The organism is Rugosimonospora africana, from assembly GCF_016862975.1.
Classification (GTDB): domain Bacteria; phylum Actinomycetota; class Actinomycetes; order Mycobacteriales; family Micromonosporaceae; genus Rugosimonospora; species Rugosimonospora africana.
The window spans coordinates 57334-143757 of sequence record NZ_BONZ01000067.1 but is presented as its reverse complement, the minus strand read 5'-3'; the positions used below and the strand labels follow the sequence as shown (position 1 = coordinate 143757).

The 86424-nt window shown below is 70.1% G+C and carries 71 protein-coding genes, 1 tRNA gene and 3 pseudogenes (1 of these 75 only partly in view); 38 read left to right on the top strand and 37 right to left on the bottom strand.

Annotated elements, in window-relative coordinates:
- Nucleotides 1-381 precede the first annotated feature (381 nt).
- Nucleotides 382-519: pseudogene (locus Raf01_RS33295) on the bottom strand (IS630 family transposase); the annotation flags it as partial.
- Between the two features lie 13 nt (nucleotides 520-532).
- Nucleotides 533-1231: a helix-turn-helix transcriptional regulator gene (locus Raf01_RS33290; RefSeq protein ID WP_239134146.1), complete on the bottom strand. Its 699-nt coding sequence runs from the start codon at nucleotides 1229-1231 to the stop codon at nucleotides 533-535.
- Between the two features lie 276 nt (nucleotides 1232-1507).
- Between Raf01_RS33290 and Raf01_RS33285 the strand changes: the two genes are divergently transcribed.
- Nucleotides 1508-2176, top strand: a complete 669-nt coding sequence (locus tag Raf01_RS33285; RefSeq protein WP_203922035.1) for an alpha/beta fold hydrolase — start codon at nucleotides 1508-1510, stop codon at nucleotides 2174-2176.
- Between the two features lie 46 nt (nucleotides 2177-2222).
- On the opposite strand, the gene Raf01_RS33280 is transcribed toward Raf01_RS33285, so the two are convergent.
- Complete coding sequence (locus tag Raf01_RS33280) at nucleotides 2223-2600, bottom strand: VOC family protein (protein WP_203922034.1); 378 nt, start codon at nucleotides 2598-2600, stop codon at nucleotides 2223-2225.
- Between the two features lie 258 nt (nucleotides 2601-2858).
- Between Raf01_RS33280 and Raf01_RS33275 the strand changes: the two genes are divergently transcribed.
- Nucleotides 2859-4112 (top strand): hypothetical protein, encoded by a 1254-nt coding sequence (locus Raf01_RS33275; protein WP_203922033.1) that lies wholly within the window; start codon nucleotides 2859-2861, stop codon nucleotides 4110-4112.
- A 250-nt stretch (nucleotides 4113-4362) separates the two neighbouring features.
- On the opposite strand, the gene Raf01_RS33270 is transcribed toward Raf01_RS33275, so the two are convergent.
- Entirely contained in the window at nucleotides 4363-6936 is a 2574-nt protein-coding gene (locus tag Raf01_RS33270) for a LuxR family transcriptional regulator (protein ID WP_203922032.1), read from the bottom strand.
- A gap of 348 nt (nucleotides 6937-7284) precedes the next feature.
- Here Raf01_RS33270 and Raf01_RS33265 point away from each other — a divergent pair, with 348 nt between their 5' ends.
- Complete coding sequence (locus tag Raf01_RS33265) at nucleotides 7285-8877, top strand: serine hydrolase domain-containing protein (protein WP_203922031.1); 1593 nt, start codon at nucleotides 7285-7287, stop codon at nucleotides 8875-8877.
- Between the two features lie 85 nt (nucleotides 8878-8962).
- On the opposite strand, the gene Raf01_RS49940 is transcribed toward Raf01_RS33265, so the two are convergent.
- The 5 genes from Raf01_RS49940 to Raf01_RS33240 all read right to left on the bottom strand — a co-directional run bounded on the left by Raf01_RS49940 (nucleotide 8963) and on the right by Raf01_RS33240 (nucleotide 15756).
- A complete protein-coding gene (locus Raf01_RS49940) occupies nucleotides 8963-10828 on the bottom strand; it encodes a right-handed parallel beta-helix repeat-containing protein (RefSeq protein ID WP_239134144.1) in 1866 nt (621 codons plus the stop codon).
- Nucleotides 10829-11131: 303 nt separating this feature from the next.
- Entirely contained in the window at nucleotides 11132-12214 is a 1083-nt protein-coding gene (locus Raf01_RS33255; protein ID WP_203922030.1) for a M48 family metalloprotease, read from the bottom strand.
- Nucleotides 12215-12536: 322 nt separating this feature from the next.
- A complete protein-coding gene (locus Raf01_RS33250; protein WP_239134153.1) occupies nucleotides 12537-13094 on the bottom strand; it encodes a TIGR03086 family metal-binding protein in 558 nt (185 codons plus the stop codon).
- Nucleotides 13095-13543: 449 nt separating this feature from the next.
- Nucleotides 13544-14590 (bottom strand): Gfo/Idh/MocA family protein, encoded by a 1047-nt coding sequence (locus Raf01_RS33245; RefSeq protein ID WP_203922028.1) that lies wholly within the window; start codon nucleotides 14588-14590, stop codon nucleotides 13544-13546.
- A gap of 32 nt (nucleotides 14591-14622) precedes the next feature.
- Nucleotides 14623-15756 (bottom strand): Gfo/Idh/MocA family protein, encoded by a 1134-nt coding sequence (locus tag Raf01_RS33240; protein ID WP_203922027.1) that lies wholly within the window; start codon nucleotides 15754-15756, stop codon nucleotides 14623-14625.
- Between the two features lie 361 nt (nucleotides 15757-16117).
- Here Raf01_RS33240 and Raf01_RS33235 point away from each other — a divergent pair, with 361 nt between their 5' ends.
- The 5 genes and pseudogenes from Raf01_RS33235 to Raf01_RS49935 all read left to right on the top strand — a co-directional run.
- Entirely contained in the window at nucleotides 16118-17272 is a 1155-nt protein-coding gene (locus Raf01_RS33235) for an ROK family transcriptional regulator (protein WP_203922026.1), read from the top strand.
- 530 nt (nucleotides 17273-17802) lie between these two features.
- Nucleotides 17803-19104 carry an extracellular solute-binding protein gene (locus Raf01_RS33230; RefSeq protein WP_203922025.1) on the top strand — a complete coding sequence of 434 codons (1302 nt, stop codon included), beginning with the start codon at nucleotides 17803-17805 and terminating at the stop codon, nucleotides 19102-19104.
- Nucleotides 19105-19106: 2 nt separating this feature from the next.
- Nucleotides 19107-20081 carry a carbohydrate ABC transporter permease gene (locus tag Raf01_RS33225; protein WP_203922024.1) on the top strand — a complete coding sequence of 325 codons (975 nt, stop codon included), beginning with the start codon at nucleotides 19107-19109 and terminating at the stop codon, nucleotides 20079-20081.
- Nucleotides 20078-20965, top strand: coding sequence for a carbohydrate ABC transporter permease (locus Raf01_RS33220; protein ID WP_239134143.1), 888 nt, complete (start codon nucleotides 20078-20080; stop codon nucleotides 20963-20965). Before Raf01_RS33225 ends, Raf01_RS33220 begins: the two co-directional genes overlap by 4 nt.
- Before the next feature lie 2 nt (nucleotides 20966-20967).
- Nucleotides 20968-22080, top strand: a pseudogene (locus Raf01_RS49935) (MFS transporter); the annotation flags it as partial.
- 261 nt (nucleotides 22081-22341) lie between these two features.
- Here Raf01_RS49935 and nagA read toward each other — a convergent pair.
- Both nagA and Raf01_RS33210 read right to left on the bottom strand, forming a co-directional pair.
- Nucleotides 22342-23550, bottom strand: coding sequence for an N-acetylglucosamine-6-phosphate deacetylase (gene nagA / locus Raf01_RS49930; protein WP_239134142.1), 1209 nt, complete (start codon nucleotides 23548-23550; stop codon nucleotides 22342-22344).
- Nucleotides 23551-23552: 2 nt separating this feature from the next.
- Nucleotides 23553-24761, bottom strand: coding sequence for an ROK family protein (locus Raf01_RS33210; RefSeq protein ID WP_203922022.1), 1209 nt, complete (start codon nucleotides 24759-24761; stop codon nucleotides 23553-23555).
- A gap of 270 nt (nucleotides 24762-25031) precedes the next feature.
- Between Raf01_RS33210 and Raf01_RS33205 the strand changes: the two genes are divergently transcribed.
- A complete protein-coding gene (locus tag Raf01_RS33205; protein WP_203922021.1) occupies nucleotides 25032-26507 on the top strand; it encodes a glycoside hydrolase family 3 protein in 1476 nt (491 codons plus the stop codon).
- Nucleotides 26508-26760: 253 nt separating this feature from the next.
- Nucleotides 26761-27570 carry an SAM-dependent methyltransferase gene (locus Raf01_RS33200; protein ID WP_203922020.1) on the top strand — a complete coding sequence of 270 codons (810 nt, stop codon included), beginning with the start codon at nucleotides 26761-26763 and terminating at the stop codon, nucleotides 27568-27570.
- Nucleotides 27571-27582: 12 nt separating this feature from the next.
- Here the strand turns inward: Raf01_RS33200 and Raf01_RS33195 are convergent, their stop codons facing one another.
- Nucleotides 27583-28458: an oxidoreductase gene (locus Raf01_RS33195; RefSeq protein ID WP_203922019.1), complete on the bottom strand. Its 876-nt coding sequence runs from the start codon at nucleotides 28456-28458 to the stop codon at nucleotides 27583-27585.
- Nucleotides 28459-28563: 105 nt separating this feature from the next.
- Here Raf01_RS33195 and Raf01_RS33190 point away from each other — a divergent pair, with 105 nt between their 5' ends.
- The 4 genes from Raf01_RS33190 (at nucleotide 28564) to Raf01_RS33175 (ending at nucleotide 32434) form a co-directional block, all read left to right on the top strand.
- On the top strand, nucleotides 28564-29454 hold the full coding sequence (locus tag Raf01_RS33190) for a LysR family transcriptional regulator (protein WP_203922018.1): 891 nt from the start codon (nucleotides 28564-28566) through the stop codon (nucleotides 29452-29454).
- Nucleotides 29455-29548: 94 nt separating this feature from the next.
- Entirely contained in the window at nucleotides 29549-30505 is a 957-nt protein-coding gene (locus tag Raf01_RS33185) for a hypothetical protein (RefSeq protein ID WP_203922017.1), read from the top strand.
- A 458-nt stretch (nucleotides 30506-30963) separates the two neighbouring features.
- Entirely contained in the window at nucleotides 30964-31887 is a 924-nt protein-coding gene (locus Raf01_RS33180) for an alpha/beta fold hydrolase (RefSeq protein ID WP_203922016.1), read from the top strand.
- A gap of 127 nt (nucleotides 31888-32014) precedes the next feature.
- The gene (locus Raf01_RS33175; protein WP_203922015.1) at nucleotides 32015-32434 is read left to right on the top strand and encodes a VOC family protein; all 420 of its coding nucleotides are present in this window, start codon (nucleotides 32015-32017) and stop codon (nucleotides 32432-32434) included.
- A 44-nt stretch (nucleotides 32435-32478) separates the two neighbouring features.
- On the opposite strand, the gene Raf01_RS33170 is transcribed toward Raf01_RS33175, so the two are convergent.
- The 3 genes from Raf01_RS33170 to Raf01_RS33160 all read right to left on the bottom strand — a co-directional run bounded on the left by Raf01_RS33170 (nucleotide 32479) and on the right by Raf01_RS33160 (nucleotide 34710).
- Nucleotides 32479-32976, bottom strand: coding sequence for a hypothetical protein (locus Raf01_RS33170; RefSeq protein WP_203922014.1), 498 nt, complete (start codon nucleotides 32974-32976; stop codon nucleotides 32479-32481).
- A gap of 207 nt (nucleotides 32977-33183) precedes the next feature.
- Nucleotides 33184-33621 carry a rhodanese-like domain-containing protein gene (locus Raf01_RS33165; protein WP_239134152.1) on the bottom strand — a complete coding sequence of 146 codons (438 nt, stop codon included), beginning with the start codon at nucleotides 33619-33621 and terminating at the stop codon, nucleotides 33184-33186.
- A gap of 180 nt (nucleotides 33622-33801) precedes the next feature.
- Nucleotides 33802-34710 (bottom strand): formate/nitrite transporter family protein, encoded by a 909-nt coding sequence (locus Raf01_RS33160; protein WP_239134141.1) that lies wholly within the window; start codon nucleotides 34708-34710, stop codon nucleotides 33802-33804.
- 294 nt (nucleotides 34711-35004) lie between these two features.
- Between Raf01_RS33160 and fdh the strand changes: the two are divergent.
- The 6 genes and pseudogenes from fdh to Raf01_RS33130 all read left to right on the top strand — a co-directional run.
- A pseudogene (gene fdh, locus Raf01_RS33155) lies at nucleotides 35005-38247 on the top strand (formate dehydrogenase); the annotation flags it as partial.
- Nucleotides 38248-38264: 17 nt separating this feature from the next.
- Entirely contained in the window at nucleotides 38265-39302 is a 1038-nt protein-coding gene (locus tag Raf01_RS33150; protein WP_203922011.1) for a 4Fe-4S dicluster domain-containing protein, read from the top strand.
- On the top strand, nucleotides 39299-40381 hold the full coding sequence (gene nrfD, locus Raf01_RS33145) for an NrfD/PsrC family molybdoenzyme membrane anchor subunit (RefSeq protein WP_203922010.1): 1083 nt from the start codon (nucleotides 39299-39301) through the stop codon (nucleotides 40379-40381). Before Raf01_RS33150 ends, nrfD begins: the two co-directional genes overlap by 4 nt.
- Nucleotides 40382-40517: 136 nt before the next feature.
- Nucleotides 40518-41450, top strand: a complete 933-nt coding sequence (locus Raf01_RS33140) for a helix-turn-helix domain-containing GNAT family N-acetyltransferase (RefSeq protein WP_203922009.1) — start codon at nucleotides 40518-40520, stop codon at nucleotides 41448-41450.
- 126 nt (nucleotides 41451-41576) lie between these two features.
- Nucleotides 41577-42143, top strand: coding sequence for a Uma2 family endonuclease (locus Raf01_RS33135; RefSeq protein ID WP_203922008.1), 567 nt, complete (start codon nucleotides 41577-41579; stop codon nucleotides 42141-42143).
- Between the two features lie 50 nt (nucleotides 42144-42193).
- Nucleotides 42194-42718, top strand: a complete 525-nt coding sequence (locus Raf01_RS33130; RefSeq protein ID WP_203922007.1) for a P-loop nucleotide/nucleoside kinase family protein — start codon at nucleotides 42194-42196, stop codon at nucleotides 42716-42718.
- Here Raf01_RS33130 and selB read toward each other — a convergent pair.
- The 3 genes from selB to Raf01_RS33115 form a co-directional block, all read right to left on the bottom strand.
- Nucleotides 42672-44630 carry a selenocysteine-specific translation elongation factor gene (gene selB / locus Raf01_RS33125; protein ID WP_203922051.1) on the bottom strand — a complete coding sequence of 653 codons (1959 nt, stop codon included), beginning with the start codon at nucleotides 44628-44630 and terminating at the stop codon, nucleotides 42672-42674. The two genes, Raf01_RS33130 and selB, sit on opposite strands and share 47 nt — an antisense overlap.
- A complete protein-coding gene (selA, locus tag Raf01_RS33120) occupies nucleotides 44621-45910 on the bottom strand; it encodes an L-seryl-tRNA(Sec) selenium transferase (protein ID WP_203922006.1) in 1290 nt (429 codons plus the stop codon). The genes selB and selA overlap by 10 nt, the downstream gene beginning before the upstream one ends.
- A 55-nt stretch (nucleotides 45911-45965) precedes the next feature.
- A tRNA-Sec gene (locus Raf01_RS33115) sits at nucleotides 45966-46061 on the bottom strand.
- 109 nt (nucleotides 46062-46170) lie between these two features.
- Between Raf01_RS33115 and selD the strand changes: the two genes are divergently transcribed.
- Both selD and Raf01_RS33105 read left to right on the top strand, forming a co-directional pair.
- On the top strand, nucleotides 46171-47373 hold the full coding sequence (selD, locus tag Raf01_RS33110) for a selenide, water dikinase SelD (RefSeq protein WP_239134140.1): 1203 nt from the start codon (nucleotides 46171-46173) through the stop codon (nucleotides 47371-47373).
- A gap of 87 nt (nucleotides 47374-47460) precedes the next feature.
- Nucleotides 47461-48231 carry a GNAT family N-acetyltransferase gene (locus Raf01_RS33105; RefSeq protein ID WP_203922005.1) on the top strand — a complete coding sequence of 257 codons (771 nt, stop codon included), beginning with the start codon at nucleotides 47461-47463 and terminating at the stop codon, nucleotides 48229-48231.
- Between the two features lie 192 nt (nucleotides 48232-48423).
- Here the strand turns inward: Raf01_RS33105 and Raf01_RS33100 are convergent, their stop codons facing one another.
- The 7 genes from Raf01_RS33100 to Raf01_RS33070 form a co-directional block, all read right to left on the bottom strand.
- Entirely contained in the window at nucleotides 48424-48726 is a 303-nt protein-coding gene (locus Raf01_RS33100) for a DUF1905 domain-containing protein (RefSeq protein ID WP_203922004.1), read from the bottom strand.
- Between the two features lie 105 nt (nucleotides 48727-48831).
- Nucleotides 48832-49506 carry an ABC-2 transporter permease gene (locus Raf01_RS33095; RefSeq protein ID WP_203922003.1) on the bottom strand — a complete coding sequence of 225 codons (675 nt, stop codon included), beginning with the start codon at nucleotides 49504-49506 and terminating at the stop codon, nucleotides 48832-48834.
- Nucleotides 49503-50522 (bottom strand): ABC transporter ATP-binding protein, encoded by a 1020-nt coding sequence (locus tag Raf01_RS33090; RefSeq protein ID WP_203922002.1) that lies wholly within the window; start codon nucleotides 50520-50522, stop codon nucleotides 49503-49505. Before Raf01_RS33090 ends, Raf01_RS33095 begins: the two co-directional genes overlap by 4 nt.
- A 47-nt stretch (nucleotides 50523-50569) precedes the next feature.
- Nucleotides 50570-50992 carry a GntR family transcriptional regulator gene (locus Raf01_RS33085; RefSeq protein WP_203922001.1) on the bottom strand — a complete coding sequence of 141 codons (423 nt, stop codon included), beginning with the start codon at nucleotides 50990-50992 and terminating at the stop codon, nucleotides 50570-50572.
- A 178-nt stretch (nucleotides 50993-51170) separates the two neighbouring features.
- The gene (locus tag Raf01_RS33080) at nucleotides 51171-53861 is read right to left on the bottom strand and encodes a M14 family zinc carboxypeptidase (protein ID WP_203922000.1); all 2691 of its coding nucleotides are present in this window, start codon (nucleotides 53859-53861) and stop codon (nucleotides 51171-51173) included.
- A 621-nt stretch (nucleotides 53862-54482) separates the two neighbouring features.
- Complete coding sequence (locus Raf01_RS33075; protein ID WP_203921999.1) at nucleotides 54483-55709, bottom strand: glycosyl hydrolase family 8; 1227 nt, start codon at nucleotides 55707-55709, stop codon at nucleotides 54483-54485.
- A gap of 315 nt (nucleotides 55710-56024) precedes the next feature.
- A complete protein-coding gene (locus Raf01_RS33070) occupies nucleotides 56025-56834 on the bottom strand; it encodes an SAM-dependent methyltransferase (protein WP_203921998.1) in 810 nt (269 codons plus the stop codon).
- 187 nt (nucleotides 56835-57021) lie between these two features.
- Here Raf01_RS33070 and Raf01_RS33065 point away from each other — a divergent pair, with 187 nt between their 5' ends.
- Together Raf01_RS33065 and Raf01_RS33060 are read left to right on the top strand one after the other, a co-directional pair.
- The gene (locus Raf01_RS33065) at nucleotides 57022-57924 is read left to right on the top strand and encodes a phytanoyl-CoA dioxygenase family protein (RefSeq protein ID WP_203921997.1); all 903 of its coding nucleotides are present in this window, start codon (nucleotides 57022-57024) and stop codon (nucleotides 57922-57924) included.
- A 143-nt stretch (nucleotides 57925-58067) separates the two neighbouring features.
- Complete coding sequence (locus Raf01_RS33060; protein ID WP_203921996.1) at nucleotides 58068-58658, top strand: SRPBCC family protein; 591 nt, start codon at nucleotides 58068-58070, stop codon at nucleotides 58656-58658.
- 79 nt (nucleotides 58659-58737) lie between these two features.
- Here Raf01_RS33060 and Raf01_RS33055 read toward each other — a convergent pair whose 3' ends face one another.
- The 3 genes from Raf01_RS33055 to Raf01_RS33045 form a co-directional block, all read right to left on the bottom strand.
- A complete protein-coding gene (locus Raf01_RS33055) occupies nucleotides 58738-60000 on the bottom strand; it encodes a hypothetical protein (protein WP_203921995.1) in 1263 nt (420 codons plus the stop codon).
- Nucleotides 59993-60520, bottom strand: a complete 528-nt coding sequence (locus Raf01_RS33050; RefSeq protein ID WP_308442681.1) for a SigE family RNA polymerase sigma factor — start codon at nucleotides 60518-60520, stop codon at nucleotides 59993-59995. The genes Raf01_RS33055 and Raf01_RS33050 overlap by 8 nt, the downstream gene beginning before the upstream one ends.
- Nucleotides 60521-60612: 92 nt before the next feature.
- Nucleotides 60613-61026, bottom strand: coding sequence for a nitroreductase/quinone reductase family protein (locus Raf01_RS33045; protein WP_239134139.1), 414 nt, complete (start codon nucleotides 61024-61026; stop codon nucleotides 60613-60615).
- Nucleotides 61027-61230: 204 nt separating this feature from the next.
- Here Raf01_RS33045 and Raf01_RS33040 point away from each other — a divergent pair, with 204 nt between their 5' ends.
- On the top strand, nucleotides 61231-62553 hold the full coding sequence (locus Raf01_RS33040; protein WP_203921994.1) for an MFS transporter: 1323 nt from the start codon (nucleotides 61231-61233) through the stop codon (nucleotides 62551-62553).
- 75 nt (nucleotides 62554-62628) lie between these two features.
- On the opposite strand, the gene Raf01_RS33035 is transcribed toward Raf01_RS33040, so the two are convergent.
- A complete protein-coding gene (locus tag Raf01_RS33035; protein ID WP_239134138.1) occupies nucleotides 62629-64017 on the bottom strand; it encodes a serine hydrolase domain-containing protein in 1389 nt (462 codons plus the stop codon).
- A complete protein-coding gene (locus tag Raf01_RS33030) occupies nucleotides 64014-66092 on the bottom strand; it encodes a VWA domain-containing protein (RefSeq protein ID WP_203921993.1) in 2079 nt (692 codons plus the stop codon). The genes Raf01_RS33035 and Raf01_RS33030 overlap by 4 nt, the downstream gene beginning before the upstream one ends.
- Before the next feature lie 239 nt (nucleotides 66093-66331).
- Here Raf01_RS33030 and Raf01_RS33025 point away from each other — a divergent pair, with 239 nt between their 5' ends.
- Nucleotides 66332-66646, top strand: a complete 315-nt coding sequence (locus Raf01_RS33025) for a C40 family peptidase (protein WP_203922046.1) — start codon at nucleotides 66332-66334, stop codon at nucleotides 66644-66646.
- A gap of 132 nt (nucleotides 66647-66778) precedes the next feature.
- Here the strand turns inward: Raf01_RS33025 and Raf01_RS33020 are convergent, their stop codons facing one another.
- Nucleotides 66779-68236 (bottom strand): histidine-type phosphatase, encoded by a 1458-nt coding sequence (locus tag Raf01_RS33020; protein WP_203921992.1) that lies wholly within the window; start codon nucleotides 68234-68236, stop codon nucleotides 66779-66781.
- 222 nt (nucleotides 68237-68458) lie between these two features.
- Between Raf01_RS33020 and Raf01_RS33015 the strand changes: the two genes are divergently transcribed.
- Nucleotides 68459-68965: a universal stress protein gene (locus Raf01_RS33015; protein WP_239134136.1), complete on the top strand. Its 507-nt coding sequence runs from the start codon at nucleotides 68459-68461 to the stop codon at nucleotides 68963-68965.
- Nucleotides 68966-69073: 108 nt separating this feature from the next.
- Here Raf01_RS33015 and Raf01_RS33010 read toward each other — a convergent pair whose 3' ends face one another.
- From Raf01_RS33010 to Raf01_RS33000, 3 genes are all read right to left on the bottom strand, one after another.
- Nucleotides 69074-69892 (bottom strand): helix-turn-helix domain-containing protein, encoded by an 819-nt coding sequence (locus Raf01_RS33010; protein WP_203921991.1) that lies wholly within the window; start codon nucleotides 69890-69892, stop codon nucleotides 69074-69076.
- 669 nt (nucleotides 69893-70561) lie between these two features.
- On the bottom strand, nucleotides 70562-70876 hold the full coding sequence (locus Raf01_RS33005; protein WP_203921990.1) for a MoaD/ThiS family protein: 315 nt from the start codon (nucleotides 70874-70876) through the stop codon (nucleotides 70562-70564).
- The gene (locus Raf01_RS33000; protein WP_203921989.1) at nucleotides 70873-71988 is read right to left on the bottom strand and encodes a WD40/YVTN/BNR-like repeat-containing protein; all 1116 of its coding nucleotides are present in this window, start codon (nucleotides 71986-71988) and stop codon (nucleotides 70873-70875) included. Before Raf01_RS33000 ends, Raf01_RS33005 begins: the two co-directional genes overlap by 4 nt.
- 311 nt (nucleotides 71989-72299) lie before the next feature.
- Between Raf01_RS33000 and Raf01_RS32995 the strand changes: the two genes are divergently transcribed.
- From Raf01_RS32995 to Raf01_RS32975, 5 genes are all read left to right on the top strand, one after another.
- Nucleotides 72300-72692, top strand: a complete 393-nt coding sequence (locus Raf01_RS32995; protein ID WP_203922044.1) for a GntR family transcriptional regulator — start codon at nucleotides 72300-72302, stop codon at nucleotides 72690-72692.
- Nucleotides 72689-73579, top strand: a complete 891-nt coding sequence (locus Raf01_RS32990) for an ABC transporter ATP-binding protein (protein ID WP_203921988.1) — start codon at nucleotides 72689-72691, stop codon at nucleotides 73577-73579. Before Raf01_RS32995 ends, Raf01_RS32990 begins: the two co-directional genes overlap by 4 nt.
- Nucleotides 73576-74583, top strand: a complete 1008-nt coding sequence (locus tag Raf01_RS32985; RefSeq protein ID WP_203921987.1) for an ABC transporter permease — start codon at nucleotides 73576-73578, stop codon at nucleotides 74581-74583. Before Raf01_RS32990 ends, Raf01_RS32985 begins: the two co-directional genes overlap by 4 nt.
- Nucleotides 74584-74684: 101 nt before the next feature.
- A complete protein-coding gene (locus Raf01_RS32980; protein ID WP_239134135.1) occupies nucleotides 74685-75443 on the top strand; it encodes an SDR family NAD(P)-dependent oxidoreductase in 759 nt (252 codons plus the stop codon).
- On the top strand, nucleotides 75440-75838 hold the full coding sequence (locus Raf01_RS32975) for a RidA family protein (RefSeq protein ID WP_203921986.1): 399 nt from the start codon (nucleotides 75440-75442) through the stop codon (nucleotides 75836-75838). The genes Raf01_RS32980 and Raf01_RS32975 overlap by 4 nt, the downstream gene beginning before the upstream one ends.
- Here the strand turns inward: Raf01_RS32975 and Raf01_RS32970 are convergent.
- Nucleotides 75817-76737 carry a PaaX family transcriptional regulator gene (locus tag Raf01_RS32970; protein WP_239134134.1) on the bottom strand — a complete coding sequence of 307 codons (921 nt, stop codon included), beginning with the start codon at nucleotides 76735-76737 and terminating at the stop codon, nucleotides 75817-75819. The two genes, Raf01_RS32975 and Raf01_RS32970, sit on opposite strands and share 22 nt — an antisense overlap.
- A gap of 432 nt (nucleotides 76738-77169) precedes the next feature.
- Between Raf01_RS32970 and Raf01_RS32965 the strand changes: the two genes are divergently transcribed.
- The 4 genes from Raf01_RS32965 to Raf01_RS32950 are packed head-to-tail and all read left to right on the top strand — an operon-like array spanning nucleotide 77170 to nucleotide 83264.
- Nucleotides 77170-78801 carry an AMP-binding protein gene (locus Raf01_RS32965; RefSeq protein WP_203921985.1) on the top strand — a complete coding sequence of 544 codons (1632 nt, stop codon included), beginning with the start codon at nucleotides 77170-77172 and terminating at the stop codon, nucleotides 78799-78801.
- Between the two features lie 22 nt (nucleotides 78802-78823).
- The gene (locus Raf01_RS32960; RefSeq protein WP_239134151.1) at nucleotides 78824-81202 is read left to right on the top strand and encodes a bifunctional salicylyl-CoA 5-hydroxylase/oxidoreductase; all 2379 of its coding nucleotides are present in this window, start codon (nucleotides 78824-78826) and stop codon (nucleotides 81200-81202) included.
- A gap of 20 nt (nucleotides 81203-81222) precedes the next feature.
- Nucleotides 81223-82404: an acyl-CoA dehydrogenase family protein gene (locus Raf01_RS32955; RefSeq protein ID WP_203921983.1), complete on the top strand. Its 1182-nt coding sequence runs from the start codon at nucleotides 81223-81225 to the stop codon at nucleotides 82402-82404.
- Nucleotides 82401-83264 (top strand): enoyl-CoA hydratase family protein, encoded by an 864-nt coding sequence (locus Raf01_RS32950; protein ID WP_239134133.1) that lies wholly within the window; start codon nucleotides 82401-82403, stop codon nucleotides 83262-83264. The genes Raf01_RS32955 and Raf01_RS32950 overlap by 4 nt, the downstream gene beginning before the upstream one ends.
- Here Raf01_RS32950 and Raf01_RS32945 read toward each other — a convergent pair.
- Complete coding sequence (locus tag Raf01_RS32945; protein ID WP_203921982.1) at nucleotides 83227-84276, bottom strand: helix-turn-helix transcriptional regulator; 1050 nt, start codon at nucleotides 84274-84276, stop codon at nucleotides 83227-83229. The genes Raf01_RS32950 and Raf01_RS32945 overlap by 38 nt on opposite strands.
- Before the next feature lie 62 nt (nucleotides 84277-84338).
- Between Raf01_RS32945 and Raf01_RS32940 the strand changes: the two genes are divergently transcribed.
- Complete coding sequence (locus Raf01_RS32940; RefSeq protein ID WP_203921981.1) at nucleotides 84339-85475, top strand: epoxide hydrolase family protein; 1137 nt, start codon at nucleotides 84339-84341, stop codon at nucleotides 85473-85475.
- A 62-nt stretch (nucleotides 85476-85537) separates the two neighbouring features.
- On the opposite strand, the gene Raf01_RS32935 is transcribed toward Raf01_RS32940, so the two are convergent.
- Nucleotides 85538-86146, bottom strand: coding sequence for a winged helix-turn-helix transcriptional regulator (locus Raf01_RS32935; RefSeq protein ID WP_239134132.1), 609 nt, complete (start codon nucleotides 86144-86146; stop codon nucleotides 85538-85540).
- 65 nt (nucleotides 86147-86211) lie between these two features.
- Here Raf01_RS32935 and Raf01_RS32930 point away from each other — a divergent pair, with 65 nt between their 5' ends.
- A protein-coding gene (locus Raf01_RS32930) for a DHA2 family efflux MFS transporter permease subunit (RefSeq protein WP_239134150.1) crosses the window boundary here: on the top strand, nucleotides 86212-86424 show its 5' end (the start). It continues 1218 nt past the right edge of the window; only the first 213 of its 1431 coding nucleotides appear in the window; its start codon is at nucleotides 86212-86214; the stop codon falls past the right edge of the window.

The following is an 86424-nucleotide window of genomic DNA, read 5'->3' as shown; positions in this document are numbered from 1 at the left end:
AAGGGCCCTGTGGATAACTCCGAGTGGGCCTGTATCGAGGTCGGCCGGCTCCTCGCAGTCGAGGGTGTAGAGGTTGCCGGCTGGTCGTCGTAGGGCAACGCTCTGATCCCGATCGTTAGTCGCGTCGTCAAGCCGATGGGTTGGTGCCGTCTCTCTAGCGTCCCGCGTCTGAATCCCGTTTACAGGCAAGTCATCGGTCAGCGGGCTGGCCTGCGTACCGGTCCGGCGGCCGGGATGCGGTCCACCGCGGCGGAGGAGTACCGCCGAGTTGAGGCCGAGTTACCCGGGGCTCCCGGTGATCTGGTCCGGCTCACTGAGCTGGCGCGCGGAGGGCGGCGCGCCGAGGCCCGGCGTAGGGGAACCCGAGCGTCTCACGCCGCCCACCGTCGCGTCCCCGGTGCCGAGGTGCTTGCCCAGCAACCGGCTCGACCAATGCGTCACAGCCAACGACGCCGGGGGCGGCTCCAACGTCGCTGCGATGATCGCCGAGCCATCAACCTGTTTGGGTCGGCCGCCGCGCCGCGAGTACGAGTCACGCCGAGGACTTGACCACCGTCGGGCGTTGAGATGCGCGGGCGGTGGTCTGGCGACTGGTTCGGTAGCGGCCCGGGGTCGTTCCGATGATGCTGGTGAACGCCGCGATGAAGCTGCTGGGGTTGGCCCATCCGCAGGCGTAGGCGGTTTGGGTGGTGTCGTGGCCGTCGGCGAGGAGCACGAGCGCGTGGTAAATGCGTAGCTGCGTGCGCCACTCATAGAAGGTCATGCCCAGTTCGTCGCGGAGCAGTCGGCTGAGGGTGCGGGTGCTGGCTCCGATCGTCTTCCCGAGTTGAGCCAGCGAGGCGTTGTCTGCCGGCTTCTCCTGCAGCATGCGGGCAATGGCTTGCAGCCGGTCGTCCTGCGGCTCGGGCAGGTGCAGTGGCTGTTCGTACGCTTCGCGGAGTTCATCGACGAGGACTCGAAGGAGGCGAGAGCGCGCGGAGCGGCTGTAGCCAGGCGCGTCGTCGTCGTAGTTGCGGGGGCCGGTCAGGGCGAGCAGGACCTCGCGGGCGAGGTCGGAGGCCAGGAACACGGCGGGACGATCTGGTACGAGCCGGGCGAGGGATGGCGCGAGAAAGACGATCCGCATATCGGTATCGCCGTGGGCGTGGTGGTAGTGCGTGAACCCGGCCGGGGTCCAGGCGACCCGGTTGGCGGGAACGATCGACGTGCCGCGCTCGGTGTGAACGGCCAAGACGCCGCTGGCCGCGTATACCAGGTGTCCCCGCGCGTGCGACTGTACCGCGCTTGTTTCACCGGATGGCCAGAGGTGGCGCCCGCCAGACGGCCACATATGTGACGTCACGGCGGCGATCCGGCGAGTTTGGCGGTGAACAGGCATCGGTTGGCATCCTACCGGTAGGCAGCCACGCCTCGATCTGGTGACACTGAACCGCATGTCATTGGGGCAGGCTGCCTCGGTGACACGGCCCGAGAGAGCTGAGACTGCTTGAAAGAGAAGGAGAAACACATGGCGACATTCGTACTCGTGCCCGGCGGTTGGCATGGTTCGTGGTCGTTCGAGGCGGTGGTTCCGCTGCTGGAGCGTGCCGGTCATACCGTTCACGCCCTAACCCTGACCGGACTGCGGCCAGACGACGACAATGCGACGGTCGCGACCGCCAACCTCGACACGCACGCCCACGACGTCTTGCGGCTCCTCGATCGCGCCCACATCACCAGCGCGACGCTGGTCGGCCACAGCTACGGCGGGATGGTGATCGCTGCCGCCGCCGACCGCGCTGACGGCCGGGTCTCACGACTGGTGCATCTCGACGCCTACGTACCGCGTGACGGCGAGTCGTGCTGGTCGTCAACGACCGAGCGCTACCGACAGGCATTCGCCGCCGGCGCTGCGGGCACCGGCTACGCCGTCCGCCCGCCCGACGGCGGCGATCCCCGCCGCCGTCCCCATCCCCTCGCCTCGTTCCTGCAGACGATCCGGCTCACAGGTGCCGTCGATCGCGTACCCCGCCGCGAGTTCGTCTACTGCTCGGGATGGGCCGACCGCACACCCTTCGCCGAACTCCGCACCCGACTCCACGCCGATCCCGAGTGGCAGGTCCACGACCTCCCAACCCGGCACGACGCGATGCATGAGGCCCCAGAGGCCGTGGCTGCGCTGCTGCTCGGCGAATAGCTAGCGGATGTATGGACGCACAGGCGGCAGGCTTGCCGTCGGGCGCCTAACCCGGGTGCTTGGCGCAGAACTCGTTGCCTTCCGGATCGGCCATGACCCGCCAGTCGTCATACTCGGATATCACCGTGGCACCCAGCCGCACGAGTTCGTCCAAGTGTGCCTGGTCTCGTAGCCTGATATCGACGTGCATGCGATTCTTCACGGTTCTGGGCTCGGGAACCTCCTGGACGAAGAAGACCAGCGAACCGTCCGGGGAGTCGATGGCCACCGCCGGATCGGATTCCGGTGTCAGGCCCAGCGCGGCGAGCCGTGCCACCTCGGCCTCGTCGTATGGCCGGATCCGCCAGCCGAGCGCGGTCTCCCAGAACCGCGCCAGCCTGGACGCGTGACGGCAGTCCAGCACGATCTCCACCAGGTGACTCATCCCGTGGACGCTACCGGTGTCGCTCGGGCATCGCGATCGGGTTCACGCTCCCGCGGTCGGAGCAATGCCGGATCCGGCAAGGCAACGGTGCGGTCGGCGCTCGCAACGTGATTAACCGGCCCCGCGGCGCGGCCGGATTGGGCAGCGCCAGTACTCAAGACACGCAGCGGGCCGGCTTCCTACTCTCTGGCTGCTGGCTGGTGACCGACCGGGTCGCCGCCGCAATCCATTACGTCGACCGGAGAGGTTGGTCAAGTCATGGCTATGACGTCGTACTGGCGACGGACAGCCGTTCCGATCCTCGCCCTGCTGATGGTGACGGGCTCACTGCTGGGCAGCGGTTCCCCAGCGGTCGCGGGCTCCACCACGTCGGACCGGGCACACGTCGAACGGGCGATCCCACAAGTGGTGCCGCCGGGCGCTCCCGGGTTGAACCCGGCGCCCGTGGCCCTGCGGCCCCTCACACCCCCTTCGGAAAAGAAGAACGCAACCCAGTCGGCCCCGCAGAAGTCCGTCGGTCCGCGGCAACTGCCGCGGATGGACAAGCCGATCGGGATGACGCTGGACTCGACGAAGGCGACGAAGGACTCGGAGCTGCGGATGGTCGAGCGCGTACGGGCGCTGGACGCTCCGACCTGCGTGCCTTACATGGCCCGGTTCATCACGCCAAACGTGAACGGCCCGGGTACGGTGAGCGTCTCCTACGCCGCCGAGGTGCTGTGCAACTTCTACCTGGCCGGCGCGGTTCAGGCATACCTGTACGACCGCACCAACGGTGCCTTCAACAACGGCTCGGTGATCTCCAACGCGGATCCCTACTACTTCTACGACGACTACCAGGGCGTCAGCGGCGCAGTGGTGACGGTGAACGGCAATCTCTATGACGGTGCCCGGCAGGTGGAGATCGGATTCAGCATTGTGCTGCAGACCCTGGACGGGACGCCGTGGGGTTCGTGCGTCGCTCCGCTGCCCTCCGGCCAGCGCTACCTGTCCACCTGCGACGGTCTCGGCACCGACAGGCTGAGCGTGGAGATAGGGTCCGGCATCTTCGACACCGGTCTGCCGGCGTACAACCCGGCGGCCGCGATCCGCGACGACCCGAGCATCACGCTAGCCACGGGTCACACCGGAGGCGTGGATGCCGCGTCCACCGCACGGCAGAACATCCTGGACGCCGCGGCGGGGTTGCCCGCCAGGACCAGCGGGTACAGCGACGTCGGTGCGAGGTCCGTGTACCTCGACATCCGGATGCTGAGAGGGCTGCTGTGGATGAACGCCGTGTACGGCTACAACTTCTACGTGACCGAGGTCTCCGGCGGTGACCACAGCACGAATTCTCTCCACTATGCCGGGGAGGCGTTCGATGTCGGCATCATCAACGGTGTGCAGGTCACAGCGTCGAACCCGAACTATCGGGCCTTCATGGATGGATGCCGAACGCTGGGCGCGTACGAGGTTCTCGGCCCCGGTGACAAGGGCCACAACACGCACATCCACTGCGCCTGGCGATGATGTCGAAGGCGCTGACACCAAAGGGCGCTGACACCAAAGGGCGCTGACACCAAAGGGCGCTGACACCAAAGGGCGCTGACACCAAAGGGCGCCGACACCGAAACAAGTCGACACCGAAACAAGTCGCCGCCGAAACACGCTGACACCAAACGACACTGACACCGGAGCACCTCACCGCGGCCCTCGACCGGGCTTCTGGCCGAGGGCCGCGGTGCGCCGTCGGGCAGACGGCGAAGGCAAACGGCGAAGGTCACCCGCCCGACTCCCGCCCTGCGTCGGGGCAGTCGTCGTCGATCCCGAGCAGTGCGCGCAACTCTTCGCGTCCGGTGACGCCCAGCTTCGTGTACGCGCGGGCAAGAGTGTTGTTGACGGTGGCCACGGCCAGGCCGAGCCGCTGGGCGATGTGTCGGCTGGTGTGCCGACTCGCCAGCAGGGCGACCTGCCGCTCGCGAGCGGTGAGCAGGTCGCTGAGATCGTCGTGGGCCACCATCGGGGTGCGGGCGTCCGGGCATCGGGCACGCAGCGCGGCGGCGTTGGCGGTGGCCAGCCCGGACCGGCCGCGGTTCCCGGCCCGCCGGAGCGCTCGCGCCGCGGCGGTAGCAAGCTCCGCGGCGTGCAGGTGGTAGCCGAGCCGTTCCATGCCGTCGGCGGCTTCGGCCAGCGCGGCCCCGCCGGCCTCGGAAAGCGCGCGTGTGGCGGCGAACGCGGCCGCTGTCGCGGGCACTGCGGCTGTCGTGGGTGCGGCCTGCGGCGGGGCGATGATCTGGGCCGGGTCGACGGCGCCGCCGAGACGAACCACGTCGTACCGGGCCATCGCCGCCACACCAGGCATGCCTGCCGCCGTCGCCAGGTCAGCGGCGCGCGTGGCGTGTTCCGTGGCGGCGGCGGTGTCTCCGCATGCCTGCGCGACCCAGGCCCGCCAGGTGTCGATCCAGGCGGCGAAGATCTGGTTGGTTCCGTTGTCGAGCCGGTCGGCTTGGGCCATCAGGTCGCTCGCGGCCGGGCCGCGGCCGCGCATGGCCTGGACCCATGCCCCCGCGGCCAGGCAGCAGCGGCGCAGCCGGAACGTGTCGGTGCGGTCGAAGCCGGCGAGCGCCTCGGCCAGTAACACGTCGGCGTGGCTCAGGTCGCCCTGCGTGGCCGCGGCCATGCCACGGTAGAGCGCCCACCCGCTCACCATCATCGGAACTCCGCTTCGCACCGCGGCGTCGTATCCATCGGCCGCGATGGCGGCGGCTGTGCGCGGGTACCCGCAGGCGAGATAGGCCAGGCACGCGCCGATCTCGATCTGGAACGCACCCCACGGCAGCGCAGCCATGTGAGCGGCCGCGACCGAGTTGCCCCGCGTGCGAACCTGCTCGGCCTCGTCGATCCGACCAAGGAAACCCAGCGACGCCGTACCCGCGGCGGCTGCCCAGACCACTCCCTGCGGGTCGCTGTCCTCACGGTCCAGTACCTCGCGGGCGGTCTGAACCGCATCCGGGCAGCGACCCGCGAAGAAGAGGATGAACGCCCGAGCGCCCTCGATCGTGGTCTGTCCGGCCGCGGTATCCAGCGCCTGTGCGGCACCGGCCAGGTTGCCGTAGGCCCAGTAGAGCCCGTCCGCGCGAGTCACCGCCCAGCGGATCCGGTCGGTCAACTGTGCGGGCGGGGTCGCCGGCACCAGGTCGGTGGCCTCATCGCTGCGCCCCTGGTACTCCAGGATCTCAGCTAACAGCCAGTCGGTCTCCGCACCCGGTTCCGCCTCGCGTGCCGCCCTCGCCAGCCGCTCGGCCAGTACCAGTCCGGCCCGGCCGATGGCTTGCCGAGCCCCCTCCCGTACCAGATCCGGTCGCACGATCTGGCCCGACTCGACCTGCCACAGCGCCGCCCGCAGCGTGTCCTCACGCCGCCGCATCGGAGTACTCAACAGCTGTCCGGCCAAATCCCGGTAGACCCGACGGGAACGCGCGGCGCCCATCCGCGCCCGCATGACCTCACCGAACAAGGGATGGTCCAGACGGGCCTGGACCCGGGCACCGGACTTCTCACACACCACCAGGCCGCTGTCCTCCGCGGCGGTCACCGCCGGAAGACCGACCTGCCGCTCCAAGAAACCCAGTGGTACCGGTTCGCCGCAGGCCACCATCTCGACCACGTGCCGGGTAGCCGGATCCAGTCCGTCCAACCGGGACGACACCAGGTCGGTGAGCCCGCCGGGCACCGCGCCGTGCAACAACTCGCGAAGCGCCAGTGGATTGCCTCGGGCAGCGGCGCGCAGGCGACGGCGGTTCGCGGCGTCGATCCGACCGCCCGTGTCATGATCAATCAACCGGTCGATCACCCCACTGGACAGAGGGCACAGGTCCAGGATCGTGGCCTCGCCCTCCTTGCCCAGCCGGGCCAGGCAATCGGCCAGCGGCTCCCCGGTACGCGCCGTCAGCACCACGAACGCCGCCCCGGCGGCAACCAGGTTAGCGATCACCGTGCTCGACGCGTCGTCAAGCAGATGAGCGTCGTCGACACCGATCGCGACCTTCGTTCTGCCGCCCCATCCGGCGACCCGCGAGCACACCGCGCGGACGAAGCCGACCGGCATGGCTGACGGCTGTACGTCGTCGGGAAGCAGGTGAGCCAACGCGCCGAAGGGAATGCTTGTGGCAGCCCGGGTGGCCGCTACCCATTCGGTCCGGCAGTCCAGGCCGTGCAACGCCTCCCGGGTCAGCCGAGTCTTGCCCATCCCCGCCGCGGCGCGTACCAGCACGGCGTTGACCGCCGACCCGGAAAATGCCTCGCGTACGGACACCAACTCCGACCCGCGTCCTTCCAACGGCCACTGACGCACCGCGATGGCCTCCCACGTCGATCTGTCGCCGACATCCTCAGAATGGCTGCATGACCGGTAGTCAATGGTCACTCATCGATGGCCCGATGGGTCAATACCGCTGACCTGTCAGGTGTCAGTCAAGCTTCGCTGCCGCTGCCGCTGCCGCTGCCGCTGCCGCTGCCGCTGCCGCTGCCGCTGCCGCAGCGCGGGAGCCGGAGCCGGGGACACGCTACACTGTGGCACGGCGGTTTCCGGCCGCCGCTGGGTCCGCGGGCAGGGCTGCAAGCTCACCGGTTTCGTTGACCACTGACGGCACGTCTTTCCGGCCCGATGTCGCGGACCCGCGGGCGCTGAGGAAGGACTGCCATGTCCGAGCAATTCCGCGCGCTGCCCGACCGGCCCAGTCTGCGGTACCTGAAGATCGAGGCGAAGCGACGCCTCGCCGACGGCGAGTTCACCAGCCTGCACGATGCCCAACTGTCCATCGCCCGCGAGCACGGGCGCACCAGTTGGGCATCGCTCAAGGCAGCCATCGAGGCGGCCGAAAACCGGCCGAGCCGTGCCCTCACGCACGTGCGCTGGGTGACCGAGCGGTTCCGGGAGGCTGGCGACCCGGCCTGGACGGCGCCCGACGCGAACGAGCTGAGCGAGCACTTCGACGACCGCTACCTCGCCCTGGTCCCGGCCGACACGCTGGTCCGGACGCTGCGCTCCGTGGCCACCCGGCTGCGGGACGATCTCATCGTCTCCCGTGCCACCGAGGTGGCCGTCCGCGCGCGGATCGCCGACCTGCGCATCGAGGCCGCGACCGCGGCCGACTCGCCCCACCTGCTGACGATGCTGCGCGTGTACCCGTCGGGCGCGCGGGTCACCGACCAGCGAGTGAAAGACCAGCGACTCACCGACCAGCGACTCACCGACAAGCGGACCGCCGCCGCCACTCAGCTCTCCGGTGACGCGCCCGACCGGGCGGTACGGGTGGCCGAGGAGTCGTTCTCCGATTTGGGTCTGGTCGGCCTGGTACTGGCCGGTGCTGACGGGGTCGGTGGTGACCGGGATGGTGCTGACCGGGATGGCGGCGACCGGGACGGTGGGACCGCGACACCGTGGACGGTGGTCCGCGGCTGGGCGGACCTCGACCGGAACGAGGCGCTGCGCCCCGATCACCGGTTCCCGGTCTACGGCGTGACCAAGCTGATCACCTCGACCGCCGTACTGCGGCTCGTCGCGGGCGGAGACGTCGAACTCGATGGGCCGGCCAACGAGTACCTGCGCGCCGTCCGGCTCGCCGACGACGTCGTCACGGTACGGGAGTTGCTGACCCACACCGGCGGCGTGAGCGGCCCGGCCGGGCAGTACGCCGACGAGGTACCCGATCCGCTCGCTCTGCTTGGCGCGACCGTCCCCTGCGACAACCGCCGCGGCTGCCTGGTGCCGGGCAACGTCGGGTACGCCGTCCTCGGGCAACTCATCGCCGACATCACCGGCGTCCCGTACCCGGAGGCCGCGACCCGCCTGGTGCTGGAGCCGCTCGGCATGAGCGGTTCGGGGTTTCCGGCGAGCTGGCCGCGGGCCGCCGCGGTCACCGGTCACAGCCTCACCGAGGACGGCGTCTTCGTCCGGGCACCGGGCCAGGTGTGCACCATGCCCGCCGCCGGTGGCTTGTGGAGCACCGCGGCCGACCTCGTACGCTTCGGCCTGACCTGGGCGTCCCTGCTGCCCGGCGAACTCGCCCGGGAAGCACTGCGCCCGCAGGTGGCACAGCCCTCCGGCGCGAGCGTGGGTCTGGGCTGGCTGGTCAACGGGACGAAGAATCGCTACGGGCACCCGGGAGCCGGGCCGGGGGCCGCCGCGTCACTGATCGTGCTGCCCGAGACCGGTGCGGCGACGGCTGCGTGCACCAACCGGCTGGTACCCGTTGAACCGGTCAACGCCCGCCTCGCCCGTCCCGCCGCCTGAGCTCTCCGGCCGGCGCCCCGTTGAGCGACACCCGCCCGGCCGGACAGCCTCGATCGGGCTGCCCGGCCGGCTGCGGTGAACCGGATTACGGCGTTACCGGACGGCCGCCGAAGGTCACGACGAGGTGGCCGTCCGAGGCGAACGACCAGCCCAGCGCGCCGCTGTAGGTGGTGCACCGGGACCCGTTCGAACCGGTCCAGAACTGGTTCGAACTGTCCGCGTCCCCGATGGTCTTGTCGTTGGACCCGTCGACGCTGAACCGGCACGACGTGTTGTTCCGGAACGTCGAGGTGCCTTCGTCGAACGAGAAGTTGCGGTCGGCGTTGTCGATGCTGACATTGTTCGAGATTGACATCGAGCCCGGGTTGCTGTTGTAGGTGAAGCCGTGCTTGCCGTTGTGGTACGCCACGTTGTGCTGGACGGTGTGGTTGACCCCGATGTCGTCGCCGCCGAGCTTGAAGCCGTTGCGGTCGCCGTTGTCGGCCTGGGTGCCGTTGGTCAGGGTTCCCTGGTTGTAGGAGAGCGAGTACTCGATGGTCACCGGGCCGATCGGACCGGTGTCGTTCTTCGTGTAGAGGTCCCAGCCGTCGTCGATGTTGTTGTGGGACACGTCGTACCGGAAGATGTTCCCGGGACCGGACGTCAGCTTCGCCGCGAAGCCGTCCGCGTTCTCGCCGCCAGAGTCGGCGTTGTCGTACGACTCCGAGCTGATGACGAGATTGTTGGACGGCCACTGGCTCTGCGGGGTGTCGGACGCGGCGCGGGAGATCTGCAGCCCGGTGTCGTGGTTGCCGTGGGTGACCACCCGCTCGATGACGTTGTTGCTGCCGCCGACGAAGATTCCGTTGTCGCCGGCGTTCTGGACCACGATGCCGTAGACGTGCCAGTACGACCCGTTGAGGGCGAGCCCGCGGTTGGCGTCGGCCTCGGCCATCGCGGAGAAGTTCAGCACCGGGGTCTCGCCCGGGTAGGCGGACAGCGTCTTGCGGGCGCTTGAGGTGCCGTTGTTGCCGGTCGCGATGCTGACCGTCTGAGAGAAGTTGTACGTCCCGCCACGCAGGTAGATGGTCCCGCCGGAGCCGATGCGGGTGATGGCCGAGGTGAGCGTCGTCGGGGCCGACTGCGTACCGGCCGCACTGTCGCTACCGTTCGGTGCCACGTACAAGGTGCTGCCGGGCGGGTTCGTCGGGGGCGGGCTGGTCGGCGGTGGACTCGAACTGGGCGGCGGCGTGGGGCTCGTCGTGCGGCTGGGGGTCGGGCTCGGGCTCGCCGGTCGGGTGGGGCTCGCCGAACCGGACGGGGTACCGCCGGCCGACGAGGTGACCTCGACGTTGTCGAACTCGCCGCTGGCGTGGAAGGTCTGCATCCCGATCCGGCCGCTGCCGGCCAGCGTGTTGGTCGCGGACGCGACCTGCTGGCCGTTGACGTAGCCGGTGACGGTCGTGCCGGAGACATCGATGCGCAGCGTGTACCAGGTGCCGGTGCTCGCGCCGATCGAAGCGCTGCCCAGTGTGGTGATGCTGGCGCTGCCCGCGTACGCCTGCAACACCGCCTGGCCGGAACTGGTCAGGGCCAGCCGGTAGAACTTCGACGAGCTCGACGCGCGGGCCGAGATGCCGACCAGACCGTCGGACGAGCCGAAAGCGAGCGACTTGACCGAGGCTTGCAGCGAGTAGTCGGTCCAGCTCGTCGACCCGTTGAATTCGCGTGCCAGGTCGCTGGTCGAGCTGGACTCCCGCAGCACCTGGCTGCCGTCGGAGGCGAGGGCCCAGGTGCCGCCGGACTTCGACCAGGTGCTCGACAGTCCGGACTCGAAATTGTCGCTGAACAGGGTGGCCGCCTGGGCCGCCGAGCCCAGGCCGAGTACCGCCGTCGCGGTCAACCCGGCCAGGCCCGCGGTCAGCCCGAGAATCCACCAACGGCGGCGGGACGTGTGGGGTGCGAGTCTCATGTCACCTCTTCCGGTGGGCAGGATCGGACGCCCTGCCGGCGGGTGGGCGGGTGCGCCGGGCCGGCAGGTGGGTGTCCGTTCGGCTTGGAGGAGAGCGTGGAAAGCGATTTCCTCCGGGAAAACCTCGCACCAATATCCACGACAGTCAATAGGATCGTAGTTGCAGCTTTCGTTGCACCGGCACCGCTCATCCGGCGACCTCGACCCGGTGGCTGTGCCACCGCGGGTCGGCCCGTGCCCACCGTCAGTGTCGGCGCCGACTCACCGGACGTGCGGTCGCGCTGCCGATGCTGGCGCGCTGGTTCAGGCGTGTACGAGATTCCGCTGGAGCCGGCTGTACCGCTGGGCCAGTTCCTCGTCGATCCGGTCGGAGTCGGCCTCGGACAGTTCCACGCTCGGCGGCGTTTCCGGCCGCGACTCGATGAGGCGCGCCCGCAGGCCGGCGGGCGGGTGCGTGGCGAACAGCGAGGACTGGTCCCGGACCGACAACTGGCGTCGTTGGTCGATCCGTTCGGCCAGTGCCTGCCGGGTCTGGTCGGCCGCCGCCCGCCATGCGTTCGCGGTACCGCCGCGTCGCGCCGCGGCCAGCAGGGCGGTGGTGATGCCGTCGCTGGCCGCCAGTGTGTCGATCAGGCCGGCCGCCGCCGTCGTGCCCGCGACGCGGGCGGCCAGCTGATCGGCCAGGTACTCGGCCTTCTGGCCGTCGCGGAGCGTGATCCACGCCGTGAGGACGTAGCCGCACCAGACGAACCGATTGACGACACCGAGCAGGAGGCGGGCGATCGCCGCGGCGACCGCGATGTCGCCGTGGCTGCGCCTGATCACGTGGTACGGGCGGGTCACGTCGTCGAGCGCCGCCAGCGTGCCGAGCGGGATACCCGTGAGTATCCCGCGTCGCATGTCGCCGTTGGCCAAGTGGCCGAGTTCGTGGCCGAGCAGCGCGACTCGCTGCTGTGGTGGCAGCGCTGCCCACAACGGCAGGCCCAGCCGCAGCACGTGCCGCCGGCGCAGACCGACGGTCGAGCACGAGGCATTGAACCGCTCGTCCAGCACGATGATGTGCGGGCGCGGTGTCCCCAACTCGTCGGCCACTTTCTCGACCAGTGCGAACAGGGCGGTTGCCTGCTGCCGGGCAAGGGGTTCGGAATCCTTGTCGAGCCTGCCCAGCCGTGGGCGCAGTCCTATCGCGACCAGTATCAACAGGAGCCCGAGGAACGCCGGCAGGTGAGGCCAGTACGCCACGGTCAGGTAGGCCCCACCCACCACCATGGCGGCGATCGCCGCCAGGAAGATGCTTCCGGCGACCACCATGCCCACTCGCACCGCGCCCCAGCCGGGGCGGGTGATGGCGGCACCGGACAGTGCCGCGAACTGACGGGTGGCCAAGCGGTACGCAACCCGGTGCGTGGCCCGGTCGACCCAACGCCAACCCAATTCTGCCCGGCGCCGCTCAGGCTCGTAGACCGGAAGGTTCCACTCGCACGCGGTGCACCACGGCATTGCCTGCCGCTCACTGACGAGTGGAGCACGGCACTCGGGGCACGGGTCGCCAACCGCGGGCGCAGTTCGATCGGGCACGGCGGTCATCATTCCCGGCGGATCCACGAATCGCCAAGGCTATTCGGCGCTACCGCGATGAAATCGTGACTCTCAGCCACCGGGCGAGGGATCGTGCCCGTGCAGCCGCCACCTCAACAACTGGGGGCGGTCAGCGACCGACCAGGGCCAGCAGCCGTTCCTGCGGGCTGGCGCCGGCCGGAACCGGCTGCCGCGGCTGCGCGAAGTAGCCGCTCGCGGCCAGGCCGCCGGCCGCCTGGGCGTAGACCTGATAGGTGTACTCGGCCAAGGCGTCATCGATCGACGCGGGCACCCCGAGCGCGGTGGCCAGGTCCCAGCCGTGGATGACGTTCTCGCCGGTCTGCATCGGCACCAGATAGCTGCCCGGCAGGTCGCCCATCGGGTGGTGCACGGTCCGCTCGAGGGCGCCGGGCTCGATGAAGGCGGCGCGCAGCTGGTCGACCGCGTCGGTGACGGCGGACAGCGGATCGTCGCCGCCGAGGGTCGCCTGCTGTCGCCCCAATTCCGGCAGGGCGGTGGCGGGTGCGCCGTGCAGCATCCGGGTGTAGCCGAGCATGCCGGCGAGCAGGTGCCCGATGAGTTCGCGGACGTTCCACTCCGGACACGGTGTCTGCCTCGTCCACAGTGAACGGTCCGCCCGGCCGACCAGGTCGAGGACGCGCGCAGCGGAGGCGTCCAGGGCGGTCATCGGGTCCACGTGTCGGCTCCTCTCGGGCGCGGCCGTGACGAGGGGTGGTCGCGGGTCTCGTGTCGCTGTCATCACCGGCCTGTGATGCACCGGGTCCGTGATGCGGCGGTCCGTCGTGCGGTTGTCCGGTGAGCAGCGCCCGCCGCCACTTGCTGGCCGCCTCGCCCTCCTCCTGGAACCCGCGCCCGGTCATGATGCGGCGGGTCCGTGATGCGGTTGTCCGTGATGCGGCGGGTCCGTCGTGCGGCGACCTGCCACACGGTCGCGATGGCCTGAGGGTACCCCGCCGGCAGAGCGAAACGCCGGCACAGCGCAAGCCGGCGGCGCAGCGGAAGCCGGCGGCGCAGCACAAACGCCGCGAGCGCCGCACCGGACTCGCCGGCACGGCGCTCGTTCATCGGATGGCGCCGATTGGATGGCGCCGAGCAGCCGGCGCCGTCCCGACAGACCTAGGCCGCGGTGACCCGGTCGCGCAGGTGCGCCGGCGCGACGATCGACGCCGACGCGGCGGCCTCGTAGAACGCCACGGTCGCCGAGAGGTTCTCCCAGGCGTCCTCCACGGTGGCCAGGGGTCCCTGACCGGTTGCCGCGTCGAGGATCGCGTCGAGGCCGACCGTGTGGTCGGACGGGGACTTGAAGTGGTGCCAGCCCTTGTGCGAGCCCTTCGTCTCCATGACCGAGACGAGACCGGTCGACGTGTCCAGAGCGATCGCGCCCTCGGTGCCGATGATGCTCGTGGTGATGCGCCAACCGCCGGCCGGGCCGCTCCAGGTGTCCTCGATGCTGCTGATCGAGCCGCCGTCGAAGCGCAGGATCGCGTGCCCGTAGTCCTCGACCTTCAGGTCCGGGTGCAGCAGGTTGGCGACCCGGCCACTGACCTCGGCGACCTCCTCGCCGAGCAGCCAGCGCATGCGGTCGATCTGGTAGAGGCTGTGGTCGATCCAGCCACCACCCGGTACCCGTGCGGGATCGGCCCACCAGCCTGGGTCGGTGGCGCCGGGCCAGCCTTGCGGCAGGCCACCGACGAGCGCGAACGACGCCGAGGTGACCCGGCCGATCCGGCCGGAGGAGACCCACTCGTGCAGGAGCTGGTTCTGGTCTGCCGACCGGGAACGCGACTCGCCGGGAGTGAAGGTGACGCCCGCCGCGTTGACAGCCTCGACGATGCGGTCGGCTTCGGCGAGCGTACGGGCGAGCGGCTTGACCGAGACGATGTGCTTGCCGGCACGCGCGGCCGCGACGCACACGTCGGGGTTCTGGTCGACGCTGACGAAGCTGGCGATGACGTCGATCGAGTCGTCCTCGATCAGTTCCTGGTACGACGTGGTGGTGCGCGGCCCACCGGTCTTGGCGGCGACCTCGTTCGCACGGTCGATGCTGAGGTCGGCGATGGCGACGAGTTCGGTGCGGCGGTCGCCGGCCACCGCCTGCGCGAGGGGGATCGCCGAGTACCAGTGGTCGAGGCCGACAACGCCGAAACGTGTGGGTGCGGTCATGGTGTCCTTCCTGATGGGAACGGAGGGAGTGATCAGAAGGTGGTGGTCAGCTCGACGACACGGCCCTCTCGCGCCGACTGGAACACGGCGAGCATGATCTCAAGGGCGTGGCGGGCGTGCTCGGCGCTGAGAACGGGTGCCTTGCCGTCGCGTACACAGTCGACGAGGTGGTCGACGAGCAGCGCGCGCTTGAGCATCGCGCGGCGTGGGTCGGCCACGGCCGGCCAGTTGTTGGGGGCGATCCAGCCGTCGAGCCCGGGCGCGAGGTCGGTGCGGTAGACCTCGAGGTCGGGGCCGTCGTTGCGGAACAGCGCCAGGGCGCCTCTGCGACCGAACACCTCGACCTTGGGGCTGCGGGAGGCGACCACGTTGAAGGTGCCGTCCACGACCGCGAAGGTCGAGTCACCGAAGTCGAGCATGAACAGGCAGTTGTCCGGGGTGGTCACGGGGATCTCGAGGCCGCCGTACGGGCCGTCGCCGCGGACGACCCGGGTCGGCTCGGTGATGCCGGCGAAGGCGGTGACGCGCTTGGCCGGGCCGAGCATGCCGGTGATCTCGTGGATGCCGTACACGCCCATGTCGAGCAGCGGGCCGGAGCCGTCCTGGTAGAACCAGGTGGGGTCGAACGGCCAGCCGTCCGGGCCGCCGCCGGGACCGCCGTGCGAGCTGCGGACCCGCGCGAAGGCGACCTTGCCGATGGCGTTCTCACGGATCAGCCGCTGAGCCTGGACGTACGGCGAGTACAGCATGTCCGGCGGCGCACAGACGATCGTCAGCTCGCGGGCGCCGGCCGCGTCGATGATGGCGTCGGCCTCGGCCAGCGTGGTGGCGAGGGGCTTCTCGACGACGAGGTGCTTGCCGGCCTCGACGATCTTGAGCGACGTCTCGGCGTGTGCGGGGATCGGCGTCAGGTTGACGACCGCGTCCAGGTCCGAGTTGGCGAGCATGTCGTCGAGGTTCGAGTAGTGCGCCGGGATCCCGAACCGCGCCGCGGTCTGTTCGGCGCGACTCGCCAGGACGTCGGCGACCGCGACCACGGTGGCCTTGTCGGCGATGTGGTGCATGTTGGGCAGGACGCCTTCGGGAATCGTCGCGATGCCACCGGCGCCGAGCACACCGACGCGCAGAGGCGTCTGCGCGGAGGTGGCCGCTGTCGACTCTTTCACCGATACTGCCTTTCGCTAGAGATACGGCATGATCTGAAAATCACGGACGGAGAGGGGTTCCTCGGCACGCGGTAACCGGGGAGCGCGTCGCGCATCGGACCGCCGGGAGGGACGTACGTGTGCTGGCACTCCGTGGTGGACGGTGTCGGGTGGGTCTCGTCCGTGTCCCAGCCGCCGATCTAGGCTGAACGGTGCCGGGATGTTTAGGATTCTTCATTAAGACTCTTTAGTAAGTCAAGGATGGCGGCAGCGCTGTGGGCGGGAAGTCACTGGTGAACGACGCAGATGGGGGACAGACGTGATGTGGATCCGTAACGGCGGAGCGTCCGCTCCGGCGGCCGCGCCATCGCTGCTGCGCTCAATGAATCAGCGCTTCATCCTGGACTGGCTGTACCAGAACGGTCCCGCAACCCGGCCGCAGATCTCCCGCGCGGTCGGCCTGTCGCAACCGACGGTGTTCGCCACGCTGGCCAACCTGGAGGACGTCGGCCTGGTCCGCACCCGGGGCCAGTCCGAGGAGTCCAACGGCCGCCCCGCCCTCATCTACGAGGTCGATCCCGGTGCCGGCACGATCGCCGCGGTGGACGTCGGGCGTGACTGGCTGCGGGTCATGGTCAGTGACCTGGTCGGCACGATCCTGGCGCGGGCCGAGGTGCGCAACACCGCACGCAGCTCGAAGTCGTTGGTGGGCATGGTGAAGGAGGCAATTGCCTCGGCGTCGGGCGAAGCGGGCATCGAGTACACCGCCATCACCCACACGATCATCGCGTCCCCGGGCGTGTACCAGGAGCAGGACTCGCGCGTCATCTACGCCGCCCAGCTGCCCGAGTGGCAACGCCCGCGGCTGTACGAGGAACTGCGGGACACGCTCGGCATGCCGGTGACGATCGAGAACGATGTCAACCTCGCCGCGCTCGGCGAGCACGGTGAGGGAGCCGGGCGGGGCGTCAACCCGTTCGTCTACCTGCACATCGGCACCGGGATCGGGATCGGGATCGTCATCGACGGCAAGGTGTACACGGGTGCCACCGGGGCGGCCGGCGAGATCGGCTTCCTCCCGTTCGCTGGCCCGGAGCCGCTCACCGACACGGTGGACCGTGAGCACGGCATCCTGGAGGCGGCGTTCGCGGCCGATTCGGTCGTCGAGTACGCCCGCCGGCTGGGGCTGGAGGGCGCGACCACCGCGGTCAAGGTCTTCGAACTCGCCCGCAAGGGCGTCGCCCCGGCCAAGAAGGCCGTGCAGCGCCAGACGGAGATCCTCGCGGCGCTGCTGACCAGCATCAGCGCGTTCCTCGACCCCGAGCTGATCGTGGTCGGGGGCGGGATCGGGCAGAACCTCGACCTGCTGGGTGTGGGGCTCGCGGACCGGCTGAACCAGCTCAGTCCGCTGCGCCCGCGGATCGTGGCCAGCGTGCTGGGCGTCGACGTCGCGGTGCGCGGCGCCGTCACCCGTGGGGTCGCCGTCGCGCGTGAGGCCATCTTCGCCGAACGCATGGCCAGGATTCCCGGCGCGTAGCCGGAATTCCAGCGTAGCCAGGATTTCCAGCGCAGCCAGGATTCCTCGCGCAGCCAGGACTCCCAGCGCAGTCAGGATTCGGCGCGCAGCAGTCAGGGTCGCCGGCGCACAGCGGCGCGCGGGGTGGGCGCGCCGGATCGACGCCGCCGGGTAGGAAGGCGCCGGTGAGAAGACACCGGTAGCAAGACATTTGGGACAGGGATCCGCTGGCCATCCTCGGCGTTGTCGTGTCGAGAGCGCTCTCTCGCGCCTGGTGGAGCCGTGTGCGGAGGGTCAGCCGACGTATCGCCTGCGTTTCGTAGCTGGCTACCTCTTGACTTTCGAAAGATTCTTGAAGAATTATCTAGAAACAAACCTGCGACGTCCGAGCCGCAACCGGTACGTCGGCTCTGCTGCCGGCGCTTCGCGGGTACCCAGAGATCATTTTCGACGCGTGTGTTCGGCCAGCGAAGGCGGTGGCGTGACGGCGACTCCGCTGGGCGGATCGGCGCGGCTTGAGTTCTGACAGACGACGCCTCGCAAGGAGTGAGATGAGAAAGCAACGCTCCATCGCAGTCGGTGCGGCGGTAGCAGCCGTCGCACTCGCGCTCACCGGCTGTTCGGGGAACAACGATGGGGGCTCGGCCGGGGGTGGCGACGGCAAGTCGCTGACCGTCTGGCTCATGCAGGACACGCTGACCGAAGCCTCGCAGAAGGCCGTTGTCGACCAGTTCCAGGCGCAGACCGGCGCCACGGTCAAGGTCGAGATCCAGCAGTGGGACAACATCAACACGAAGCTCACGACGGCGCTGGCCACCGACAATCCGCCGGACGTGGTGGAGATCGGCAACACCGACGTGCCGCTGTTCGCGGCCAACGGTGCCCTTGCCGACCTCACCTCCGACAAGAAGGACCTCGAGGGTTCCAACACCTGGCTGAAGGGACTCGAGGGACCGGCGACGGTGGACGGCAAGCTGTACGCCGCGCCGTTCTACGCCGGTACCCGATCGGTCATCTACAACATGGACATGTGGTCCAAGGCCGGGGTGACCGCGGCTCCGAAGAGCTACACCGAGCTCCTCACCGACCTGGACAAGGTCAAGGCGACGAACTCGGCCGCCGACTTCAGCGCGTTCTACCTGCCGGGCACGTACTGGTACAACGCGCTGTCGTTCCTGTACGACGCCGGGGGAGCCCTGGCACAGCAGTCGGGAAGCAACTGGAAGGGCCAGCTGGAGACCAGCCAGTCGCAGCAGGGTCTGCAGGACTTCAAGGACTTCGAGAACAAGTACTCGACGAGCGCCTCCCGCACCGCGCCCATGGACACGCCGAACCCGACCGACCTGTTCGCCACCGGCAAGACCGCCACGGTCATGGGCAACGGCAACGCGGTGAAGACCATCGAGCAGTCCAACCCGAAGCTCGTCGGCCACGTCGGCAGCTTCCCGTTCCCGAGCAAGGCCGACCCCGGCAAGAACATGCCCAACTTCCTCGGCGGCTCGGACATCGCGATCGCGACGAAGAGCAAGAACCCCAAGCTCGCGCTGCAGTTCGTGAAGTTCATTGGCTCCGACGACATCCAGGTCAAGCAGGTCGCCGAGGCGTCGGGTCACGTGCCGGTCTCGGACCAGCTCATCGAGCAGGTGGTCAAGACGCTGCCGGATGATCTGAAGTCGTTCTACGAGGGCGCCAAGCTCAGCATCTCCACGCCGGCGACGCCGGGCTGGGCCACGATCGAGTCGGACGCCTCGGTGACGGACTTCTTCTCGCAGATCGCCGCCGGGACGAAGACTCCGCAACAGGCCGGGGCGGACTTTGACAAGCACCTGAACGACGCTCTCAACGCGAGCTAGCCATGTCCGTCGACACCTCGAAAGCGGTCGTCACCGGAGTCGTTGAGCCGGACGGGACCGGGAGCACATCTCGGTCCCGCCGGCGCGGCGGTTGGAACTGGGCGCCGGCCATCCTGCTGGCGCCGGCCGGCATCGTCCTGGCCGGCGTGCTCGGCTACCCGCTCGTGCGGCTGGTCATCAACTCGTTCCAGGACTTCGGCCTGCGTGCCCTGTTCACGGGTACCACCGACTGGGTCGGCTTCGCCAACTACCAGGCGATCTTCAAGGATCAGCAGTTCGGCCCGGTCCTGCTGCGCACCGGCGTGTTCACTCTGTCGCTGGTGATCGGATGCCTGGTCATCGGCATGGCGATGGCGCAGATGATGACCAACCTCGGCAAGGGCATCCGTACCGTGCTGAACTTCCTGCTGATCCTCGCCTGGGCGCTGCCGACGGTCAGCTCCACCCTGGTGTGGCAGTGGCTGTTCCAACCGGTCTACGGCGTGTTCAACTGGCTGATCACCCAGGTGGGCTGGTTCGGCGATTACACCTCGCACCGCTGGACCGGTTCGGCGGGCGGTGCCTTCACGATCGTCTGGCTGCTCATCGTCTGGCAGTCCGTCCCGTTCGTCGCCCTGACCCTGTACGCGGGGCAGTCGCAGATCCCCGCGGAGTTCTACGAAGCCGCGCAACTCGACGGCGCGAGCAACTGGCGCATCTACCGGTCGGTCACGCTGCCGTTCCTGCGCCCGGTGCTCTACCTGGCCACGATCCTGCAGATCATCTGGCACTTCAACACCTTCAACCAGCTGTGGATCCTGACCCAGGGCGGCCCGGACCACGGCACGACGACCCTGAGCATCTGGGCGTTCCAGAAGGCGTTCGCGTCCAACTCCTTCGGCCAGGGCTCCGCGATCGCGGTGGTGACCGCGATCCTGCTCATGATCCTCACCGGCGTCTACATCCGCCGCCTCATCCGGTCGGGGGAAATGCAGTGACCGCCACCCAACTGTCCAGCGCCGCCGGGAACGCGAAGACCTCGGGCGTCCGGTCGCGGCGCCGGCGGGCGAGGCACCCGATCTCGTTCGCCGGCGCCATCATCTGCTGCGTGTTGTGGGCCGTGCCCATCTACTGGATGCTGAACACGTCGTTCAAGACCCGCGACCACATCACCAGTACCACGCCGCAGTTCTTCCCCGTGCCGTTCAGCTTCGGCAACTACGCCGACGCCTTCACTAAACCCGGGTTCCTCAGCTCGCTGCTCAACAGCCTGGTGGTGTCCCTGGGCGTGGTCATCGTGTCCATCGTGCTGGGCTTCCTCGCCTCGGCGGCGGTGTCGCGGTTCCGCTTCTTCGGGCGCCGGGCGATCATGGTGGCGATTCTCGCCGTCCAGATGATTCCGGGCGGCGCCCTGCTGATCCCGCTGTTCCTGTCGTTCAAGAGCCTCGGCCTGCTGAACAGCTACTGGGGACTGGGCCTGGCCTACGTGTCCAGCGTGCTGCCGTTCAGCATCTGGGTGCTGCGCGGGTTCTTCCTCAACCTCCCGATCGAGATCGAGGAAGCGGCGAAGATCGACGGTGCCGGTACGGCGCGAATCCTGCGCAGCGTCTACTTCCCGCTGGTGCTGCCCGGCCTCATCTCGACGAGCGTGTTCGCGTTCATCGCGGCGTGGAACGACTACATCACCGCGTACGTCATGCTCAAGGACCAGTCCAAGTACACGCTGCCGGTCTGGCTGGTCTCGTTCAGCACCAACGAAGGCACCGACTACGGCGGGCTCATCGCGGCATCGGTGCTGTTCGCCCTGCCGGTGGTGATCTTCTTCATGATCGTGCAACGCAACCTCGTCTCGGGAATGTCCGCGGGCGCGGTCAAGGGCTGATCGTGGAGTTCGACGGGGCCGGCCCGGGCAAAAACACCGGGCTGGGCGGGAACGCCGGGCCCGGCACGGACGCCGGGATCCGGCGGTGGCGGGCGGCGGTCGGCGCGGTGTTCGCGCTGTCCGGGATCGGCCTGTCGAGCTGGCTGTCCCGGCTCGCCACCGTGCGCGGGCAGCTTCACCTGTCGGTACTGGTCATGGGCGTGCTCTCGCTCGGGCTGTCGGTGGGTTCGGTGGCCGGATTCGTCCTGGCCAGACGGATCGTGGCCCGGCTGTCGGCGCGCCAGGCGATCCTCGGCGCGCTGTGCGTCGCGGGCCTGGGTAGCGCGGTCACCGCGCTGGCCGTCGCCGGCCACACCCCGGTCGGGGTCTTCGGCGGGCTGGCCGTGCTCGGATTCGGTACCGGCACCTGCAACGTCGCGATGAATGTGGACGCGGTCGCGATCGAACGGTCCGTGCGGCGCGGCATCATGCCGTGGTTCCACGCCATGTTCAGTCTCGGGGGCGTCCTCGGCGCCGGTGTCGGGGCCGCCGCCACCGCACTGCACCTGGCGGTGTCCCCGCACCTGCTGATCGTCGCCCTCGTCACGGTGGCCGTCACGGTGCTGGTCGTCCGCTTCATCCCGGACCCGGACTCGCCGCTGCGGGTCCACGACGCCGACCCGTCCACGGCCACCGGCCAGCCCGCGCGCGGTGGGTGGCGGGACCGCCGTACCGTGCTGATCGGCCTGCTGGTGCTGGGCATGTCGTTCGCCAACGGAGCCGCCAACGACTGGATCTCACTGGCGATGGTCACCGGGCACCGGGTCTCGCCCGAGATCGGTGCCCTGACGTTCTGGGTGTTCGTCGTGGCCACCACGGTGACCCGGCTGCTCGGTTCCGCCGTGCTGCGGCAGCTCGGCCGCGTCGGCGCCCTGCGCGTCTCGGCCCTGTGCGCGGCAGTGGGCATCGCGTGCTTCATCACCGCGCCCGTACCCGCCGTGGCGGTCGTCGGCGCGGCGTTGTGGGGCTTCGGCTCGGCGCTCGGCTTCCCGATCGGCATGTCCGCGGCCGGTGACGACCCGAGGGCAGCCGTGCGCAACATCAGCGTCGTGGCGACGATCGGCTACGCGGCGTCGCTGGCCGGACCGCCGTTGCTCGGGCTCACCGGCGACCACGTCGGCCTGCTGCGCGCCCTGATCGCGCCGCTCGTCACGGTCGTGGTGGCCGGATCGCTGGCCGGGATCGTGCACCGTCCAACGCCGCCGCGATCGGTCGAGCGGGCGGGGTCGGTTGAGCCTGCGCCGTCGGTTGAGTCAACGGGATCAGGTGAGCCGTCGATTGACCCAACGGGGTCGGAGCCGTCAGTTGAGCCGGTGGGGTCAGGTGAGCCGGCGCCGTCAGTTGAGCGCGAACTCGCGACGGGCGACGTCGGGCGGGACCTCGGCGGGGCGCCAGTGGCCGGCGATGGCCACAGCGGAGGCGTGGGCGCCGTCGGGGCTGATGACGAGGTCCGCCGGCGTACCCGCCGTGAGCACGCCGCGGTCTGCCCAGCCCAGCACACGCGCCGCGTTCGCGGACGTGAGCCGGGCGGTGTCGACCGGTGAGAGGTCCGCGAGCGCGCCGACCCGGGCGGCGGCGTCCCCGATGAACAGGGTGGAGCCGGCCAGCGTGTCGGTGCCGTGCAGGTACGCGGCGCCGCCGCGCACATCGACGGTACGGTCCACGAACGCGTACCTGCCGTCCTCCAGCCCCGCGGCGGCCATGGCGTCGGTGACCAGTACCCCGCGTCGCGTGCCGGCCGTACTCAGCGCCAGGCGCACGGTGTCCGCGGCGAGGTGGTGGCCGTCGGCGATGAGTTCCACGGTGACCCGCGGGTCCAGCAGCGCCCGGATCGCCGGGCCCGGGGACCGGTGGGTGATGCCGGGCATCGCGTTGAACAGATGGGTGACGTGGCGGGCTCCCGCGTCCACGGCCGCCTGGAACGCCTCGGCGCCCCCGTCGGTGTGGCCGACGCAGAAGACGATGTCGTCGCTGTGGCGCCGGATCAGCTCGATCGCGCCGTCCAGTTCGGGGGCGATGGTCATCGACGCCGCGTGCCCTCCGGCGGCGCGCATCAGGGTGCGGAAGACGCCCTCGTCGGGCAGGCGCAGCGCGGTCGCGGTCTGGGCGCCGCGCCGCGCCGGGGACAGGAACGGGCCTTCGAAGTGGATGCCCCGGATGTTCGGTGCGCTGTTGTCGTCGATCGCCGCGCCGATCGCCTCCGCGGCCGCGATCATCGTCTCCAGCCGGGCGCTGGCGATGGAGGCGAGCATGCTGGTGGTACCCCGACCCAGATGGGCGGCCGCGGCGATGCGGACGTCCTCGATGTCGCCGCTGTAGATCGCCCGGCCGCCCCCGCCGTGGCAGTGCAGGTCGATGTACCCGGGCAGCACCCACTGCCGTTCGAGGTCGACGTAGTCGAGCGCGGCTCCGTTGAAGCGCCGCGGCTCCGGTGGCTCACCCGGGCCGAGGGAATCGATGACGCCGTCCCGGACGACGAGCCATCCGTTGTCGATGACACGGTCCTCAAGGACCAGGCGCCCGTTGGTGAGGATTCGCACCGTCATGGTCAGACTCCACTGGCGAGGGTTTCGGGGGAGTACGAGCGGAATCGTTCGAGGATCTCGTCGCGACCGGGGCCGACAGTGGCGGACAGGGCGCCGAGCGCGCCGAGGCCGATGTGCAGGTGACTGAGCGCGTGCGCCATCGCCCCGAGCAGGCCGGCGGCGGCGCCGAGCGTGGAGCGCTGGATCACGCTGTCGACACCCACCAGGTCACGCAGGCGCGCCCGGGTGTCGGCGAACCAGTCGTCGGTGAAGGATTCCGAGAATCCTCCGGTGACCAGGATGCTCGCCGGTTCGTAGGCCAGTGCGACGATGTCGATCAGGTGCGTGAACGCGGCGCGGGAGTCCGCGACGAGCGGGCCGAACCGCTGAGGCTGCGCGAACACCTCGGCGGTGGTGTCGAGGGTGTAGCCGAGCGAGCGCCCGTAGCCGGCGAGCCCGGCGCCGGACAGCAGGTCGCGCAGGCGCTGTTCGCGCCCGAGCAGCGGAAGCCGACCGAGTTCGCCGAGCAACCCCTGGGCGCCGGAGAGGATCTCGCCGTCCATCGCGACGGCCGCGGACAGGCCGGTACCGAGGATGAGCAGGACCGTGGTCTCGGTCGGCGGTACCGAGCCGTAGCGCAACTCGCCGAGCAGCGCCAGGTTGGAGTCGTTGTCGATGTTGACCGGAGCGTCCAGCGAGCCACGCAGGGCCACCAGGAACTCGGGGCCGCGGATCTGCGGCAGGTTCTGCGATCCGACGACCCGGGTCTTGTCGCCGGCCACCGCGCCGGGCAGGCCGACGGTGACGGCGCCGAGCGTGGCGTTCGCGCCGTCCTGCTCGACCAGTTCCCGTACGCACGAGCCGAGCCACTCGCCGAAGCCGCGCGCGTCGACATCGTGGCGGGTGCGGTAGTTGCGGCGGGCGATGGTGCGGCCGAGGGCGTCGGTCAACACCAGGCGGCAGTTGGTGCCGCCGAGGTCCACGCCGCAGGCGAGCGCGATCTCGCCGTTGAAGCGGACGCTGGTCGCATTCCGGCCGCGGCCCGCCCGCGTGATGGTCGGGCCCTCGACCAGGATGCGGGATTCCAGCAGCTCGCTGACCACGCGGAACACCGTCGCCTGACTGAGGCCGGTGGCGGCGACCAGCTCCTGCCGGTCGATCTCCCGGCCGGACAACAGTTGTTCCAGCACCGAGCTGCGATTGGATCGTCGTACCGCGGTTCCCGAGTCCATAATTCCTCTCAGGCTGAACTTTATTCGCCGTGAGAAGAATAAACCCGCCGACGCTCCGTGCGGAAGCCCCCGCCGGGATTGGCTGGCGTGACGAACACCCGGGTGGCCGGGTCGGGACGCGGCGCCTAGGCTGGGGCGGTGAATTAGTTTCACACTGAATGGAATTCGTGGACGCTCCCCGATTTCCGCTCCCCGCGACCGGCACGCCCCGCGCGACCGGTGGGACCGGTGGGCCGGAGCGCGTCCGGTACCCCCGCAACGAAGGTGGACATGACCAAGCTTGAGACCCTCGCCCACGGCGTCCTCTTCCCCTCCATCGGCCGGCCGGTACTGCCGCGGTGGCTCGCCCCGCGCGTCGACGCGGGGCTCGGCGGCGTCGTCCTGTACGGGCGGGACATCCGCTCGCGCGAACAGGTCGCACAGCTCACCTCCGCGCTGCACGCGTTGCGCGACCACGTGATCATCGCGACCGACGAGGAGGGCGGCGACGTCACCCGCCTCGAGGGGCACGGCGGCACGAGCGTGCCCGGCAACTACGCGCTGGGTCGCATCGACGACCTCGACGCGACGCGCGCGGCGGCGGAGCAGATCGGTCTCTCGTTGGTGGACGCGGGCATCGACTGGGACCTCGCACCGGCGGTCGACGCCATCTCCAACCCGTTGACGCCCAACGCGATGCGCACCTTCGGCGAGGACCGTGCCCGGGTGTCCGCACACTCCGCCGCCTGGGTGGAGGGTTTGCAGGCCACCGGGGTCAGCGCCTGCGCGAAGCACTTCCCGGGCCACGGGCGCAGCGGCACCGACGCGCACCTCGGCACGCCCGCCGTCGACCTCAGCCGCGACGAGCTGGTCGGCTGGTACCTCGACCCGTTCCGTGCCGCGGCGGCCGCGGGTGTCGACGGCATCATGGTCTCCCACGTCCGGCTGCCACAGCTCGACGAGAAGTACCCGACGTCGATCAGCCGGGCGGCGGTGACCGGCCTGCTGCGCGAGGAGATCGGGTACGACGGCGTGGTCATCAGCGACGCGCTGGAGATGCGCGGCGTGCTCGACGTCGCGCCGCTGGCCGAGTCCGTGGTGCTCGCGCTGGCCGCCGGGATCGACGCGCTGTGCCTGGGCGCCGCTTCGTACGACGAGGACGTCGAGATCGCGGTACGGGCGATCAGCGCCGCCGTCGCCGACGGACGCCTCGACATCGAGCGGCTCGAACAGGCCAACGCCCGGATCGCGCGACTCGGCCGCCGGGAGCGGCAGGCCACCGGCCGTCGCGACGACGCGGTCGGCCGGGAGCTGGCGCTGCGAGCCCGCCGGGTCAGCGGGGACACCGCGCTGCGCGGCCGGCACGTACTCGTGATCCGCCTGGAGCAGGAGCACTCGCCCGCCGTCGGCGGTCACGGCGGCGCGCTCGAGGAGTTGCTCGACGCGGCCGGGTACGAGTGCGAGACGGTCGCCATTTCGGGCGGCACCTACAACGGCGAGAACATGGTCACGTCCGAGATCGGCCTGTTCACCGGCGAGTTCGGCGACGACGCCGAGGTGGTCCTGCTGGTGCGCAGCCCACACCGCCACGAGTGGCAGCAGCGGTTGAGCGCCGAACTCATCAAGCGCCACCCGTCGATCGTGGTCGTCGACATGGGCGCCGCGGGTGTCGACTTCAGCGCCGCGCGCGGCTGGGTACGCACCTTCGGCGCCTCCCGGGCGTGTTCCGAGGCGGCCATCGACGCGCTCGTGGCGCCCCGGCGCTGAGACGGAGGCCGGCAGACAGCCAGCGACGGCAGACCACCAGCGACGAGACGAGCAGTGACGGCCCAGCCCCGCCGGTCGTGCGGAGGCTGGGCCGCTGCGAGCCTCCGGCCGAGGTCGCCATCACCGTGTCGACCGAAACGTGACGGACGGGATCCGCGCGCGCCGAAGCGTCCTGGCCCGGTCGAGCGATAGGGAAGGCGACGCTCAGCGCGCGGCGATCCCGCCACGCCGATCGGCCCGGAGAGGCACGCCCATGCCGAATTCCCCGCACGGCGAGCAGACCGCCAGGTACGCGACGGCCGCACGCATGTACGACTGCTACCTGGGGGGCGTCCACAACTTCCCCGCCGACCAGGAAGCGGCCCGGGAAGTCATGGCGAGGCTTCCCGGCATTACGGCGTCGGCTCACGCCAACCGCGCGTTCCTGGCCCGCGCGGTCGACTTCCTCGTTGGCGCCGGGGTTCGGCAGTTCCTCGACTTCGGCGCGGGCATCCCCGCTCAGGGCAGCGTGCGGAGTGTCAGCGGTGCCGCGATCGACGCCCGTGCGGTGTTCGTCGACATCGATCCGTGCGCGGTGGCTCAAACCCTCGAACTGCTGGAAGGCGTCCAGTGGGCCGTGGCGATCCGCGGCGACGTGCGAACCCCGCAGCCGATCCTCGCGCACCCTGAGGTCCGGCGGCTGCTGGACCTCACCCGACCGGTCGGGCTGCTGCTGACCGCGGTGCTGCCGTTCATCCCGGACGACGTCCAGGCGTACGGCGCCGTCGCGCAACTGGTCGCCGCATTGCCCGCCGGCAGCTATGTCGCGATCTCCCACGGCGCGGCCGAGACGTTCCCGCCCGACGCCGACGCGTGCCACGCCGCCGCCCGGACCTACCAGAAGTACACCGGCAGCCAGGCCACCGCCCGCGACCACGCAGGCGTCCGGCGCTTCTTCACCGGTCTCGACCTGGTGACGCCGGGCGTGGTCTGCGCCCGGCAGTGGCGCCCCGAGTCGCCGCCGGCACTCGCCGAAGGGTCCGGACACAGTGGACTGTGGGCCGGCGTCGGCATGAAATCCTGAGGCTCAGCCCCGTCAGGATCCGTCGGCCGTGAACCCGACCGCGCGAGCGGTTGGCTCCCAGGCCACGAACTCGGCCTGGTTGCGCTCAAGGCTCGCCGCGATCGCGTCGGCGGCGTCGTCGCCCAGCGGCAGGCGCAGCGGGATCGGCTCCGCGTCGAGCGCGGCCAGGATCGCGGCGGCCGCCTTGGCCGGGTCACCGGGCTGCCGGCCGTCGTCGGCGTCCAGGTTCGCCGCCACCGCGCCGACGCTGTCGGCGTACGCGTCGATGGGCTGCGAACGCAGCAGGGAACCGGCGGTGTTGAAACCGGTACGGAAAGCTCCCGGCTCGACGATCAGCACCTTGATGCCGAACGGCGCGACCTCCGCGGCGAGCGCCTCGGAGAACCCTTCCAGGGCGAACTTGGTGGCCGAGTAGGCCCCCACCCCGGGGAAGGACAGCCGCCCGCCCATGCTGCTGATCTGCACGATGGCGCCGGAGCGCTGGCGCCGCAGGTGCGGCAGGACCGCCCGGGTCAGTGCGGCCGGCCCGAAGAAGTGCAACTCCATCAGGTCACGCAGCTCCCGGTCGCTGGTCTCTTCGACCGCGCCCACCAAACCCCGGCCGGCGTTGTTCACGACGACGTCGATCCGGCCGTACCACAGCAGCACCTGCGCGACCACGGCGGTGATCTGGGCCGGATCCGTGACGTCCAGGTCGGCGGCGTTGGCCCGGTCGGGGTACGCCGCCACCAGGTCCTTCAGCGCCTCGGGACGGCGGGCCGTTGCCACGACGGTGTCGCCGGCGCGCAGCGCGGCCTCGGCGATCGCCCGGCCGAAGCCGGATGAGGCGCCGGTGACCAGCCAGACTCGGCCGGACGCCGGACGGGCGGGCGTGGTTTGCGTGGACATCTGGACCTCCGTGTGCGGGAATGACCTGCCCAGTGTCGCCGGTCACGGCCGCGCGACCCAAGACAGAAGATCGTTCAAGCCATAAAGCGGACTTATGATGGCCGGGTGGAGTTGCGCCAACTGCGCTACCTGGTAGCGATCGACGAAGCCGGGAACCTGGGCCGGGCGGCCCAGGGCCTGTTCGTCAGCCAACCCGCCCTCTCCTACGCCCTGCGCAACCTGGAGGCGGAACTCGGTGTGCGGCTCTTCGACCGGCACGCCGGAGGCGTGACGGCCACCGCGGCGGGGCGCGACGTACTGGCCGAGGCGCGCCGGACGCTGCGGCAGGTCGACCGGGTCACCGCCGCGGCCGACCGCCACCGGCGCGGCCAGACCGGCGTACTGCGGGTCGGTTTCGAGGCGAGCGGGGCGGGAGAGCTGACCACGCGGTCGCGGGCGGAGTTCGCCCGCCGGTACCCGGGCGTACGGGTGGAGCCCAAGCGGATCGACTGGGGCGAGGAGACGGCCGCGCTCCGCGACGGCCTGGTCGACGTCGCCTTCGTCTGGTTGCCCGCCGACCTCACCGGGATGCACGCCGAGGTCGTCCACACCGAAGGTCGGGTCGTCGGCCTTCCCCGGCGGCACCCGCTGGCCAGCCGGGACGGCATCTCGATCCTGGAGACCAACGACGAACCGCTGCTGTGGACCGAGCGGGCGCCCCGCGCCTGGGTGGACTGGTGGGCGGTCAACCCGCGCCCGGACGGGACCAGCCCGCGGTGGGGGCCGACCAACGACAACGTCGAGGAGATGCTGGAGCAGGTGGCCGAGGGCGCGGCGATCTGTTTCGGCCCGCAGAGCATGGCGCGGTACTACGCGCGTCCCGACCTGTCCTGGGTACCGCTGACCGACGTGGAACCGCTGCGAGTCGCCCTCGCCTGGCCCGACGGCACCGACGCTCCACTCGTCCGGGGATTCGCACGCGTGGTCCGCGAACTCGCCGAACTGCCGGCGGCCTAGCGCTCTCCGGCGGGCGCGGTCTTGTAGTCTGCTGGTCCGGTACGGGTCCGTCGCGGTCATCCGTCGCGGTCACGGTCGAGGAGGTCTGGGTGCGGTGAGGCAACCGTTCGCGCTGCCCCCGTGTGAGCCCGGTGGACTCGACCCGGCGGCGGTGGTGGCCTCCATCGGGGAGTGGGTCACGTCGCCGGAGTTGGCGGAACTGGTCGGACAGTTCGATGGCGAGGTGCCGGCGGGCCCGGTCGGATCGGTACTCGATCGGGTGGCCGAGTTCTCCCGGGTGTGGGACTTCCGTGGCGGGGTCAAGGAGCGGTTCGACACCGACCGCCTCGACTACGAACCCGAACTGGACGCCCGGCTGCGTACCCTGATCGCCGCACTCGGCCTCGCCGGACGGGACCGGCCCGCCCACGACAGCTACGACCACGTGGTCGTGCTCGGCGGCGGCATCCGGGTGACGCTCGGCCGCACCGACTACGTCGCCCGGCTGATCGCCGGAGGCCTCCGCGTCCAGACCCTGGCCGGGTTGGGCAGCCTGCGGTGGCGCCACGAACGGGAGCACCGCGAGAGTATCCGGCTCGGACTCGGCCCGATCGAGACCGAGGCCGACATGATGCTGGTCGGGCTGCGCCGGTTCCTGGACCTCTCGCAGCCGCCGACGGTGCGCGAGGGAGACGGCTGGTGGCACCGGTACTGGGACGGTCCGCGCCCCGGTGTCGAGGAGGTCCACGTGCTGGCCGCCGCGTCGACCCGACCGCCGTTGCGAGCGAACACCGCGGACACGCTCATCGGTTGGGCGCAGCACGTGCGCACCCCGGCCCCGACCGACCGGGTACTGCTGGTCACCAACGACCCGTACGTGCGGCACCAGCACTGCGACGCCGTGCGCCTGCTCGGTAGCCGGTACGGGTGCGGGATCGAAACGGTGGGCTTCGACGACCTCGCGATGCGGGAGTGGGGACGGCCGCTGAGCACGACCGAACTGCTGCAGGAGGTGCGTTCGTCGCTGTTGGCCATGCGCCACCTGCACGACGCCCTCGTCCCGTCGCGGTAAGGCTCTCGCGGTAAGGCCCCCGCTAAGACTCCCGAGGTAAGGCCCTGCGACCTTTGCCACTTAGTCAACACTCGTAGGCCAACGCGCATTGACATGCTTTCGTGCCCACTGCGCGGACCACCACGGTGTCGAGGCGCTCGCCTGGGAGGGCTCCCTCGGCTCCTACGCCGGCTCCACGTACAACGGAAACGGGGCCGGGTCAACGACCATCTGGACGGGCCGAGCGACGTGACCGGGGCGCGGTGCGGATCCGCCACGCACACGAGCGTCGACGGCTGACGAACCACGGCAGACGAACCACGGCTGACGAACCACGGCTGACGAACCTCTGCGGCCGGACGGGCAGGGGTCGCTCCGCGGCGACGCCTGCCCACCCGCCGAGTACCGGATCGGCCCCCGGTTTTCGGAGCCCGAGCCTGGGTAGCCCGGGTGGGACTGTTGTGCGAAGGGGGACCACGATGACGAAGATGCAATCCCGGCCCATGGTGGCGACCAGGGCCGGAACCCAGGGCAGTTCCGTGGTGCACAAGACGGCGAATGTGGCCGGGATCGACGTTTTCTACCGTGAGGCCGGGATCGCGGACGCCCCGAAACTGCTGCTGCTGCACGGTTATCCCGCGTCGTCACACCAGTACCGCAATCTGTTGCCGGCGTTGTCGGACCGATTCCACCTTCTCGCCCCCGACTACCCGGGTTTCGGCAACACCGGCGTCCCCGACCCGGCCGGTTTCGCGTACACGTTCGAGCACCTCACCGACATCGTCGACCAGTTGCTCGGCCAGATCGGGTTCACCGGGCCGATGGGGATCTACATGGAGGGGTACGGGGGCGCGATCGGCAACCGGCTCGTCGAACGGCACCCGGACTGGTTGCAGTGGCAGGTCATCCAGAACGCCAACCTGTACGAGGAGGGCCTGAGCCCGGCCTGGGATCCGTTCAAGGCGCTGTGGAACGACCGGAACCCGGAAACCGAGAAGGGCTTGATGTCGCTCATGGAGCCGGACGGCGTCAAGCTCGTCTACACGCACGGGCACCAGAACCCGGAGGCGATCAGCCCGGACAACTGGAACATGGACTCGTTCTTCCTCGCCCGGCAGAACGCGAAACAGGCGCAGCTGGATCTGTTCTACGACTTCCGTACCAACATCGAGCTGTTCCCGCGCTGGCAGGAGTCGGCCCGCAGCCAACAGCCCAAGACGCTGATCCTCTGGGGGCGCAACGACATCTTCTTCACCCCGACGGCCGGCGAGATGTACCTGCGCGACCTACCCCAGGCGGAGCTGCTCCAATTCGACTCCGGGCACTTCGTCGTCGAGGACGGCATCGGCGAGGTCATCACCGCGATCGACAGGTTCTACGTCGGGCGGGCGGCCGGCGGCTGAGCGCCACGCACGAGCGTCACAGCCGAGCACACCGACAGGCAACCAAGCCCATCGACAGGCAGCCAAGCACATCGACAGGCAGCCGAGCCATCGACAGGCAGCCGAGCACAGCCGATAGGAGGTCGACATGGCCCTGGCCAACGAGGCACCGGACTACTTCCAGCCCAAGGACGGCATGTTCCTCGCCACCCTGCTCATCGTCCGGGACACGGAACGGTCTCGCGAATACTACGAGCGGGTGTTCGGAGCCACCTGCGTCCACGAGAGCAACCCGCTGATCCTGAAGTTCTTCAACAGCTACATCATCATCAACGTCGAGGGCGGCCCGACGGACGACAAGCCGACGGTGCAGGCCAAGGCGCCGGCCGACTCCAATACGTTGAGCTGCGCGATGAACATCCGGGTGACCGACATCCGCAAGCTCTACCAGGAGTGGACGGCTCGTGGTGCGGAGTTCCTCACCGAACCGAAGGACCACGGGACCGAGATCCGTTGCTACCTGCGCGACCCCGACGGGTACCTGATCGAGGTCGGCCAGGGACTCTGAACGGGCGGGCTCTGAGCGGGCGGGCTCGTCGGCGTTGTGGCTTGTCAGCGCTGTGGTTCGGCGGACACGCCGACCACCCGCCAGCCCGCGTCGGCCTGCCGGCTCAGGAGCAGGCTGAACGGCACCAGGTCGCTGGTGGACAGCCGCGCCCACCCGGTGACTTCGGCCCGAGGTCGCCCGAGGCTGATGATCGTGGCGCCCTGGATGTGGTACTCGCTGATCTGCCGGCCCTCGTCGGTCAGGCCCTGGATCACCAGCGTGCCGGTGTCGCTGACCTGCGTGTCGTGTCGCGGGTACGCGGCCGCGTTCACCTGGCCCGCGACCAGGTCGTCCATGAATGCCGACGCCGCGGCGCGGGCGGGCTGGCCCTGCGCGACCGCGCGGCGAACCTCGAGCAACACCAGGAGCACGCCGGTCGCACCCGCGATCAGTGAGGCCCAGAGCGGCAGTCTGCCGGCGATCCCGCCCACGCACACCACCAGCAGCAGAACGAGAACGACGATGCCGAGCGAGCCTCTCCCACGTCCCTGCCGCTCCCGCATGCTCCGGCACTCCGAATCCCGCGTCCACCCCGATCGGAACCACAGGATATTCCAATGCGTCGCTGCCAGCGCGGGAGCGGCCGGCGCGGGGGCTGGTGCCGCTGGGGCTGGCGGGGCTGGGGCTGGCCGCGCGGGGGCTGGTGCCACGGGAGCTGGCGGCGCTGGAGTTGGCGGGGCTGGAACTGGCAGGGCTGGAGCCCTCGGGGGTCAGCGGCGGACGTCCGCCGGCCCCGACGACAGCGGCAGCCCGGCTTCCAGCCACGCCTCGACGCCGCCGACCAGGTCGGTGGCCCGCCACAGCCCGAGCGACCGCAGGCTCTCCGCGGCCAGGCTGGAGCTGTAGCCCTGCCGGCAGATGACCACGATCTCCAGGTCGTGGCCGACCGCCTCCGGGATGCGCGCGTCGCTGAGCGGGTCCAGGCGCCACTCCAGTACCGTCCGGTCGATCACCAGGGCACCGGGAATCTCGCCCTGCTCGCGTCGCTGGGTCTCGGTACGCGTGTCGATGAGCAACGCACCCCGACGGCCCGCCGCCAGCGTCTCTTCCGGAGTCAGCCTTCGCACGCCAGCCCGGGCCTTGGCGAGGACAGAGTCAATGGCCGAACCTGGCGAGCGCTCCACTCCGCCAGTCTCACGAACGGGGATCGTCCGCGCGCCCGATCGAGGACGAGACCATCCGACCGGTGGGCGCGGCAGACGCAGAGGTGAGTGCGGCGGACGCAGTGGCGGGTGCGGTGGGCGCGGCGGATGCCGGGGCGCGTGTCGCGACCCCGGCATCCGTCAGGTGAGTTGCCGGCAGACCTGCCCGGCGGGCACCTCGCCGCGTCAGCGCGGGCCGGCCGCCTCCTGGCCGCCCTTGCTGCGCGGATCCGGGGTCGGCGTGGCCTGGATGCCATCCGGCGTCATCGGCCGCGCCTGGCCGCGCAGGTACAGGTACCAGTAGAAGCAGCCGACGAAGAACGCACCGCCGACCAGATTGCCGGCGAACGCGAGCCCCAGGTTGCGGAACAGGTTCGCCGCGCCGATGCCGTGAACGCCGGCGAACATCGCGGCCGGGATGAAGAACATGTTGGCCACGACGTGGTCGAAGCCCATCGCGACGAACCCCATGATCGGGAAGAAGATGGCGAGGATCTTCCCCGCGATGTCCTCCGCGGCGTAGGCCATCCAGACCGCGAGGCAGACCAGCCAGTTGCAGCCGATCGCGCGCAGGAAGATCGCGATGCTCGTCTCGGTCACCGCCTTGCCCTTGGCGACGGTGGCGAGCTTGGCGAACGTGAGCGCACCCGCGGTTCCGGCGGCCGAGTGCGACGACCCGATGACGCCGGTCTTGACCGCGAGCAGGTAGGCGACCAGCAGCGAGCCGACCAGGTTGCCGGCGGTGACCAGCACGAGGCTCATCACGACCCGCCAGAGGGGGGCCCGGCGCGAGGTCAGCGCCAGCGGCAGTAGCGCCATGTTGCCGGTGACCAACTCGGAGCCGGCGATGATGACGAGGATCAGCCCGGTCGCGAAGACCGCGCCGAGGAACAGCGTGGACAGGTTGCCCCAGATGCCCACCGGCATACCAGCGGTGACGACGACGGCGAGCAGTCCGGCGAACGCGATGTAGGCGCCGCCCAGGATCCCACCGACGATCATGCGGTCCGGACTGAGATTCGCTTTGACGACGCCGGAGTTCACCGCCGTCGTCGCGATCTGGTCGGGTGTCTTGAAGGCCATGGTTTCCCTCATGGTTTCTGACGCTGGTACAGATGCGCATCCATGCGTATCTGCTCGAAAACCCCGACCGGCGCCGAATGTGGTGGGGTTCCTCCGTTTTAGGTGCTCACCGGTGCGATGGTCCACCTGATGCCCCAACATGAACCGGTAAAACGTTCTGGTTATCCGGCCGGGTTTCCGGAGGCCGTCCCCGGCCGGCGACGAGCCGTCCCCCAGCCGGCGACAAGCAACGGGAACCCGGCGAGCAACGGGAGAAGACTTCGGAACGGCGTTTCGAGCCCTTTCGGTGTCGTTAGCATGTGATTCGTGGGCGTGCGTACCTGGATCGAGGGCTGGCCGGTCTACCGGCAGCTGACCGGGACCGACCCGCTCGGGCGCGGGGCCGCAGCCATGTCACCGCGCTCGGCGGCGCTGACCGCGCGCACCGAGACCGCCGATTCGATGGCCCGCTCCGTCTGCCCGTACTGTGCCGTCGGCTGCGGCCAGCGCGTCTTCGTCAAGGACGGCCGCGTCAGCCAGATCGAGGGTGATCCGGACAGCCCGATCTCCCGTGGCCGCCTGTGCCCGAAAGGCTCCGCGAGCAAGAACCTGGTGACCAGCGAGCTGCGGCAGACGACGGTGCGGTACCGCCGGCCGTACAGCCGCGAGTGGGAGGATCTCGACCTCGCCACCGCGCTTGACATGATCGCCGACCGGGTCATCGCCGCACGCGAGGCGACCTGGGAGGACTCCGACGACGAGGGCCGGCCACTGCACCGTACCCTCGGCATCTCCAGCCTCGGCGGCGCGACGCTGGACAACGAGGAGAACTACCTCATCAAGAAGTTGTTCACCGCGTTGGGCGCGCTGCAGATCGAGAATCAGGCGCGCATTTGACACTCCTCCACCGTCCCCGGTCTGGGGACCAGCTTCGGTCGCGGTGGCGCCACCACGTTCCAGCAGGACATCGCCAACGCTGACTGCGTCATCATCCAGGGCTCCAACATGGCCGAGGCCCACCCGGTGGGCTTCCAGTGGGTCATGGAGGCGAAGGAGCGTGGGGCGAAGGTCATCCACGTCGACCCGCGGTTCACGCGTACCAGTGCCCTGGCCGACCTGTACGTGCCGATCCGCGCCGGTACCGACATCGCGTTCCTCGGCGGGATCGTCCGCCACATTTTGGAGAACGAACTCGACTTCCGGGAGTACGTGGTCGCCTACACCAACGCGGCCACCATCGTCAGCGAGGAGTTCCGCGACACCGAGGACCTCGACGGGCTGTTCTCCGGGTACGACCCGACGACCGGCACGTACAACCCGGAGAGCTGGCAGTACGCGGGGCAGGAACACGACGGAGTCCGGTTCGACACCAGCACGGAACGGGAGACCGCCGGCGGACTGCAGCACGAGTCGCACGGGCACCCGGTGCAGGGCCGCCCGGAGCGGGACGAGACGCTGCGGCACCCGCGGTGCGTGTACCAGATCCTCAAGCGGCACTACGCGCGCTACACGCCCGAGATGGTCGAGCGGACCTGCGGCATCCCGGCGGACAAGTTCGAGGAGGTCGCCCGCGCCTGGACGGAGAACTCCGGTCGGGAACGCACCTCCGCGCTGATCTACTCGGTGGGTTGGACGCAGCACACCGTCGGCGTGCAGTACATCCGCACGGGGGCGATCATCCAGCTGCTGCTGGGCAACATGGGGCGCCCCGGCGGCGGGATCCTGGCACTGCGCGGGCACGCCAGCATCCAGGGCTCCACCGACGTACCGACGCTGTTCAACCTGCTGCCCGGGTACCTGCCGATGCCGCTGGTCAAGCACACCACGTTCACGGAGTGGGTGGAGAGCATCCGCCACCCGGAGCAGAAGGGCTTCTGGAACAACGCGCGCGCGTACAGCGCCAGCCTGCTCAAGGCGTACTGGGGCGACGCGGCGAGGCCGGACAACGACTTCTGCTACGACTACCTGCCGCGGATGACCGGCGACCACGGCACGTACCGCCAGGTTCTCGACATGATCGACGGCAAGGTCAAGGGGTACTTCCTGCTCGGGCAGAACCCGGCGGTCGGCTCCGCGCACGGCAAGCTGCAGCGGCTGGGCATGGCCAACCTCGACTGGCTCGTGGTGCGTGACCTTTTCATGATCGAGAGCGCCACGTTCTGGAAGAACAGCCCGGAGATCGAGACCGGCGAGATCGTGCCGGAGGAGTGCCGTACCGAGGTGTTCTTCCTGCCGGCCGCGTCGCACGTGGAGAAGGAAGGCACGTTCACCCAGACCCAGCGGCTGTTGCAGTGGCGGGAGAAGGCCCTCGACCCGCCCGGCGACTGCCGTTCCGAGCTGTGGTTCTTCTACCACCTGGGCCGGGTCATCCGGCAGAAGCTGGCCGGCTCGACCCTGTCGCGCGACCGCGCCATCCTCGACCTGGCCTGGGACTACCCGACGCACGGCCGGGACGACGAGCCGAGCGCGGAGGCGGTGCTGTTCGAAATCAACGGGTACGAGGTGGCCACCCGCCGCCCGCTGTCCGCGTTCACCCAGTTGCGCGACGACGGCTCGACCGTGGGCGGCTGCTGGATCTACTGCGGGGTCTACGCCGACGGCGTCAACCAGGCGGCGCGGCGCAAACCCGGCCGGGAACAGAGCTGGGTCGCGCCCGAGTGGGGCTGGTCGTGGCCGGCCAACCGGCGCATCCTCTACAACCGCGCGTCCGCCGACCCGGAGGGCCGGCCGTGGAGCGAGCGCAAGGCATACACCCGGTGGGATCCGGACAAGGGCGAGTGGACCGGTCCGGACGTGCCCGACTTCGAGAAGACGAAGCCCCCGTCGTACCGGCCGCCGGCGGACGCGACCGGTGTCGAGGCACTCTCCGGAATCGATCCGTTCATTATGCAGGGCGACGGGAAGGGCTGGCTGTACGTGCCCTCAGGGCTGATCGACGGGCCGATGCCCACGCACTACGAGCCGGCCGAGTCGCCGGTGCGCAACCCGTTGCACGGCCAGCAGGCCAACCCGACCCGCAGGACGTACCGGCGGCCGGCGAACCCGACCAACCCGAGCCCGCCCGAGCCGCACAGCGACGTGTTCCCGTACGTGTTCAGCGTCAGCCGGCTCACCGAGCACCACACGGCCGGCGGCATGAGCCGCACCGTGAAGTACCTGGCCGAACTGCAACCGGAGATGTTCGTCGAGGTATCGCCGGAACTCGCGGCCGAGCGGGGACTGGTCCACCTGGACTACGCGCACGTGGTCACCTCGCGGGCCGCGATCGAGGCACGGGTACTCGTCACCGACCGGCTCACCCCGCTGTGGGTCGAGGACCGCGTGATTCACCAGATCTGGCTGCCCTACCACTGGGGAGGCGAGGGCCTGGCCACCGGTGACTCGGCCAACGACCTGTTCGGCATCACCCTCGACCCCAACGTGCTGATCCAGGAGAGCAAGGTGGGCACGTGCGACATCAGGCCGGGTCGGCGGCCGGTCGGCAAGGCGCTGCTGGACTACGTGGCCGACTACCGTCGCCGGGCCGGGCTGACCGGCGACCACCGGACGCCGATCCTGACCACCGACGCCGTCGAGCGGGAGAAACCATGAACAGGCTGTACGGGCCGCTCGACCCGGCGCCGGACGCGGGATATCAGGACCCTCCCGCCCGGATGGGATTCTTCACCGACACGAGCATCTGCATCGGCTGCAAGGCGTGCGAGGTGGCGTGCAAGGAGTGGAACGGGGTACCCGGCCACGAGCTGACCATGCTCGGCATGTCGTTCGACAACACCGGAGCCTTGACCGCCAACTCGTGGCGCCATGTCGCGTTCGTCGAGCAGCCGGTACCGGCCGGCCGCCAGACCCCGGCGTTCGCGGGTACGCCGACCGGCCCCACGATCGCCCCGGCGGCTGCGGCCGACGCGGTGACCACCACCACCGACACAGGCACCGAGCCCGGCCTGGATCCCGGCCGACATCCGGACTCCGCCGCGCGAATGGCCGCCGGACCCGAGTTCCTCGGCATGCCCGCGTCCGAGTTGCCCGGCAGGCAACCGGGGCGCGAAGAACGCACGGACCTTCGCTGGCTGATGATGTCCGACGTGTGCAAGCACTGCACGCACGCCGCCTGCCTCGACGTGTGCCCGACCGGAGCGCTGTTCCGCACCGAGTTCGGTACCGTCGTGGTTCAGGAGGACATCTGCAACGGCTGCGGGTACTGCATCCCGGCATGCCCGTACGGTGTCATCGACCAGCGCAAGACCGACGGCCGCGCGTGGAAGTGCACGCTGTGCTACGACCGGATCGGCGACGGGATGACCCCGGCCTGCGCGCAGGCATGCCCCACGCAGTCCATCCAGTTCGGGCCGCTCGACGAACTGCGCGAGCGGGCGGCCCGGCGGGTCGAACGATTGCACGCGGCGGGCGAGACGACCGCGCGACTGTACGGCCACGACCCGGAGGACGGCGTCGGCGGCGACGGCGCGTTCTTCCTGCTGCTCGACGAGCCCGAGGTGTACGGGCTGCCGCCGGATCCGGTGGTGACCACCAGAGACCTGCCGGACATGTGGAAGCGGGCGGGTGTCGCGGCGCTGGCCATGGCGGCCGCGGTCGCCGTGGCGTTCCTCGGGAGGCCGGCGTGAGCGCGGGGGAGACGGACGGCGGTCACGCCGGCCGGGAGCCAGGCGGTCACGCCGGCCAGGAGTCGGGCGGGCGGTTGCCGGTGGGCGTCCGCTTCCGGGAGTACCAGGCGCGGCGCGGCCGGGGCGACGGGCCGCCGGCGGACGAGCCGGGCCGGGAGTTCCGCTCCTACTACGGCCGGCCGATCCTCAAGGCGCCGGTGTGGAAGCGCGACATCCCCGCGTACTTCTTCACTGGTGGCCTCGCGGCCGGCTCGTCGATGCTCGCCGCCGGAGCCGACCTGACCGGCCGGCCGGCGATGCGCCGCGCGACCCGGCTGGCGTCCCTGGCCGCGATGGGCGCCAGCACCTACTTCCTGATCCACGACCTCGGGCGCCCGAACCGGTTCCACCACATGCTCCGGATAGCCAAGCCGACCTCGCCGATGTCGATGGGCACCTGGATCCTGGCCCTGTTCGGCCCGGCGTCCGGGATCGCCGCGGTCGCCGAGGTGGCGCCGGCGCTTCCCCGGCGCGGCGTACTCGGGCTGGCTCGCCGCGCGCTCCCGGTGGCCGGTACCACCGCCGGGTACCTGGCCGCGGCGGTGGCGCCCGCGGTCGCCACGTACACCGCCGTACTGATCGCCGACACCGCGGTACCGTCCTGGCACGAGGCGTACCCGCAACTGCCCTTCGTCTTCGCGGGCAGCGCGCTGGCCAGTGCCTCGGGTGTCGCGCTGCTCGCGGCACCGCTGGCCGAGACCGGTCCGGCCAGCCGGCTCGCGGTGGCCGGGGCGGCGATGGAGTTGGTGGCGTCGCATCGCGTGGAGAACGCGATGGGGATTGTCAGCGAGCCGTACCGGCAGGGGCGCGCCGGGCGCCTGCTGCGGGCGGCGCGTGGCCTGACGGTGGCCGGCGCGGCGGGAGCGGTGCTGGGCCGGCGCAGCCGGCTGGTCTCGGCGTTGTCGGGCGCCGCTCTGGTGGCCGCGGCGGCGCTGACCCGCTTCGGCGTCTTCGAGGGCGGGGTCGCGTCGGCGAAGGACCCGAAATACACGGTGGTACCGCAGCGGCAACGCGTCGAGGAATCGACCGGGGCACGTTGACCCGGCGGACCGGCCACACCCTCGTGACTTGCCACGAACCACCTTCGTGTCGGTCCTCCCGGCCGCGAGAGCGTCACGAGGGGCGCTTGACGGGGGCGCTTGACGAGACGGCATGATGCCTGACTAAAGTCAGGTTATGCATTCGGACCTTGTCGCCTCGGTACGGCGGTTCAACCGGACGGTCACCCAACGCGTGGGTGCGCTCGACGACGAGTACATGGCCCGCGGTCGCCCCCTCGCGCAGGCACGCCTGCTGTGGGAAATCGGCCCCGACGGTGCCGAGGTCGCCGCGGTGCGCGCTCGGCTCGGGCTGGACTCGGGGTACCTGAGCCGGTTGCTGCGCAACCTCGAGAACGACGGGCTCGTCACCGTCGGGCCGGACGACCAGCTCGGCGGCGACGGGAGGGTGAGGGTGGCCGCGCTGACCGAGTCCGGCCGGGCGGAGTGGACTGAGCTGGACAAGCGCTCCGACGAACTCGCCTGGTCGATCCTCGAACCGCTCACCGCGCAGCGCCGGCAGCGGCTCACTTCGGCGATGGCCGAGGTCGAGCGGCTGCTCGTCGCGTCGATGGTGGTGATCGAGCCGTGCTCGCCGAACGATCCGCGGGCGCGTGCGTGCCTGCGGGCCTATGCGCGCGACGTCGCGCGGCGGTTCGACGACGGGTTCGATCCCGCGCTGAGCACACCGGTCCGCGATGAACAGCTCATCCCGCCGGCGGGTGTGTTCTTGCTCGCCACTCTCAACTCCGAACCCGTCGGTTGCGGCGCGGTCAAGCTCCACCCCGGGACGCCGGCCGAGATCAAGCGGGTCTGGGTCGCCGACACGGTACGCGGGCTCGGGGTCGGCCGGCGGATGCTCGGCGAGCTGGAAGAGTATGCCGCCGAACGAGGCTGGACCGCCATACGGCTGGACACGAACCGCAACCTGACCGAGGCGATCGCCATGTATCGCTCGGCCGGCTACCGCGAGATCGAGCGGTACAACACCGAGCATTACGCCCACCACTGGTTCGAGAAGCGGCTCCGGCCGCCACGGACCTCCGGCAGTCGTGGCCACAGTGACAACTGACCAACTCACGTGCCGGGCGGATTGTGTGGTGCGTCCGGTTCGTACGCCTGAGCGGGGCAGGCCCGGTACGATGTGCGTCGTGGCGGCACAGGGGGCCCCACGATCTATTTTGCTGGGGATGTGGCGATGACCGCGGAAGCTGTTGCACCCGCATGGATGCATGAACTGGTGACCGCCGAGCAGTATGACTCGTGGTCCGCGGAGCAGTCTGCCGGGGTCGAGATCGTGGATGGGATGGTTGTGGTGAGCCCAAGCCCGTCCAAGCGACACAACCGGATCGCGAAGACGCTCGCGGTTGCCCTGGAAGCGGCAGCCGGTGACGGGTGGAATGCCGACGTCGACTTTGACCTCAGGCTTCAGGATGTACCGCTACTCAACCGGCGTCCTGATGTGATCGTCTATCGGGCGGACACGCTGGACATCACACCCACCCGGCCGGAGCACGTTCTCATGGTTGCCGAGGTTGTTTCCCCCGGATCCGAGACCACCGACCGCGTTGTCAAGCTTGATCAATACGCCAAGGCGGGCATCCAGTTTTACTGGCGGATCGAGCAGGCGCTCACCGGCATGCCGATCGTCCACACCTACGTCCTCGACATGGCGAGTGTGAAATACCGCGATGCCGAGGTCTTCACCGGGTTGGTGAAGGCGACCGCGCCGTTCCCGGTCACCATCGACCTCTCGAGGATCTGAATCGCCATCCGGCCGAGGCGAAGGCCGGTCGGTAATGCGATCATGGTCGGATGGCGGAACGCGTCATCCTCGTAAACGGGCTGCCCGGATCGGGAAAGACCACCCTCGCGACTCGCCTGGGTCCCGCTCTGAACGTACCGGTGATATCGAAGGACGCCCTGAAGGAAGCGCTGTTGTCGGCGGTGCCCACCGCTAGGCCGGATGGCCTCGGCGCCATCGCCATGGAGGCGGCGTGGAGCTTGACCGCCGGCATCGCGGGCACAGTCCTGCTGGAGTCGTGGTGGTTCCGGCCACGCGATCTGGCGTTCACGACGGCCGCTTGGCGCCGGTGCGGCGAGCCCGCGCTGGTGGAGGTGTGGTGCGAGGTACCGGCCGAGGTCGCCCGAGGCCGGTACGCCGCTCGGGTCAGGCATTCGATGTACGAGGACGCACGCCACCTGGCCACCTCGTGGGACGACTGGGCGGCTCGTGCCGAGCCGTTGGGCATCGGGGAGGTGGTGCGTGTGGACACGTCTACCGAGGTTGAGATCACCGCCGTCGTGCGCGAGCTGCTGACCCGGAAGACGGAAGGGTAGGCGCCCCCGCGACACCGTCCACAGTGGAGGACCGACCGATCCGGCGGCGGCCGTCGGGCAGGCGGTGGGTCGCGCCACGGCGGTCGAGCATCTCCAGCAGTGGTACGGCGACCCGCCGGGTGGTGGCCAGCGCCTGCCGGGCATCGGTGAGGGCGAACGGTTGAGGCAGCCGGGACAGTACCGTCATCGCCTCCTCCGGCGCGTCGGGCAGCAGCACGACGCCGTCCGCGATGCGCAGCAGAGCGTCGGCGCGTACCGCCGCGGCCAACTCCCGCGGGCCGAGCCCGAGCGCGGCGAGCCGGCCCGCGTCCGGAGCGCGGAACGGCTCACTGCGCAGGTCGGCACGAAGCCGGGCGACCGCCCGGGCGACGGGCTCGGGCAGCACCCCGTCCTGCCCGGCGACGACGATCCGACCGTCACGGGCGAACAGCGGCGGCGCCACGAGCGCGTCCACCAGGGCGCGGTCGGGCAGTCCCAGGGCGTGCCGCAGCGCCTCGACCGGCATGCCGGGATCGAGCGGATGCTCCCTTGCGTGGCGGGCGACCTGCTCGGCGAGGCGGTCGCGCAGCGCGGCCCAGTGCTCCGGGTCGGCCAGCCAGTCGCCGGCCACCGGCGTGGCGGACACGGCGATGCCCATCCGCTCGAGGTCTTCCCGGCGCGCCAGGCCCCGCCGGCGCAGGGCGTCCCGTTCGGACGCGGTACCGTCCAGTGTGGACAGTGTGACCGCGCGGGCGGCTGCCGCGCCACGGCGCCGCAGGGGTGGCGGGTCCACGTCGAGGACCACCGCGCCACCGGCCACGCGATGACGGCCGGGATCGTGGATGCCGGGATCGTGGGTGCCGGGGTGGTGGCGGCCGGGATCGCGCAGCAGCGCCCGGTCGCCGACCCGCAACGGGAGCGCCGCGGCCAGCCGCAGCCGGGCGGTGTCGGCGCCCAGCGGCCGTACCCGGGCGGTGACGGCCGCCGAGCCGAGGTGAAGGGTCACCTCCGCCGGCAACGAGGACACCGGATCGCCGGACAGCCGCACGTCCACGAGAGCGGTGAGGTGGAACCGGCCCGGCGTGACGAGGGCGTGTCCGCGGCGTACTCCGTCCCGGTCGACGCCGCGCAGGTTTACCGCGACCCGGGCGACGGCGTTCACCTCCGACGCCGGGGTGCCGAGCGCCTGCAGGCCGCGTACCCGAACCTTGCGACCGGTCCGGCTCGGTCCGTCTGGCGCCGCGCCACGACCCAGACCAGTCGTCCGACCGCCCCGGCCCGGCGCGTCTGGCACCGAAGCGCCGACAAGTTCCAACTCGTCGCCCGTGCGCAGCCGCCCGGCGCCGAGGGTACCGGTGACCACGGTGCCGCTACCCCGGATGGCGAACGACCGGTCGACCCACAGCCGAACCGGAGCCGACCGGTCGGGTACCGGCAGCCACGTGGCCAGCCGGTCGAGCGCCGCCCGCAGGTCATCCAGCCCGGCGCCGGTCGCGGCGCTGACCGCCACGGTCTCGACACCGCTCAGCGACGTTCCGGCGAACTCGGCCCGCGCCTGGGCTGCCGCCCGCGCCGGATCGGACAGGTCGCACCGGGTGAGCACGAGCAGCCCGTGCGCCACCCCGAGGGCGTCGAGCGCGGCGAGGTGCTCCGCCGACTGGGGCATCCAGCCCTCGTCGGCCGCCACCACGAACAGCGCCGCGGGTACCGGGCCGACGCCGGCCAGCATGTTGGGCACGAACCGCTCGTGACCCGGCACGTCCACGAACGCCACCGGTTCGCCCGACGTGAGCGTGGTCCAGGCGAAGCCGAGGTCGATGGTCATGCCGCGTCGCCTTTCCTCGGCCCACCGGTCGGGCTCCATCCCGGTCAGGGCCCGGATCAGTGTGGACTTGCCGTGGTCGACGTGACCCGCCGTCGCGATCACGTGCACGTGGCTGCCCGCCGTACCGCCGAGGCCAGTACGGCGTCCAACTCCGCCGGTACGCACCGCGGGTCGAGTAGCAACCGGCCCCGCTCGATCCGGCCGACGACGGGCGGGTCGCCCGAGCGCAACGGGGCGGCCAGGCGCTCCGGCAGCGACAGCGCCCAGGAGTCGAGTTCCAGCCCGGGTGCGCCGCCGCCACCCACCACAGCCGCCGACGCGACGATTTCCGCGTCGAGGTCACCCAGCACCCGGCACAGCTCCTTCACGCGTACCCGCAGGGTCGCCGGATCGGCGCGCAGGGCGGCCCAGGTGGGGGAGCGGGGTCCGCGGAGCGTGGCTTCGAGGGCGGCGAGCGTGAGCTTGTCGACCCGCAACGCGCGGGCGAGCGGATGCCGGCGCAGGCGCTCCACCAGCTCGGCGTCGCCGAGCAGGAGGCCGGCCTGCGGTCCGCCGAGCAGCTTGTCGCCGCTCGCCGTCACCAGTGCCGCCCCGGCTCGCAGGGTCGACGCGGCGTCCGGCTCGCCGGGCAGCAGCGGGTCGGCGGCCAGCAGTCCGGAGCCGATGTCCACGACCACCGGCACGCCCAGCGTGGCCAGGTCGGCGACCGGAACGCTGGCGGTGAAGCCGCTGATGACGAAATTGGACGGGTGCACCTTGAGGACGAAGCCCGTGTCCGGGCCGACCGCCGCCGCGTAATCGGCCAGCGCGCTCCGGTTGGTCGTACCGACCTCGCGCAACCGGGCGCCGGTCGACTCCAGCAGGTCCGGCAGCCGGAACCCGTCGCCGATCTCGACCAGCTCGCCTCGGCTGACGACGATCTCCCGGCCGGCGGCGAGCGCGGTCGCGGCGAGTACGAGCGCGGCGGCGCCGTTGTTGACGACGTGAACGGCGGCAGCCTCGGGTACCGCCGCGCGCAGCGCCTGGATGGTGCCCCGCCCCCGGCGCGCCCGCCGGCCGGTCGCGAGGTCCAGTTCGACGTCGGTGTGCCCGGCCGCCGCGACCAGCGCGTCGACCGCCGCCGCGGACAGCGGCGCGCGGCCGAGGTTGGTGTGCAGCACGACGCCGGTCGCGTTGATCACCGGACGCAGGCTCGCGCACAGTCCCGGCAACGCCGCCACCGCGCTGTCCGCGACGGCCTCGGGCGTGATCTCGCCCCGGCGGGCCCGGTCCTGCGCCGCGGTGACCGCGGCCTTGACCTGCCCGGCGCCCAACGTGGCGGCGGCCGCGACCAGGCGCGCGTCGGCGAGGACGGCATCGGTACGCGGTACGCGCCGGCGCGGGTCCACGCTGACCTCCCGGAACGGCGAGCTGTGTGGCGGTAGCTGTGTGGCGGTAGTTGTCTGGCGGAGGCGGACGGGAATCGAACCCGCCTGGCCCGGATCCCGGGCCACATCGGTTTTGAAGACCGTGGAGCGCACCAGCCGCCCGAACGCCTCCGAAAGCACCCTACCCGCACGTATATCTCATTCCGGCTAATATCCGACAGGTGGGAGGCGTGCAGAGGGGAGGCGTGCTGGTGAGAGGCGTGCGGGTGGGAGACATACAGGTGAAAGACCTAACGCAGACGATCACGCGGTACCGGCTGACCCAGCACGCGCACGGCGGCGGCTGCGCCTGCAAGATCCCACCGGGCGAGCTGGAGGCGATGGTTTCCGGCCTGGTCGGCGCCTCGGCCGATCCGGCCCGGGACGTCTCGGGCCGCGCCGTCCGGGGTGTCTCGGGCCGCACGGCGATCCCGACCGGTGGCCCGACCCGTGGCCCGACCCGTGGCCCGGCCGGCGACCCCATCGGTGCCCCGACCAGTCGCCCGTCCAGCGACCCGTCCAGCGACCCGTCCAGCAGCCTGTCCGGTGGCCCGTCCGGCCCGATCGGCGACCTGATCGTCGGGCTGGACGACGGCGACGACGCCGCCGTGGTGCGCACCACGGACGGCACCGCGATCGTGGCGACCGCCGACTTCTTCACGCCCGTGGTCGACGACGCCTACGACTGGGGTCGTATCGCCGCAGCCAACGCGCTGTCCGACGTGTACGCGATGGGCGGCACGCCGCTGGTCGCCGTCAACCTCCTGGCGTGGCCGAGGGAGGTGCTGCCGCTCGACCTCGCCGCGCAGGTCCTGCGCGGCGGCCTCGACGTGGCTCGCGAGGCGGGGTGCCACGTCGCCGGTGGGCACAGCGTCGACGACCCGGAGCCCAAGTACGGCATGGCGGTCACCGGTGTCGCCGACCCGCGGCGGCTCCTGCGCAACGACGCCGGGCGCCCGGGCCTGCCGCTGACGCTCACCAAGCCGCTCGGCATCGGTGTGCTCAACAGCCGGCACAAGGCGACCGCTGAGGTGTTCCCGCAGGCGGTCGACGCGATGACGACACTCAACCGGGACGCGGCCCGGGCCGCGCTGGCCGGCGGGGCGTCGTGCGCCACCGACGTGACCGGCTTCGGGCTACTGGGTCACCTGCACAAGCTGGCGCGGGCGAGCGGCGTGACGGCGGTCATCGACGCGGCGGCGGTGCCGTACCTCGACGGGGCCCGCGCCGCCCTGGCCGCCGGATACGTCAGCGGTGGCACCCGGCGCAACCTGGACTGGGTGCGGCACCGGCTGAGCGCCGGCACGGCCGGCGAGGACGAACTGCTGCTGCTCGCCGACGCGCAGACGTCGGGCGGCCTGCTGGTCGCCGGTGAGGTGCCCGGCTATCCGGTGATCGGCGAACTGGTACCGCCCCGGGACGGCGTCACCCTCGTCGTGCGCTGAGCCGATCCTTGAGGCGGCCCGGCCTGACATGCCGCGAGTCTTCACCTCGAACGCGGGCACCGGAATACCCGCCGTATCGTCTGCCGCATGGATGGTGGCGTCGAGGCACTCGCCGCGCTCGGTGAGAAGACGATCTGGGAGGGCTGCGCCGCGTACCGGTCGGCGCCCGGGGTCACCGTCGGGCACCGTTGGTTTCTCACCGGTTCCGGGTACGCCGGGCTGAACGGGGTGTTCCTCCCGGCCCACGGGCCGATCGATCTCGCCACCGCCTCGGCACCGTTCCGCGCCGCCGGTGTGCCGATGCTCTGGCACCTGCCCCCGGATGCGCCGAAGGAACTCGACGGGCGGCTGGCCGGGGCCGGGTACCGCTTCGAAGAGGCGGAACCGATGATGGTGTGTGACCTGAACGAGGTCGGCGCCGCCGCGATCCAGCCGGCCGGACTCACCATCCGCCGCGTCACGGACCGGCGGGACCTTGCCCGGTTCGCCGAGGTGTGGATGGGCGTCTCGACGGCCGAGGTGGTGGCGGACGTCGTCCGGCTGCGCTCGGCGAACGGATTCGGACCCCAGGCGCGATTCGAGCACCTGCTCGGCTTCGCCGAGGGCCGGCCGGTCGCCTGCGCCGCGGTCTTCCACGGATCGGCCGCCGCCGAGGTGCAGCACATCGTTACCAGTCGCGGCGAGCGGCGACGTGGCTTCGGCTCGGCGATGACGGCCGCTGCGCTCGCCGCCGTCCGGTCGCGGGGCGGCCGCACCGCGGTGCTGACGGCCTCTCCGCAGGGGGAGGGGATCTACTCCGCGCTCGGCTTCCGGGCCGTCGGCGTCGTCCGCCGGTTCGCCTGGGATCCGCCCCTCTGAGAGCGCCGCCCTGCTGAGAGCGCCGCCCTGCTGAGAGCGCCGCCCTGCTGAGAGCGCCGCCCTGCTGAGAGCGCCGCCCCTCTGAGGGATCCGCTCGCTGAGGGGCGCGACCGGCAGGCCCGGACTGACCGGCCGGGACTGACCGGCCGGGACTGACCGGCCCGGACCGGCCGGCCCGGACCGGCCGGGACCTCAGACGTCGATGAGTTCCACGGTCACCGTCGCCGTGTCGCCCACGTCGAGGGCTTCGGCCTTGCGGACCGGGCGCTTGACGGGCAGGACATAGCTGCCGTTTCCGCCGCCCGGGAAGATCGAGGTCGTCCAGTTGCTGCCTCCGATCGTGACCCGGACCCGCAGCGAACCGAACCCACGACGCACCCCGCCGGCCAGGTCACGGATCTCGTCGGACGCGTCGACGGGCAGGCTCACGAAGGCCCAGCTGTCGGCACGCCGGGCATCCCAGCGCCACAGCTGCGCATCAAAGACGACGACCACGAGCGCAGTCTCACACGCGGGTCCGACGATTTCCGCCGTAACCCGGTGGCCGCGGCAAACCGGGCCCGGAAACACGCGCCGGTCCGGGGAATGCCGGTCTGGGGATTATCGGTCCGCGGATTGCTGTCGGCCGGGCCGGTCGTCGTGCGCCGGTGGGCGGTAGCGCACGCGCTTCCGGTCGACGGCCAGGGTCACGGCCGCGGACGCCACGATGGCGACAGCGCCGGCTACCCAGAGAATCAGCGGCAGCCAGCTCCGCACCGACGGAACGTTCAGATGCATCCGGTACACGACCCCGACGACCACCACCGACGGCAGGACGGAGGCCAGATAGTTGGTACGGCTGTAGCCGAGCCGGATGAGCAGCGGGAACTGGATCGCGACGTTGAGGGCGAACAACGCCCAGGACAGCGTCAGCACCGTCACCAGGGTGCGACCGTCGAACGGCACGTGCTGCGCCCGCGCGAACAGAACCGCCAGCGGAGCACCCACGGTGGCGGTGGCGAGGAAACACGCGAGGGCCCAGGCATAGTGCCCGAACACCACCGAGCGGCGGGACAGCGGCAGGACGGCGTACAGGGTCTCCAGGTTCGCCTTGTCGGCGATGTTGAACGGGTTGGCGGTGAGCGTCGAGGTGAACAGCAGAACGAGCACCGGAAGGAGCACGGTGGGCTTGTTGGCGAACAGCAGGATCTCGGCGCCGAAGATCAGGAGGCCCTGGCTGCTGTATGGCGCGACGGTACGCAGGTCCAACATGGCCATGCGTGCGATGGCGGTCATGCGATCCCCTTGGTGGACATCGAAGAATCGGGCTCGTGCCGGCTGGCGCCATGATCGGGCCCGGCGCCATGGTCGGGCCCGGCGCCATGGTGGGGTTCGGCGGCGGGGTGGGGGTCGGCGTCACGGTGTGATTCGGCGCCAGGATCCGGGCTTCGCCGGGGAACGCGGGCTCCGACGTGGACGGCGATCTCCTCGAGGGTGGGAGCCTCGATGAGGACATTCCCGCCGAGGAGGTCGGCTTCCTCGGTGCGTACCAGAGCCTGCGCCCCGGTCGATGTCCGCCGCACACCGATCAGCTGGACGCCGACGGCTCCGCTCAGGTCGTCCGGGCCGCCGCGCACGACCCGGTACGCGTCCAGGAGTTCGTCCTTGGTGCCGGTCCGCACGATGCGACCGTCGTGGATGAGCGTCACGTAGTCGCCGATGCGGTCCAGATCGGCGGTGATGTGCGTGGAGAACAGGACGCTGCGTCCCTCGTCGAGGAGAAAGTCCCCGATGATGCCGACGAGTTCGTCCCGTGCGACCGGGTCCAGGCCGCTGGTCGGCTCGTCGAAGACGAGCAGTCGTGCATGGTGCGACAGAGCCACGGCAATCATCAGTTTCATCGACATGCCACGGGACAGGTCTTTCACCTTGGCCCGCAGGTCGAGGCCGAACTCGTCGAGCAACTGGCGGTAGCGCACACCGTCCCAGCGCTCGTAGAACGGACGAAGCGTCCGCTCGACCTGGACCAGCCGCCAGTCACCCACCAGGTGCGCGTGGTCGAACACCACCCCGACGTCCTGGCGCAGGTCGACCGGCCCGGGTAGCCGGTGGCCGAGCAGTTCGATCTCGCCGGTGTCGATCGGGCGCATGCCCAGCAGGCAGCGGATCGTCGTTGTCTTGCCGGCGCCGTTGGCGCCTATCAGGCCCATGACGTAGCCCGTCGGCAGTTCGAAGCTCACATCCCGCAACGCGAAGGTGCCGCTCACCGCGGTACCCACGCCGCGCAGAGCAAACGCGAGGTCGCTGCGCACTGATAGATCCCTTCTGACCTCAGGCGTGCTTGTCGGTCGTGGCTCTGTCATCGGACGGCACCGCTGTCGGACGGCACACCGCTACCAGCGTCGTGTCGCTCGGCTTGGATGAGACCGTCCAGGATCTGGATGAGATCGTCACGCTGGAGGCCGGCCCGTCGGGCGGCGTCGAGCGCGGTCTGCAGCCCGTCTTCCACCTGGCGCAGCAACTGCTCCCGGACGAGCGCCGAGTCCAACGGCAGGACGTAGGCGCCCTTGCCGGGGACCGTGGCGATGAAGCCTTCCGCGGCCAACTCGGTGTAGGCGCGGGTGGTGGTGATGATGCTGATTCGCAGGTCACGTGCGAGCGCGCGGACGGAGGGCAGCGCATCGCCCTCGGCGAGTTCGCCGGACAGGATGGCCGTCCCCACCTGCTCCTTGATCTGCTGGTAGAGCGGCACGCCACTGCTGTTGGACAACACCACTCGCACGACGATCCTCCGACATCCGGCCCGTTCCTCTGCCTGTCCGTTCCTACCCGACTGTACATGGACAGTATATACAGACGGCACGGTAGTGGCGCAGCCTGCGGGCCCGTCACGACGCCGGGCCTGTCACGACGCCGGGGGCCTGCCGACATGGCAGACCCCCGGTGCGAACAGCGGTGACTCAGTGGGCCGGCAACTGCGCGTACGACGGCCGGGCGGTCATCTGCGCGGCGCTGACCGCCTTGGCCGGGCCCTGGTAGATCATGTTCGCGATGACGAGCCAGTCCACCTTGGTCCAGGCCCGGAAGTTGAGGTCGGTTCCGGCGATGGTCGCCTGTCCGTTGCCGACCCTGAAGGTGGCGATGTTCGATGCACCCTTCAGCGCGTCGGAGCCCTGCTCGTAGCCGCTGGCGAGCAGCGTGGACGAGTCATCCGGGTACGACGACGCGATCTGCGCGTTGGTGGTGTCGGTGATCTTCCATGCCGGGTTGTTGTCGTACCAGACCGGCCAGTTCGCCGGCATGCCCCACGCCGCGGGGACGGTCGGATCGTAGGTCGTGCGCAGGTCGGATCCGGGTACGTTCACCGCGGACGTCCGGACGTTCTGCATCGGGAGTCCGAGCAGTTGCTGCGCCGTGGTCGAGGCGCTGCCCAGGGCGATCAGGTTGCCGCCATGGGTGACGAAGTCGTGCAGCTGGGTCCAGCCGGTGGTGCCGACGCCGCCGGCCCAGGCCCACTCGGCCGGGTAGTTGGCGGTGTTCAGACCGTTCTGGATGGTGCTCTGGGAGACTCCGTCGCCCATGACGACGGTGTCGAACTCGTCGCCGAGGTGCGCGTAGTCGTCGTGGGTGACGGGCTTCCAGTTGATGTGGTACTGGTCCAGCATGTACTCCAGCCAGCCGCCCGGCTGCTGGTTCACGCCGCGGATCAGCCCGACGCGGGTACCCGGCTTGAGTTCGAAGCCTTGCACCGCCGGGGTCTGGTCGGTGGCGTAGACCGGGATGCCGGTCGAGGTGGCCGCGGTCTGCAGGACCGTACGCGCCTGGTTGGACGGCGGAATCACGATGGTACCCGCGGCGAAGGTGCGTCCGGCCGCGCTGAACTGCTGGGCCGCCCGGAAGGTCTGCAGGTTCGCCTTCTGGAGGGCGGACAGGAACGACGCGATTCCGTAGGAGTTCGGGTCGACGAGGTAGGCGCCGGTCGACGACGGCGTCGCCGGCACGGTCACCTTCGGCACGGTGACGCCGTGCAGCATCCGCAGCGGGGCGGTGAACGAGTCCGTCACCGGCTGGACGTCGACACCGAGCTGCATCGGCAGGTTGTCGGTCATCTCGCTGTACGGCATGATCAGCGGACACGTGGAGCACGCCCGCACGTTCGGGTACACGTCGGTGTTGAGGATCTCGTTGGCGAAGCGGCCGAGCGGCTGCTGCACCTTGATCACCCACGATCCGGCCGGGTAGGTCTTCCCGTTCGCCGCGAACGACGCGGTGGCCTGCTGGATTTCGACCTGGCTGAAGTCGAGGATGCTCAGCAGTTGGTAGACCGCGTAGGGATCCCGCTGGCCGGCCGGAACGACGTAGGCGTAGGGGCCGCCGGTCCAGTGCATGCCGTCGTTGGCCACCTGGTAGAGGTTGTTGTACAGGTAGCTCTGCGGGTCCCTCGCGACCGCGTCGACCGCGCCGTAGAGCGCGTCGTCGGTGTACTTCACGGCCTGCTCGAAGGTCCAGGTCGTCTGGGTGTACGGGTTGGGGCAGTCCATGCTGTTGGCCTGGCTGCTGACCGGACCGCACGCGAGCGGTTGCCCGTTCGAACTGGTCACCGGGTACACGAGATTGTTGAGCTGGGCGATCTCGTTGATCAGGATCGACGATCCGGTGTACGAGTCGCGGTCGGCGACATCCGCGCTCCAGAAGACCCCGTACGAGTTGCCGTGACCGATGCCGGTGTCACCGGCGGCGGTCAGCGCCTCGGCCTGGGTGAACCCGAGCTTGCCCGCGGTCTCGATGGTGTTCGGATCGATCCCGTTTCCGAGCGGCTCGGCGTACGGCGGAACGTACAGCCGGGGCGCGTTGAGCGCGTCCTGGTGGATGAGTTCCTGGTACACCGGGTGGTACATCTCGAACAGCTTCTCCCGGGCGCGGGACTCGGGCAGGTTGAACTGGTACCAATCGCGGTTGTCGTCGTGTCCCGCGTAGTGGCTGTACAGGTCGGGGTAGATGCGGCTGAGGCTGGTGTCCGCCGTCTGGTTGAAGTAGTCGTTGACGAGGATCTGCCCGTCCGGATTCTGCGACGGTACGAACAGCATCACCGCGTTGTTCAGCACCCGGTCCGTGAAGTCGGACTTCTCCGTCGCCAGCCGGTAGATGGCGTTCACGATCGCCGGGGTGCCGACCTCTTCGGTGGAGTGGATCGTCCCCTCGACGTAGACGACCGGGACGGTCTTCTTCGCCAGTGCCTGCGCGTCCTTGGCGGACAGTCCGCGCGAGTCTGACAGCCGCGCGTTGTCGGCCATGATCTGCTTGATGTGACTGAGGTTCTGCGCCGAACTCACCAGGACGTACGGGTAGTCGTTGCCCAACGACGTCTTGGCGAAGTTCGTGTACGTCACGAGGTTCGACCGGTCGCCGAGCAGGTGCAGGTAGCCGGTGACCTGGTTCCAGGTCTGGAGCTTTCCTGACGTACCCATGTCGAAACCGAAGTACTGCTTGGGTGACGGGATGCTGCCACTCTTCGTGGCCGCGACTGTCGTCTGGTGCGCCGGGCCCGAGGGTGCGGCCATGAACAGGGCGGCCAGGGCGCTGACCACGCCCAGCGGGACGATCGCCGGAAAACGACGCGGGACCGAGCCCAGATTACGGTGACGGAACACTTCTCCTCCTCCTGTCGAAGTGACTCGTGCTGTGGCTTGCGACGAATGAGCACGGGTTACCGGGAAGGAGGAGCGCGGGCTGCGCCTGAGCGGAGCCGGAGCCGCCGTTTGGCGGAGGCGAGTACAGGCCGGGTGTTAGCGCCTGAGCGGAGCCGGAGCCGCCGTTTGGCGGAGGCGAGTACAGGCCGGGTGTTAGGGCCTGAGCGGAGCCGGAGCCGCCTTTTGGCGGAGGCGACCGCCATCAGGAAGTGGGATGGATTCTCACCCGCGGGTCCGCGGCGGTCGGGGAGTGAGGGGGCAGGACGAATCGAACGGACCCAGGTCTCACGCGCCGACCTCTCTGTCGCCGGCCCATCTTCGCCGGCTGCTGCCGCACGGATCGACCGATCGACATCTAGGGATCACCAGGGTGCGTAGGTGATCATCCCGGGGTTTGCCGCCGGTGTCAACGGCCCGGTAAGGAGCGCCCGACGGCACGGTCCTCTCCGCACCGGCGCGGCCCTTTCCGATGGCACGGCCCTCTTTGATGGCGTGGCCCTCTTTGATGGCGTGGCCCTCTTCGACGGCGCGGGCCGGCCGGTGACGCCGCACCGGCCGGCCCGCCGTTGGGGTTGGTGACTTTTACGAAGCCGGCGACCAGTAATCCGCGGCCATCACGAGGTAGACGAGCATCTTGATGCTCTCGCCGAAGTACCCGTCGCCGAACGGGTTGGTGGCCAGGTAGTTCCAGATGGTGTCGGTCCACGCCTGGTCACCGGCGGCCATCGCGGCCGGGCCGACCGAGTCGCCGGCCTCCTCGGCCTGATCGTCGGTGGTGTACGGGGTGCCGTCGAGCTTTGTGTGCGGGTACACCTTCTTCGGGTTGCCGCCCGAGTGACTCTTGTAGCTGTTGGACTCCTTGGTGGCGATCGCCTTGGTCACCGAGTTGCCGTACAGCAGCGCGTCGGTGCCCAGGTGCCACGGGACCCGGATCGAGTTGTACCCGACGATGTTGTCCGGCTGATCCTCCTGATAGTCGGCCGGGGCCGGCTTCGGGCTCGTGGTATTGGCGCCGACCACGAAGTCGGACAACAGGTTGGCGGTCGGGGAGTAGGCCGCGGTGAACTCCTGCGCCAGGTTCTGGGTCTTGGTGATGACCTTGTTCCAGTCGTGCGCCGTGTCGTAGGCGGCGAACGCGCGCAGGTGGTCGAGCATCCAGTCGGACGGCCGGGTGTCGGTGGTGGGTCCGTCGTCCTCACACTTGAGGTGCCCGTCGGAGGCCACGTCGGCGGAGTAGAAGTGAGCCAGCCAGTTCTTCGCGTCGGTGGTGTAGCCGCCCCACTGCTTGTCGGCCAGGATCAGCCCGTACCCGATGTCGAGGTCGCTGTCGGTCGCTCCGTCCGGCGTGCCGGAGTCGGTGTACTTGCAGGTCTTGCCGTCGAGCTGCCACTGCATCATGCCCCGGCTGTCCTCGTGGTCCTTGACCAGTTGCCACAGCCCGTCGAATTCGGTCTTGGCGTCGGCGTCGTACCCGGCCATCAGCGGCACGATGTTCATGCCGTATCCCTGGCCCTCGGAGACCGGGCCGTTGTGGGGAGCGTCGCCGTCGCCCTTGGTGGAGACGTAGTACTCGCTGGACGCGCACCCGTGCACCAGGTAGGTGGACTTCCACGAGTCGTACTGCTTCTTCACGGCGGCGTCGCGGGCGGACGGACTGGCCGAGGGCAGCACGCCGGTCTGGTACGTGACGTGGTACGGGAAGGGTCGGCTGACGGTCGCCGCCGAGGCGGTGCCGGCGAAGGCGACCATGACGGTACCGGTGCCGGCCGCGACGGCCATGACTAGGGCGACCCTGAGCTGTCTCTTCATCTGCGCTCCCGGGATGGCGTACCGCTGGCGGGTGGCCGCTGCGGCATCTATTGTTAGGTAGCCTTCCTGACCTTTCGCGGGCCAGAGTCCCCCTTCCATCGATGACTGTCAAGAGATTGCTCCGACCGGCGGTGGCTCCGACCGGCGGTGCCGCGGCACGTTCGCCGAGCGGGGCGCACTCGCCAGGCGGGCGCGTTCGCCGGGTGGGCGCGTTCGTCGGGTGGGCGCACCCGCCCCGGGCGGAGAGGCGCGCGGTGCATGCTGACCTGGCGGTGCATGCTGACCTGGGGGTGCAGGGTGGCGCCGGGTGGCGCGTTACCGCACCCGCGCCACGCCCGCCCAGATGTTGGCCCGCTCCCGCGTCGCGGTCGGGCCACCGTCCGGACGCCACTCCGACACCGGAACGATGCCGGGCTCGACCAGTTCCATGCCGTCGAAGAACCGGGAGACTTCCGCGTGGCCGCGGAACCGGAAGTCGACTCCGTGCGCGCGATTGGTGGCGGTGACCGCGGCCGTCTTCTCCGCCGGCCAGAAGTCCGCGGTGGCGTGCGAGATGACCAGGTAGCTGCCGGAGGGCATGGTCTTGACGAGGGTGTCGATGGTCGGGTACGCGATCCGGTCGTCGGTGATCAGGTGCAGCACGGCGACGAGCATCACCGCGAACGGCCGCTGGAGATCGAGCGTCTGAGTCAGCTCGGGCGCGTTGAGGATGTCGGTGACTGCGCGCAGGTCGGCGTCGATATACGCGGTCCTGCCGGCGGGCGAGCTGGTCAGCAGCGCGCGGGCATGAGTCAGCACCATCGGGTCGTTGTCGGTGTAGACCACCCGCGAATCCGGCGCGATCGCCTGCGCGACCTGGTGGGTGTTGTTCGCGGTGGGCAGCCCGGTGCCGATGTCCAGGAACTGGCGTACGCCGGCCTCGCCGGCCAGGTACCGCACCGCCCGGCCGAGGAACTGGCGGTTCATCAGCGCCGCCGTCCGGATGTCCGGAACCCGTTGTTCGAGTTCGTCGCCGTACGCGCGGTCGACCGCGAAGTTGTCCTTGCCGCCGAGCCAGTAGTCGTAGATCCGCGCCACGTGAGCCCGAGAGGTGTCGAGCGGGCTCGGATCTACCTGGGGAGTCAACGCGGGACCTCCGGTGAGGGCGGGGGACGTCCGAGCCTACCGAAATATCCGGGACGAATCATCATCGATAGCTTCGTGTCGTCCGCGAGCGCCACTCGGATCGATGCCGGTACGCGGGTATCGTCGCATGAGCGTCAGCGGGTGAGCCCGTGGCCCTCGGGTACCCCACAAGTCGGGAGGCGTTCGGATGCGATGCGAGTACCTGACCGAGGAGCAGGTCGAGCACTTCCTCCGGCGCGGGTTCGTCGTCGTCAAGGGGTGCTTCACCACGCAGGCGGCCAGGGCGTGGCTGGACACCGCGTGGGTTCGCTTCGGGTACGACCGCGACGACCCGTCCAGCTGGGCCGAGAAGCGCATCCATCTGGCTCCCCGGGAATCGGTGGACGCGCGCGAGTTCGCGCCGAAGGCGTGGCACGCCGCCATGGAGCTGCTCGGTGGCGAGGACCGCGTGCGGTTGCCGTGGAAGTGGACCGACAGCCTCATCGCCAATCTCGGGGTCGGCGGCGACCTGCCCTGGCAGCCCCCGTCGCCGAGTGTGGGCGGGTGGCACAAGGACGGCGACTTCTTCCGGCACTTCCTGGACTCGCCCGAGCAGGGACTGCTGACGTTCGTGCTGTGGACCGACATGCGGCACCGGGGCGGTGGCACGTTCGTCGCCGCCGACTCGGTACCGGTGGTGGCGCGCTTCCTCAACGAGCACCCGGAGGGCGTCCTGCCCGGCGACTTCGACTACGCGGACCTGATCGGGCAGTGCCACGACTTCGTCGAGATGACCGGCGAAGCCGGTGACGTGGTCCTGCTTCACCCGTACACGCTGCATGCCACGTCGCAGAACGTCCTCGGTGTCTCCCGGATCATCTCAAATCCGCCCGTGGGCCTTCGACAGCCGATGAGGTTCGACCGCCCGGATCCGGCGGCGTTCTCGCTCGTGGAACGCGCGGTCCTGCGCGGCCTGGGCGTCGACCGGCTGGACTTCGCGCCGACCGGGCCGCGGCAGAAGATCGAACCGAAGCGGGTACTGGACCAGCGTGCCCGTGCCCAGGCCGAACAGCAGCGGCTCGCCGCCGCGCGGGCCCGAAACGGAGGCTGACGGGCGACGCCGCACGGCGCAGACCAGCCCCGCGTGGCTTCTTCGGCATTCCCGGCCCCCGCCGCCCATCCACCTGCCTAGGGTTGAGGACAGGCGTTGCCCGACGCTCGCGACCAGTCCACGGGAACCCGCCGGAGACGACCATGCGCCAGGCGTTACGCCTTCCCAGCGAGATCCCGATCGAGGCGAGAGTGACCATTCAGCGCCCGGTCGCTGACGTGTTCGCCTTCTACCGCGACTTCGAGAACCTGCCCCGCTTCCTGGGCGACGTGATGGCCATCGAACGGGTCGGCCCGGAGTCGTATCGCTGGACGATCGCCGGTCCGCTGGGCATCCGGTTGAAGTCGACCATCAAGGTGACCGAGGAGCGGGTCAACGAGCTGATCCGGTACGAGACGACCACGGTACCCGGGATGCGGGCCGAATGGACGGTCCGTTTCGCGGCCGAGGCGGACCCAGGCCGGACAGACCCGGGCCGGACGGGTGCGGGCCGGACAGACCCGGGTCGGACGGCTGCGGGCCCGACCGAGGTGCACGAGACGCTGAAGACGCCGTTCGGCAGGCTCGGCCACGTCGCGCTGATCCTGGTCGGCAAGCCACCCGCCGCCGAGGTGGCAGCGAACCTGCGCAGGCTGAAGCAGCTGATGGAGACCGGGCGGGTCACCGACACCGACCACGCGGTCGCGGGCAAATTCGACGGTACGCCCCGGGGTGCCGACCGATCCGGGCGCTGACGTCGCGGGCCGTGGCGCGCTCGGGAGCACGACCACGGCCCGCGAGCCGGAGAAGGGGCGAGAACAGGCGGGGAAGGGCTTAGTGGCAGCTCCACCTGACCGCGTGGATCACGTCGTGGGCGTCGACGTCCTGGCCTCCGATCGTCAGGCCGTCGTCGCTGATGGTTCCCGCGACGATCCCTAACGGCGGCGTCGACGTGCCGTGCGGTACCAAAGTGGGCAGCCGGACGATCCCGGTGGTCGGCGTGTAGACCGCCGGCATGTCGTAGGACCCACTGCCGGCGACCCACCCCTGGGCGTTCCCCGCTTCGATGAACAGGTCCGCCCCCGGCAGCGCGGTGAACTCTCCGGTGGAGAGGCGGTACAACACGGGCGTCATGGTCTTGCTGCTGCTGTCGCTGACCGTCCCGGCCGCGACGATCGCGCCGTCGCGGATCGAGTGCACCTCCATTCCGTTGGCGCCGGCCACCACCCCGGTGGGCAGCGGCAGCAACTGGTAGCTGCCGTCCGGGTGCCACACGATCCCCTGGTTCGCGTCGGACGTCACGCTCGGCCTGACCGTACCGACGATGGTGCCGTCCGAGTCGACGTCGTCGACGCTGCCCAGCCAGTTCGGGCCGGGCAGCGGCAGCCGCACAGCCGTGGAGGCCGGCGAGTGCCACACGATGGGGTACTCCAGTCCGTCCTTGCTCTCGGTGCCGCCGATCGTGAGGTTGTCAGCGATTGCCACGGCTTGAGAGCCGTACGGGCCCTTGAGCTTTGACAGCCGGCCGTTCTGGTAGATCCAGCCGGTGCTGTTCAACCCGGACGGGAACGAGGTTCCCACCGCCACCCCGTTCGGCGTGATGTCGCGCAGCTCGGGATCGGAACCCGACATCGTGAGGGTCTTGAACTGCCCGTCGTGCCAGATGATGACCTGGCTGGAGTGACCGCTCTTGTACACCCGCCCGACCAGGTAGTGACCGGTCGGATCGGCGCCGATGACCAGCGCCTCCTGGTTGGGCTGCGGCACCGGCAGCCGGGACTCGACGCAGGCCAGCGACGTGGGACCGGCAGCCGGTGACGGTGACGGCGACGGCGACGGCGACGAGGTCGCCGCGAGTCCCAGCGTGGTCGTGGGGGCCACGGCCGGGTGCGCCGGTTCGCGTACCAGCTGAACAGTCGCCGGCGTCGCCACGACGACCGCGACCGCTACCACGGCGCCGGCCGACAGTTGGGCCGTACGTCGGCGGCGAAGCCGACTCCGGCCCATCCGCATGGCCGCGGCCAGATCGACCGAGGGCGGCGCGCCCTCTTCGTCGCGCAGGCCGAGCAGCGCGCGTACGGTCTGTTCGTCATCCATTCTTCCAGCTCCCCATCGCTGTCATCGGGTATCCCAACCTGGTCAGGGCCTGACGAACGTTGGCCAGCCCGTGCGACGTCTGGCTCTTCACCGTTCCCGGCGAACACCCCAGCAGCTCGCCGACCTCCGCGACCGGCAGGTCGCAGAGGAACCGGAGAACCAGTACGGCGCGCTGCCCGGCCGGTAGCGCGGCGAGTGCGGCTCGCAGCACCGCCCGGTCCTCCGTCGTGGAACTCTCCGGACGCGCCTGATCCGGGGGGTGGCCGAACAGCCGCACCCGCGACCAGGGTCGCCGGCCGTTGTCGATGTGGGTGCGGACCACGATCGCCCGGACGTAGCTGTCCAGGTTGGTCGCCTTGCGCGCGTTGTGCCAGCGCGTGTACAGCTTGGTGACCGACTCCTGCACCAGGTCGTCCGCTCTGTGGTCGTCGCCGCAGAGCAGATGGGCCAAGCGTTTCAGAGCCGGGAGTCGAGCACTGACGTACTCGACGTAATCCTCGTCCGCTTCGGACCGCACCACGTGCCCTCCCATGGCTTGTGCCCCTTAGACGAGCCGCGTCACGGCCGCGGTTGGCTCCCGGCGCGAACTTCACCGACGCGGTGGGGCAGGGGTCACATGTCGGGCGCCCGGCGGAGTTCGACCACCGGGATCGTGCGCCCCGCCTTGCCGGCGTGGTCGATGAAGAACGGGTACAGCTCGGTGATCGCCGCCCAGGTGAGCTCCCGGGCGTCGCCGGTCAGCGGAACGGCGATCGCGTCGTACGCCTCGGCTCCGACCTCGACGGTCACCTGAGGATCGGCGGCCAGGTTGAGATACCAGTCCGGGTGCCGGGTCGCGCCGGCGTTGGACGCGATGACGAACAGCCCCTGGTCGTCGCGATGGAACATCATGGGGCTGGTGCGGCGCTGGCCGGTACGCCGACCGACCGTGGTGAGCAGCAGCAGCCGGTCGCGGTGCATGCCGTCGATCTCGCCACCGGCACGAAATTGTTCGATCACCCTGCGGTTGTGTTCCCGGATGTCCATGCCGGCATCGTATGTGCCGGGGTGGGGGAGCGCGGGATCCGGACGGCGCGTCGGGGGATCGCGGTCGGTGCATCTGGTCGCAGGAGCGCGGTCGGAGATTCGCGGTCGGGGAGCGGCGGTTGAGGCTGCCGTAAGATCGGTGTCGGATGCGAGCGTGCGGAGCATCATGACAACCGGGGAACTCAGCAGGCGGCGGCCTGGTCCGTGAGTCATATCCAGGCGCCGGCTGCCACCCGTGCCGGCGGGGACCAGACCCGGGCGCCGGCATACGGCTGGCTCATCGTGGCGGCGCTGTCGGCGACCACGACAGTCGGGTACGGCGTCCTCTACTACGCGTACGCCGTCTTCCTCACCCCGATGGCCACCGCGCTGCACACCGGTACCACCGTCATCGCCGGCGCGTTGACCTGCTCGGTCCTCGCCTCCGCCGCGGCGGCCGTACCGGTCGGGCGGTGGCTGGACCGCCACGGCGGGCGGGCCCTCATGACCGGTGGTTCCGTCGCGGCGACCCTGCTCCTGCTCGCCTGGTCCCGGGTGCACACCGTGGCCGTCCTGTACCTGGTGTGGACCGGTATCGGCGTGGCCACCGCCTGCGTCCTCTACGAAGCCGCGTTCGCCGTGGTCATCACCTGGTTCCGCGAGCGGCGCGCCACCGCGCTGCTGGCGGTGACCGTGGTCGCCGGCTTCGCATCGAGCATCTTCCTGCCGCTGACCGGCCACCTCGTCGACCGGTACGGCTGGCGGGACGCCATCCTCGTCCTCGCCGCGATCCACGCCGCCGTCACCATCCCCGGCCACCTGCTGGTGCGGCGGCCACCCCGGTCGGTGACCGGTGACCGTGAGCCGGCAGGGCGCCGGAAGAGAGCCAACCGGTCAGCCGACGACGGCCAGCGGCGGCGCCGCATCGTCTCCACCGCCGTGCACGACCCCGGCTACTGGGCGCTGGCAGTGGCCTTCGTGTGCAGCAACGCCGCCGTCGCGGCCGCCAGCGTCCACCTCGTCGCGTACCTCACCGAACTCGGCCACACCCCGCAGTTCGCCGCCACCACGGCCGGACTGCTCGGCATCCTGTCCGTCACCGGCCGCCTCGCCACCACCGCCACCATCCGCCGGGCCAGTCCGGCGACCGCGACGGCCGCGATGTTCTTCGTGCAGGCTGTCGCGGCGGCCTGCCTGCCGGTGGTCGGCCACGGAAACCTGGGCGCCGTCGTGAGTGTGCTCGGCATCGGGCTCGGCTTCGGGGTCTCCACCATCGCCCGCCCCGCGATCCTCGCCGACCGCTACGGCACCGCCGCCTACGCCACGATTTCCGGCATCCTCGCCGTACCCCTCACCGTCGCCAAGGCCCTCGCACCGCTGGTGGCGGCTGCGATCCGGGACGCGACCGGTGACTACCTGTGGGTCGCCGAAGGCATCGCCGGGATGTGCGTCGTGGCCGGCGTCGCTCTGCTGGCGGTGCGGCGCCTCGACGCCGCCTCGACTCCACCGGTCGAGCGCCTGCCCGAGAAGCGCCTGCCCGAGAACTGAGCCGGCAGGCGCGCGCCGGGCAGCGCGCGCCGGTCAGCGCGCGCCGGTCAGCGCGCGCCGGTCAGCGCGCGCCGGTCAGCCCGCCGGGCCGACCGCCAGATCCCGGGCCGGTTCCACCGGCGGCAGGCCGAGCGCGAGGGCGAGGTCCCGTGCCACGGCGGCGCGTGCCGGGTTGTTGCTTCCCCAGTTGCGGCTCGGGTGCACCCGGTTGCTCAGCAGGATGACGAACGAGTGGTTTCGCGGATCGATGACGATCGAGGTACCTGTGAAGCCGGTGTGGCCCGCGGTCACCGGGGAACTCAGCGCGTCCATGTACCGTGGCTGGTCGAGTTCGAAGCCCAGGCCGTGAGCGTGCCCGGGGAACGCCTGGTTGTAGTTGGTGAACAGCTGCCGTACCGAGTCCTCGGACAGGATGCGCGCCCTGCCGTACCGTCCGCCGTTGAGCAGAGCCTGGGCGAGGATCGCCAGGTCGTACGCGGTGGAGAAGACCCCGGCGTGGCCGGAGACGCCGCCGAGGCAGTAGGCGTTCTCGTCGTGCACGCTGCCCCAGACGATGCCGCGACTGGTGGTCAGCTGGTACTCCTCGGCGGCGATGCGCGGCTTGAGCGAGGCGGGCGGGTTGAACATGGTGTCGGTCATCCCCAGCGGCTCGGTGATGCGCTGCGCGATGACCTGGTCGAGGGTCTTGCCGGTCACGGTCTCGATGACCTTGCCGAGCACCATCATGTTGGTGTCGGCATACAGGAAGGTGCTGTTCACCGGCGCGATCGGGGTGATGTCGTAGACGGCCGCCCACCGCTCGTCATTGGTGGGGTAGTCGCATAGCGACGGGTCGGGATCGGCGGGCAGCCCGGAGGTGTGGGTGAGCAGGTTGAGAATGGTGATGTCGCCCTTGCCGTGGCTGGCGAACTGCGGGATGTACCGGGCGACCGGCACGTGCAGGTCGATGCGGCCGGCCTCAATCAACTGGACCGCGGCGATCGCGGTGAACAGTTTGGTCAGCGACGCGAGGTCGAAGATGGTGTTGTCGCGTACTGGGATCCACTGGTCCCGCGGCAGTTCGGTCGGCTTGTCGTCGGCGTACCGCAGCGCGTACCCGACCGAGTCATGGGCGACGATCACGCCGTCGTGCGCGGCCAGCGCGACCGCCCCGGCGTACTGCGGGAAGGTCGGCGACGGCTGCAGGAAGCTGGCGATGTCGGGACGGATCTGGTCGATGTACCGCGGGATCAGGCCAACCTCCTCGGCCGTGCCGTAACGCAGGATCCTCGGCGGCCGCTGGAAACGGATGTCGTCGGCGGTGACTGTCGACGTGCCGCCCGTGGCCGACCCTCCCGCGGACGTGCCCGGTGCCGAGGCCGTGCCCGGAGCGCCGGAGGCGTTCACGGCAGTCGCGGAAGTGACGGTGAGGCTGGCAATGGCAGCGATGACGGTCGCCAGTCGCCGCATACGTCCCAGGATCATCGGATGCCTCCGAGGTCGCGGTGGATGTGGTGGTGCGGGTACCGGTGCCGGCGTGCGTATCGGGTCGGGAGCACCAGGGCCGCGAGTGCCAGGCCGGCGACGATGGCCAGTACGCCGGCCCCGATCGGGTACCGCAGATCCGGGCCGGTGGTCGGCAGCGTGCCGGTCGCTGTGCCGCCGGTCGCTGCCCCGCCGGCCGTTTCCCCGGAGGGCGTTGTCCCGGAGGCCGTTGTTCCGGAAGGCGTTCCTCCCGAAGGCGGTGGGAAGCTCGTGCCGGCCGGGCAGGTGACCACATTGGTCACCGCGAAGACGTTCAGGCCGGCGGACAACTGGTGGCCGCCGAGCAGGTCGGCGAGGCGCGAGGTGCAGCCCGGCGGCAGCATGCCGGTGGCGACGGTTTCACCGATGGTGACCGTGTCCTGCGTGGTGTAGCCGCTGTAGGTCTGCCCGAACACGGGTTGGAACTGGTTGGTGAGGCTCAGCGTGGACTGGAACTCGGGCGGTGCGTTGTCCTGGGTGTACCGGACCCCGTTGACGATCCAGTGCTTGTCCACGCGTACCTGGGCGAGACCGATCGGCGTGGTGGGCCGGTCGTAGACCGTACAGGAGATCAGGTCGTCGGGGATCGTCGTCGTGCGGAATCCGTCGTCGCCGACGTTCGTCGCCGGTATCCGGGTTCCGTCGCTGCGGCGGCAGGTGGCATTGCGGCCGTCGACCGGGACGAGTTCGTAGCCGAGGCGTGCGTTCTCGGTCAGCTTCGCGCGGACCGGCTCCGGCGGCTGGTTGCGAGGAACCGTGAAGGTGGCGACTCCGGACGCCGCGTCCGTGGTGGCGGACTCGGGCAACAGGTTGCCGGTGCGTTCGCGGAAGGTGAAACCGGCGCCGGGGATGGCGTCGTCGATGTCGCCGCCGTACGGGATGAGCTTCTTCACGACGTTGACCGTGTTGCGGCAGGCGTTGCGGGCGAGGTCTCGCAGCGCGGTACCGAGTTGGCGGTAGCTGACCACGGATCCGGCGAGGGTCGCTCCGCCGACGACGGCGAGGTTGTCCTCGGCATCGCGGAACGCCGTGCCGAGGCCGATGACCCGCACGGCGGTGCCCTTGGCTTTCAACGCGTTGGCGGAGTAGATGGCGTTCTCGACGTCCAGGAACCGGGTGGAATTGCCGGTGCCTTCGGCGTCGGGCCCGAACACGGTCGGGTTGCCGCCGGTGAGCATGATGACCGCGTCGTAGTGGACCGTCGAGGCGGCGATCTGCCAGAGGCCGGAATCCCAGTTGACCGATCCGCCGGCGGTCAGCGAGTTGACGGCCGCTTTCACCGGTGCCGCCGCGGCGGCGTCCGGGATGGCGGTGAGGTTCTTCACCGGTGCCGCGTGGGTGGCGAACTGGTACACGGCGAGCGAGGTCGACGTACCGGTGAATGTGTCCACGAGCCCGTTCACCGCTGACTTCACTGTGGACAGTCGATTGCCGACCGCGCCGGACGTGTCCAGCAGCAGGGCGATGCGCATGCCGCAGTACGACGGCGTCGGCGGGTTGATCCGAGCGTCGGCCCACAGCGTGCCGCGGGCCGTGGGGGAGGCGCCGGACGTCGCGCGGGGGAGGGTGATGGTGGCGCCGGCCGGGACGGGGCCGGTGAACAACTGGTTGTACGGGGTGGACGTGAGGGTGCGGCCACCGACGGCGAGCGACTGCACGATCGTGTAGCCCAGTGGCGCGGTCAGTTCCCGGATCCAGTACCCGCGGCCGGCTCCGGTGCGGGCCGGTACCGACACGCTGCAGGTCCCGCTGGGTGCGGTGGTGGTACAGGTGGCGATGGGGGTGTCGGCCGGCGTGGCCGGGTTGCTGGCTACACCGGCGTAGAAAGCGAAGGTCGCACCCGCGGCCGTGCTCGCCACCGCCGGTGCCGTGCGGTCACCGCCCTTGGTGACGACGAGGGTGGCCTGGGCGCCCCCGTCGGCGCCGGCCGGCGACCGCGATCCGGTCAGTACTGATCCGGTCAGCGCGACCGGTGTCACCAGCGCGATCGCGCCGACCGCCGCGGCGAGCGATGGCCATCGAAGTCTCCCGATCATGGCGCCCGACCCCCTTCACCCGCGTACGCCACGCCTGTCTCGGGGAGCGTAAGCAGGTCGTTCGGGTCGGATCGGTACGAAATCGCGAATCTCTCACGTTTCAGTGACGAAGCAACCAATCGGAATGAGCGAGGTCGCACCGGGCATTCGCGCCACCAACCTATCGTCCTAGGATGCGTTAGCCGGGGTGACTTACCTGGTCTGGCTCGGCAGCGCGCGGCTCACCGGTCGGCTGGCGCATCGCGCGGAAATCGTCGTACCCCGACAAGAGCGGCCCCACGAGCTACGACGCACCCGGCCTGGTCCAGGCGTCATACGCGGCGGTGGGTGTCCCGCTGCCGCACAACGCCGCGGCGCAGGCCGCGATGAGCACGCCCGTCGACCGGGCCGAGCTGCGGGTTGGTGATCTGGTCTTCTACGGCACCGACAGCATCACCACGGTCACCCTCTACGTCGGCGGCGACGAGGTCGTCGGCGTCTACTCTCCCGGGACCGTGGTGCACACCAGCACCGTCGACTTCGCGCCCGTCTCCGGCTACGGACAGATCGGGTAGGAACGCGGGTGTGGTGCCCGGCGGCGGAAACACCTGCCGCCGCCGGACACCACGCCGCGGTTGCCGGGGGAGAGTGCCGGGAGGGTGAGCCGCCGCGTCGCGGAGGGTGGCTCGACGTGCTCCGACCGGGGATCAGCTGCGGTGGAAGCAGCGCTCCAGTTCGTTCAGGTCGTAGAAGTAGCTGCCCTTGGCGATCGGCCGGCAGGCGGCGCTGAACGCCGTCTCCTTCTCGTTGTAGAGCATCCGCACCAGGTACTCGGTGGTCGGCTTCGTGCTCGCACCGCCGGTCGGCGACGGCTTGGCGTACAGGTCCCACTGCACGTTCGCCGCCATCGGGGCCACGTTCTCGCCGCGCCAGGGGTTGTTCTGGTACGTGTACGGCCGGCTGAGGTCCGCGGCTTTCGTGCTGCCGGGCAGGTCCAGCAGGACGGCGAGCGGTTCGATCTCCTCGGCGTGGGTGAACCGGAGCACGGCACCCTTGTCACTGGTTCCGTCGGCCTTGTCCTCGACCTGGGCGAACAGGTCGTCGAGCAGGACGTTCGCCATGTCGTAGGTGATCGTGCGACCGCTGAAGGCGGGGCCCTTCTGGTAGAACTCCTCGGCGTCGTCGAGGTAGGCGAACCACTGGGCGTCCTGGGCCGGCAGGAAGGCGTCGAGGTTCACGCCCGGGGCTTCCACGCGCAGGTCGGGGACGGCGCTGTAGAGCTCGTACAGCGAGCGGGCGAACGAGATCTGGTCGTCGGTCGCCATCGCCGCGACGAAGCCGCGGGTAAACAGGCGGGAGACGACCTCCTTGGCGGTACGCGCGGTCTTCGGCTGCCCGTCGACCTCGGCGATCACCGCGGCCAGATCGGGGTCGCTGTCCAGGTAAGCCTGGTAGTCGGCGTTCTGCGGCTGCTTGTGGAAGTACAGCAGGTCCTTGTCGGTCACCGGGGCCCCGATCAGGCCGGCCAGTGCCGGGTCTCCGGTGGTCAGGCCGCCGGTGAAGGCGTTGGCGCTGGCCACGGCACGGTCCACTCCGGACGTCTCGACCTCGATCGGTTCCTGCTTGGCGACGATGGCCGAGAAGAGCGAGGGGAGCCGCTGCTCCATCCGCAGCGCGGTCTGCTGCTGCTCCTGAACTCCGCGGCCGGAGAGGTTGCCGTACCCGATGGACGCGCCGCCGGCCAACAGCGACTCCACCTGCGGGCCCAGCCGCGTACCGAGTCCGGTGAGCGCACCCTGGTCCGCGGCGGCGCGCAGCACGGCGAGTACGGCGTCTCCGTCGTCGCTGTCGGACATGGCGCGCGAGCCGTGACGGGCGACGTTCTCGGTGAAGACCGGAACGAAGCCCTTCGGTGCGGCCTGGTAGTTCCGCAGGCTCTCCTGCGGCGAGTACGGCGTCTTGGTCGTGTAGAAGTGCCGGTCGGCGTTCGCGGCGTGGCCCGTGCCCTGTGCCGGGCCGTTGCTCTGTGTCGAGGTGGTGCTCTGTGCCGAGGCGGTGCTCTGTGCGGAGGTGGTGCTCTGTGCCGAGGCGGTGCCGGCCATGAGGGTGACGGCCGCGACCGTCAGGCTCATCGCGAGGGCGGCACCGGGAGCTAAGCGTTTCATCGTGTGTCCTTCGGACGGTTCGGGCCGTCGGCCCTGGGCAGGACGAGGTGCCTCGCATGGTCACAAAGCCCGGGGAACCGTCGCTGACCCTGTGACATGGGCGGGATGAGACGTAGGTGAACGGCGGTGCGGCGGCGCGTTGGTCGAGCCCGGCTGTCACGCGCCCGCCGGGAGCCGGCCTCCGCCGCTCGACTTCGGAGCGTTGTCGTCGATACTGGCCGGGTGAGTAGCGAGGGCACCGGTTCGGTCCGGCTGATCGAGAACTACGGTCCCGCCTGGGTACCCGGGCCGTTCGAGCGGGGTACCGTCGGCCCGCGGGTGATCCTGACCGGGGTCGACGGCTCCCGTACCGGGCTGCGGGCCGGAGCGTACGCGGGCGGCCTGGCCCAGCGACAGAACGCCCGCCTGGTGATCGTGTACGTCGCCGTGCCGGGAGTCTGGACCGGGCTGGGTGCCGGGACGTCCGCCGCCGTGCAGGAAGACACGTTCGACGAGGCCATCGCCGAAGTGCGCGGTCACTTCCAGGACCGGATCGAGGAGATGGGCATACCGGTCACGTTCATGGTTCGTCGTGGCGACGCCTTCGACGAACTGCGTCAGGCCGCGATCGACGTGCACGCCGACATGGTGGTGGTCGGCGCGTCCGAGCATGCCGGACACCGCCTCGTCGGCTCCATCGCCACCCGCCTGGTACGCGCCGGACTGTGGCCGGTCACCGTCGTTCCGTAGCGACGCGGACCGGACGCCCACCCGGACGGACGATCGCGTGTCGCACGTGGGCGGTCGAGCGCGTGGGGCGGCCGTGCGCGTGGACGGCTGTGCGCGTGGACGGCCGAGCTACCGGTACTCGTCGATCGACACGCTCTCGCTGTTGATCAGCTTGAAGATGCGCCGGTACTCCTCGACCTCGGACGGTTCTTCGAGGTAGAGCGCGCCGACGTGAGATTCGAGGTAGACGATGTCAGGGTCCTGCGGATCGTCGAATTCGAGGATGCGGAAGGCTCCGGCCATGGCCGCGTGGGCGCCCACCGACCAGGGCAGGACCCTGATGTCCAGGTGACGCCGCTGGCCGACCTGCCGGAGATGGTCGATCTGCCCGGCGAGGACGTCCCGATCGCCGACCGGACGGGTGAGGGCGCCCTCGTCGAGGATCGTGGTCACCTGTGCCGGCGGGGTGCGGGTGAGCAGCGTGTTCTGGCGCTGCAGGCGCAGTGACACCTGCCGTTGGGCTCCCTGCTCGTCGCCGGACCGATCCGCGTCGAAGACCGCGCGCGCGTACTGCTCGGTCTGCAACTCGCCCGGGACGACCTCGCCGTGGTAGCAGTAGATCCGGTTGGCGCTGGCCTCAAGGCCCACGAAGAGCTTGAACCACTCGGGAACGTTTGGACTGGAGTCCCACCACTGCTGTTGGTTCGTGCCGGAGGCGAGTTCCGCGAGGGCGTCGGTGGCGCTCTGGTCGGTTTGATAGCTCCAGCACAGGGCGCGGACGGTGGCGACGGTGACGGGTACCTTCCCGGTCTCGATGCGGTGCAGAGTCGGTTCGGAGATGCCGAGCTCCCGGGCGACCTCGCGTCGGGTCTTGTTCACGGCCAGGCGCAGTCGGGTCAGCCTGCGCCCGAGCGTCCGTCGCACAACACGCTGTCCAGTGACTGGCACGCTCTTCACCCCTCCGCCAGGCCCTGTCCTGCCGATCATCTGCCGGCCTGCGGCGGGCCTAGCCGCCGACCGGCTGCGTTCTCGGGTGTCTGGATACAACACCGGTATCCAGACACCCTGCGAACCCTGCCTGCGAAGTTCCCCGGCCGCTTGACCGCGGCGCCTCGTTCCTCGGCACCGCTGGCGGCCGGACGACGGATCGACGCCTGGCCTCCGCCTCGGCTCGACAAGATCGACAGAACAGGGCCAAACGCGAACGATGGTCTCGATGGAGATTGCGGTCCTACGGTAATCGACTCGTCACTGCAGCCGACAGTAACCACTGTGGCGCTGATCTGTGGTTGTGCATATGCACGTGCGCCGGTAATGCGCGGCAGATGCGCGTACTTTTCCGGAAATCAGGTGATGCGACAGAATGAGCAGTAGCCGGATGAAGTCGCTCTCCGGATGCCGTACGAGCGGCATTGACCTCCCCGGTGACGAGGAGGGTTCCGAGCGGACCGACGCCGAGGGGGCCGGGTGATCGGTGGCGTGGCGGCGGCCGCCACTCACGGCAGGATCTGACGGAGAGTAATGGGACGCCCGAGCGCGAGCGCCACCGTTCCCGGGGCGTCCAGGCGACCCGTGGCGCCCGCCGGATGCCCCGCGACGAGATCGGCAGAGAAGGACCTAACCCCCGGCCATCGCGCCGAGGATGATCAGCGGCTCCACGCCGGAGACGACCGGTTCCGGCAGCGGGGCGTCCGGCGACTCGTTGGACAGGTCCTCCTCGCACGCATAGAAGCGCACGAACGGCCGGCGCTTCCCGCTGCGGCGGTCGCGAATCGTGCCGAGCAGCATCGGGTACCGGCTTTCCAGGGCGTCCAGCAGCAGCCGTTGGGTCACCGGTCCGGCCCCCTCGACCGGACCGTCGACGGTGAGCCGCACTTCGCCGGTGACGTGCGCCAGCGTCTTGAGATGAGCCGGGAGGACGACGCGGATCACGGCAGTGCCTGGACTTCGACGGAGAGCACGGCCGGCAGGTCGCGGACGATGGGTGCCCAGGTGTCTCCGTTGTCGGCCGAGTGGTACACCTGGCCACCCGTGGTGCCGAAGTAGATCCCGCACGGATCGAGCGTGTCGACCGCCATCGCGTCCCGGTAAACGTTGACGTAGCAGTTCGACTGCGGCAGGCCGGCGGTCAACGGCTCCCATTCGTCGCCGCCGGTCCTGCTGCGGTAGACCCGGAGCTTGCCCTCGGGCGGGAAGTGCTGGGAGTCGCTGGTGATCGGTACGACGTAGATGGTCTCCGGCTCGTGTGCGTGCACCGCGATGGGGAACCCGAAGTCGGACGGCAGCGAGCCGCTGACCTCGCGCCAGTTGGCTCCGGCGTCGTCGGTGCGCAGGACGTCCCAGTGCTTCTGCATGAACAGGGTGTCCGGTCGGGACGGGTGTTGCGTGATGTGGTGGACGCAGTGGCCGACCTCGGAGTCCTGGTCGGGGATCTCGCCGGAGCGCAGGCCCTTGTTGATCGGCAACCAGCTCTCCCCGGCATCGTCGCTGCGGAACGCGCCGGCAGCGGAGATCGCGACGTAGATCCGGTCCTTGTTCACGGGATCGAGGATGATCGTGTGCAGGCACATGCCGCCGGCGCCGGGCTGCCAACTCGGGCCGGTGGGGTGCGTGCGCAGGGCGGTGAGTTCCTTCCACTTCTGCCCGCCGTCGGTGGACAGGTAGAGCGCCGCGTCCTCGGCCCCCGCGTAAACCGTGTCGGGGTCGTCGCGGGACGGCTCGATGTGCCAGATGCGCTTGAACTCCCAGGGGCGGGGCGTCCCGTCGTACCACAGGTGCTCGCCGACCGCGCCCTCGTAGGTGAAGTCGTTGCCCACCGCGGTCCACGTCTGACCGCCGTCGTCGGACCGCTGGATGAGCTGCCCGAACCAGCCGCCTGACTGGGACGCGAAGAGCCGGTTCGGGTCGGCCGGCGATCCCGCCAGGTGGTAGATCTCCCAGCCGCCGAAATGCGGACCATCCACTTTCCAGTCGTCGCGCCTACCGTCCGCGGTCAAGATGAACGCGCCCTTGCGTGTACCCACCAACACCCGCACGCTGCTCATGCCCTCAGCCTTCCCTCGGTAGAAGTCGTCTTCACTGTTGTCTTATCGAACCGGTGCGCCCAGCGACACGCCGCCGAAGACGGGCCGCCAGAGACAGCCCGCCAGAGACAGCCCGCCAGTGACAGCCCGCCAGTGACAGCCCGCCAGTGACAGGCCCGCCAGCCTGCACACCTGTGCCAGGTGACAGACGTACTCCCCGGGTACGACAAAAACCGCGCGGCCCCGCGGACCGACTGTTGCCAACCCTCTTGACCGGGAGTCGTGCTATTGCTCTATAGTACTAGGAACCTAGTTGAATGAGAGAAGTCAGGGTGATCGAGTTTCACCTGGACAGTCGTTCCGGCGTGGCGCCCTACATGCAGCTGATCCAGCAGGTCCGGCAGGCGATGCGGCTGGGTCTGCTGGGTGAGGGCGACCAGCTCCCGACCGTCAAAGACGTGGTCGCGCACTTGGCGATCAACCCGAACACGGTGCTCAAGGCATACCGGGAGCTCGAACACGAGGGACTGGTGGCACCCCGTCCCGGAGTCGGCACCTTCGTCACCCGGTCCCTGACCGACCAGTCGCTGGCCGCGCACGGACCGCTGCGCGACGAGCTGAAGTCCTGGCTCGGGCGGGCCCGGAAGGCCGGATTGGACGACGAGAGCATCCAGGCCCTGTTCGTGAGCACGTTCCGCACGTCGATAGAGGAGACGACCCGATGACTGACCCGGTGCTGCGGGCCGACGGCTTGTCCAAGAGGTACGGCCGGCGCACGGCCCTGTCCGACTGCACGTTGAGCATCCCGCCCGGTCGGGTCGTGGGGCTGGTCGGTCCCAACGGCGCCGGCAAGACGACGCTGCTGCAGATCGCCGTGGGAATGCTGGCGCAGACCGCCGGCACGATCGAAGTGCTCGGTGGGCGGCCCGCCGCCAACCCGGCCCAGCTGGCGAGGGTCGGCTTCGTGGCGCAGGAGACTCCCACCTACGCCGGCCTGACCATCGCCGATCATCTGCGGTTCGGCGCCCACACCAATCCCCGGTGGGACCAGCGTCTCGCGGACGAGCGGATCGCCGCGCTCGGCCTGGAGCCCGCGCAGAAGGCCGGCAAGCTCTCCGGCGGCCAGCGCGCCCAGCTGGCGCTGACCATGGCCGTCGCGAAACGACCCGATCTGCTGGTCCTGGACGAACCGGTGGCCAGCCTCGACCCGCTGGCCAGGCGGGAGTTCCTGCGGAGCCTGATGGCGTTCGTCGCCGACCACGGCGCGAGCGTCATCCTGTCCTCGCACCTGGTCTCCGACCTGGAACGGGTCTGCGACTACCTCATCGTGCTGGTCGCCTCCCGGGTCCGGATCGCCGGCGAGGTGGAGCACCTGCTCGCTACTCACTACCGGCTGACCGGCGCCCGGCGCGACCCGGCCGACCTGCATCCGGGTGTGACGGTGATCGAGGGCAGCCACACCGACCGCCAGTCCACCCTGATCGTGCGCAGCGACACCCCGATCGACGATCCCTCGCTGGCCGTCGAACAGATCACCCTCGAAGACCTCGTCCTGGCCTACATGACCCAGGCCACCACCAGCCCCCGGCCCGCATTGGAGAGCATCCGATGATCTGGTTCACCTGGCGCCAGTTCCGCATCCCGACCTGGATCACCGCCGGTGCCCTCGCGGTCCTCGCCGTCCTTCTCGCGGTCTCCGGCCACAGCCTCGCCGGCGAGTGGACCGCCAGCGGCGCTGCCGGCTGCCACGCCGACTGCCGCAATGCCATCAGCGAATTCGTCCAGCAGGCCACCAACGGCGCCAACGGGTTGGTCTACCAGTTCACCCTGATGCTGGTGTACGTGGTACCCGCGCTGATCGGCATCTTCTGGGGCGCCCCGCTGATCGCCCGGGAACTCGAAACCGGCACCCACCGGCTGGCCTGGAACCAGTCGGTGACCCGGTCCCGTTGGCTGGCCACGAAACTGGCGGTCGTCGGGGCTGCGTCCGTGGTCACCGCCGGCCTGCTCAGCTGGGCAGTCGGCTCCTGGGCGCACCACGTCGACCACGCGAAGTATCACTGGATCTCACCCCAGACCTACGGCGCCCGGGGGATCGTGCCGATCGGCTACGCCGTGTTCGCCCTGGCCCTCGGCGTCACGCTGGGCATGCTCATCCGCCGCACCGTACCCGCGATGGCCGCCACCCTGGCCATCTACGTCCTCGCCGTCGCGTCGATGCCGCTGTGGATCCGCGCCCATCTCGTGCCGGCGCGGCACGCCACGCGGCCACTGGATGTCAGCAACGTTACGCAGTTCATGTTCAACAGAGACAACTCCACGATGAGGGTGGTCAGCGGCGTCGTTCCGGATAACGCCTGGGTACTGAGCAACCGCACGGTCACCCCCACCGGTCAGGTCTTCAGCGGGCCCGCCGACCCGCAGTACTGCGGGGAGAACCACGGACCGAAATCCTGCCTCCACTGGGTCGGCACTCTCGGACTGCGCCAGGACCTGACCTACCAGCCCGCCAGCCACTTCTGGCCGATGCAGTGGGCCGAGACCGGCGTCTTCGTCGCCGTCGCCGTGGCGCTTCTCTCCTTCTGCTTCTGGTGGACGCGCCGGCGCCTGGCCTGATCGGTGCCCGGCCTGATCGGTGCCCGGCCTGATCGGTGTGCCTGACCGGCGGTATGTCGTTGTCTTGACGGTCGTTAGCGAAGCATGGCAGGGTTTCCAGGGTGGACCTGAAGCCCGCGGCCGTCGTCACGGGCGCTGGGCGTGGCATCGGTCGCGCGGTGGCGGTGAAGCTGAGCGCGGAGGGCTACCGTGTCGCGCTCACCGCACGCGGTGAGGATGAGCTGCGCGCCACCGCGGCACTGTGCGCCGGCGAGACCCTGGTGCTGCCGGCGGACATCACCTCGAGCGAGGCCATCGACCGGCTGTTCACCGCGGTCGAAGACGCGTGGGGAGGGGCCGGTGTCCTGGTCGCGAACGCGGGTGCCGGCGAATCGGCCCCGCTGGTGAAGACCACCGACGAACACTGGGCGCGGATGCTCGAGGTGAATCTGACCGCGCCGTTCCGGTGCGTCAGGCGGGTGGTTCCGGGCATGCTCGATCGTGGGTACGGCCGGATCGTGGTCATCGCCTCGGTCGCCGCCAAGCGGGGCGAGCCTTACATCACGGCGTACGCGGCGAGTAAACACGGCGTCCTCGGCGTGGTCCGGTCGGCCGCCGCCGAGTTCGCCGGCACGGGTGTCACGGTCAACGCGGTGTGCCCGGGCTACGTGGCCACACCGATGACCGACCAGACCGTGGCCGCCATCGCGGACCGGACCGGGCGCACCCCCGCGCAGGCGCGCGCCGCCCTGGCCGCGAAGCAGCCGAACGGGCGGCTCGTCACGGTCGACGAGGTCGCCGGGGCGGTCTGGCTGTGCGTGACGAACGCCGCCCTCAACGGGCAGGGCATCAACGTCGACGGCGGAGGGGTGCAGTCATGAGCCTGGAGTTCGTCAACCCCGACGGGCTCAGCGCGCCCCGAGGCTTCTCCCATGCCGCCGTCGGCTCGGGACGGCTCGTGTTCCTCGCCGGTCAGACCGCGCTCGACCGACAGGGACGCGTCGTCGGCGACACCGTTGTCGAGCAGTTCGACCGGGCGCTGGGCAACCTGCTGCTCGCGCTGGCCGCCGCGGGTGGCCGGCCCGACGACCTGGCGAGCCTGACGATCTACCTCGTCGATGTGGACGACTACCGGGCCAATTCGCGGGCGATCGGCGCCGTGTGGAAGCGCCTCGTGGGCGACCGGTACCCGGCCATGGCCGCGATCGGCGTCGCCCGGCTGTGGGACGAGCGGGCCCTGGTCGAGGTGCAGGGCTACGCGGTCCTCGCTGACTGAGCCGTCCTCCCCGGCTCAACCGTTCCCGTCGACTGCGCCGTCCCTGTCGGCTGAAGACCGGTGACCTCGGCGACGTGCCGGTGAGCCGCGGGCGCCAGCCGCTCGTTCAGCTCGAAGAAGATGTCCGCCGCCTGGGAGCCCCGCCAGTGGCGGGGGAGCAGCTCCGGCGCGAGCCCGGGGTCGAGGTAGGGCAGCCGGCGCCAGTGCGTGAGCACCTGAACGTAGTCGGCGAACGCGGCGGCATCGTCGTCGTGACGCCTGCGGCGCCACTGCGCCAGGACGGGACCGTAGGAGGACACGAAGTCCGCGTACGTGCGCTCCAGCCCGTCGAGGTCCCACCACGAGGCGACCTGGTCGGGCTCGGGCCGGAAGGCGACGTACTCCGCCCGGAACAGGTCGACGTACTCGGTCAGCCGGTTGCTCGCCAGCACGTCACGTACCTGCGACTCGACGTGGGCCGGGGCGATCCACACCCCGGAGGCGACGGTGCCGAAACCGAGCCAGGACAACCGCGACCGCAGCTGGTGCCGCTTGTCCCGCTCGTACTCCGGCACGCTGAACACCGCGACGAGCCAACCGTCCTCGGCCGCCGCCCGGGGCCGCTCGAAGATCCGCCGATCGCCTTCCAGGAGGATGCCCCGGGCGCGGTCGGACAGCGCGTACCCGGCGGTGCCGCGCACCTTCTCCGCGATCAGGATGCCGCGGCGCTTCAGTCGGGAGATCGAGGAGCGTACGGCGGGCTCCTCGACGTCGAGCTCGGCCATGAGCTTGATCAGGGAGCTGACGCTCAACCAGCCGCCGACCTCGCGAGCGTACAGCCCGTAGATCGTGACGATCAGCGCTCGGGGCTGGGTGCCTCTCGCCTGGCTGAGCTCCTCATCGTTGGCCTCGACCGACACGCGCGAGAGTTTAGTCCGTCGGGGCCGCCGGGGTCTCGACTCTCCGGCCAGGCTCGCTGTGGCGCCGCCGCAGTCGCGTCCCTGCCGCACTCCCGTCTCTGCTGCGCTCCCGTCTCTGCCACTCCTGTCGTCGTCGCAGTCCCATCGCAGTCGCGTCGCAGTCGCAGTGGCGGCGCTGCCGCAGCGGTGTCGCTGTCGGCGCTGCCGCCGGTGGCCGCCGCTCTGCCGTCATTATGCCGTGCCATTGACTGTCGTCACGAGAAGTGCATAACCTTGGTCGACCGGGCAGTTCCTGGACTTGAGTCGAGGAAGGTCGCCATGTCAGTGTCAGATCCGACGTCGACGTCAGATCCCGCGTCGACCTCGCTTGCCGCGTCGACGTCACCTGCCGCATCGACGCCAGATACCGCGTCGACGCCAGATACCGCGTCGATGTCCGCCTCCGCGCATGTCGACACGTTTTGTCGTGACCACCTTCCGCCCGAGGCCGACTGGCCCGAGCTGGTGTTCGACCTGCCGGGCCTGCGCTACCCGGAGAAGCTCAACTGCGCGGTCGAGCTGGTCGACGCCGTGGTCGAGCGGCTCGGCCCGGACCGCCCGTGCCTGCTCGCGCCCGGCGCCCGTCCGTGGACCTACGGCGACGTGAGACGGGTGACCAACCAGATCGCGGCGGTGCTGGTCGAAGACTGCGGCATCGTCCCGGGCAACCGGGTCCTCCTGCGCGGTCCCAACAACCCGTGGCTCGCGGCATGCTGGTTGGGTGTGCTCAAGGCGGGCGCCGTCGCGGTGACGACCATGCCGCTGCTGCGGTCCGGCGAACTGGCCACGATCGCCGAGATAGCGGCCATCGACTTCGCCCTGTGCGACGCCCGGTTCACCGACGACCTGCGGGCGGCGGGCATCCCCGGGCTCCGGATGGTCGAGTTCGCGGGTGACGAGTTCGCCGGTGAGGCCGGGCTGACCAGCGCCGTCGAGCGGAAGTCGGGGGAGTTCACGCCGGTGGCCACCGCGGCCGACGACGTGGCGATGCTCGCCTTCACGTCCGGGACCACCGGCCGCCCCAAGGCCACCATGCACTTCCACCGCGACGTGCTCGCCAACGCGGACACGTTCTCCGCCCTCGTGCTGCGGCCGGAGCCGGACGACCTGTTCACCGGCACCCCGCCGCTGGCGTTCACGTTCGGTCTGGGTGGGCTGGTCGTCTTCCCGTTGCGGGCCGGTGCCTCGACACTGCTCGTCGAGAAGGCGACGCCGGACGAACTCGCGCAGCTGATCGCGGATTACCGGGTGTCGGTCTGCTTCACCGCTCCCACGGCATACCGTGCCATGCTCGCGTCCGGAGCGGTCGACCGCCTGTCCACACTGCGCCGCGCGGTGTCGGCGGGCGAGCACCTGCCGGCCGGCACCTGGCAGGCATTCCGCGACAGCACCGGGATCAGGATGATCGACGGCATCGGATCCACCGAGATGCTGCACATCTTCATCGCCTCCGCCGACGACGACATCCGGCCCGGATCCACCGGCCGGGCGGTGCCGGGATACGTCGCCGCGGTGGTCGACGAGCACGGCACCCCGCTGCCGCCGGGCGCGGTGGGCCGGCTCGCCGTGAAGGGCCCCACCGGCTGCCGCTACCTGGCCGACGCACGCCAGCACCAGTACGTCCAGGGCGGCTGGAACATCACCGGCGACACGTTCGTCATGGACGAGGACGGCTACTTCTGGTTCCAGGCGCGCAGCGACGACATGATCGTGTCGTCCGGATACAACATCTCCGGACCGGAGGTCGAAGAGGCGCTGCTCGCCCACCCCGACGTCGCCGAGTGCGGTGTCGTGGGCCTGCCCGACGAGGCGCGTGGCCAACTCGTGACCGCGTTCGTCGTGCTGCACGACGCCGTGCCCACGGACGACGGCGAGGCCCGGCAACTGCAGGACTTCGTCAAGCGCCGGATCGCTCCGTACAAATACCCGCGGCGGATCGTCTTCGTCACCGAACTGCCCAAGACAGCCACCGGCAAGTTGCAGCGCTTCCGCCTGCGCGAGCAACCGGCCGCGGCGGGCGCGTAACGAGGGAGGAGACGTCGTGCGCATGGCTGTCATCGGGGGAGGCCCCGGCGGTCTGTACTTCTCCGCGTTGGCCAAGCAGCTCGGACCGGAGCACGAGATCACGGTCTGGGAGCGCAACGCGGCCGACGACACCTTCGGATTCGGCGTGGTGTTCTCCGACGAGACGCTGGGTGGCATCGAACACGCCGACCCGACGATCCACCGGCGCATGGAGTCGGAGTTCGCCCGGTGGGACGACATCGACGTGCGGTACCGCGGCGAGACGGTCACCAGCGGCGGGCACGGCTTCGCCGCGATGAGCCGCAAGCGACTGCTGGAGATCATGCAGGAGCGGTGCGCGGAACTCGGCGTGGTCGTGCACTTCGAGACCGAGGCCCCGGACACCGCGACGCTGTCCGCGACCCACGACCTCGTCGTCGCGGCCGACGGCCTCAACTCCGCCGTCCGCTCGGCGCATGCGGACGCGTTCCGGCCGAGCCTGGACCGGCGGGCGTGCAAGTACATGTGGCTGGGCACCGGCAAGGTGTTCGACGCGTTCACGTTCGACATCCGGCAGACGCCGTACGGCGTGATGCAGGTACACGCCTACCCGTACGACGCGAAGAACAGCACCTTCATCGTCGAGATGAACGCCGCCGTGTGGAAGGAGGCCGGCTTCGACAGCTTCGCCACCCAGCCGCTGGCACCCGGTGAGTCCGACGAGAAGTCCATCGCGCGGGTCACCGAGCTGTTCGCCGACGTTCTCGACGGCCACCCGGTGATGGCCAACAACTCGCGGTGGATCAACTTCACCACCGTACGCAACCGGCATTGGCGCCACGGCAACATCGTGCTGCTCGGCGACGCCGCTCACACGGCGCACTTCTCCATCGGCTCCGGCACCAAGCTCGCCATGGAAGACGCCCTGGCGTTGGCCGCCTGCCTGCACGAGAACGACAGCGTGGACGCCGCCCTGAGCGAGTACGAGACCGAACGCAAGGCCGTCGTCCTGTCCACCCAGCGGGCCGCGCAGGCCAGCCTCGAATGGTTCGAAAACCTCGGCCAGTACCTCGACCAGGACCCGCTGCAGTTCGCGTTCAACATCATGACTCGCAGCCGGCGCGTCACGTACGACAACCTTCACCTGCGCGATCCCGAGTTCGTGCGCCGGGTCAACGCCGCGTTCGCCGAGCGGCAGGACGGTGGCCCCGCACCCGGTGGCCCCGCACCCGATGGCCCCGCCGACCCGGACACGCCACCGATGTTCCAGCGGTACCGGCTCGGTGAGCTGGACCTCGTCAATCGCATCGTGGTGTCGCCGATGGACATGTACCGGGCGACGGACGGCATGCCCAACGACTTTCACTTCGTGCACCTGGGCGGCAAGGCCCTCGGCGGCGCCGGGTTGGTCATGACGGAGATGGTGTGCGTGTCCGGCGCCGGGCGCATCACCCCGGGCTGCACCGGCATCTGGACCGACGAACAGGCGCGGCAGTGGTTGCGGCTGACCGACTTCGTGCACCGGGAGAGCGCCGCGAAGGTGGGGATCCAGCTCGGCCACTCCGGGCGCAAAGGCTCGACCAGGCTGATGTGGGACGGCATCGACGAGCCTCTCGACGACGGCAACTGGGAAGTCGTCGGGCCGTCGCCGCTGCCGTACCGGCCCGGTGTCAACCAGCGGCCCCGGGAGCTGACCGAGGAGGACCTGGCCCGCATCAGGCAGCAGTTCGTGGATGCCGCCCGGCGTGCCGACGCGGCCGGCTTCGACCTTCTCGAACTGCACTGCGCACACGGATACCTGCTGTCTTCGTTCATCTCGCCGATCAGCAACCGGCGCACCGACCGGTACGGTGGTGACCTGGACAGCCGGCTGCGGTACCCGCTGGAGGTGTTCGCCGCCGTCCGCGACGTGTGGCCGGCCGAAAAACCGATGACCGTGCGGATCTCGGCGACCGACTGGGTGGACGGCGGGATCACCGGCGACGACGCGGTCACCATCGCGGCCCGGTTCAAAGCCGCCGGCGCCGCCGCCATCGACGTCTCGACCGGACAGGTGACCCCCGACGAGACTCCGGCGTTCGGCCGCTCCTACCAGGCCCCGTACGCTGACAGGATCCGTAACCAGGTGGGCATCCCGACGATCGCGGTGGGGGTCATCTCGTCGTACGACGACGTAAACTCGCTCCTTCTCGCCGGCCGCGCCGACCTCTGCGCGCTCGGGCGGGTCCACCTGTACGACCCGAACTGGGCGTTGCACGCCGCGGTCGAGCAGGACTATGACGGCCCCGGCGTGGTGTGGCCGAATCCCTGGAAAGCCGGCCGGCGCAGGCCGCAGACCGGCCGGACCGACGGTCCCAAGCCGAGGCTGCGGCTGATCCGGGACGGGGTGCCGGGCACGCGACACGCACGGTGGCGGCCATGAGCGCGCCCATGAGTTCGGCCATGAGTGGCTTGGAGCCGGAGCAGCGGGAGTACGTGCGCTGGGTCCGCGAGGTGGCGGTCACCCAACTGCTGCCCCTGGCCGACGTGACCCTGGCCGACGTTGCGCTGGATAACGAGACCGCGCACGGGCACGTCAACCGGCCGCTGCTGGCCGCGATGGGCAAGCACGGCCTGCTTCGCGGATTGTTCGGCGGTTCACCCGACCGGCCGCCGACCGACGCCGCGGCGATGCGACTCAGCCTGCTCAGGGAGACCATCGCCGGGGTGTCGGTCGAGGCGGAGACCGCGCTCGCACTTCAGGGACTGGGCAGCTATCCGATCCTCCAGTCCGGCGGCCCGGAGACGGTCGAGCGGTGGATCCCCGGCGTGGTGCGCGGGATCACCGTCGCCGCCTTCGCACTGACCGAGCCGGAAGCCGGCTCCGATGCCGCCGCGCTGAACCTGCGGGCGGAGCCGGACGGCGACGGCTGGCGGCTGTACGGCGAGAAGTTGTGGATTTCCAACGCCCCCGAGGCCGATGTCTACACCGTCTTCGCCCGGACCACACCGGGGGCGGGTGCGCGCGGTGTCACCGCGTTCGCGGTGCCCGGCGACGCCGACGGGCTGTCCGGCGAGCACCTCGAGCTGCTCTCGCCGCACCCCATCGGGCGTCTGCGATTCGACGCGGTACGGGTCGGGCCCCCTGACGTCCTCGGTGAGGTCGACGCCGGGTTCCGCGTCGCGATGCGCACCCTCGACCTGTTCCGGCCCAGCGTCGGCGCGTTCGCGGTGGGCATGGCGCAGTCGGCGATCGACGCCACCCTCGACCACGTCAGCACCCGGCAGGCATACGGCGGGCCGCTGTCCGACCAGCAGTCGGTCCGTCACACGCTCGCCGACCTGGCCACCCATCTGCAGGCCGCGCGCCTGCTGGTCTACGCCGCGGCCCGGTGCTACGACGCGGGCGGCACCCGTGGCGAGATCACCCGGTCGGCGGCGATGGCCAAGCTCTTCGCGACCGAGGCCGCGCAGAGGATCGTGGACCAGTGCGTGCAGCTCCACGGCGCCCGGGCCCTGCAACGCGGTCACCTCCTGGAGCGCCTCTACCGCGACGTGCGCGCACCGCGCATCTACGAGGGGGCGTCCGAGGTGCAGCGCTCCATCATCGCCCGCGAGCTTTTCAGGGAGAGGGCAGCTCAGTGACACGATCCGGGCCAGCGGCACGATCCGGGGCAGCGACACGATTCCGCGCGTCCGCGCCGCTGACCACCGAGTGGAAGCATTTCGACTTCGCGGTGGACGGCCCGGTCGCGACCGTCACGTTCAACCGGCCGGAGAAGCTGAACCCGCTCACCTTCGAGTCGTACGCCGACCTGCGGGACCTGGTCACCGAGCTGCCCCACCACGACGGCGTCAAGGTCCTGGTCATCCAGGGGCAGGGGCGCGGCTTCTGCGGCGGCGGCGACGTCAACGAGATCATCGGCGAGCTGATCACGATGAAGGCCGGCGAACTCATGAAGTTCACCAAGATGACCGGCGACGTGATCCGCGCGATGCGGGAGTGCCCGATCCCGATCATCGTCAGGATTCAGGGCATCGCGGCCGGCGCCGGATCCGTGATCGCGCTGGCCGCCGATTTCCGCGTGGTCGGCCGGTCCGGCCGGTTCGCGTTCCTGTTCACCAGGGTCGGGCTGTCCGGCGGCGACATGGGGGCGGCATACCTGCTGCCCCGGGTGGTCGGCCTCGGCCGCGCCACGTCGCTGCTCATGCTCGGCGACACCATCGACGCCGAGACCGCCGACCGGTACGGCCTCGTCTCGCACCTCGTCGACGACGACGAGTTGGACTCCGCCGTGGCAGCCCTGGCCGGACGGCTCGCCGCGGGTCCCAGCCTGGCGTATGCCCAGACGAAGTCACTGTTGACCCGCGAACTGGACATGCCGCTGTCGGCCTCGGTCGAACTCGACGCGATGACTCAGGCGCTACTGATGACCACCGAGGACCACGCCGAGTTCCACGCCGCGTTCACCGCCGGGCGCGCGCCGGACTGGAAGGGGCGGTGACATCCCGGGCGGTGACGTCGCGGGAGGTGACGGCGCGGGAGGTGACGTCCCGGGCGGGTGGTCCGGCCGCCCTCGTGGCCCGGGTGCCGATCTCCCGCAGGTACTCGATGAGCTCCGGCGGCTCGTGCACCTCGAACCCGCAGCCGAGCGTCAACAGCCGCCAGGCGAGCCACTCCAGCGTGTCGGTGTGACTGCGCAGCCGGCAACTGGCCTCGTCGATCGGCTCCAGGTCGGCCGACGCGCCGAGCCGGCCGGCCACCCGCTCTACCGGTGCGTGCAGGGTCGCCACCGCCTGGTAGACCGGGGCGAGTTCGAACAGCTTGGCGGTCACGTACGCGGCGACGTCGGCGGCCGGAAGCGTCCGTGGCATGGTGCGCGCCCCGGTTGACCGCGGCGCGTCGATCCGGTCCACCCGGAACAGCCGCCAGTCGCCGCGACCGTTGTCGTAGCCGACCAGATACCACCGCCGGCCCGCCGACACCAGCTTGTGCGGCTCGACCAGCCGCTCGCCGGAGACGCCGTCGTGCCGCGTGTAGGTGAAGCGCAACTGCTCGCGGCTGGTGACCGCCGCGGCGAGCACGGTCAGGTGTTCCGGATCGACCGTCGGGCGGTCCCAGATGAGCAGCGGTTCGGTGGCCGCGCCCAGCGTGCTGACCCGGCGGCGCAGCCGGGAGGGCAGCACCTGTTCCAGCTTGGTCAGCGCCCGCACCGAGGCTTCGTCGATGCCGGCCACCGCGTGCCCGGCCGCCGTGCGCAGGCCGACCGCGATGGCCACCGCCTCCTCGTCGTCGAGCAGCAGCGGCGGCATGGCCTTGCCGGCGACCAGCCGGTATCCGCCGGTGGTGCCCATCGTCGCCTGAACCGGGTAGCCCAGGTCGCGCAGCCGCTCCACGTCACGCCGGATGGTGCGCAGGCTGACACCCAGCCGGGTGGCCAGCTCACTGCCGGGCCACTCGCGCGGGGTCTGGAGCAGTGACAGCAGGTTCAGCAGTCGGGCAGGCGTGTCGGGCATGGCTGAATGATGCCACCGATGTGTGACAGGATCTGACCTACATCCCGCCTAGCCTGGCGGGCATGAAGCCATTCCGGATCGAGATTCCCGACGCTGACCTCGACGACCTGCGTACCCGGCTGTCCCGCACCCGGTGGCCCCGGCAACTGCCCGGGGACGGGTGGAGCCGCGGGGTGCCGCTGGACTACCTGCGCGACCTCGCCGGGTACTGGGCGAACGGGTACGACTGGCGGGCACACGAGGCACGGCTGAACGAGTTCCCTCAGTTCGTCACCGAGATCGACGGGCTGGACGTGCACCTGCTGCACGTACGCTCGCCCGAGCCGGACGCGCTGCCGTTGATCCTGACGCACGGGTGGCCGAACTCCGTCGTGGAGTTCACCGAGCTGATCGGTCCGCTGACCGACCCCCGGGCGTACGGCGCCGATCCGGCGCAGGCGTTCCACGTGGTCGTACCGTCGGTGCCCGGCTTCGGGTTCTCGTCGGCGCCGGCGGAGACCGGCTTCACGGTCGCCCGGGTCGCCCGGATGTGGGCCGAGTTGATGCGTCGCCTCGGGTACGACAGGTACGGCACCCAGGGTGGCGACCTCGGCGCGTACCTGGCGCCCGAGGTGGCGAGAGTAGCGCCGGAGCACGTCGTCGGCGTGCACATCGACGCGGGATTCGGCATGCCGACGGCGGCCGACGTGCCGGACATGAACGAGGCGGAGCGGGTCGAGTGGAAGCAGATGCAGCAGTGGATGAGCGGCGGCGTGGACCATCACGCGCTGCTGCGGACCGCGCCGATGACCTTCTCGTACGCCTGGAACGACTCGCCGGTCGCGTTGCTGGCCTGGATGATGCACAAGTTCAAGGAGTTCACCTTCATGGTGCCGACCCCGGAGCAGGCGATCGCCCGGGACCACCTGCTCACCAACGCGAGCCTCTACTGGTTCACCGGCACGTCGGGTACATCCTCGTGGCCCATGTACGAGCGGGTGACGCTGGCCGAGGACGGCGAGTTCGCCTGGCCGATGGGGCAGAAGCGGGTACCGTCCGGCGTGTACGCGGGCGGGTCTGCCCTGATGCGACGGCTCGCGGAGCGGGACAACCAGATCGTCCACTGGCCCGAGGGGAACACGGGTGGCCACTTCGTGGCCATGGAGAAGCCGCTGGCGCACGCGGCTGACATCCGGGCGTTCTTCGACAGGCTGCGCTGAGATTCCAGCGTTCTCCGGCACGCTGCGCTGGGGTCCCAGGCAGCGCCGGACGCCGCCTTCGGTCAGCCGGCTACCCGGCCGGCGTTGTCCCAGCCGGTGTTCGCGTACTCCCGGGTGACATCCTCGCGGCGCACCGGCTCGCCGCAGGTGCGGCAGGTCACCTGAGTCTCCAGGTCGTGTCCGTGGTGCTTGATGCGCACCGGTGGGTCGGTGACCGCCCACCGGTCGCCCCACTCCAGCAGCGCCTGGGTGACCCGTGCGAGGTCGCGGCCGGCGTCGGTCAGCCGATATTCCTCCCGGCGCGGAGAGTCCTGGTACGCCTGCCGGCGCAGGATCCCGGCCTCGACCAGGGCCTTGAGCCTGGCCGCGAGCCGGTCACGGGGCGCGCCGGTGTTGCGGGCGATCTGGCTGAACCTGCCGTTGCCCAGCAGCACCTCCCGGACGATCAGCAGGCTCCACCGGTCTCCGAGGACCTCCAGCGCGGCGGCCACGGAGCACGGGCGACCCGGCAGCGTGGTGGGGTCGATGCGGGTGGGGTCGATGCTGGTGGGGTCGGTGCGGGGCGTCGAGGCAGCCGAAGTCGAGGCCGTCGACGTCGAGCCAGCCGACGTCGAGCCAGCCGAAGTCGAGGCGGTCGAGGCGGTCGAGGCGGTCGAGGCGCTCACAGTCACCACACCAGCATCCCACACCAGGCGGTTTGCTTTTCAAACCATGGCGTCCTACGGTACCACTCGTGATGGTTCGAGAATCAAACCGACGGGTGACCGTGGCCGTCGTCGTGCTGGCCGTGTTCATGACCAACCTCGACCTGTGGATCGTGAACGTTGCGCTGCCCGCAATGGGTGCCGGCTTCGCCCAGGGTGGACACGCACCCTCGCTCGGCGCGCTGTCCTGGGTGCTCAACGCGTACGCGATCGCGCTCTCCGCACTGCTCGTCGTCGCCGGCCGG

Bases quoted from the DNA above. Each gene is read 5' to 3' on its own strand.
- Raf01_RS32985 (WP_203921987.1), top strand. From the start codon at position 73,576: ATGATCTGGTTCACCTGGCGCCAGTTCCGCATCCCGACCTGGATCACC.
- Raf01_RS33285 (WP_203922035.1), top strand. From the start codon at position 1,508: ATGGCGACATTCGTACTCGTGCCCGGCGGTTGGCATGGTTCGTGGTCG.
- Raf01_RS33055 (WP_203921995.1), bottom strand. From the start codon at position 60,000: ATGGATGACGAACAGACCGTACGCGCGCTGCTCGGCCTGCGCGACGAA.
- Raf01_RS33180 (WP_203922016.1), top strand. From the start codon at position 30,964: ATGACGAAGATGCAATCCCGGCCCATGGTGGCGACCAGGGCCGGAACC.
- Raf01_RS33000 (WP_203921989.1), bottom strand. From the start codon at position 71,988: ATGAGCAGCGTGCGGGTGTTGGTGGGTACACGCAAGGGCGCGTTCATC.
- Raf01_RS33075 (WP_203921999.1), bottom strand. From the start codon at position 55,709: ATGAAGAGACAGCTCAGGGTCGCCCTAGTCATGGCCGTCGCGGCCGGC.
- Raf01_RS33175 (WP_203922015.1), top strand. From the start codon at position 32,015: ATGGCCCTGGCCAACGAGGCACCGGACTACTTCCAGCCCAAGGACGGC.
- Raf01_RS33135 (WP_203922008.1), top strand. From the start codon at position 41,577: ATGACCGCGGAAGCTGTTGCACCCGCATGGATGCATGAACTGGTGACC.
- Raf01_RS33140 (WP_203922009.1), top strand. From the start codon at position 40,518: ATGCATTCGGACCTTGTCGCCTCGGTACGGCGGTTCAACCGGACGGTC.
- Raf01_RS33020 (WP_203921992.1), bottom strand. From the start codon at position 68,236: ATGAAACGCTTAGCTCCCGGTGCCGCCCTCGCGATGAGCCTGACGGTC.
- Raf01_RS33065 (WP_203921997.1), top strand. From the start codon at position 57,022: ATGCGATGCGAGTACCTGACCGAGGAGCAGGTCGAGCACTTCCTCCGG.
- Raf01_RS32975 (WP_203921986.1), top strand. From the start codon at position 75,440: ATGAGCCTGGAGTTCGTCAACCCCGACGGGCTCAGCGCGCCCCGAGGC.
- Raf01_RS32965 (WP_203921985.1), top strand. From the start codon at position 77,170: ATGTCCGCCTCCGCGCATGTCGACACGTTTTGTCGTGACCACCTTCCG.
- Raf01_RS33205 (WP_203922021.1), top strand. From the start codon at position 25,032: ATGACCAAGCTTGAGACCCTCGCCCACGGCGTCCTCTTCCCCTCCATC.
- Raf01_RS33160 (WP_239134141.1), bottom strand. From the start codon at position 34,710: ATGAGGGAAACCATGGCCTTCAAGACACCCGACCAGATCGCGACGACG.
- Raf01_RS33150 (WP_203922011.1), top strand. From the start codon at position 38,265: ATGAACAGGCTGTACGGGCCGCTCGACCCGGCGCCGGACGCGGGATAT.
- Raf01_RS33030 (WP_203921993.1), bottom strand. From the start codon at position 66,092: ATGATCGGGAGACTTCGATGGCCATCGCTCGCCGCGGCGGTCGGCGCG.
- Raf01_RS33210 (WP_203922022.1), bottom strand. From the start codon at position 24,761: ATGGACTCGGGAACCGCGGTACGACGATCCAATCGCAGCTCGGTGCTG.
- Raf01_RS33035 (WP_239134138.1), bottom strand. From the start codon at position 64,017: ATGATCCTGGGACGTATGCGGCGACTGGCGACCGTCATCGCTGCCATT.
- Raf01_RS33245 (WP_203922028.1), bottom strand. From the start codon at position 14,590: ATGACCGCACCCACACGTTTCGGCGTTGTCGGCCTCGACCACTGGTAC.
- Raf01_RS33170 (WP_203922014.1), bottom strand. From the start codon at position 32,976: ATGCGGGAGCGGCAGGGACGTGGGAGAGGCTCGCTCGGCATCGTCGTT.
- nagA (WP_239134142.1), bottom strand. From the start codon at position 23,550: ATGACGGTGCGAATCCTCACCAACGGGCGCCTGGTCCTTGAGGACCGT.
- Raf01_RS32990 (WP_203921988.1), top strand. From the start codon at position 72,689: ATGACTGACCCGGTGCTGCGGGCCGACGGCTTGTCCAAGAGGTACGGC.
- Raf01_RS33095 (WP_203922003.1), bottom strand. From the start codon at position 49,506: ATGACCGCCATCGCACGCATGGCCATGTTGGACCTGCGTACCGTCGCG.
- Raf01_RS33060 (WP_203921996.1), top strand. From the start codon at position 58,068: ATGCGCCAGGCGTTACGCCTTCCCAGCGAGATCCCGATCGAGGCGAGA.
- Raf01_RS33250 (WP_239134153.1), bottom strand. From the start codon at position 13,094: ATGACCGCCCTGGACGCCTCCGCTGCGCGCGTCCTCGACCTGGTCGGC.
- Raf01_RS32960 (WP_239134151.1), top strand. From the start codon at position 78,824: ATGGCTGTCATCGGGGGAGGCCCCGGCGGTCTGTACTTCTCCGCGTTG.
- Raf01_RS32940 (WP_203921981.1), top strand. From the start codon at position 84,339: ATGAAGCCATTCCGGATCGAGATTCCCGACGCTGACCTCGACGACCTG.
- Raf01_RS32955 (WP_203921983.1), top strand. From the start codon at position 81,223: ATGAGTGGCTTGGAGCCGGAGCAGCGGGAGTACGTGCGCTGGGTCCGC.
- Raf01_RS33275 (WP_203922033.1), top strand. From the start codon at position 2,859: ATGGCTATGACGTCGTACTGGCGACGGACAGCCGTTCCGATCCTCGCC.
- Raf01_RS33280 (WP_203922034.1), bottom strand. From the start codon at position 2,600: ATGAGTCACCTGGTGGAGATCGTGCTGGACTGCCGTCACGCGTCCAGG.
- Raf01_RS33225 (WP_203922024.1), top strand. From the start codon at position 19,107: ATGTCCGTCGACACCTCGAAAGCGGTCGTCACCGGAGTCGTTGAGCCG.
- Raf01_RS33045 (WP_239134139.1), bottom strand. From the start codon at position 61,026: ATGGACATCCGGGAACACAACCGCAGGGTGATCGAACAATTTCGTGCC.
- Raf01_RS33230 (WP_203922025.1), top strand. From the start codon at position 17,803: ATGAGAAAGCAACGCTCCATCGCAGTCGGTGCGGCGGTAGCAGCCGTC.
- Raf01_RS33195 (WP_203922019.1), bottom strand. From the start codon at position 28,458: ATGTCCACGCAAACCACGCCCGCCCGTCCGGCGTCCGGCCGAGTCTGG.
- Raf01_RS32945 (WP_203921982.1), bottom strand. From the start codon at position 84,276: ATGCCCGACACGCCTGCCCGACTGCTGAACCTGCTGTCACTGCTCCAG.
- Raf01_RS33130 (WP_203922007.1), top strand. From the start codon at position 42,194: ATGGCGGAACGCGTCATCCTCGTAAACGGGCTGCCCGGATCGGGAAAG.
- Raf01_RS49940 (WP_239134144.1), bottom strand. From the start codon at position 10,828: ATGAGACTCGCACCCCACACGTCCCGCCGCCGTTGGTGGATTCTCGGG.
- Raf01_RS33235 (WP_203922026.1), top strand. From the start codon at position 16,118: ATGAATCAGCGCTTCATCCTGGACTGGCTGTACCAGAACGGTCCCGCA.
- Raf01_RS33105 (WP_203922005.1), top strand. From the start codon at position 47,461: ATGGATGGTGGCGTCGAGGCACTCGCCGCGCTCGGTGAGAAGACGATC.
- Raf01_RS33265 (WP_203922031.1), top strand. From the start codon at position 7,285: ATGTCCGAGCAATTCCGCGCGCTGCCCGACCGGCCCAGTCTGCGGTAC.
- Raf01_RS33200 (WP_203922020.1), top strand. From the start codon at position 26,761: ATGCCGAATTCCCCGCACGGCGAGCAGACCGCCAGGTACGCGACGGCC.